The 115,343-nt window shown below is 44.6% G+C and carries 86 protein-coding genes and 1 pseudogene (1 of these 87 running past the window's edge); 66 read left to right on the top strand and 21 right to left on the bottom strand.

What is annotated here, in order from left to right; all coding sequences use genetic code 11:
* The first annotated feature begins 14 nt into the window (after positions 1-14).
* The 8 genes from MHH93_RS03390 (at position 15) to MHH93_RS03355 (ending at position 12,847) form a co-directional block, all read left to right on the top strand.
* On the top strand, positions 15-2,591 hold the full coding sequence (locus MHH93_RS03390) for a DUF5696 domain-containing protein (RefSeq protein WP_500052791.1): 2,577 nt from the start codon (positions 15-17) through the stop codon (positions 2,589-2,591).
* A complete protein-coding gene (locus MHH93_RS03385; protein ID WP_500053315.1) occupies positions 2,588-3,490 on the top strand; it encodes a carbohydrate ABC transporter permease in 903 nt (300 codons plus the stop codon). The genes MHH93_RS03390 and MHH93_RS03385 overlap by 4 nt, the downstream gene beginning before the upstream one ends.
* Before the next feature lie 17 nt (positions 3,491-3,507).
* Entirely contained in the window at positions 3,508-4,455 is a 948-nt protein-coding gene (locus MHH93_RS03380; protein ID WP_278295175.1) for a carbohydrate ABC transporter permease, read from the top strand.
* Positions 4,456-4,730: 275 nt separating this feature from the next.
* Positions 4,731-6,434 (top strand): RICIN domain-containing protein, encoded by a 1,704-nt coding sequence (locus MHH93_RS03375; RefSeq protein ID WP_500052790.1) that lies wholly within the window; start codon positions 4,731-4,733, stop codon positions 6,432-6,434.
* Between the two features lie 296 nt (positions 6,435-6,730).
* Positions 6,731-9,085 (top strand): helix-turn-helix domain-containing protein, encoded by a 2,355-nt coding sequence (locus tag MHH93_RS03370; protein ID WP_500052789.1) that lies wholly within the window; start codon positions 6,731-6,733, stop codon positions 9,083-9,085.
* A 275-nt stretch (positions 9,086-9,360) separates the two neighbouring features.
* On the top strand, positions 9,361-10,215 hold the full coding sequence (locus MHH93_RS03365; protein ID WP_500053314.1) for an ABC transporter permease: 855 nt from the start codon (positions 9,361-9,363) through the stop codon (positions 10,213-10,215).
* 27 nt (positions 10,216-10,242) lie between these two features.
* Positions 10,243-11,172, top strand: coding sequence for a carbohydrate ABC transporter permease (locus MHH93_RS03360; protein ID WP_500052788.1), 930 nt, complete (start codon positions 10,243-10,245; stop codon positions 11,170-11,172).
* A 67-nt stretch (positions 11,173-11,239) separates the two neighbouring features.
* Positions 11,240-12,847 (top strand): ABC transporter substrate-binding protein, encoded by a 1,608-nt coding sequence (locus MHH93_RS03355; protein WP_500053313.1) that lies wholly within the window; start codon positions 11,240-11,242, stop codon positions 12,845-12,847.
* Positions 12,848-13,021: 174 nt separating this feature from the next.
* Here MHH93_RS03355 and MHH93_RS03350 read toward each other — a convergent pair whose 3' ends face one another.
* Entirely contained in the window at positions 13,022-14,164 is a 1,143-nt protein-coding gene (locus tag MHH93_RS03350; protein ID WP_500052787.1) for a family 8 glycosyl hydrolase, read from the bottom strand.
* A 290-nt stretch (positions 14,165-14,454) separates the two neighbouring features.
* Here MHH93_RS03350 and MHH93_RS03345 point away from each other — a divergent pair, with 290 nt between their 5' ends.
* The 13 genes from MHH93_RS03345 (at position 14,455) to MHH93_RS03285 (ending at position 29,063) form a co-directional block, all read left to right on the top strand.
* Positions 14,455-15,738 carry an SGNH/GDSL hydrolase family protein gene (locus MHH93_RS03345; RefSeq protein ID WP_500052786.1) on the top strand — a complete coding sequence of 428 codons (1,284 nt, stop codon included), beginning with the start codon at positions 14,455-14,457 and terminating at the stop codon, positions 15,736-15,738.
* A gap of 41 nt (positions 15,739-15,779) precedes the next feature.
* On the top strand, positions 15,780-16,553 hold the full coding sequence (locus tag MHH93_RS03340; RefSeq protein ID WP_500052785.1) for an alpha/beta hydrolase: 774 nt from the start codon (positions 15,780-15,782) through the stop codon (positions 16,551-16,553).
* A gap of 72 nt (positions 16,554-16,625) precedes the next feature.
* Positions 16,626-17,261, top strand: coding sequence for an endo-1,4-beta-xylanase XynA (gene xynA / locus MHH93_RS03335; protein WP_500052784.1), 636 nt, complete (start codon positions 16,626-16,628; stop codon positions 17,259-17,261).
* A gap of 133 nt (positions 17,262-17,394) precedes the next feature.
* Positions 17,395-18,234, top strand: a complete 840-nt coding sequence (locus MHH93_RS03330; protein ID WP_500052783.1) for a formylglycine-generating enzyme family protein — start codon at positions 17,395-17,397, stop codon at positions 18,232-18,234.
* 347 nt (positions 18,235-18,581) lie between these two features.
* On the top strand, positions 18,582-19,697 hold the full coding sequence (locus MHH93_RS03325; protein WP_500052782.1) for a response regulator transcription factor: 1,116 nt from the start codon (positions 18,582-18,584) through the stop codon (positions 19,695-19,697).
* Positions 19,698-19,701: 4 nt separating this feature from the next.
* Positions 19,702-21,483, top strand: a complete 1,782-nt coding sequence (locus MHH93_RS03320; protein ID WP_500052781.1) for a sensor histidine kinase — start codon at positions 19,702-19,704, stop codon at positions 21,481-21,483.
* Between the two features lie 13 nt (positions 21,484-21,496).
* Positions 21,497-23,038: a response regulator transcription factor gene (locus MHH93_RS03315; protein ID WP_500052780.1), complete on the top strand. Its 1,542-nt coding sequence runs from the start codon at positions 21,497-21,499 to the stop codon at positions 23,036-23,038.
* Positions 23,039-23,176: 138 nt separating this feature from the next.
* Positions 23,177-24,832 (top strand): ABC transporter substrate-binding protein, encoded by a 1,656-nt coding sequence (locus MHH93_RS03310; RefSeq protein WP_500052779.1) that lies wholly within the window; start codon positions 23,177-23,179, stop codon positions 24,830-24,832.
* Between the two features lie 175 nt (positions 24,833-25,007).
* Positions 25,008-25,910: an ABC transporter permease gene (locus MHH93_RS03305; protein ID WP_500053312.1), complete on the top strand. Its 903-nt coding sequence runs from the start codon at positions 25,008-25,010 to the stop codon at positions 25,908-25,910.
* A 12-nt stretch (positions 25,911-25,922) separates the two neighbouring features.
* Positions 25,923-26,825 (top strand): carbohydrate ABC transporter permease, encoded by a 903-nt coding sequence (locus MHH93_RS03300; RefSeq protein WP_278295159.1) that lies wholly within the window; start codon positions 25,923-25,925, stop codon positions 26,823-26,825.
* A gap of 283 nt (positions 26,826-27,108) precedes the next feature.
* Positions 27,109-27,483, top strand: a complete 375-nt coding sequence (locus MHH93_RS03295) for a response regulator transcription factor (protein WP_500052778.1) — start codon at positions 27,109-27,111, stop codon at positions 27,481-27,483.
* A complete protein-coding gene (locus tag MHH93_RS03290) occupies positions 27,473-28,108 on the top strand; it encodes a chemotaxis protein CheC (RefSeq protein WP_500052777.1) in 636 nt (211 codons plus the stop codon). Before MHH93_RS03295 ends, MHH93_RS03290 begins: the two co-directional genes overlap by 11 nt.
* Positions 28,101-29,063, top strand: coding sequence for a diguanylate cyclase domain-containing protein (locus MHH93_RS03285; protein WP_500052776.1), 963 nt, complete (start codon positions 28,101-28,103; stop codon positions 29,061-29,063). Before MHH93_RS03290 ends, MHH93_RS03285 begins: the two co-directional genes overlap by 8 nt.
* Positions 29,064-29,254: 191 nt before the next feature.
* Here the strand turns inward: MHH93_RS03285 and MHH93_RS03280 are convergent, their stop codons facing one another.
* The gene (locus tag MHH93_RS03280; protein ID WP_500052775.1) at positions 29,255-31,783 is read right to left on the bottom strand and encodes a tetratricopeptide repeat protein; all 2,529 of its coding nucleotides are present in this window, start codon (positions 31,781-31,783) and stop codon (positions 29,255-29,257) included.
* A gap of 133 nt (positions 31,784-31,916) precedes the next feature.
* Between MHH93_RS03280 and MHH93_RS03275 the strand changes: the two genes are divergently transcribed.
* The 3 genes from MHH93_RS03275 (at position 31,917) to MHH93_RS03265 (ending at position 33,857) form a co-directional block, all read left to right on the top strand.
* Positions 31,917-32,300 (top strand): tautomerase family protein, encoded by a 384-nt coding sequence (locus tag MHH93_RS03275; RefSeq protein WP_500052774.1) that lies wholly within the window; start codon positions 31,917-31,919, stop codon positions 32,298-32,300.
* Positions 32,301-32,346: 46 nt separating this feature from the next.
* A complete protein-coding gene (locus MHH93_RS03270; protein WP_500052773.1) occupies positions 32,347-32,982 on the top strand; it encodes an FMN-dependent NADH-azoreductase in 636 nt (211 codons plus the stop codon).
* Between the two features lie 239 nt (positions 32,983-33,221).
* Positions 33,222-33,857, top strand: a complete 636-nt coding sequence (locus tag MHH93_RS03265) for a metal-dependent hydrolase (protein ID WP_500052772.1) — start codon at positions 33,222-33,224, stop codon at positions 33,855-33,857.
* 202 nt (positions 33,858-34,059) lie between these two features.
* On the opposite strand, the gene MHH93_RS03260 is transcribed toward MHH93_RS03265, so the two are convergent.
* A complete protein-coding gene (locus tag MHH93_RS03260; protein WP_500052771.1) occupies positions 34,060-34,419 on the bottom strand; it encodes a winged helix-turn-helix transcriptional regulator in 360 nt (119 codons plus the stop codon).
* 291 nt (positions 34,420-34,710) lie between these two features.
* Between MHH93_RS03260 and MHH93_RS03255 the strand changes: the two genes are divergently transcribed.
* The 5 genes from MHH93_RS03255 to MHH93_RS03235 all read left to right on the top strand — a co-directional run bounded on the left by MHH93_RS03255 (position 34,711) and on the right by MHH93_RS03235 (position 41,101).
* Positions 34,711-35,814: a Gfo/Idh/MocA family protein gene (locus tag MHH93_RS03255; protein ID WP_500052770.1), complete on the top strand. Its 1,104-nt coding sequence runs from the start codon at positions 34,711-34,713 to the stop codon at positions 35,812-35,814.
* A gap of 20 nt (positions 35,815-35,834) precedes the next feature.
* Positions 35,835-37,181 carry an NtaA/DmoA family FMN-dependent monooxygenase gene (locus tag MHH93_RS03250; RefSeq protein WP_500052769.1) on the top strand — a complete coding sequence of 449 codons (1,347 nt, stop codon included), beginning with the start codon at positions 35,835-35,837 and terminating at the stop codon, positions 37,179-37,181.
* A 13-nt stretch (positions 37,182-37,194) separates the two neighbouring features.
* Complete coding sequence (nfsA, locus tag MHH93_RS03245; RefSeq protein ID WP_500052768.1) at positions 37,195-37,935, top strand: oxygen-insensitive NADPH nitroreductase; 741 nt, start codon at positions 37,195-37,197, stop codon at positions 37,933-37,935.
* A 138-nt stretch (positions 37,936-38,073) separates the two neighbouring features.
* Positions 38,074-38,502, top strand: coding sequence for a MarR family winged helix-turn-helix transcriptional regulator (locus MHH93_RS03240; RefSeq protein WP_500052767.1), 429 nt, complete (start codon positions 38,074-38,076; stop codon positions 38,500-38,502).
* Positions 38,503-38,788: 286 nt separating this feature from the next.
* Positions 38,789-41,101 (top strand): glycoside hydrolase family 95 protein, encoded by a 2,313-nt coding sequence (locus tag MHH93_RS03235; protein ID WP_500052766.1) that lies wholly within the window; start codon positions 38,789-38,791, stop codon positions 41,099-41,101.
* Positions 41,102-41,234: 133 nt separating this feature from the next.
* Here the strand turns inward: MHH93_RS03235 and MHH93_RS03230 are convergent, their stop codons facing one another.
* Positions 41,235-42,086, bottom strand: coding sequence for a helix-turn-helix transcriptional regulator (locus MHH93_RS03230; protein WP_500052765.1), 852 nt, complete (start codon positions 42,084-42,086; stop codon positions 41,235-41,237).
* Positions 42,087-42,245: 159 nt separating this feature from the next.
* On the opposite strand from MHH93_RS03230, the gene MHH93_RS03225 reads away from it, so the two are divergent.
* From MHH93_RS03225 to MHH93_RS03190, 8 genes are all read left to right on the top strand, one after another.
* On the top strand, positions 42,246-44,228 hold the full coding sequence (locus tag MHH93_RS03225; RefSeq protein ID WP_500052764.1) for a hypothetical protein: 1,983 nt from the start codon (positions 42,246-42,248) through the stop codon (positions 44,226-44,228).
* A 102-nt stretch (positions 44,229-44,330) separates the two neighbouring features.
* Entirely contained in the window at positions 44,331-45,917 is a 1,587-nt protein-coding gene (locus MHH93_RS03220) for a response regulator (RefSeq protein WP_500052763.1), read from the top strand.
* Positions 45,899-47,638, top strand: coding sequence for a sensor histidine kinase (locus MHH93_RS03215; RefSeq protein ID WP_500052762.1), 1,740 nt, complete (start codon positions 45,899-45,901; stop codon positions 47,636-47,638). The genes MHH93_RS03220 and MHH93_RS03215 overlap by 19 nt, the downstream gene beginning before the upstream one ends.
* Before the next feature lie 121 nt (positions 47,639-47,759).
* Positions 47,760-49,421, top strand: coding sequence for an ABC transporter substrate-binding protein (locus tag MHH93_RS03210; RefSeq protein ID WP_500052761.1), 1,662 nt, complete (start codon positions 47,760-47,762; stop codon positions 49,419-49,421).
* A gap of 41 nt (positions 49,422-49,462) precedes the next feature.
* A complete protein-coding gene (locus tag MHH93_RS03205; RefSeq protein ID WP_500052760.1) occupies positions 49,463-51,136 on the top strand; it encodes an ABC transporter substrate-binding protein in 1,674 nt (557 codons plus the stop codon).
* A 55-nt stretch (positions 51,137-51,191) separates the two neighbouring features.
* Positions 51,192-52,133: an ABC transporter permease gene (locus MHH93_RS03200; protein WP_339243073.1), complete on the top strand. Its 942-nt coding sequence runs from the start codon at positions 51,192-51,194 to the stop codon at positions 52,131-52,133.
* A gap of 15 nt (positions 52,134-52,148) precedes the next feature.
* Positions 52,149-53,069: a carbohydrate ABC transporter permease gene (locus MHH93_RS03195; RefSeq protein ID WP_215077816.1), complete on the top strand. Its 921-nt coding sequence runs from the start codon at positions 52,149-52,151 to the stop codon at positions 53,067-53,069.
* 98 nt (positions 53,070-53,167) lie between these two features.
* On the top strand, positions 53,168-55,429 hold the full coding sequence (locus MHH93_RS03190) for a glycoside hydrolase family 3 N-terminal domain-containing protein (protein ID WP_500052759.1): 2,262 nt from the start codon (positions 53,168-53,170) through the stop codon (positions 55,427-55,429).
* A 102-nt stretch (positions 55,430-55,531) separates the two neighbouring features.
* Here the strand turns inward: MHH93_RS03190 and MHH93_RS03185 are convergent, their stop codons facing one another.
* A complete protein-coding gene (locus MHH93_RS03185) occupies positions 55,532-56,176 on the bottom strand; it encodes a TetR/AcrR family transcriptional regulator (protein ID WP_500052758.1) in 645 nt (214 codons plus the stop codon).
* Complete coding sequence (locus MHH93_RS03180; protein ID WP_500052757.1) at positions 56,169-57,371, bottom strand: MFS transporter; 1,203 nt, start codon at positions 57,369-57,371, stop codon at positions 56,169-56,171. The genes MHH93_RS03185 and MHH93_RS03180 overlap by 8 nt, the downstream gene beginning before the upstream one ends.
* A gap of 193 nt (positions 57,372-57,564) precedes the next feature.
* Here MHH93_RS03180 and MHH93_RS03175 point away from each other — a divergent pair, with 193 nt between their 5' ends.
* The 5 genes from MHH93_RS03175 to MHH93_RS03155 all read left to right on the top strand — a co-directional run bounded on the left by MHH93_RS03175 (position 57,565) and on the right by MHH93_RS03155 (position 63,439).
* Complete coding sequence (locus MHH93_RS03175; RefSeq protein ID WP_500052756.1) at positions 57,565-59,568, top strand: glycoside hydrolase family 2 protein; 2,004 nt, start codon at positions 57,565-57,567, stop codon at positions 59,566-59,568.
* Positions 59,565-59,984 (top strand): DUF3237 family protein, encoded by a 420-nt coding sequence (locus tag MHH93_RS03170; RefSeq protein WP_500052755.1) that lies wholly within the window; start codon positions 59,565-59,567, stop codon positions 59,982-59,984. Before MHH93_RS03175 ends, MHH93_RS03170 begins: the two co-directional genes overlap by 4 nt.
* A 227-nt stretch (positions 59,985-60,211) precedes the next feature.
* Positions 60,212-61,792 (top strand): histidine-type phosphatase, encoded by a 1,581-nt coding sequence (locus MHH93_RS03165; protein ID WP_500052754.1) that lies wholly within the window; start codon positions 60,212-60,214, stop codon positions 61,790-61,792.
* Between the two features lie 184 nt (positions 61,793-61,976).
* On the top strand, positions 61,977-62,471 hold the full coding sequence (locus MHH93_RS03160; protein ID WP_500052753.1) for an RNA polymerase sigma factor: 495 nt from the start codon (positions 61,977-61,979) through the stop codon (positions 62,469-62,471).
* Positions 62,468-63,439, top strand: a complete 972-nt coding sequence (locus tag MHH93_RS03155; RefSeq protein ID WP_500052752.1) for a hypothetical protein — start codon at positions 62,468-62,470, stop codon at positions 63,437-63,439. The genes MHH93_RS03160 and MHH93_RS03155 overlap by 4 nt, the downstream gene beginning before the upstream one ends.
* 88 nt (positions 63,440-63,527) lie before the next feature.
* Here the strand turns inward: MHH93_RS03155 and MHH93_RS03150 are convergent, their stop codons facing one another.
* Both MHH93_RS03150 and MHH93_RS03145 read right to left on the bottom strand, forming a co-directional pair.
* Positions 63,528-64,094 carry a GNAT family N-acetyltransferase gene (locus tag MHH93_RS03150; RefSeq protein ID WP_500052751.1) on the bottom strand — a complete coding sequence of 189 codons (567 nt, stop codon included), beginning with the start codon at positions 64,092-64,094 and terminating at the stop codon, positions 63,528-63,530.
* A 30-nt stretch (positions 64,095-64,124) separates the two neighbouring features.
* On the bottom strand, positions 64,125-65,000 hold the full coding sequence (locus tag MHH93_RS03145) for a LysR family transcriptional regulator (RefSeq protein ID WP_500053311.1): 876 nt from the start codon (positions 64,998-65,000) through the stop codon (positions 64,125-64,127).
* A gap of 109 nt (positions 65,001-65,109) precedes the next feature.
* Between MHH93_RS03145 and MHH93_RS03140 the strand changes: the two genes are divergently transcribed.
* The 6 genes from MHH93_RS03140 to MHH93_RS03115 all read left to right on the top strand — a co-directional run bounded on the left by MHH93_RS03140 (position 65,110) and on the right by MHH93_RS03115 (position 73,622).
* Positions 65,110-66,504, top strand: coding sequence for an MFS transporter (locus tag MHH93_RS03140; RefSeq protein ID WP_500052750.1), 1,395 nt, complete (start codon positions 65,110-65,112; stop codon positions 66,502-66,504).
* Positions 66,505-66,903: 399 nt separating this feature from the next.
* Positions 66,904-68,268, top strand: coding sequence for a cytochrome ubiquinol oxidase subunit I (locus MHH93_RS03135; protein ID WP_500052749.1), 1,365 nt, complete (start codon positions 66,904-66,906; stop codon positions 68,266-68,268).
* Positions 68,268-69,281 carry a cytochrome d ubiquinol oxidase subunit II gene (locus MHH93_RS03130; protein ID WP_500052748.1) on the top strand — a complete coding sequence of 338 codons (1,014 nt, stop codon included), beginning with the start codon at positions 68,268-68,270 and terminating at the stop codon, positions 69,279-69,281. The genes MHH93_RS03135 and MHH93_RS03130 overlap by 1 nt, the downstream gene beginning before the upstream one ends.
* A 53-nt stretch (positions 69,282-69,334) precedes the next feature.
* Positions 69,335-71,119 (top strand): thiol reductant ABC exporter subunit CydD, encoded by a 1,785-nt coding sequence (gene cydD, locus MHH93_RS03125; RefSeq protein ID WP_500053310.1) that lies wholly within the window; start codon positions 69,335-69,337, stop codon positions 71,117-71,119.
* Positions 71,116-72,843 (top strand): thiol reductant ABC exporter subunit CydC, encoded by a 1,728-nt coding sequence (cydC, locus tag MHH93_RS03120; protein ID WP_500052747.1) that lies wholly within the window; start codon positions 71,116-71,118, stop codon positions 72,841-72,843. The genes cydD and cydC overlap by 4 nt, the downstream gene beginning before the upstream one ends.
* A gap of 152 nt (positions 72,844-72,995) precedes the next feature.
* Positions 72,996-73,622, top strand: a complete 627-nt coding sequence (locus MHH93_RS03115; protein ID WP_500052746.1) for a hypothetical protein — start codon at positions 72,996-72,998, stop codon at positions 73,620-73,622.
* Positions 73,623-73,974: 352 nt separating this feature from the next.
* Here MHH93_RS03115 and MHH93_RS03110 read toward each other — a convergent pair whose 3' ends face one another.
* Positions 73,975-74,250 carry a hypothetical protein gene (locus tag MHH93_RS03110; RefSeq protein WP_500052745.1) on the bottom strand — a complete coding sequence of 92 codons (276 nt, stop codon included), beginning with the start codon at positions 74,248-74,250 and terminating at the stop codon, positions 73,975-73,977.
* 185 nt (positions 74,251-74,435) lie between these two features.
* Here MHH93_RS03110 and MHH93_RS03105 point away from each other — a divergent pair, with 185 nt between their 5' ends.
* Both MHH93_RS03105 and MHH93_RS03100 read left to right on the top strand, forming a co-directional pair.
* On the top strand, positions 74,436-76,052 hold the full coding sequence (locus MHH93_RS03105) for a helix-turn-helix domain-containing protein (protein WP_500052744.1): 1,617 nt from the start codon (positions 74,436-74,438) through the stop codon (positions 76,050-76,052).
* Positions 76,053-76,080: 28 nt separating this feature from the next.
* Positions 76,081-77,826, top strand: a complete 1,746-nt coding sequence (locus MHH93_RS03100) for a cache domain-containing sensor histidine kinase (protein ID WP_500052743.1) — start codon at positions 76,081-76,083, stop codon at positions 77,824-77,826.
* A 39-nt stretch (positions 77,827-77,865) separates the two neighbouring features.
* On the opposite strand, the gene MHH93_RS03095 is transcribed toward MHH93_RS03100, so the two are convergent.
* The 4 genes from MHH93_RS03095 to MHH93_RS03080 all read right to left on the bottom strand — a co-directional run bounded on the left by MHH93_RS03095 (position 77,866) and on the right by MHH93_RS03080 (position 82,551).
* On the bottom strand, positions 77,866-78,756 hold the full coding sequence (locus tag MHH93_RS03095; RefSeq protein WP_500052742.1) for a carbohydrate ABC transporter permease: 891 nt from the start codon (positions 78,754-78,756) through the stop codon (positions 77,866-77,868).
* 18 nt (positions 78,757-78,774) lie between these two features.
* On the bottom strand, positions 78,775-79,665 hold the full coding sequence (locus MHH93_RS03090; protein ID WP_500052741.1) for an ABC transporter permease: 891 nt from the start codon (positions 79,663-79,665) through the stop codon (positions 78,775-78,777).
* An 88-nt stretch (positions 79,666-79,753) separates the two neighbouring features.
* A complete protein-coding gene (locus MHH93_RS03085; protein WP_500052740.1) occupies positions 79,754-81,355 on the bottom strand; it encodes a type 2 periplasmic-binding domain-containing protein in 1,602 nt (533 codons plus the stop codon).
* Between the two features lie 185 nt (positions 81,356-81,540).
* Positions 81,541-82,551 carry an alpha/beta fold hydrolase gene (locus MHH93_RS03080; RefSeq protein WP_500052739.1) on the bottom strand — a complete coding sequence of 337 codons (1,011 nt, stop codon included), beginning with the start codon at positions 82,549-82,551 and terminating at the stop codon, positions 81,541-81,543.
* A gap of 124 nt (positions 82,552-82,675) precedes the next feature.
* Here MHH93_RS03080 and MHH93_RS03075 point away from each other — a divergent pair, with 124 nt between their 5' ends.
* Together MHH93_RS03075 and MHH93_RS03070 are read left to right on the top strand one after the other, a co-directional pair.
* The gene (locus MHH93_RS03075; protein ID WP_500052738.1) at positions 82,676-83,560 is read left to right on the top strand and encodes a LysR family transcriptional regulator; all 885 of its coding nucleotides are present in this window, start codon (positions 82,676-82,678) and stop codon (positions 83,558-83,560) included.
* A gap of 66 nt (positions 83,561-83,626) precedes the next feature.
* A complete protein-coding gene (locus MHH93_RS03070; RefSeq protein WP_500052737.1) occupies positions 83,627-84,091 on the top strand; it encodes an NUDIX domain-containing protein in 465 nt (154 codons plus the stop codon).
* A 214-nt stretch (positions 84,092-84,305) separates the two neighbouring features.
* On the opposite strand, the gene MHH93_RS03065 is transcribed toward MHH93_RS03070, so the two are convergent.
* Positions 84,306-84,653: a winged helix-turn-helix transcriptional regulator gene (locus MHH93_RS03065; protein ID WP_500052736.1), complete on the bottom strand. Its 348-nt coding sequence runs from the start codon at positions 84,651-84,653 to the stop codon at positions 84,306-84,308.
* 130 nt (positions 84,654-84,783) lie between these two features.
* On the opposite strand from MHH93_RS03065, the pseudogene MHH93_RS03060 reads away from it, so the two are divergent.
* Both MHH93_RS03060 and MHH93_RS03055 read left to right on the top strand, forming a co-directional pair.
* Positions 84,784-85,699 (top strand): annotated as a pseudogene (locus MHH93_RS03060) (DsbA family oxidoreductase).
* Between the two features lie 131 nt (positions 85,700-85,830).
* The gene (locus MHH93_RS03055; protein WP_500052735.1) at positions 85,831-86,403 is read left to right on the top strand and encodes a hypothetical protein; all 573 of its coding nucleotides are present in this window, start codon (positions 85,831-85,833) and stop codon (positions 86,401-86,403) included.
* A gap of 440 nt (positions 86,404-86,843) precedes the next feature.
* Here MHH93_RS03055 and arfA read toward each other — a convergent pair whose 3' ends face one another.
* On the bottom strand, positions 86,844-88,352 hold the full coding sequence (gene arfA / locus MHH93_RS03050; protein WP_500052734.1) for an arabinosylfuranosidase ArfA: 1,509 nt from the start codon (positions 88,350-88,352) through the stop codon (positions 86,844-86,846).
* 209 nt (positions 88,353-88,561) lie between these two features.
* On the opposite strand from arfA, the gene MHH93_RS03045 reads away from it, so the two are divergent.
* From MHH93_RS03045 to MHH93_RS03025, 5 genes are all read left to right on the top strand, one after another.
* Complete coding sequence (locus MHH93_RS03045; protein ID WP_500052733.1) at positions 88,562-89,494, top strand: ArsR/SmtB family transcription factor; 933 nt, start codon at positions 88,562-88,564, stop codon at positions 89,492-89,494.
* Positions 89,495-89,722: 228 nt separating this feature from the next.
* Positions 89,723-90,571, top strand: a complete 849-nt coding sequence (gene licT, locus MHH93_RS03040) for a BglG family transcription antiterminator LicT (RefSeq protein ID WP_500052732.1) — start codon at positions 89,723-89,725, stop codon at positions 90,569-90,571.
* A 153-nt stretch (positions 90,572-90,724) separates the two neighbouring features.
* Positions 90,725-92,662, top strand: a complete 1,938-nt coding sequence (locus MHH93_RS03035; RefSeq protein ID WP_500052731.1) for a beta-glucoside-specific PTS transporter subunit IIABC — start codon at positions 90,725-90,727, stop codon at positions 92,660-92,662.
* Between the two features lie 88 nt (positions 92,663-92,750).
* The gene (locus MHH93_RS03030; RefSeq protein ID WP_500052730.1) at positions 92,751-94,217 is read left to right on the top strand and encodes a glycoside hydrolase family 1 protein; all 1,467 of its coding nucleotides are present in this window, start codon (positions 92,751-92,753) and stop codon (positions 94,215-94,217) included.
* A gap of 173 nt (positions 94,218-94,390) precedes the next feature.
* Positions 94,391-95,518 carry a phosphotransferase enzyme family protein gene (locus MHH93_RS03025; protein ID WP_500052729.1) on the top strand — a complete coding sequence of 376 codons (1,128 nt, stop codon included), beginning with the start codon at positions 94,391-94,393 and terminating at the stop codon, positions 95,516-95,518.
* Between the two features lie 98 nt (positions 95,519-95,616).
* On the opposite strand, the gene MHH93_RS03020 is transcribed toward MHH93_RS03025, so the two are convergent.
* Complete coding sequence (locus MHH93_RS03020) at positions 95,617-96,468, bottom strand: AraC family transcriptional regulator (RefSeq protein ID WP_500052728.1); 852 nt, start codon at positions 96,466-96,468, stop codon at positions 95,617-95,619.
* A 177-nt stretch (positions 96,469-96,645) separates the two neighbouring features.
* Here MHH93_RS03020 and MHH93_RS03015 point away from each other — a divergent pair, with 177 nt between their 5' ends.
* Entirely contained in the window at positions 96,646-98,052 is a 1,407-nt protein-coding gene (locus MHH93_RS03015; RefSeq protein ID WP_500052727.1) for a family 4 glycosyl hydrolase, read from the top strand.
* A 91-nt stretch (positions 98,053-98,143) separates the two neighbouring features.
* Here the strand turns inward: MHH93_RS03015 and MHH93_RS03010 are convergent, their stop codons facing one another.
* Positions 98,144-99,031 (bottom strand): LysR family transcriptional regulator, encoded by an 888-nt coding sequence (locus MHH93_RS03010; RefSeq protein ID WP_500052726.1) that lies wholly within the window; start codon positions 99,029-99,031, stop codon positions 98,144-98,146.
* A 152-nt stretch (positions 99,032-99,183) separates the two neighbouring features.
* Here MHH93_RS03010 and MHH93_RS03005 point away from each other — a divergent pair, with 152 nt between their 5' ends.
* Both MHH93_RS03005 and MHH93_RS03000 read left to right on the top strand, forming a co-directional pair.
* Entirely contained in the window at positions 99,184-99,930 is a 747-nt protein-coding gene (locus tag MHH93_RS03005; RefSeq protein ID WP_500053309.1) for an acetoacetate decarboxylase, read from the top strand.
* 14 nt (positions 99,931-99,944) lie between these two features.
* Entirely contained in the window at positions 99,945-100,979 is a 1,035-nt protein-coding gene (locus MHH93_RS03000) for a ketopantoate reductase family protein (protein ID WP_500052725.1), read from the top strand.
* Between the two features lie 226 nt (positions 100,980-101,205).
* On the opposite strand, the gene MHH93_RS02995 is transcribed toward MHH93_RS03000, so the two are convergent.
* Together MHH93_RS02995 and MHH93_RS02990 are read right to left on the bottom strand one after the other, a co-directional pair.
* Positions 101,206-102,927, bottom strand: a complete 1,722-nt coding sequence (locus MHH93_RS02995) for a helix-turn-helix domain-containing protein (protein WP_500052724.1) — start codon at positions 102,925-102,927, stop codon at positions 101,206-101,208.
* A gap of 167 nt (positions 102,928-103,094) precedes the next feature.
* Entirely contained in the window at positions 103,095-104,048 is a 954-nt protein-coding gene (locus tag MHH93_RS02990; protein ID WP_500052723.1) for an ABC transporter substrate-binding protein, read from the bottom strand.
* Between the two features lie 405 nt (positions 104,049-104,453).
* On the opposite strand from MHH93_RS02990, the gene codB reads away from it, so the two are divergent.
* The gene (gene codB / locus MHH93_RS02985) at positions 104,454-105,731 is read left to right on the top strand and encodes a cytosine permease (RefSeq protein WP_500052722.1); all 1,278 of its coding nucleotides are present in this window, start codon (positions 104,454-104,456) and stop codon (positions 105,729-105,731) included.
* Complete coding sequence (locus MHH93_RS02980; protein ID WP_500052721.1) at positions 105,700-106,968, top strand: cytosine deaminase; 1,269 nt, start codon at positions 105,700-105,702, stop codon at positions 106,966-106,968. The genes codB and MHH93_RS02980 overlap by 32 nt, the downstream gene beginning before the upstream one ends.
* A 197-nt stretch (positions 106,969-107,165) precedes the next feature.
* Here the strand turns inward: MHH93_RS02980 and MHH93_RS02975 are convergent, their stop codons facing one another.
* Positions 107,166-108,260: a GerAB/ArcD/ProY family transporter gene (locus tag MHH93_RS02975; RefSeq protein WP_500052720.1), complete on the bottom strand. Its 1,095-nt coding sequence runs from the start codon at positions 108,258-108,260 to the stop codon at positions 107,166-107,168.
* A gap of 291 nt (positions 108,261-108,551) precedes the next feature.
* Here MHH93_RS02975 and MHH93_RS02970 point away from each other — a divergent pair, with 291 nt between their 5' ends.
* A complete protein-coding gene (locus MHH93_RS02970; protein WP_500052719.1) occupies positions 108,552-112,604 on the top strand; it encodes an S-layer homology domain-containing protein in 4,053 nt (1,350 codons plus the stop codon).
* Between the two features lie 162 nt (positions 112,605-112,766).
* Here MHH93_RS02970 and MHH93_RS02965 read toward each other — a convergent pair whose 3' ends face one another.
* Positions 112,767-113,618, bottom strand: a complete 852-nt coding sequence (locus MHH93_RS02965) for a helix-turn-helix domain-containing protein (protein WP_500052718.1) — start codon at positions 113,616-113,618, stop codon at positions 112,767-112,769.
* A gap of 128 nt (positions 113,619-113,746) precedes the next feature.
* Between MHH93_RS02965 and MHH93_RS02960 the strand changes: the two genes are divergently transcribed.
* Positions 113,747-115,343 carry the 5' portion of a glycoside hydrolase family 127 protein gene (locus MHH93_RS02960; RefSeq protein WP_500052717.1) on the top strand. The gene runs 344 nt beyond the window's last position, so 1,597 of the gene's 1,941 nt are visible here — the first part of the coding sequence; the start codon lies at positions 113,747-113,749; its stop codon lies beyond the right edge, outside the window.

Genomic DNA, 115,343 nt, shown 5'->3' with positions numbered 1-115,343 from the left:
AGGAGGAATCGGTTATGAAATATGCCGTAGCCAAAAAAATAACAGGAATGCTGCTCGCGAGCAGTCTGCTTCTTGGTGGGTGTCAATTCTCGCCGACACCGCTCGCTCACGAGACAGTGACTGCTGCAGATCAGACGGAATTTCCCTCCCTGCCTCCCGGAGAGAAATTGAAATCATCGTTCAGCGATGTCCGCCTTCCGGGTATGGTAGGCATTGCGCAGAACGCTGCGCTGCAGTTGTTCATTGACGAAGAGACAGCCGAGATTGCAGTGATTCACACACAGAGTGGGCAAATCTGGCGCAGTAATCCAGCAGATCGTGAGCAGGATGGGGTTGCAGCCGGGATAAATAAAGACCTTTTGTCATCACAAACGAAGCTCAGCTTCTTCAACAGCCTCGGACAGAGCAGCACCGTGAATTCTTTCACGGATAGTGTTGCACACAAGCAGATAAGCTACGAGGTTTTGCCAGCTGGCGTAAGGGTTCACTACCAGTTTGGAAGCACTGAGCGATCCATTGAAGATTTGCCGATGAAGATCAGCAAGGAGCGATTTGAACAAAAGCTGCTTGCACAGCTAGACAAAGCAGGGCAGCGGGCCTTGAAGGTCGGATATGCGGAAGACAAGGATGAAGGCGCTTACGTCCGAATTGATAAGGCAATGCAAGGATTGCAGCTGTCCCGGGCTTTGAAGGCTTTTGACACAGCCGGTTACACACCGGAGGATCTGGTTCAGGATCATGCCGAATTCGGCATTGAAGAGGAACGAAGTGGACCACGACTGTTTATGCTCACGATGGAATATGAGCTGGATGTAGAGGATCTGCTTGTCCGTGTTCCGTCCTCAGGCATTCATTTTCCGGAGGAATATCCGATCAACAGCATATCTGTACTGGATTACTTCGGGGCCGCGGGTGCAGATGAAGAAGGCTCCATACTGGTGCCGGACGGTTCGGGAGCACTGATCCATTTTAACAATGGCAAGCTACAGTACCCATCCTACCAACAAGACATATACGGACCGGATATGACGATGAAGCTGCGGGAAGCAAGTTCGAATGAAGCAAGAGCCAGATTGCCGGTATTTGGACTGATTCGAAAAGAGGGAGCTTTCTTGGGCATTATTGAAGAAGGGGATGCCGTTGCAGTTGTGAATGCCGATATCAGCGGCAAGCTGAACAGCTACAACAACGTATATCCAAGCTTCTATGTCGTGAACAAGAGCGATGTGACGCTTCAGGCAAGCGATATGGTTCGTACACTTCCCAAGTTCCAGAAGAAACCAACCGTGTCCGACTTTGTCGTTCGATATGCTTTTGTAGGGGAAGATAAGGCCTCTTACTCGGGGCTCGCCTCTCTCTATCGGGATTATCTGTTGCAGAATGGCGGACTTCCCGAGCTGAATGCCAGCAAGGAGCAGACCAACGTTCCCTTTTACCTGCAACTGTTCGGTGGCATGACAACAAGGAAACATATGCTGGGCATACCGTATGATTCGACGGAGGCTTTGACCACGTTTGATGAAGCCAAAAGCATTCTCGCCACCTTGACCGAGAAGAAGGTATCCAATATTCAGGTTCGTTATGCGGGATGGCTTAACGGCGGACTTCATCATCGACTGCCGGATACCATTCAAGTCGACGGCGCCGTAGGCGGGAAAAAGGGATTACGGGAATTCAGCGCATACACACAAGAAGCGGGCATCGGCTTCTATCCCGATATTGCTCTGCTGAATGTGCAATCCAAAAAAGGATTCAAACCGTCCAAAGAAGCTTCACGCACATTAACTCAGGAACCGGCGGTCATGTATCCGATGAATCAGGCCATCCAGCGGCGGGACCGGGATCGTTCACCTTCCTATGTGCTATCGCCCAACTTGCTGGAGGACGTGACGAAAGATATGTTAGATGAGCTTGGTTCCCTGCAAAAGGATGGACTTTCGCTGAGCCTGAATGACTTGGCAGGGCAGTTAAACAGCGATATGAATCCGAAAAAGCTGGTGGACCGAACACAAGCCCTCGACTCCGTAAAGAAGGCACTTGAACAGATCCGGCAGCAGGCTGGATCGCTTGTTGCTGAAGGTGGGAACGCTTATGCTCTGCCGTATGTAACCGGTCTGACAGATGCGCCGATGACCAGCAGCCGTTTCAAGCTGGAGGATGAAGAGATTCCGTTCTATCAGCTCGTTGTACACGGCAGCATCAGCTATACAGGTACTCCATACAATCTCTCCACATATACCAACGCAAGACAATATGTGCTGAAGTTGATTGAATATGGAGCCAGCCCTTACTTTGCATGGTTCAATGCGCCAAACCATGTTGTGAAAGAAACGGATTATGATGATCTCTACGCGGCGAATTATGAACAGTGGATCGATCTGGCTGCCGAGATCTACAACGAGGTGAACCAAGTGAACCTTTCGTTTGGCGGACGTTCCATGATATCACATGAATCCCTGGAGGAGGGCGTCTTCCGGACAACATATGAAGGTGGCGGGTTCGTAATCGTCAATTACAACGACTTCCCTGTGAAAGTTGATAACGATACAGTGGAAGCCCAAAGCTATGTGACTGGTGGTGAGCAGCTCTGAAGACGCTCCTGAAATGGAAATTGGGAAGTCGTACGTATGCTCAGCAGAAAGCCATGTGGGGCGTAATCTACGTGCTTCCCTGGCTGATTGGTTTTATATTGTTTTTCTTCATTCCGCTGTTGGCCTCTCTGCGATACAGCATGAGTACAATTCAAGCCAATGCAGAAGGCATAGCGATTCAGTTCACCGGTGTCGCCAATTACATTCAGGCACTGACCGTTAATACAAGCTTTAACCGTGCGTTAATTGAGGCGATCACAGATGTGCTCATCAACGTACCGCTTATTGTAATATTCAGTCTGTTCCTTGCCGTTGTCCTGAATCAGAAGTTCAGGGGCCGGGCTGTAGCACGGTCGATTTTTTTCCTGCCGGTTATTCTGGCATCGGGAGTAATTATGACGCTGGAAAGCACCAGCCTGATTGAAGCGGTTAATCAGAGCAGCACCGGTGGAAGTTCACTCGGGACGTTTGAACTCGAAAATCTGATGGTTAACGCCGGAGTGAACGATTGGATCGTCACCTATCTGAGTAGCGCCGTAGATCGGATCTATCAGATCGTCAGTCAATCGGGCGTACAGATTTTGATCTTTTTGGCAGGGATCCAGACGATCTCTCCTCAACTGTATGAGGCTTCGAAGATGGAGGGCGCGACGGGGTATGAAGCCTTCTGGAAAATTACATTCCCGATGGTCAGCCCGCTTATTTTTGTCAATGCGATCTATACAATCATTGATTCGTTTGCCAATAACGCCATGACGGAATTGATCCGGGATACGGGCTTCGTCAAGTTTGACTTTGGATTAAGTTCTGCCATGGCATGGGTCTACTTTCTGGCCATTGCCATCATTCTGGTTATCGTATCCATCATCTTCTCGAAGCGAGTCTTCTATCAAGATTAGAAAGGAGGGTGTCCCACGTGACAACATCACGATTATTATCGCTGGAGCATTGGAAAGGCTGGCTGTGGGCCATAATCCGATTCGTGTTGATTACCGGGCTTTCCTTCGTTATCCTGTTTCCTATATTCCAGAAGGTTTCAACATCCGTCAAGGATAAAGGTGATCTGTATTCGGCAGTGGTGGTATGGATTCCACAGAACTTCTCTGTCGACAATTTCAAGCAGGCCATACGCGTAATGGATTACTGGGCGACACTGTTTAACACGTTTGCCCTGTCTGCAACAACAACGCTGCTGACTACAGCATCCTGTGCACTTGCAGGATATGGATTCGCCAGACTGAAATTCAGGGGGAGCAACTGGCTGTTTGCCGGTGTCATTCTAACCATTCTTGTACCGCCGACGACCATTCTTATTCCGGTATACCTGAATCTGAAAAGCTTTGACCTGATGGGGCTTGTAACACTCTTGACCGGCAAGCCTGTTAATCTGCTCAATACGTACTGGCCGTTCATTCTGACGGCGATTACAGCGAATTCGCTCAAGGCTGGCTTGTATATCTTTATTTTCCGGCAATTCTTCAGAGGCATTCCGAAGGAAGTGGAGGAGGCGGCCTATGTGGACGGGGCGGGCATCGGACGAACATTTTCAAGAATCATGCTGCCCAATGCCATTCCGTCCATGGTAACAGTCATGCTGTTTTCCTTTGTATGGCAGTGGAACGATAGCTTCTATACAACAACTTATCTGACTTCGAGTAAAGTCATGTCGACCCAGTTATCGTCCCTTCCGTATAATCTAGCCCAGCAAGTTACGGATGGTGCAGCTTCCCAGGCTGATCCGTTCTATCTGAGCATGATCCAGGATACAGGAATTCTTCTTGCCATTTTGCCTTTGATCGTCATCTATCTGTTTGTGCAACGATATTTCGTAGAGAGTGTGGAACGTACGGGAATCGTCGGCTAGGCTAAGTTCTCCTGTACACTCGAAAGTGATTCAGATTGGAAAGGAAGGAGGAACTTCATGCAACATTTCATCTGTGAAAAGCGGGCATGCAACGATCTCATGAACGTCTGCTCGCAGCAGAAGCACGAGCCTTCCCTGGGAAGCATCCCCTTGCTGGTGTGGAACGGATTGCGGGAGCGAGCGCCGACCTATGCGATATGTGTAAACAGAGATACTTTCTGACGGAGCTTACTCTCAATATGGCAAGGCAATATATTAGAACAGGAGGAATTATAGTGAAGAAGTTCATGACATCTTGTAAACTTGTACTCATTCTGGCTTTATTAATTACTATTGCTCCATGGGGAGGCAGCCGCGCCGAAGCATGGGTGGGTATGCCGATGGGCAAGCTTCACGTAAACGGCAAAAACCTGGTGAACAGCAACAACCAGCCTGTACTTCTGAACGGTTGGCATCAACCCTCAGGTGCCTACTGGACATATCAGGACAGCAACTATTATCTCAACCTGCACGGTAATAACCGTCATGCAGCTACACTGGCTTATCTGAAAGACATTACCGATACATTTGCGGACACCAGCCCCAAATACGGAAGCAATCATGGCTGGAATATGAATCAGGTACGTCTGTTCATCGACCGTCAGGACATGGGAGATGTGGCTGCTGGTACATATAACTTTGCCGGTGTGCAGACCGTTACGCAAAATGTAATTATTCCGTACATTCAATATGCCAAAACAAAAGGTGTCTATGTTGTCCTGGGACTGGACTTCACATTGAAGGATGATCAGGCAACAACACCTGCCAACCTGCAAAAATTCAACGAAATCTGGGGTTATCTCGCTTCACGCCCGGAGATCAAAAGTGCAGACAACGTTCACTTCGAACTGATCAACGAACCGGTGAAATCCTATGCCAATGGACATTGGGGGGGATACAACGGGGAAAATGACTTTGTGGATCACTGGAATGACCTGCGTAATTTCCAAAATTCCATGATTTCAACAATTCGCAGCAAAGGTGCGGACAACGTGATCTGGGCGGCAGGTCTGGGATACAACCAATTTTACAGCTTGACGGCAAGCCATCCATTGACTGATCCGCTCAATAACTATGGATATGCGGTTCACTGGTACCCTGGTTACGGCGCATATGACAACTTCTCTATCCTGCAAGACCAGTGGAATACCAACGTGAAGGCAGCTGCTGACAAATATCCGATTAACATTACCGAGGTAACCTGGTTCAAAAACAAACCTGGTGATTCGGCCTATTGGAACTTGTTTAATGGCAGCAATGAAGGGTTCGGCACCAATACCAAAACGATCTTCAATGCAGCAGGCAATGTCAGCATTGCAGCTCATATGAACGGATTCATTCTAAGTGAAGGACCACGAAGCTCCTTTGCCGACCCTACGGCAGGCCTGAAGTGGGACGGAGATGCATCACGGAGTGCCATGGGACGATTCCTGTTTAACTGGTACCATGAACGTGCTCAGACTTACCCGGGCAGTGGACAAGGTGGACCAACAACGGGTCTGGTATCCGGTGCAACCTATAAAATAGTAGCTCGGCATTCCAACAAGGTTATTGATGTCCCAGGGGGTCTAAACGAAAACAATCTTCAGCTCCAACAGTGGAGCGATCTGGGAGGCAATCCTCAGAAGTGGGTTCTAACCTCGATCGGCAACGGTAACTACACTTTGACAAGTGTGAACTCACCGGACAAAGTCATCGACATTCGTAACGGTACCAACACCAATGGGGAAGTGGTCCAACTCATGAGCAACCTGAACACTACCGCTCAGCATTTCAAAGTGAATGACCTTGGAAACGGATACTGGAGTATCATCAACGTGAACAGCAACAAAGCGATTGAAGTCGCCAATGCTTCCACATCGGATGGTGCCAAGTTGCAGCAGAATACCTACACGGGTGCAACTAACCAACAATGGAAATTTGTTGCCGTAAGCAATTAAAAAGGACAACGTTAAACAAAAAACCTCCCCAAGCCATCCCTTGTCTTGGAGAGGTTTTTTTTGTATTTATTTTGGATGCTTTGGCATGGCGGCCGTGCCAAGGTAAGATACCACTGTAATTGTGCACCAAACAGCAGACAGACAATTATTTTCATACAAGCATTGTACGCTGTAGTACGAAAATGTACCATAAGGAAGAAGTTGTACCTTCACCAGTAAGAAATGCTCGGTGTATCATTGAACAGCTACCGTATCATACAGAAATGAAAGCGCTTGATAAAAAAGGGAGGGTACATATGCAGCTCCTATGGTCCAAATTCTCACCCGTGTTCCGCCGATTCCTCATTTCGTATCTCATCATTCTGATGATTCCTCAAATTGCGGGATATGCCTCTTACCGAGCTTCCATTGAAGCGGCTCGTTCCAGCTCCATTGAGAACAGCTTGAAGTCGCTGAGTCTCGGCAAAGAGATCATTGAACGTAACCTTCTTCAAGTCGAAGCCTTTACCAGACAGCTTGCTGTCAATCCTGATTTGCAAAATTTGATTGCTGGCCCGAAGCCGCAGGATCTCTACAACGTCTACGGTATGAACCGCATGCAACGAAGCCTCTCCATGTACAGCAGTACCAATGATTACTTGTCACATTTCTTCATTCACATTCCAAACTACAATGCCATTATCACACCTAGAACCGTGTATTATCGCCCGGAGCATTATTATGCTGCCAATCAGCTGGAGGGTATGTCGTTTGAACAGTGGCATGACCAAATTCTGAAACAACCGCACTTTAACGAAATCATACCGCTTCGAAACTATAAACGTGAAATACTCGGCACAGTGCTTGCCGACGTTCCCGCCATTACGTTTCTGCAATCTCTGCCTTTGAACAGCTTCAATAAGCCACAAGCGACGATTGGTATCATGATTGATCAGGACCAGATGGCCAGTCTTACACAAAATATTGTGGATCAATATGGTGGCTGGACTCTCGTCACCGATGCGGAAGGACAGATTATTTTCTCCCTTGGCATCGAACAAGCCGAAGCCGAGCGATTGGCACAGAAACGTCGGAGTGAAGGTAACGCTGCAGAAACGGAGCGAAACGGGCAGAACGTACAGCCTGGAAGCGATGGTCGGCTGCTGATATCAATACAGTCCAGTCAAAATGGATGGAATTACATAGCAGGGATCCCGGAAAAGGCACTGATGACAAAAGCGGATCAAATTAAACAGGTCACGCTGGCCTTTACTTTGGCAACCATTGTCTTGGGCTTGCTGTTTGGGCTGGTTTTGGCCTATCGAAATAGTGCACCCGTCTACAAACTGTTGGCCTCTTTTCGGGAACAAATCATCGATTTTCCTGGCAAACGTGGCAATGAATATGATTTTTTGGCAAGCCATATTAACAATCTAATTGCAAATAATGATTCACTTAAAAACACCATGAATGAACAGATTCCGTTATTGAGAGACGGTTTTATCAAACGGTTGTTAACCGGAGAAGTCTATACCTCACTTGAGTTGGAGGTTATCTCATCCCAAGCGCACATTTCTCTAAGTAGCAGTAAGGGCTTGGCAGGCTTAGTGAAGGTAAACGGATATGCCAATCCGGACAGTGAAGAAACCATTCATGAACTGGGCGTTGCAAGGTTGCTCATTAAACAGGTACTTACCGAGTGGAATTCTCAGGTGCTGATCACGGATTGGGGAACGGATCAGATCGCGTTTGCCTGTCCATTGGATGAAAACAACCCACTGAGTGCAGCTGTAAGAAGATGTGAAAAGGAACTAAATAGCCTGATGGAAGTCATCTATCAGGAGTATCGGATATCCACAACATTTGGTACTGGTTCAGCTTATGAGGTCTGGAACGATGCGGGGCGCTCCTTTGACGAAGCCAAACAAGCGCTCGATTATGCCATTCATATGGGAACAGATCATCTGGTGAGATTTGAAGATACGATAAAGGAAAATGAAATGTTCTATTATCCGATTGAGTCTGAACAACGTCTGCTGAACACAATCAAAGTCGGCGATCCTGAAGAGGCAATACGCATTCTGGAGCAATTGTTTCTTCGTAATTTTGAAGAGCGGGAACTCTCCTACGAGATGGCTCAGCAGTTCATCATGGAGCTAAAGGGGACTTTTCTGAAGTTGGACGAACCAAAATTCAAGCTGGATTCCTCCCTGCTGGAGGAATATAAAACTCGGGTGACATCCATTCAGATGACAGAAACGATCGCTTCGCTACGTGAAAAATTCAAACAGTTAACAGAAGACATCTGCGGTGATTTTCAGAGGAGAAGAACAGGAGCGCATGCAGATACGGTAAGTGAAATGATTCGTTTTATCCAGCATAATTATGGGGATGCAAACTTAACGATCTATCGGATTGCCGAGCATATGAGCAAGTCCGAGAAGTTTATATCCCAACTGTTCAAAGAGCATACGGGAGAGAATCTTTCCGATTATGTAGAACGCGTACGTATTGATGCTGCCTCGAACCTGTTGCAGTCCACCGGTCAGACCATTGACGAAATAGCGGAGAGCACCGGGTATAACAGTGCACATTCATTCCGTCGAGCTTTCAAGCGGGTACGAGGCATTTCCCCGAGTGTGTTTCGGAAAATGGACGTCCATAGCGGTTAATGTAAGGTGTTTCTCTTGGTATTTATTCGCTTTTTGTACTTTTTCGGCACAACTGTACCTTTACGCATCCCCAGTCCAATCTTATGATTACTCAAAAAGTAAGCGCTACCAAATTGAACTGAAATACAGCACGATTGGGAGCCAAGAATGGGGGGATGATTCTGAGAACAACAATGACCACTGAATCCAAGTCCGTGGAAAAAACAAGTAAACCATCTGTCTTGAAGCATGCTTTAGCCAGAAGCTGGAGGCGACATTGGCAGCTATACCTGCTGATTTTGCCACCGATTGCTTACTTTATTATTTTCAAGTATGTACCCATGGTGAATGCGGTCCTGGCGTTTAAAGATTACAACGTTATTAAGGGGATCTGGGGGAGTCCATGGGCCGGAACCAAGTATTTCGAATTGCTCTTTAAGAATCCGGCGTTTGTCATGCTGATCAAGAACACGCTCTACATTTCGTTTTACAGCCTGATCGTTGGTTTCCCGATTCCTATATTACTTGCGCTCGCGCTGAATGAAATCAAAAACATACGATTCAAAAAAACAGTACAGATGGTGACGTATGCTCCATATTTCATCTCTACCGTTGTGATGGTCTCCATCATTATGCTCTTTCTGTCTCCTAGACTGGGTATTATCAACACGATTGCAGGCGCCCTTGGTTTCGAATCGGTGAATTTTCTCGGTGAGCCCGGACTATTTCGATCCATCTACGTATTCTCCGATGTGTGGCAGGGAATGGGGTACTCCGCAGTCATCTATCTGGCTGCTCTCGCAGGTGTTGATCCATCCCTGTATGAAGCCGCCAAAGTCGATGGAGCCAATCGAATACAGAAAATCCTCAATGTTGATCTGCCCGGACTGCTTCCGGCAGCTGTCATCATTCTGATTCTGAGTGTAGGGAATATCATGGCTGTCGGGTTCGAGAAAATATATTTGCTGCAAAATCCGCTCAACCTGTCTGCTTCGGAGATCATCTCCACGTATGTCTACAAAATAGGGTTGCTGAATGCCAATTACAGCTTCGCTACTGCTGTTGGCCTGTTCAACTCGGTGATTAACCTGATTCTGCTATTAATCGTGAACGCGGTTGCCAAGCGACTGTCCAATACAAGCTTATGGTAACGGGAGCGAAAGGAGGAGAACTAAATCATGCCAAACACACAGATAAATGCAGGTCGTTCGCGGATCAAGAGCAGTAGTACGATTCGTGAATCCTGGGGAGACCGCGTATTTATAACGGTTGTTTACTTCATGCTGACAGTGGTACTGATTGCCGTGTTGTATCCCTTGATATATATTGTGAGTTCTTCGCTCAGCAGCCCTGCTGCCGTCTCCTCGGGAAAAGTCTGGTTGTGGCCCATTGACCTGACGTTCGACGGTTATAAGTCTGTATTGCGGAATGATCAAGTCCTTACCGGTTATGCCAATTCTCTTTTCTATACAGCCTGCGGCACCTTCATTAGCGTGGCACTGACCATTATGATTGCGTATCCATTATCCAAAAAGACATTTGTCGGCCGCAGCTCGTTAATGATGTTTATTACCTTCACCATGCTGTTCTCGGGTGGCTTAATCCCTACCTATCTGGTGGTCAAAACCATGGGACTGATTGATACCCGCTGGGCGCTGTTAATTCCCAATGCCGTCTGGGTATGGCAAGTTATTATTGCCCGTACCTTTTTTCAGAATTCGATACCGGAAGAGTTGTCCGAAGCAGCAGACATCGATGGTTGCAGTGACATCCGGTTTATCTTCAGTATCATCCTGCCACTCGCCAAACCGATTATTGCCGTGCTGTCGCTGATGTACGCTGTCGGTCAGTGGAATGCATACTTTGACGCCCTCATCTACCTGAAATCACAGTCACTCTATCCGCTGCAGCTGATTTTGCGCAGTATTCTAATCCTGAACAGCAGTACGGGCAACATGGATGCATCGGAAATGATCAAACAGCAGCAAATGGCTGAACTCATGAAATACTCGTTAATCGTCATGGCCAGCTTGCCGGTTCTGATCATCTACCCATTTGTTCAACGGTATTTCGTGCAAGGAATGTTAATTGGCTCAGTCAAAGGATAAGTCATTTCTATTCTATATGAGGGAGAGGATTGTATTGAAAAAAGTGGGATTCATCATTCTTGCCTGTATGCTGTTCACGTCGTTGGCACTGGCTGGATGCTCAAGTTCTGATAAGGGGAACGGGGAAGGCAGCACTCCGTCAGGAAAGACAGCCATTAATGTATTTGCTCACCAGGGTTCAGATACCGACCTGTCCACAAACAAATTTACAAAGAAGATGGAAGAGAAGTTTGATATTCAATTCAACTGGACCACAGTTCCATTCGACGGCGCAGCGGAGAAAAGACAGATTTCACTGGCTTCCGGTGATTATCCGGACCTGTACCTGCTTATCCCTTGGGTAGATCGTTTCTCCCAGACAGACTTATTGAAGTTTGGTCAACAGGGGGTTATTTTACCACTGAATGATCTGATTGAGGAGTATGCCCCTAATATTAAAAAAGTGCTTGAGAGCAACGATTATTATCGGGCCATGAATACCGCCCCGGACGGAAATATCTACGGTCTGACGGGACTGAATGAATGTTTCCACTGTTCATACCCGAACAAGATGTGGGTTAACACCAAATGGTTGGAACAACTCGGTTTGACCGAACCTGCAACGACAGAGGAGTTTAAGGAAATGCTACGGGCTTTTAAAACGAAGGACCCGAATGGAAATGGTAAAGCCGACGAAGTACCACTGAGCGGTTCGACTGAAAATTTCGGCGTACACATTATTCCGTATTTGATGAACGGTTTTATCTATGACGACGATCGGAATTACTTAATTGTCAATCAGGGGAAAGTGGAGACGGTAGTGAATAAACCGGAGTGGAAAGAAGGACTTACTTATATCAAATCGCTTTATGATGAAGGACTGATTGATCCGGGTGCCTTTACTCAAAACGTGGGTGCTTTCAAAAAAATCGGTGATAACGCTGATGCGCAGCTTCTCGGTGCAGGAGCAGCAATGCATCCATCGTTATTTGTAACCACTTCGGAAGGTTCGCCTTACGGGAATGATTACAATCCCATCCCTCCACTGAAGGGACCGAATGCCACTTATGCTACGTATAACTATCCGATTGATCCTGGAGCGTCCTTTGTATTGACGAACAAGGCGAGCGAGGAAACGCAGATTGCAGCTATAAAGTTGCTTGATTATTTCTACACCCAGGAAGGTACTATGGCATCTTATCTGGGAGAAGAGGGCACAAGCTGGCGTAAACCACAGGAAGGCGAAGTGGCGCTCAATGATCAGATAGAGCCGCTCTATAAAGCCATTCCGCTTCCTTCTGGAGAAGAACCTCGTAACGATAGCTGGGCTGCATTGAGTCAGTACAATCATCACCGGGCATATCGGGACGCCGAAGTGCAGGGAACAGATATCTATGCCAATGATGGTTATGAGCGACGGCTCTATGAGGCGACATTGTTAATGGAGGGCAAGGAACCGAATGACGTTTTCCCTCATTGGGCATTGTGGGTTGATCCGTCCCTTGCCGATGAAGCCAGCATGATGCAGACCAATCTCAAAGATTACATCGATCAGAACGCTCTGCAATTTATTACTGGCGCCAAAAGTCTGGATAAGGATTGGGATGAATATTTAAAGGGCCTGGAAGGACTGAACATCAATCGCTATCTGGAGATTATGCAGTCTTCCTACGATACTTCTTCAGTTACCAAATAATTAGATGTTGTTGAATGTATTTGCACATGCAAATGTTCTCGGTTCGCAGTCAGTATATGCGAGCCGGGAACATTTTTTTAATCCAGATGTCCAAAAATCAGCTTCATGCTATGTTTGCACCTGTCCTGTAGACCAATCGTTAGCAGGACAGGTACAATGGCTCGTGGCATCTGCTTAGTACATGCGATATCTTCCACTTAGGGCCAGCATGCTGAAAAAATACAGGCAATTGTCGTAATAACGTCGTTCTCCCTGACGTAGAGGTGTGTTCCAAAACTTGCGAACAAATGAGTCAGCATGTGGACCGTCTGCAGCCAGTGAAGCCATGGCATTGGTGACCAGTAAACCAACAGGATGCAGTGCAGGTTCGTCAAAAGCTTCTCCATCTATGGTATAACGACGATAATCGGAAACTTCGATATCACTGAAGAAGGACTGAATCCGATTGGATTGTTCGATCTGCCATGGATCCTTGCGGAACCATTCCCAGTCCAGCGCTATATTCGCGGCGACACGGTAAGCATCACTGTAAAAATGTCTGAAATCACCATGTGGCTGTATTGGAGTGGGAGAGCCATCATAGTTCGCATATTCAGGTGATAGTCCAGTTACGGGATGACAGGCTGTATGCAGGTAAGCCCGACTAGCGGCCGCCGCTTCTTTCCAAAAAGTCTGATCTTCTTCATCCGCATATTTCGCGAACAGTTCATAAAAGTGAGGAAGATGGTAGGACGGGTCGCTGAACGGTGTTTCTGGAATGAACTTGATCAGTTTTGTATCCGGGTCCCACATGGGGTCACCTACGCCGTCTTCGCCCTGATGTATACATGCACGAAGGATTTTGCGGGCTTGTGTCTTGTAATCATAAGGTCCAGCACCATCGCCCCAGCGGTTGGAGGCAAAAAAAAGCGCCATGGCAAAAAACTCTTCACCATCAGGAGCAGGTCCTTGCGAGAGCCGGGTACCGTCAGGCTTGCAATGCCAAGCGAAGTAATCTTTGTATCGACCCTCGGTATGCTGCATAAACGTGTGAGAGAAATTCCATAGTCGATCAAATTCTTCTTTCTTATCCATCTGAACAGCCATCATCATCCCATAAGACATTCCCTCGGAACGAACATCGAGATTACCGGTGTCCAGCATATATCCCTTGTCCTCACCCATGGGGTAATATATTCGAGTATTTTCTTCGCCATAGAACAGCTCGTTCCATGTTTCTTCCAATCTGGTCGTAATCTCATTCTCATCGTAGCCTAGCTTCAGAAACAGATTCTGATAAGTGCCCGTATCCAACGCGCCTTGACCCGTGATATTCATGCATTTCCTCCTTTATCAATGCGGTTTTTCAAAATTATAACATGGAAATAGTATACAAATTAAAGCGTTTACACGAAAAATTATAGGTGTTCTGATCTGCAAGTGATTGTACTCAAATTAAAATGATATAGTGGTTGAAATCCTATACTTTGTCAGGTTGTTGTAAAATTATGTAAGATATACACTTTGGGAGAAGGATCACATCTTATCCAATCATAGTACAAGCTGTGATCCTTTAAATGCTGTTTGAAGATGACCAGAATCTAGCCGGAAGGATGTGATGGTGATTTATGCTCCAGGATTCAGAAGATGCAGGTGAAAACACCGAATTCACTGCACCGCGCGATCCAGTCGGAGTGACAGCGTCAGCAGTCAAACCCGCAATTGACTTTGGATCACATGGATATCGCGATATGATTGGCCGGTCTCTTCTGAACAAAGGGAACAATGTCAGATTAAAACGAGCCATTGAGAAGGCAAAAAACGGCGAACCTGTTGTTATTGCTTATATTGGAGGCTCCATTACTCAAGGTGCTGGTGCAATACCTATTCATCTCCAAAGTTATGCTTATCGGTCGTATGAGTCATTTAAATTTATGTTTGCGCTTTCAAAAGATAGTCCGATTCAGCTGATTAAAGCAGGTGTGGGAGGTACTCCATCGGAATTGGGGATTGTACGTTATGATCGTGATGTATTAAGGGGAGGTACGGTTAAGCCGGATATCGTCGTAATCGAATTCGCAGTTAATGACGCAGATGATGAAACCCAAGGTAAATGTTACGAGAGTCTGGTGCTCAAAGCACTTGCTGCCGATAACAAGCCAGCAGTCATCTTGTTATTCAGTGTATTTGAAAATGACTGGAATCTACAGGATCGTCTCGCCCCGGTTGGCTGGCATTATGATCTGCCCATGGTAAGTGTGAAAGATGCTGTCGTTGATCAGTTCAACAAGACAAAAAGTGAGGGCAACATTATTTCCAAAGAGCAATTTTTCCATGATATATATCATCCCACTAACACAGGACATCGGATTATGGCCGATAGTTTGGAATATTTGTTCGACGTGACGAATCGTTCTGAGTGGGATGAGAAAGATCATGATATTGAAAAGGCTCCGCTAATTGGAAATGAATTTGTTCATGTGAAGCTGTTGGATCGAAAAAATGGCAATACCATTGCCCGTATCGATGCAGGCTCGTTTTGCAAAACGGATACGGATCTGCAGATGGCTGAGATGGATGCTCATAACTATGGTACACCCCAGTTCCCCAACAACTGGATGCGTACAGGAGAGGGAATTGAGGCTCAAAGCAGCTTTAAAATAAGTTTGCAGTGCAGTCGCCTCATTCTGATCTTCAAGGATTCTGGTAACGACGAATTCGGAACTGCACATATCAAGGTAGATGGGGTATTCGTCCAAAAAGTCGATCCGCGTAAAATCAACTGGACCCATTGCCATGCCACTCTTCTGCTTAACGAGGAACATGTTGGGGAGCACTCCATCGAGATCGAAATGGCGGAAGGTCATGAACATAAATGTTTCACCATTCTGGGGTTTGGCTATGTGGATTAACCGAAAACGGATAGTCATTCATATGTTCGGAGGAAAAGAGAATGAAATTGATCTCATCAGCAGTAATGGGATATGACCAATATCGAGAGAATATACCACGTGGAGTCATGGAGACAATAGAGTATGCTTCCAAGACGGTTGGCAATTCCCGTAAAGCGATGGTGTATACCCCACCAGAATTTTCTTCGACAACGATGTATCCTGTACTTTTTCTATTGCATGGTATTGGTGGAGACGAGTCTGAATGGCATACTCATGGTTCTCCGCAAATTATTCTTGATAATCTGTACAACGATAACTTGCTTGAGCCAATGGTTATTGTTTTCCCTAATGGTCGCGCAATGTTGAATGACAGGGCCGAAGGGGACTTGTTTGAACCTGAGAAAATCAAAGCATTTGAACGATTTGAATCCGATCTGCTTCACGATTTGATCCCTTACATGGAGTCGAACTATCCTGTTCATACAAGCCGGGATAAAAGGGCGATTGCTGGTTTATCCATGGGCGGAGGTCAATCCTTAAATATCGGATTAAGTAATCTGGATCATTTTGCATGGATCGGCGCTTTCTCCGCAGCCCCGAACACCAGAGAGCCGGAGCTACTTGTCACCGATGTTACGAAAGCGCATTCACTGATCTCACTGTTGTGGATTTCTTGCGGTGAGCAGGACAATCTTATTGAGATTAGTCGCGGGGTTCACCGATATTTGGCGCAACAGGGAGTACCTCACATCTGGCATGAAGAAAGTGGGGGACATGATTGGCCCGTGTGGAAGAACGATCTGTATCTGTTCACGCAACGTTTATTCAAGTGAGTTTGCTGACGAACATTCTTATCGGATTGTAGCATCAACCAAATCTATTAAAATATCAGGAGGTATTATTCTATGTTCAAATTCGGTAAAAAATTAATGACTGTTGTCCTTGCAGCTTCCATGAGTTTTGGTGTCTTCGCAGCTACATCCAGCGCTGCAACAGATTATTGGCAGAATTGGACAGATGGTGGAGGAACGGTCAACGCCGTTAACGGATCAGGCGGAAATTACAGCGTGAGTTGGCAAAATACCGGGAACTTTGTTGTCGGGAAAGGGTGGACATATGGCACACCTAATCGGGTAGTCAATTACAATGCTGGTGTGTTCGCTCCTTCAGGTAACGGGTATCTCACCTTCTATGGTTGGACTAGAAACGCTCTGATTGAATATTACGTGGTGGATAGCTGGGGAACGTATCGCCCGACCGGAACGTATAAGGGCTCGATGACTAGTGACGGTGGCACGTATGACATCTATACAACGATGAGATACAATGCACCTTCCATCGATGGTACTCAAACTTTCCCTCAGTATTGGAGTGTTAGACAGTCCAAGAGACCGACAGGTGTCAATTCTACCATTACGTTCAGCAATCATGTGAATGCGTGGGCGAGCAAAGGGATGTACCTTGGAAATAGTTGGTCTTATCAAGTGATGGCAACAGAGGGTTATCAAAGTAGCGGAAACGCAAACGTGACGGTTTGGTAAAAATGATGTAATGCAGTTCAACGTCTGCACCTGCATTTGAATTCAAATTTTCGGCAACGTTGAGGATCGTTATTCACCAGACTAACGGACCTCGACGTTGCCGGATTTAAGCTTAGCAAAGGAGATTAATTGAATGAGGAAGCTGATATGGTTAACTTTAATCGCAATACTTGTTAGTCTAAGTGCTTGTTCAGCGAGTGATTCTGAATTAAACGATGGCTTGATATTTGTCGAAGGGGGAGCCTTCAAGAGCAGTAAGTCGAGTCAGCATGATAAAAGTGAAACGCTGGATTCTTTCTATATCGGCAAATACGAAGTGACTCAAAAAGAATGGATGGAAATTATGGGGGAAAACCCCTCTGGCTTTAAGGGAGATGACCTTCCCGTTGAAATGGTCAGCTGGTATGACGCAGTGGAATACTGTAATCAAAAAAGTATAAAAGAAAACCTGAAACCTTATTACAATATAGACAAGGACAACCAGGACACGAATAATCACAATGAAAACGACAATATAAAATGGAATGTAACCATTAACGAGGATGCCAACGGTTACCGTTTACCCACAGAGGCAGAATGGGAATACGCTGCAAGCGGAGGCCAGAAGAGCTTGAATTACACCTACAGTGGAAGTGATAATCCTGATGAAGTTGCTTGGTACTGGAAAAATGCTGGCGACAACATTCTGACAGGTGACTGGAGCTGGCCCGCTATTGAGAGCAATCGTAATCAAACCCAAAAAGTCGGAACTCAGAAGGCAAATGAGTTAGGTATCTATGATATGTCTGGAAATGTGAGAGAATGGTGCTGGGAGTGGTACAGCGATTCGGAGGGACCCAATCAAACTTGGCGAGTTGTGAAAGGCGGAGGCTGGATGGGCGGTGTCAATAACAACGAAATATCATTCCAAGGCAAATTTGATGCAAATGGTTTTGGTCCCGATCAAGGATTCCGTATCGCACGTGGAGAATGAAAATCCTTTTCCTGACCGTAGATTACTACTGAGCTAAACCTATACTTTGTCGGGTGAAAACCTATAGTTTAACAGGTTGTTGTACCAAAATGTAAGCGTTACACTTGAATTGTTATCTGGCGCTTCGCTACAACCGGAGCGTTCTAATCGTACGGTCTGATGAAACTATTTTCTTTTTAATTGATCAATGATGATGAAACTGGTGGAAAATTTGTTCTCCAAGTTGTGCGAGCAGACAACAATCCTGCTGTTGTTCTGCTGTTTAGCATTTTCGCAACAACTGGAATCTACCCATAGATATAGATAAAATACATGCTGCTGATCACGGACAAAAGAGAGGTGAGCTAATGTACAAGGTCATTGTCGCGGATGATGAACCCTTTATGCTAGAAGGATGGAGAACGATGATTGACTGGCGAGCTTGTGGATATGAACTCTGCGGAACAGCAACGGATGGGGAAGAAGCACTTGCTTTATTCAACGCTGTCAAACCGGATCTTGTCGTCACTGATATTCAAATGCCTGTTATGGATGGTCTCGGTTTGATTCACACGTTGCGAGAAGATCTCGCTTATACCTCTAAAATTGTTATCGTTACAGGATACTCCGATTTTAACTATGCCAAGCAAGCGATACGGTATCAAGTCGATCAGTATGTGCTCAAACCTCTTGTTCCCGAGGAAATTCATCATATCCTTATGGAAATGATTGACCCTCTGGACAAACGCAGAAATGAGCATAAACAGCAGAATGGAATCAAAGTTACAGATGAAGCCCATGAAAATCATCTTGTTGAATACCTAATAAGCGAAGAATATGATTTAGAGCAAATGATGAACATCTCCAAAGAGATCTTGGGCTTGATTGAAGCAGGAAACACGAGTTCCATCGATCATGCTGTGAGTGCATTACTAGAGAAGAGTGAGAAAGCAGAAATTTCGCTCGAATGGATACATCATGTCATCCGTTATATCCATGGGGAGTTGCTACGGAAATATGGTAAAAGAGAGGCGTGCACAGAAATACTATGTGAAAAAGAATGGCACGAGGCTGCGACTTGGTCTTCTGGCACATTGCAAGACCTATGCGTTCGACTGTCCGAGCAACTGTCCCAATCTGAATTGAAGCAGAAGTCGGGGACAGGAGGGCTTGTTGCAGAAGCAGTGAATGAATTGAAGCAACACTACCGAAGTAAAATTAAATTACAGGATGTAGCTAATCGTATTCACGTGAATTCTGCCTACCTGGGTCAACAGTTCAAGCGGGAGATGGGAGTCAGTTTCAGTGACTATGTGCACCAGCTTCGTGTTGAGGAAGCTCGTAAACTCTTGCGACGTACCAATATGAAGATCACTGACATTGCATTCAGGCTAGGATATCATGATGCTGAATATTTCACCCAAAAATTCAGAGCGCACACAGGGGAGCTCCCATCCGTCTATAAAAACAAAAACCAAGGGTGATCATATGCGTCATAAATTCTGGATGTTCCGTAAGGTTAATGATATTCCTCTCCGATCCAAATTTCTGCTTATTTATGTACTTAGTATTCTCCTTCCTGTAATAACGATTAATATCTTCTTCTACCAACGAACCTCTGCGGATATCAAGATTAGAGAACAGGAAAATCTGCGTAAATCCATCGACAGGGCTGCGGGGGAACTGCTGGGAATGATTGATGAGAGCGTTGCTCTGAGCCGAATTATTGCCGCAGACGATTCGCTCTACGAGGCAATGGATCGGACCTATCGTTCCCCCGTCGATTATTACAGCGTGTACCATGCATTTCTGCGAGATAAATTAACGAGGTATATGTCAGCGAATATACTGGAGGTGCGTATCTATACAGATAACGATACCATCCAGACGGGCAGTCATTATATCGTGATGAAAGACAAGAATGTACTTCCTGGATTGAAACAGTTGAAATCCACCAGTGGAGGCATTCTTGTTGTTGATTATATTGAACCCTCCGGATTTAACGCGGGAAGACGGATCAGTGTGATTGGCAAAATGGATACGTATACTTCCTATGCCAATTACAATAAGTATTCCAAGATTGATCTGGAACTTAGCCGGGTGTATAGCATCTTAAATCGGGAATCAGACAGTCTTCAGTTGCGTCTGGTAGACAGCAACAATCGAACTGTCGTTTCAAGTGGAGAATTCAGCGAAACCGACGTATCCAACCCGGATAACGATTCAATAGTCGAGGAAACTGGCAATTCTGCTTATACACTCGAAAAGTCGTTGGGGAATCTAGCCTACCTCAAGGGTTGGAAGTTGATAGGGGTTGCCGATACGCGTCACCTTGACCACCTGCTGCGAGAAGCCTTTAAATCTATTCTGGGGTTACTCGCGATTAGTATCGTGGTCCCCTCTGTGTTGATCTACATTATTTTGCGCTCCTACCACTATCGGATTCGCAAACTATCAAGACATATGGAGAAGGTTCGCAATGAACGATTCGATCTAATTGAAATTCAGGAAGGCCGCGACGAAATTGGCGGGCTTATTCGTACATTTAACATGATGATTGGTAAAATTCATACGCTGATTAATGATGTATATAAACTCGAAATCCGTCAAAAAGATTTGGAGTTGGACCAAGTAAGGACCGAATTGTCGATGCTTCAGAGTCAGATGAATCCCCATTTTTTATTTAACACTTTGAATGCCTTACTGGTCGTTAGTACGAAGAATGGGTATACGGAAGTCGTCGAGATTATTAAAAGTCTGTCCATGTTAATGAGACAATTGCTCAGTCATTCTGACAATCTGATTCCTTTGCAAGAAGAGCTGCAATTTACGAATCTGTATCTCCAGATTGAGAAGTTTCGCTTTGGAGAGCTGTTTGATTACACCTTCGAGGTTGATCCTGATGCTGCTTCGTTGCTCATTCCCCGAATGAGTATTCAACCACTCGTTGAGAATGCATGCAAACACGGCTTACAGGCGCGAAAAAATGGAAGACAGATCAAAGTAACGGCGAGACGAAACGCTTCTGAACTGGTTATCCAGGTGATTGATAATGGAATCGGTATGGATGCAGGTAGACTAACCGAGCTCCTGAGAGATATTCGTTCTGAAAGACCCAGGAACGGCGAGCATGTAGGACTTCGCAATGTTTACCGCAGGTTGGAGCTCTTTTATGAAGGAAATGCGATATTTGATCTAAGCAGTGTACCCGGAAAGGAAACCATTGCAGGATACCGTATACCGATCTCCAGGATGGAACAGAGGAAATAGGAGGTAGACTCTCATGTACAAAGTACTGTTAGTTGATGATGAACCTTATGCGATTGAAGGGTTACAGCTTCTGATCAATTGGGAAAAGCATGGTTTTGAAATCAGGGGTGTGTGCGCCAATGGTGAGGAAGCCATCCGTATGATACAAGAAGATCGACCTGATCTCGTGGTGACAGACATCCGGATGCCTGTCATGAATGGGCTGGAACTTGTAGAAGAAGCGCGTCGATTGGAGCATGAATCTGTCCTGTTCGTTATCACGAGTGGATACAGTGATTTTAATTATGCCAGACAAGCTATTCGATTAGGTGTCTCCAATTATCTAACCAAACCCGTTGACAGTGCAGAAGCAGAGGATATGTTGGTCCGTCTCCGGGTGCAATTGAAGGAGCGTGAAGACTCGGAGCGCAATCGGGAACATGCCAATGAGCAAAGAATCAAAGCATTTTTGTCTGCACTGATTAACGATAAGCAGAATGTATCGAAGCAGGAGATGTCAGAGATCCTTTCTCATTTGAACAAGTCCCATTGGGCATACCTGCGGATAGCTTTTCAGGGAGATATTCAGGAAGCCTGTACAGTAGCGGAGCATATGGCTGACGTAACAACTTGTTGTTACTTGATTGACAGAACAAGAGACTCCTTGGGACTTGTATGGGGAGAGCGAGCGAATGATGGAAGCGGGACATCTGAATCCATTAAGGCTTTTGCCCAGCGTTTGATGAGAAATATGCAATATATCGGCTGTGAAGATATTCATATCGCGGTTGGAATGACGGTCAACCAACTGGAGCATTTATCTGAATCTTTCCGCTCTGCTCAGGAAGTTGGGCGTTATTTGTTTTTTAATCAAGAGCGCCTTTTGATTGCCGAAGAAATTCAGTTGGAGAATTGGAAGTTTGATCCAGAAACACTGTCAGAGGTGGATCATATTAGTGAATTGCTTGAAAACGGTTCTGTAGAAGAACTCTCCATTTCCATTCGCAGTGCCTTTGAACTGTTCATAGAGATGAAGGCTGCGCCAGAGATTGTACATATTTTCTCTACCCACATTATATTCCGTGGACTCTCCCTGTGTAGAGAATTAGGAGGAGAACCCAATGCACTAATGAACGAATTGGCGAGCGGAATACTGGAGAAAGGCCATCGAAATGTAGAAAAGGTAGCTAACAATCTGGAGCATTTCTGTCTGCAATGCAAGTCAGAACTGGCTATTTTCCGGGAAAGGCAGCTTGGAGGCATTCAGGCAATGGTAGCTGAATATGTGCAGATGCATTACAGAGAGACATTTACGATCCAGGAGCTTGCAGAACGATTCTACGTGAACCCAGTCCATTTGGGGCAATCCTTTTTGCGAAAGTACGGCAAGGGTGTGATCGAGGTAGTACATGATCTGCGAATGGAAGAAGCGAAGCGTCTGCTTCAGGAGACGAATCAAACATCAAGTGCGATTGCAGAGCAGGTAGGGTACCGCAGTTACCAGCATTTTCTCAGACACTTCGAAAAACGTACAGCGATGAAACCATTAGAATACAGGCAAAAGTATGCGAATTGATCTCTGAAAATAAGAACTCCTCCTGAATAAGACCTGAAATTACAGGGGGGTGGACCTTAAATATATATATTTTGTAACCGCATACATTTATTCATACTAAAAACAGTAAGACATACCACTTCCAAGGAGGGCAAGTACATGGGGGGACTGAAAAAAAAGAAGCTTTGGGGTTCCGTATCACTCGTTCTGGCTTTGAGTTTGGCACTTGCAGGATGCAGCGGTGACAATGAGAAAGCGACTACAAAGGACGGGAAAGAGGTACTGAACATCACGGCCTTTATCGGAACGCCAAATCAGGCGCCAGCTAAAGACAACCGAATCTACAAGAAAATTCAAGATGAACTTGGCGTCAATCTGGAGATGGAATTTCTGGTGGGTGATCTTCAACAGAAGCTCGGCGTTATGATTGCCGGTGGCGATTTCCCTGACTTGATCACAGCAGATACCAAATTGGTCTCAGCTGGAGCAGTTATTCCGCTCGAAGATCTGATCGAGGAGCATGCACCCAATCTGAAGAAACATTTTGCTAAAGACTGGAATCGGATGAAAGACTCCAGTGACGGGCATATTTACTGGTTGCCTAACTATGGAGTGTACACAGGGGAGTTCATTAGTAACTACTATTCTGGTCCTGCATTCTGGATCCAAAAATCCATCCTGAAGGATGCCGGGTACCCGACTCCTAAAACGTTGGATGATTTCACAAAGTTGGTTCGTGACTATGCAGCCAAGAATCCGACTATTGATGGACAACCGACGATTGGCTTTACTACACTGGCTTCTGACTGGCGGACGTTCCCTTTGCTTAATCCACCAGAACATCTTACGGGTCACCCTAATGATGGGGGCGTAGTCGTGGATGAGAATGGAGTGGCAAGTGTTTTTGCCGACAAGGATATCTCCAAACGGTATTATAAGGAACTAAACAATATGTATAATGAGGGATTGCTTGATAAAGAAGCCTTCGTTCAGAACTATGATCAATATCTGGCCAAAATTTCTTCGGGACGTGTGCTTAGTATGTTCGACCAGCACTGGAATTTCCAGGCCGGGGAAGACCCACTCGTAGCACAGGGCAAGATTGGTCAGACATACGTAGGCTTCCCGCTAGTCTATGATACAAGTATCACAGATCATTATCTGGATCGCCCGGTTATCAACTTGAACAATGGTTTTGGTATCAGTAAAGATGCGGAAGATCCTGTTGCACTTATCAAATTCCTCGATAAGCTCATGAGCGAAGAGTATCAGAAGCTCTTGTCATGGGGAGAAGAGGGTGTAGATTATCAGGTGAATGAAGAGGGAAGATTCTATCGTACGCCAGAGCAACGGAAAGAGCAGGATGATCCGGCATGGAGACTGATTAACAAAGCAGAAGGTTTCTACGCTGCTGCACCGAAGCTCGAAGGAACATTTGAAGATGGCAATGCGATTGGAGCAATCAACCAGCCTGAGGAATTCTATGACAACCTTAAACCGGAAGATAAAGAACTTTTGGATGCTTATGGCTTCAAAACGTGGAGTGACTTCTTCTCCCCTGCACCAGAGAATCCAGTGTACTATCCGGCATGGCAGGTCGATCTGAAAGAAGGCTCTGATGCTGCGGTAGCGAACAAGCAAATGACAGACACTTCATTGAAATTCTTGCCTAAGGCGATCATGTCAAAACCAAATGAGTTCGATAATATTTGGAATGAATATGTAGACGCTTACAAGAAAATCGATGTCAAATCCTATGAAGACCGTATTAATGAACAACTGAAATGGAGAATCGAGAACTGGTCTGTTAAATAAAAAAATGCGGCAATGATTCTCTCGGAAGGTATCAACCAGAGCATTGCTCAGGCGAGTGCCTTCCGGGAAAATCATGCATAAAGTCGCTGCAAGCCAATAGGAGGAGTGAAAGATGGCGAACACGCCTGGAGCCATACCAGAGCAAACTGCCCGTACAGTCGTTACCAAAACACCAATGTTAAAACGGTTGCGCGGACAAAGACAACTGATGTTCATGTCATTGCCCATCGTTGCGTACATTCTCGTATTCTCGTATTACCCCATCTGGGGCTGGGTTATGGCCTTTCAGAATTACAGTCCTGCCAAGAGTTTCTCCCAGCAGGAGTGGGTCGGGCTCAAACACTTCAAGTTTTTACTAACAGACGATGCATTTCTTAACGTTTTACGTAATACCATTGCGATGAGCGTAATCAATATGGTACTCGGATTTGCGACAGCAATTATATTTGCCATTTTACTTAATGAGATTAAGCATAAGTTATATAAACGAACCATTCAAACGATATCGTATTTACCTCACTTTCTCTCATGGATCATTGTAACAGGCATCGTAGCAAGTTCACTATCTGTTGATGGTGGAATTGTCAATGTGGTACTCATGAAGCTGAATATCATTCAAGAACCTATCATGTGGCTTAGCGTTCCGGAATACTTCTGGGGCATTGTAGGTGCATCCCATGTATGGAAAGAAGTAGGCTGGAATGCCATTATTTATTTGGCGGCCATCACGTCGATCGATCCTTCCCTTTATGAAGCGGCAGAGATTGATGGGGCGAATCGATATAAGAAAATGCTGTATGTGACCTTACCCGGAATCAAATCCATTGTTATCATTTTGCTGATCATGAATATGGGCTGGATTTTGGAAGCTGGATTCGAAGTTCAGTATCTGTTAGGTAATGGTGTGGTTGTCGACTGGTCACAGACGATAGATATATTTGTCTTGAAATACGGACTACAGATCGGGAATTACTCTTTGGCTACTGCGGCAGGTATTTTCAAGACAGTAGTTAGTATCACGCTGATCTTTGCAGCGAATTCTATTTCCAAACGGCTCGGGGAAGACCGATTAATATAAGGGGGACTAGAGATGGGAATCAATAAATCTCGGCTTGAACCGATTGTCTTCCATACGTTAAATGGTATACTGATGATCGCAATCGCGATTGTTACCCTGTATCCGTTTGTGAATACACTCGCCGTATCGTTCAATGCCGGTAATGACACCATCCGGGGCGGGATTTATCTGTGGCCTCGGGTATGGACAGATCAAAACTACAGAGCAGTATTTGCAGGAGGGACCATCTTCAGCGCCTTTGGTATATCTGTGGCGAGAACGGTTTTGGGGACAGTCTTAAGTCTATTCTTAACCTCCATGCTGGCTTACACACTAAGCCGAAAAGATTATATATTACGAAAGCCCATTACCATTGTCGTTGTTCTTACGATGTATTTTAGTGCAGGACTTATTCCAACGTACTTCTTAATGAAAGATTTACATTTGTTAAACAACTTCCTGGTGTACATTATTCCTGGGTTGATCAGTGCCTTCAATATGATTGTTATTCGTACCTATATCCAGACACTACCCGAGGGACTGATCGAATCGGCCAAAATTGATGGTGCTGGAGATTTCAGAACGTTCATGTCCATTATTCTACCGCTCTGCCAACCGGTACTGGCTACTGTTGCATTGTTCATTGCAGTCGGCCAATGGAACTCATGGTTTGATACGTTTCTGTATGCATCATCCAAACAAAACCTGAGCACGCTGCAATATGAGTTGATGAAACTATTATCATCTTCCATGAATTCCAACAGCAGTGCAGCCGTGGCCAATGGCGCAGATCTTGGCGCTGCACGTAACATGGTCACTCCTGTATCCATTCGGGCTGCCATTACGATTGTAGCCGCATTGCCCATCTTGGTCGTATATCCATTCTTGCAGAAGTATTTCGTTCATGGCTTGCAGCTTGGAGGGGTAAAAGAGTAAAATTAATGCAGTTCCGGATAACCGATCAAAAACGGTCACTAGGGTGACCGTTTTTTCATGTTTTCAATCGGCGGGTTAGAGTATGTCAATTGCACACAAATCTAATTTATTCAATAATGTTGTTGACAATCAAATTAAAGTTAATATAATTTATATATTTACTCGATTCATCAGTCAGTCTCTTTTCAGGGTGCCACTTCGCGCGAAAGCCCTCTATCAAGAACTGTCCACAGCGCCTGACATCCCGAGCTATTACCATTTTATCAAGGAGACTGAAGAGAAAATGAAAGTATTAATTGTGGAAGACTCCATTTTCGTACAGAAATTGCTTACAAAACTGATTATTGATCATATTCCAGGGTGCGAGATTCAGATTGCTAACAATGGAGAGCAAGGATACAACTTATTCACGGAATTCCAACCTGATCTTATCACTACAGACCTACTGATGCCTGGTTTGAACGGACAAGAAATGCTTCGAATGATTCGGGAAACGGATAGTCATGTCAAAATTATTATCTTATCTGCAGATATTCAGAAGACAACTAGGGATGAAGTTGAATTGCTGGGGATTTCTGGTTTTCTGAATAAACCGTTAACCGCAGAGAAGGCAACTACGATGATTCAACTCATTCAGGCGGCCTATCATGCTGAATGATTTACAGAAGGATCTGCTGACTGAACTTGTGAACGTTTACGTGGGACAAGCGGCGAACATGTTGTCGGAGATTGTAGATAAGCGTATCGTATTAAGTATTCCTGAAGTAGAACTCATCTCCATATCCGATGTAGACCCTGGAGATCGGAGATATAACATTTTCTTTAGTGAAGGTCACCTGTTCAGATCCTCCTTACAGTTTGGATACGAATTTCAGGGGAAAGCATTCTTAATGTTTCCTGTTGAACAGGCTAAAGTATTGGCGAACATCTGTCTCGGAGAACTGGGGGAGAGCGTTATACCGGACGATCCGAACCTGATGGACACGGATTTGGACGTTTTGAAGGAAGTTAGCAATGTCCTGCTTAACGCCATTATTGGAGAATTCGGAAATTTCCTGGAGATCAAACTGGAATACGTTCTGCCTGATATTGAACTGATCTATGTCACCAATTCCGATCAACAAATTTTGCTTCAGAATGAAGTCTATGTACTGGTTTTACATACCTCGTTTTTACTTGCCGATACGGATGTGAAAGGTATCATTGTCATAGCATTAAGTATGAATTCCATATCCAGCTTGCTGGCCAAAATGGATGCTATGTTGGAGGCGGACCATGGATAATCTCATTTCGCAAGCCTTGAACAAAGCCCATATGGGAATCATGATCGTGGACAGGCACTTGGAAGTTGTTGTGTGGAACGGCTGGTTGGAACGCCTTACAGGCAAAAATAAAGAAGAAGTAGTTGGCTTGAATCTGCTTGAAGTATGCCCAAGGTTTAAGTCGAATGTATATTTAAATATTTTGCAAAATGCGCTATATCATGGTCAAAGCAGATTTTGCTCAAGCGCTCTACATAAGGCCTTTATTCTTCCAAAGGAAGGCGAGGATGAACATTTATTAAGACAAAACATGAATGTGGACCCGCTCTATTTGGAAGATCGCAGTTATGCCCTCATTCAAATTAGTGATATGACAAACATGAATACAAGGGTATATAAACTTAAAAACCTGATTAAGGAGCTGGAGACGGAATACACCAAAATCAAAATCTCCGAGAAGATCAGCAAACATTTATCTTTGCATGATCCACTTACAGGTCTGCCTAATCGTCTTGCTTATAATGACCGCCTTGCCTGGGCGATCAGTAATGCTCAAAGAAACCATAGTAAACTTGCCGTCATGTTTGTGGATGCGGATGGGTTTAAACAAGTGAATGACACGTATGGACACCATGTTGGTGATCAAGTGCTGCTGGAAATGGCAAAGCGATTAAGCGAAACGATTCCAAGTACGGACACTGTAGCAAGGCTTGGCGGAGACGAATTCATCATTTTAAGCCACCTGCAAGATGAAGGCGATGCTGAAGTCATTGCCAAAAGATTGGAAGCTGCATTCAGTACCCATTTCAAAATTGCCGGAAATTATATCAATCTTTCGATGAGTATTGGTATCAGCCTGTTTCCCAAGCATGGACAGGAGCCTTCCGAACTTCTCAGACAAGCGGATGGAGCCATGTACAAGATTAAAAAGAATGGCAAGAATGGTTATGGAATCTATGTACCTGAACATGCTTAAGAAATCTAAAAATGTATTTTAATAAAGTTGCTACCGTAGCAACTTTATTTGTCTATACAACTAACATAAGAAAAAATACTTTTTTTCATAAAGAAAGAGCGCCTTGTCCTTTGTATTTTCAAGGACAGGCGCTTTAATTTATTGTGGAATTCAATAAAATTCTGGTAACAAATGTTTCAAGTGAATATTTTCTAAACTTCTAGTGCATACGCAAGAGCTTGAGATCGAGTCATCTCTTTGCCTTTGCTCCACCATCCATGCAATTCCTGCTCTGTGAACACACGCTGTAGATTAAGAAGGGCCTCCGCATGCTCCGTGGGAAAATTAGGTGTGGCCTCCCCGGTATAACTTTGTCTCCCTTTCTCAGCAGCTCCGAGAAGGATTGTAGCTTCGAAAAAGGCATTGTTGGCACATAATGCAATGCCCAATCCTTCTATACCACGAGAAAGAACCCATGAGCCCCTGTAGATCTGGCTTGCGGCGATGCATTTTTTGAAATACTCGATAGAGATATTAAGCTCTCCAAGTTTAAAGGCGGAGTACCCCAGACACTCGTAAGGGCCAGAGACTTCCCATTGGTCTTGAATTGATTCGAAGAGTTGCACACTCTCTTTCAAGAGTAACGATGCTTCGTAATATTGCTTTTGCTCTAAACGGAGCTTGCCGTAGGCGTGTAAGGATGATGCGAGATTCCAAGCATCGTCCGTGGTTCTCGCCATATCAACACTCTGATTTACCAACGTCTCCGCTTCCTCCAGGCGTTTCAGTTTGATGTGGAGAAACGCAAGCAGTCGAAGAGAGGAGGCAAGTAGAGAATTCTCCTGCAGAACGCGAGCAAGTTCTACGCTACGCGCTGCCGCATCCAATGCACCTTCCGTATTACCCTGGATAAATTGAATAACACCTTGTCCGTGCAAGGCTTTGGCAGAATCAGCGTTTGTCCACTCTTCAAGTGCATCACTCTTCAGGAAACGATCAAGCCAAAAAAGGCCTTCCTTCAGTCTACCTTCGTGAAGCCAGAACCAATAGAGATGTGAGACCATATGTAGCCCGAACGGATGGGTCTGGGTATTCTGATATGACCATTGGAGAGCAGAGCGCAGATTGGTATATTCCCGTCTTACTTCTTCAATACAAGCTTCTCGCTTACGAGTTCTGAACTTAGGTTCCTCACGGAGCAAACATTGACTATAATACCGAGCATGTCGCTCCAGGAGCGCTTGACGCTTGCATTCTTCAGATTCTTCACGCAGCTTGCCGTCAGCATATTCTTTGATCGCTTCCAATAAGAAATACCGGACGAAGCCATAGTCTTCAGCAATCTCATTGGAAACGAGTGATTTGTTGACAAGACCGGACAACAGATCGAGCATATCTTCCGGTGAGATTCGATCTTCCCGATCAGGCATCCCGGGCTCACAGACACAGATTTTCTCGGCCGCTTCCAATGTAAATCCTCCTGCAATTACACTAAGTCGTCTCAGCAAAAGTTGTTCTTTGCCTGTAAGCAGATTGTAGCTCCAGTCGATTGTGGATTTCAGCGTCTGCTGCCGCGGTGCAGCCGTCCGTTTGCCAGCAGTTAACAACGTCAACAGATTAGACAGACGTTCCTCGATCTGTTCCAGTGTCAGCATATTCATCCGGGCAACCGCAAGCTCAATAGCTAATGGGATTCCCTCCACCTTTTTGCAAATGGAACAGATAAGTCTTAGATTGGGCAAGGTAGGTTGAAACTGGGGAGCAGCAATACGCGCCCGCTCCAGAAACAGTTGCACCGCTTCAAAATCCAGAATCTCTTGTTCGGAGAGAGCATTTAGCGAATCATCGTCCGAAGGGAAGGATAGCGGAGGAATTCGGTAAACGGACTCTCCCGAAATATTAAGTGGTTCTCGGCTGGTAGCAAGAATGGTTAATCCCGGTGCTCCTGTCAAAAGAGATTCGGCCATTACTGCAACGGAATCAATAATATGTTCGCAGTTATCGAAAATAAATAACATTTTTTGATCAGCTATCGAGTCATGCACGATTTTTAGATCGGTTTGGTTTGCATGGTTATGCAGTCCCAGTGTGGATAAGAGCAACTGTCCCAAGTCATGTGGCTCGTTGATATTACCAAATTCAAACATCCATATCCCGTGCGGAAATACTTTCACAAGTGTTGAAGCCACTTCAACCGCAAGGGACGTTTTGCCGATTCCTCCGGGACCAACGATTGAGACCAGGGAGTAAATGTGCAAGCGTTCTGCCAGATCCGCCCTGGATTGATACCGTCCAACGAAAACTGAAGGGGGCTTCGGTAATCGATATGCTGCTGTGATTGAAGTTGCTTTCTTGGCCCGGGGTAACTCCGTATCCAATCCTTCCAATATCACCAATGTTTCGAACCAGTCAGCATCAAAGTCTGGAAACTCCCGATGAGTCGCTGAACGTGCTTCTGAAAAGCGTTTAACAGCATACCAGAACTCCTCCGCCTCCTGACGAGGGTTGCCTTCCAGAAAAAGTCCTTCTTCCCAAAATACCTGAATTATACGCTTGAGATTCCCTACACCCGGAAGGCGATCACCGTTTTCCCATTGTTGCACCGTCCGCGGGTCAACGCCGACACGTTTAGCCAAATCTACTTGACGCATCCGTTTGGACGGACCCTGTCTCGCCGGTCTGGAGCGAATTTTTTTAACCCATTCATGAGGACAATCTTTCGAAAATTTTCCGTCTTCCATATGTAATCACCTGAATTTCATAGTTTGAGCTACTGTAACACGAACAAACACGAACTCATATACATTCGTGTTCTGGATTCTAGCAGATAAAATAAAGCATATCAACAAGAAACATAACAAGGAGGTAACGGACATGCCATTAACACGCATCGTTACATTGAAAGGTCGCTCAAGCGAAGAGAAAGCCCAAATTGGTGAAGTTGTTTTGCAAACGATCGTGGACAAACTGCACGTACCTGCAAACGATCGTTTTCTGATCATTGAAGAACTGGATCGTGAAAATTTCAGCTTTGATCCGAATTGCCTCGATATCGAAAGAAGTGACGGTTTTCTCATTATTCAAATTACATTGAACGCCGGTCGTTCTGACGAAGTGAAGAAAGAGTTCTATGCGTCACTTGCCGAGCAGCTGAATCAGAAGAGCGGCATCCGCAAAGAGGATGTATTCATTAATCTGATTGAAGTCACCAAAGAAAACTGGTCATACGGCAACGGTCTCGCACCGTTCATCGCTTAAATACAAGACTTACCAAAATTCGTAACATCGAGAGGAAGAATTAATCATGTCGACACTTCTATATATTACAGCTCACCCAGGTAACTCGGAAGCATCTTACAGCCTTTCCGTCGGAGAACATTTTGTACAAGCTTACCAAGAAAGCAACCCGGAAGACAAGGTAGTGCATGTCGATCTGTATCAACGTGACATTCCACAGATTGATGCGGATGTATTTAGCGCTTGGAGTGTCCTGCAAACCGGTGGTTCGTTTGATCAATTGACAGCTGTCCAACAACAAAAGATTACCCAATTGAATGATTTGCTGGAAGAATTCGTAGCAGCAGATAAATATGTGTTCGTCACTCCAATGTGGAACTTCTCATATCCTCCTGTAGTGAAAGCCTACATCGATTCCTTTTGTGTAAGAGCAAAAACATTCAAATACACCGAAAATGGTCCTGTAGGCTTGCTTGAAAACAAAAAAGCATTCCATATCCAGGCTACGGGCGGTGTTTACTCCGAGGGTCCTGTAGCAGATCGTGAGCATGCCAGCCGTCACTTGAAAACCGTTCTGAACTTCGTAGGTATCAATGACTTCAACAACCTGTTCATTGAAGGGATCTCTACAGCTGGAGACCGTGCTCCACAGATCAAAGCGGATGCAATTGAAAAAGCACGGAACGTAGCTCAAAACTTCTAAGAATCGAATTAAATTCATGTAGCGTAAGCTGCACTATATATACCCATCAAATGTTTGCTGGATTAACAGCTTTTGATGGGTATACTTATGACTTTTCATCTGTTGAGCAGCCGTCACCTAGAAGGAGGGACAGAGGGGCTTTCATTTGGACAACTGGCAATATCGTCGCAGTTGTCTGTTACATTACGTTGATCACGAGAAATATGGAAAAATCCAGACATTAAAAGGAGGAAATATGAATGAAGGTATCTTATCATGGACATTCCGTTGTGAAAATAGAGTCACACGGCAAGACCATTCTGATTGATCCGTTTATTACCGGCAACTCAAACACGGACCTGAATGCAGCTACTGTACAAGTGGATGTAATCCTGTTAACCCATGGACATGGGGATCATTTAGGGGACACGGTTGACATTGCAAAGCGCAACGATGCATTGGTGATTGCGTCTCCAGAACTTGCTGACATGTTAAGTTGGGAGGGCGTTCGAACCCATCCGATGAGCATTGGCGGAGCATATACATTTGATTTTGGAAAAGTGAAAATAACTCAAGCTTTTCATAGTTCAAGTTATGTTAATCTGGAGACCCAAACGATTATTTATACCGGAATGCCTACCGGAATTCTGTTCACAGCTGAAGGCAAAACGATATATCATGCAGGGGATACAGGATTATTTTACGATATGAAAGTGATTGGAGAACGTAACGATATTGATCTGGCTTTTCTACCGATTGGAGATAATCATACGATGGGGCCAGAAGACGCTGCACTTGCGTCAGATTGGCTTCAAGCGAAACAAGTTGTGCCGATTCACTTCAATACGTTCCCGTTTATTAAGCAAGATCCACGGACCTTTGTCTCACTCCTCTAGATCGGGGTGGGCAAGGTACTAGAATCGGGCGAAGGAATTGAACTTTAATTCTAAGTTCTTATGTTTTGTAACCCGACGAACATATAATAAAAAGCCGTTTTATAGCGGCTTTTTTGGTTTTTAATTGATTAGTAGAAGTCGGAAAAAGACGATAGTCAGAACCAATAATATTGATGAATACGGTGGATGTTGACGTTGTATTCTAAGCTTGTGTTGTCACACCGTATGCTCTACCGTAGTCCGCCATCTTTTCAAGGATCGGTAGTAACTTTATTCCCTTGTCTGTTAACGAATACTCAACTCGCGGAGGAACTTCCGGATAGACATCACGTTGAATAACGCCATCATTCTCCAACTCTTTAAGCTGCTTCGTGAGAGAGCCTTGAGATAGATCCCCAAGGAATTTTTTGATATCCGTATAACGACGTGTTTCATCTTTTAGGTACCATAAGATAAAATATTTCCAACGTCCAGAAAGAACATTCTGAGTAAACGCTATGGCGTACATGTCACCTTTTCCATTGATAAACTCTTGATCAAATCCATCATTGCATACTCTCATTGCTATCACTCCTAATCCAAAGGTACAAAAAGATGTACTATGTTCACTTAAATTGCCCTCTTTGCAAACGAAACAAATACATCTAAGATGATGTCAACACCACAACAATTTTAGTTTACCGCAAATCTGAAAGAATAATAATGATGTTTCGGCTGTATAGTTAGCAAGCTAAATAAATATATCATAGAAAGGAGTGACTGATAAGGGGATGCAGCAAGTAGAAGGAAATAGGGATGGAGATAAACCGATATTCGACCATAACATAAATTGTAACAAGGGGATGTTTTACCAATGAGTAAAAAAATTCGTACAGGTATTATAGGAGGCTCAATGAATAATGGCTGGGCAAGTGGCACACATATTCCAGCTATTGAGCACCTGGATGAGTATGAGCTTACCGCGGTGGGGACAAGTAATATGGCGAGTGCGAAAAAAAGCGCAGAAGCTTTTCGCGCAGATCACGGCTTTGATAACATCGAGGAATTGGCTCATCATACTGATGTTGATATGGTAGTTATTAGTATTAACGTCAAGGAACATTATAACGCCGTTAAAGCCGTCGTGCCTGCTGGCAAACCAATCTATTGTGAATGGCCCTTGGGTTCTAATACAGAGGAAGCGCTCGAAATGCAGGAATGGGCATCCTCTGCCCAATTACCTAATGCGATTGGACTTCAGGCCAGACAAGCACCAGCTGTTCAATATGTAAAAGAATTATTGACAGAAGGTTATGTGGGTAAAGTGTTATCTGCCAATTTGATGATCTCCATTGATGGCATGGGTGGTGTTGGTGACAAGTCGAGTGCGTACTTGTTCGACCGAAACGTTGGTGGGAATTTGCTGACCATTGTAGGGGGACATAATCTGGACGCCTTCACTTACATGCTTGGGGACTTTACAGAATTGTCTGCCACCACAGCTCAACAGTTTTCAGAAGTTGAATTGGTAGATATTCAGAAAGTCATCAAGAAAACAACGGATGATCAGATCATGATTACAGGAAAATTGACTAATGGGGCAGCAGCCAATGTTCATATTCAAGGGGGAGTCAAACACCAGACAGGACTCATACTTGAAATTTTCGGAGACAATGGCACAATCGTTCTGAGGGCCCCTGCATCCATTCAATTAGGATCACATCAACTACTCGGTGCAGGATCTACGGATAACGAGCTTCGTGAACTAACCATTCCCGATGCCTATTACTCGGGTCCACAATCTTTATATAACGATTCTGGATTTGTGCTGAACATGGCTCAGGCTTATCGTAAGTTCGCCCAAGATATTCAAGAAGACACTACCTTAGCACCTACTTTCGCGGATGCGGTGAAACTTCATCAGTTACTGGATACCGTCGAGAAATCAGCCCAGACCGGTCAACGACAATATCTATAATCTTCAAGGAGAAAAACGTTATGAAAAAAAGAAGTGTAATGCAACTGGCTTTACAGATGGTTTCGGGTTATGGAGCCGAATTTAGCGCATGGAGGATGCCTGGCACGGATCCTGCAGCTTACACCAATATGGATAGTTATGTAGAACGGGCTAAATTAGCTGAACAAGGAAAATTTCAAATGATTTTCATCGCTGACACTCCAGGTTTATCCAATAATTTGGACCTTCAGACGCCTATGTTCCCTATGGACCCCATGTTGGCACTGATGGCAGTAGCAAGAGAGACACAACACATCGGGCTTGTTGCTACCCTCTCTACAACATTTAATTATCCCTACAACATTGCACGTCAGTTTAAAGCTTTGGATGTTATCAGTCATGGACGTGTGGGATGGAATGCGGTTACCACCTCCGACCCCCTAGCGGCGGCTAATTTCGGTGCCCGGGTTGAAAATCGCCAAGAACGCTATGACAAGGCACATGAAAGCATACAAATTGTTCAGGCCTTGTGGGGGAGTTGGGAACAAGACGCTTGGACGTTAGATGTAGAAGGAGGGAAATTTGCGGATATGCATAAAATCCAGCCTATTAACCTTAAAGGTCAATATTATGCATCTCGTGGTCCTTTGCCGATTCCTCCATCCGAACAAGGGCAGCCAGTAATTTTCCAGGCAGGGGGAGGAGGTGAAGGATTAGAATTAGCTGGGAAATATGCATCGGGAGTGTACACCAATCCTTATGATATTACGTCTGCCCGTGAACACAGACAAGCCATAAGGCAAAGTGCTGCCCGTTTTGGTCGAAACCCCGATGATATCAAAATGTTTGCAGGTTTTATGTTTTCTCTGGCTTCAACGGAGGAAGAAGCTTTGGATCGTCGGAAACAGCTTATGAGCTTCAATCCCCAGGAAATCCCCAGCAGGGTAAGTTACCTCGGCTCCATGGTTGGTTTGCCCTTATCGGTAAACTCCGTAGATATAGATCAACCTTTAGCGGCTGACTTGTTGAAAAACGCATATGCCAACCCCATGGACCCACGTTCTCCAAGAGCCTTAAAGTTATTGAAAGAAGGACTCTCTGTAAGGGATGTTCTCGCTCACGGGGTCATCAACTATCATCCGGTCGTTGCAGGCACACCGACACAGGTTGCTGACTTCTTGGAAGAATGGTTTCTGGCTGAAGCCTGTGACGGATTCTCAGTCGTGCCCGATGTATCCTTTGATGGCGTTGCAGATTTTGTGAATCAGGTAGTTCCTATCTTGCAGGAACGCGGTTTATTCCATAAGGAATATGAAGGAAAAACACTACGCGAGAATATGGGCGTTCCTTACGAATACGGATTGCAAGAACATGGAATCAACGAATAAAGGAGAGTTTTTAATGAATAACACACTCGAATTGCTTCATAACCATACATCGTATCGTTCTTACACATCTCAACCCCTAACTGAGGAACAAATAGATGCAATATTTCAGGCAGCGAATCAAACTTCATCGTTCAGTCTTCTTCAGGCGGTATCCATTATTCGCATCACAGATCCAGTTCTTCGAAAAAAAGTCAGACATCTCGGTGTCGATCAACCCTATATTGAAGAATCGGCAGAATTCTGGGTCTTCTGTGCTGATTTCAACCGAAATCATGAGATCGCTCCGGATGTGGATATTGAATATATTGAATTTCTGTTAATTGGTTCATTCGATGCTGGCCTAATGGCACAAAATGCGTTAACCGCGGCTGAATCGCTGGGACTTGGCGGAGTGTTCATCGGTGGGGTCAGAGCTAATATTAGCGAACTTTCTGACGTATTGAATTTACCTAAATATGTTATCCCTCTGGTGGGATTATGTATCGGTAACCCAGCTGGAGATAAGCCGGAACTGAAACCTCGACTCCCTCAATCCATGGTATTGCTTGATAATCAATACCAAGCAATGGATCAAGAGAAATTGGCAATCTATGATGAGACCATGCTAAAGTATTATGAAAATCGTCCGACGAGAGCTCCTTTCACCGTAAAAAAAGTAAAAGGATGGAGTGACCATATCCAGGATCACCTCGAGAGAAGTATTCAACCGCAAATGATGGCCTATTTGAACAAGCAAGGTTTTGCCAAAAAATAAGGACTAAACCTATCTATAGGGTGAAACTTGGATAGGAAAAGGCCCTTAAAGACGACACTAAGGTGAATTGACACCTGTATATCTCCATGATACATTTAGTCTGCTAAATATAATTCGAATGTTAGGGAGGGACCGTTCATGACGACAGATGCAGTAGATTGTGATATTCGACAGTCTTTAGATCGAATTTCCTCCCAAATGCGTCGAAATTATAGTGAATCACTTCGGGAACTTAATCTCTATGTAGGACAAGATAATCTGTTGTATCGGCTGTGGTTGGGTGATGGGGTAACACAGATGCAACTAAGTGAACATATGAAATGCGAACCACCAACGGTTACAAACATGGTCAAATCACTGGAGCAGAACGGATTCATATATCGCAAACGTGATGTACAGGATGCAAGGATCATGCGTATCTTTCTAACCGATAAGGGCAAAGCATTAGAAAAACCGGTTGAGTATAAATGGAGAGAGCAGCAAGAGAAACTACTTCAATCCATTTCTTCGGAAGATCGGCTGATATTGAGGCAACTCATGCAACAAATGGAGCGAAATATCTTATAACTTATGCCAAGCCTCATGTAAACTAAATGGAATGAACGAAACAGAGCCGCTATTATAGCGGCTTTTTTTTATTGCAAATAGCTATGCTTCCTTGCCCAAAACAAGAATCTCTACTGTCAGTTTCGGAATTCACGATTACATCTCTAATGCTGGGATAAGATTGTGATAATTCAAGTTAATTTTGTTCATTTAGATGCTCTTGAGCTTGAGGTACACTGAAAGAACATACTAACGGAACACACTACATACGAAAAATTTAGAATTATAATTCGTTGGAGGTTTTAACGTGAAGACCAAAAATATCTGGTTTAATCAACCTGCTGGAACATGGGAAGAGGCATTGCCTATCGGAAATGGAACTCTTGGAGGCATGATTTTTGGGAGAACACAGATCGAGAGAATTCAGCTTAATGAAGATAGCCTGTGGTATGGTGGTCCGATGCAGCGGAATAATCCTCAAGCACTTGAATCTTTATCTCAGATCAGAAGCCTGATTTTTGACGGTAAGATTAGGGAAGCAGAAGAACTCGCAGCAGATACTCTGGTAGGTGTTCCTGACGGGCAAAGGCATTATGAGCCATTAGGGGACTTCTATATCGCTATGGATCACAGTGAACATGAACCAAATGGATATCAAAGACATCTCGATCTGGAACAAGGCAAGGTAAACGTGAACTATACCGCAGATCAGTCGACTTACACACGTGATTATTTTGCCAGCTACCCGAATCAATTACTCGTTGTTCATCTTAAATCTAGCGTACCTGGAAAGTTATCTTTCTCCACTATTTTTGGCAGGGGAACCGTTCTAGAATCATCATCGTGGTCCGATATTCTCAAGCATCCTGTAGGGTTCCAATCCTATCTGGACCGGATCGAAAAGCGTGGAACAAATGACGTGATCATCCGGGGAAGAAGTGGGGGAGAAGAAGGAATCCGATTTTGTTGCGGTATTCGCCTTATATCCGAAGGAGGGCAGGTTCACTATTCAAGCGGTCAGCTTTCTCTGAAGGATGGTAATTCAGCGACTATTCTAATCTCAGCTTGCACGGATTTTCGAATACCCAAAGAACAACTCGAAGCGGAGTGCCTCCGCAGAATTGATGCTGCTTCCGCAAAACCATATAGCGAACTGCTTGCCGATCATGTCTCGGACTATCAATCCTTATTCGAAAAGATGGATATACATCTCGAAGATGAAAATAAAGATCTTGTTTATTCCGAACTTCCAATCGATCAGCGCCTTGAACGGCTTAGAGCTGGTAAGCATGATCCGGAACTCATGAGTCTATACTTTCAATTCGGTCGTTATCTGCTTATCTCAAGCAGTCGTCCAGGTTCTTTACCTGCAAACCTTCAAGGGATATGGAATAAAGACATGCTTCCAGTATGGGATAGCAAATATACAATTAATATTAATACACAGATGAATTACTGGCCTGCAGAAAGCTGCAATTTGTCTGAATGTCACGTTCCATTGTTTGATTTTATAGATCGACTGCACGTCCGAGGAAAGGAAACCGCCAGAACCATGTATGGATGCAAGGGGTTTGTTGCTCACCACAATTCGGATATTTGGGCAGACGCTGCTCCGCAGGATGTATGCATGACATCGACGTTTTGGACCATGGGAGGAGCATGGCTCTCGTTACATCTGTGGGACCACTACGAATACAATAAAGATGTACATTTTCTCAAGAAAGTGTACTCCACGATGAAAGATGCGGCGGTGTTTATTCTGGATTATCTGATAGAGGATCCTTCCGGCAATTGGGTGATATGTCCTTCGTCCTCACCGGAAAATCGCTATATATTAGATAATGGAGAGTCGGGGGCTTTATGTTTTGGTGCTTCAATGGACAATCAGATTATTAGAGAACTCTTTACGCGTTGCATTGAAAGTACACGGATCTTGCAAGAAGATCAGGAATTCGGAGAACAGCTCCGGAATGCTTTAACCAAAATACCGGAGACCTCCATTGGAAAACATGGCCAAATCCAAGAGTGGAGTAACGATTATGATGAATTGGAACCTGGTCACAGACATATTTCTCATTTATTCGCTTTGCATCCGGGAACGCAAATTACGGTGCAAGCTACGCCTGATCTGGCTAAGGCAGCTCGCGTAACACTCGACAGAAGATTGGAACACGGGGGCGGACATACCGGATGGAGCAGAGCGTGGATTCTCAACATGTGGGCACGATTGGAGGAGTCGGAAATTGCGCACGATAACATCGTGGAACTTCTACGTTCCTCTACGTTACCCAATCTGTTTTGTGACCATCCTCCATTTCAAATTGATGGGAACTTTGGAGGTACTGCAGGTATAGCGGAGATGCTTCTCCAGAGCCATGACGATGTAATTCGATTGTTACCTGCTTTACCTGCGGCATGGCCAAAAGGATATATTCGTGGTATTCGGGCTCGTGGCGGATTTGAATTAGATCTGGAATGGGAAAATGGACGTCTCTTGAATGCGAGAATTCGCTCAATTGAAGAAACAAGAGTAACCGTGTCCTATCTGGACCAAAAGATAGAATTAAACTTTCCTGGCCCCAATGCTATGATTGAATTAAAAGGTAATAAATGGAATTAATGGAGTGATAAATGATAAGTTACCGATTTACATGAGCGAATTCGCCCGACAGAATTGCCGGGCGAATTCGCTCTTTTTCTTTTCATAGTTAAGATATAGGCAAGATTTAGCGTCTATTTGCTCAATGCAATGTTTAAAGATGGCATTCATATTTAACAAACTTGCCAGGTGAAGTACCGACCAGCTTGGTGAAGCTGCGAATAAAATTGGCATAATCTCCAAAACCGGATTGATAACAGGCCTCTGTAATACTTAAACCTTCGATTAAATAAGATTTCGAGAGCTCTATGCGGCGACTTAGAATGTATGCTCGAATCGTGAGTCCGGTATGTTTTTTGAATTGCCGACTAAGATAGCTTTTATTCGTGAACATAGCCTCTGACAATTGGTTGAGGTCCAGTTGCCTCGTCAGATTACATTCTATGTAATCCATCGTGTTTCGAACTAGTTCCGGCATAATATCCGTTGCAATAAAATCCGTATTTTGGAAAGTTAGATTCGTTAGAAGTAGTAACTGAGTAATCAAAATATTCCTCTGAATATCCGCTCCATAGTCACTTGATGAGAGACACTGTTCAAGATCGTTAGCTAATTGCAGCACTCGATGAAGCTCGTATTCTTCAAGATGTACGATATTCCCCTTACCTTTGGGACGGTAGTCGAAACATGCGGATAAGTTGGTTGTTGCCGTAGACAAGCGGTTCAGATATGACTTTTTCAGATTTATGGTAATTCTCTCATATTCATTTTGGTCCAAGGCGAAGGAACGGTGCATCTCCTCCGGGCTAAGAACGAGCAGATCGCCACGCTGCAAATGGTAACAACGGTTCTCAATATAGAAATTTACATTGCCACGAAGAAATAAGTAGAGTTCATATGCATTATGTCGATGATAGAAGGTTCCCATATTATACGTGGTGGTGCGATGAAGATACAACAGCTCATTCTGGATTGGATCAAACAGGTATTCTGAAGTCTCATTCATATCAGATATATGACCTCCTTGTCGTTTCGCGCAATAAATATAGCCGTTTGTGCAATGAAATTGCAGACTTAAACCTATAAAATGTAACCATCCTAGCATGATGGATACATAATTGCAAGCGTTTCCACTCAGATGTGTACAACGCGATTGGAGGAAAAGATGGATCTGACTTTCACGGCACGAAGTAGAGTGCAGGACAACGTACAGTACACGGCATTGAACAAGCATGCTCTCAAAGCTGACGTAAAAGTAATAAACGGAAACGGCAGTGCGGAAGACCCATGGCAAGCCGCCATTCAGATTTATAACGAGGGCCAGAATGCTTGGGCAGGGGTAATTCATGTGGAAATGCCATTGGACAAACAGAATCCGAGGTTTTTTTTGCCTGCATTTATGTATGGCCGCAACCGGGGCGAAGCACCCCAGAATGTCCCAAATGAGTTCCCCAGACTGAGGGAGGGCATTCCTTCTCGCCCATCATCACCCTGGTGGATGGTCCGAAGTGATCGTCTGTCTCATCCGGCTGCACTTGTCTATGATGAAGGTCGGATTGTTGGTCTGAGCGCAAGTCCCTACTGGATTAATACGGGAAGCCAGAAGCAGCAATGGTATCCAGGAATGGAAGGAAGCTTTTTGCAATATGGGGGATTCACATGTTCCATTGAAAAGGGTACGGTCGGATATACGCTGGGATATGAGAATGCACCGTTGTTATTTATCAAATCCAAACTTGTCCATGAGCGAGCTCCCCTTGGCGAAAATTGCTTCGAACTTGCGGCAGGTGAATCAGTTGGGCTAACACTTGAACTATATAACTACGAGTCTGAATCAGAACTGGGCATCAATCCTGCACTGGAAACAATCTATAGGAGGTATCACGAAAAACCAAGAGAAGGAAGTGACATTCGGACAACGGTAATGGATCTGTCCAATGCCATCTATGAATATGCCTGGCTTCCGGAGGATCGTCATTATTCAACATTTGTATATGAAGATGCTGCTGAAAGTGGTGGCTACCGATACAACAAAATTATCTCAATCAGTTGGACTAATGGTATGACGATAGCCACACCCATGCTTATGTCTGCACTGCGCATGAATAATGAGTCCATGCGACAGCAGGCATTATCTTGTATTACAAATATTATTGAGAACGCCATGAATCCCGAATCGGGACTTCCATATGACGCCTATCAGGATGGGATATGGAGTGTTAAAGGCTGGTGGTTCGACGGCATGCGTACCCCGGGCCATTCCTCATACCTTCTAGCTCAGGCGATGTTCTACATTCTGAAAAGCTACTATTATGAGAGGCGCATTCGAAATGTGAGACACGATGATTGGCTTGCTTACGTCAAACAAATACTTGATCGTCTGGAGTGCACGAAGAATACGGATGGAGAATATCCTACTATTTTGTCAGAGCGGACAGGAGCAGGTCTCGAATATGATGCCTTTAGTGGAGTCTGGTGTCTTGCTGCCAAGGCATATCACTGTTGGTTAACCCATGATGTATCTTCTCTGGATGAGCTCAGACGTAGTGAAGCTCACTATTACAACACTTATGTGCAACACATGGAATGTTACGGCGCTCCGCTGGATGCGGACAAAGCTGTTGATTCGGAAGGCATTCTGGCGTACATCAAAGCTGTTCGGTTTCTGCACGCGTTGACCGGTGACGAGCTGTATCTGGATCATATGAGAGATGCGATCAGTTATGAATTCAGCTTCAAATTTTGTTACAACTCACCTATTAAGATTCCACCGCTTAGTACATTAGGCTGGTCCAGTTCCGGGGGAAGTGTTACTTCAATAGCTAATCCGCATATTCACCCCATGTCAAGCAATCTAGTGGATGAGCTGTTGTATTATGTTGGACAACGGGAAGACAATTATGTTCGCCAACGTATGATGGATACCATCGGGTGGGGGTGTCAGACTTATAATCGTTATGATCAAGAATTCGGCTATGGCAAAAAAGGATGGATGTCTGAACGCTTCTGTCATTCGGAAGGACTGGTCACTGAAAAATATGCAGATGGTACACCAGCCAGCACCTGGTTTTGCCTGATGCCATGGGCCAGTGGATCGATCATCGAAGGCCTTGTTGGCGACTATTGGGATTATGCGCGACCTGTATGAATTTATTTTGCAATAACTACAACAGTCACCATATTAGATACCGCCGATAGGGAGACATGCTACCGGCGGTTTATTTTCGTTGGAGGAAAGGGGACACACGGTATGTTAAAAGTATTACTGGTAGATGACGAGATGTATGTACGGAAGGGGCTGTATGAACTCATAAGCTGGATTGAGCTTGATATGGAGATTATCGGAGAGGCAGAGAACGGTGCAGAGGCACTGAATCTGATTGAACGCCTGCAACCAGATGTGATTATAACCGATATCCGTATGCCGATCCTGGACGGACTGGAGCTTATACGGGCTGTAGAGAAAATGCCACATCTGGAACCTGTGTTCATTATCATCAGTGGTTATCATGACTTTAAATATGCACAGCAGGCAATCCGGTATGGTGTTCAAGACTACATTCTGAAGCCTATTGATGATGAAGAACTGACGGCGACGTTGCAGAAGTCGGCTAATCTCATTTGCAATAAACGAAAACATATGCTTTTGGCAGAGGGACAAGCCAATAACATCATGCTGGAGGATATGATCAAAGGCCATGTACAGCAGGAGGATGAACATCGATATGCCGAGATGCTCGGGATCAATCGTAACTCCAATCTGCTCATGACATTGATTGAACTTCAGACCGGATTAGATGAAATTAATATCACCATTGAACAACTACGTGAAGCAATACATTCTCTGGAGAGTAATATATGTAAAATGTTCATCAGTGAGCAACAGCGTGGCATGTTTGCCTTATTACTGTTGTTGCCTAAACATGATCAAGGGAACTCGGCGTTACAGGATAAACTAAATAGTATTCATATAACAATGAGCAAAAGATTTAACGTGGACATCGGCCTTTACGCAGGAACGCTCGTCAAGGAAATTGTGGACATCCCACAGTCTCTTAACGCGGCTGAAGAAGCAGCCAAGCATAAGTATGCAGAAACAGGTGGTGTCGTGTGTTATACGGGGATCAAGGACAAACCGTTGTTTGTTTTCAATGTATACCAGGACGAGGTGGATCAATTAATCTTAAGCCTGGAAGAGGGGAATAGGTCTGCTTACCACAACATTGTAGAAGAGAAATTCAAATTGTTTCATATGAATCGATTTTCTCCTCAGGCTGTCTCAGGTTCTCTATTGCGCTGTATAACGGGTATTCTCGCTGTGGTCCACGAAATGGGTGGTACTGATGAAGGTCTGAAGCAGCTAAAGGAGCTGGCACAACAAAGTCATGAAGGTTGGAATTTACGACTATTGAAGAATGCTTTTCTCACCGCGCTTGAGGAAGCCGAGGATTATGTCTCTCATTTGCGAATGGAGCGATCCAAAGGGGATATCAGCAAGATCAAACGGTATATTGATGCAAATTACACAGAGAACATCAATCTCAAAAGCATTGCTGCGCTCTTCTACATGAATCCCGTTTATCTAGGGCGATTATTCCGCAAAAACTACAATCAATATTTCAATGACTATCTGCTAAACCTGCGGATTCATGAGGCGAAGAAGTTATTGCGGCAGACGGATCTGAGAATGTACGAGATCGCTGCACGCGTGGGATTTCAGAATGCAGATTATTTTGTAACCCAGTTTGAGAAGCTCGTTAAGTTATCGCCTACAGAGTATCGCAATCTTCTTATAGGAAATGAACAGCGAGGTGCACAATGCCAAGATGGAACCTGAATTACATGAAGCTTCGAGATAAACTATTGCTGATGTATGTCCTGTCCGTGTTTATTCCCATCGTTGTTACCAATGTGGTGTTCTACAATGTCACATCTGCCAATATTCGTAGTCAGAAAACTCGTGATGCCGGCATGGCCTTGAACAATCTGAAGAACGACCTGCGGGTAACCATTGATCAGGGTGTCGGTCTCTCTTATTCGTTATATACGGATCCTGTGTTCAATGACACCATCTCGCGTTCGTTTCGAAGTCATTTTGAGTACATTGACGCTTATAATTCGTACCTGAAAGGGCAATTCTCCGGTCAATTGAATCAGGGGATTCGCTGGTATCAAGTGTATACCGATAATTCTACCATTCTATCTTCCGGTTATATTGATCGTTTAACTGACGATGTCCGCAACTCGGACTGGTACGTTCAATTTCAGGCATACTCCGCCCCTTATCCGGCACTGATCTCAACGGATCAGATGTTAAGTCTGATTCAACGGCTCGACAGTTTTGACACTGGGGGGAGAGAACAGTTACTTAAAATTGACCTGAACATGGATGTGATCAAGCAGTATTTTCACAATAGCGGATTTGACGGGAAAGTGTATCTTGTGGATCCGGCTGGACACATCCAATTTTCAAATGATCTTACAGCAGAAGAATCTCAGATAGGGAAACGTTACAATGAGATCCAGTTTCCGAACAAAATGATTCCCTTTGAACTTACGTATACAGGCATTAACTATCTGGAAGGGTGGTCCCTGCATGGCGTCATGGACGAAGAAATTGTGTTGAAGGAGGTGCGGAAATCTCGTTCCTTTGTCGTTTGGCTGGCTTGTATTAATTTTGTCCTGCCTTCCATCATCATCGCGGCCATGTCCAGATCCATCCATGTCAGACTGGTGCGGATTCTGAAACATATGAAAAAAGTAAAAACACAGAACTTCCAGACGATTCCGCCTGAAGATGCAAGAGATGAGATCGGTCAACTCACGATGGAATTTAATCGAATGACCGAGACGATCCATAACTTGATTCATGAGGTATATCTAGCTGACATTCAGAAGAAAGACCTGGAGTTAAAACAGCAGCAAGCTCAGCTTCATGCACTCCATAGTCAGATTAACCCTCATTTTTTGTTTAATACCCTGGAGTCGGTACGCATGAGGAGCCTCATCAAGGGCGAGAAAGAGACCGCCAAAATTGTGCATAACATGGCCAAGATGTTTCGCAAATCGATTAGTTGGAATCAGAACGATGTGACAGTGAAGGAAGAACTCGAACTCATCGAGAGTTTTTTGCAAATCCAGAAATATCGCTTTGGCGACAAACTCCAATACAGCATTGAAGCTGATCCTGCGGTACTGATGTACCGAATCCCCAAGATGGTAATTCTCCCCTTTGTGGAAAATGCAAGTATTCATGGTATTGAATCATCTCCGGGTGTAGGCATCATTCAACTCTTCGTTTCAACAGAAAATAACCAGCTCCTTATCCGACTAACGGATAACGGAATAGGGATGTCACAAGCAAAATTGGAAGAGTTGCTAAGTTACCTGGATCAAAACACCGATATGGGAGAGCATGTTGGCATGAAGAATGCGTATAGTCGCTTAAAACTTTGCTATAAGAATCACTTTACATTCGACATCCAGACATGGGAAGGAGAAGGAACGCATATCCAAATTCAGCTTCCACTTGATATATCAGCCATGCCAGGCGACTAATTGCGAGGGATATACTTTTCAAAGTAGGATGTACACTTTCATGGGTAACTTTGAAAGCGCTATCTTGATATATTGAGAAGACTTAAAGGTACAAACAATATGTTAAGGGGGCATTAGCTGTATGTTCAGAAAAAAAATCATTATAACAGGTTTGGCCATTTTACTGGCTGTAACGCTGGCAGGTTGCAATAAAGCCAGTCCGGAAGCTTCTTATCCTGACAGTAATGACAATACCCCGGTCACCTTCAAATATTTCACATTTGGCGGTGGCAAGAAAGATATTCTGGCAAGCAGCACGACCATTGGCAAGAAGCTACAGGAACAAACAGGCGTTGACTGGAAGATGGAATATCTGGTCGGCGACGGTGCAACCAAGGCAGGTGTAATGATTGCAAGTGGGGATTACCCCGACATCATAGACTCCAGTGGTGAAATGGCCAAGCTGATGGATGCAGGATCTTTTATCCCCCTGGATGAACTGATCGATCAATACGGACCTAACATCAAGAGGGTATACGGGCCTTATATGGACAAATTCAGACAGGAGGATGGAAAGATCTATTTCCTGCCATACACTGCCAACATAGGTTATGTGTCAGAGCCTAACTTCCAGACAGGCTTCTATATTCAGCGGGCAGTGCTCAAAGAGTTTAACTACCCCAAGATCAAAACACTGGACGAATATTTTGAATTGATTGAGCAGTACAAGCAAAAGCATCCGCAGATCGATGGAAAAGAAACCATCGGCTTCGCCACACTTGCGGGTGAGTCTGGTAGCTTCTTCACCCTGCTAAATCCGGCCATGCATCTGGCAGGTTATCCGAACGATGGCAGTGTGATGGTGGATATGCAGAGCCATGAAGCCAAACTGGTAGCCGGATCTGATTATCAGAAACAATGGATTCAGAAGCTGAGCGAGGTTAACGCACAGGGGATGTTTGATCCCGAATCCTTCACAATGAACCAGGATCAGTATCTCGCCAAGTTGACGTCCGGTCGGGTGCTGGGATATTTCAGTTATTCCTGGCAGGTTGGTGACGCAACGAACAACCTCAAGAAGGCTGGTATTGACGATAAACGATACGTATCTCTGCCGATCGTATTTGATGACAGCGTCAAGGACCAGTATGTGGACCCGCCAGGCTTTGTGAACAACTATGGTGTCGGAATTACCGTTAATGCCAAAGATCCCGTGAGAATTATTAAATATTTTGATAATCTGCTCAAGGAAGAAAACCAGATTCTGGTTCAATGGGGTATTGAGGACGAGACGTATAGTGTGAATGATGAGGGTCGCTTTTACTTTGAGAATGATGACCAACGCAAGGCACATGAAGATCCGGAATTAAGTCGTAAGTTCGGCTTTGACTATTTTAATTACAGCTGGCCTCGTTACGGGAATAACTCCGTACTGAAAGATGGCAACGCCTATGGACCAGGTAATCAGCCAGAGGTCGCTACCTTTAGCTACACGGACGGTGACAAGCTGTTGTTAGAGAAGTATGGCGTGGAGACATTCACAGAATTATTCAGCACGCCGGATGAGCGTCCTTGGTCTCCTGCATGGTCCATTGCACTGGAGCAAGGATCTCCTGAGCAGATTTTCATTACCAAGGCAGAAGATCTCCAGAAGAAATATTTACCGAAAATGATTATGGACTCGCCTTCCACGTTCGATAACACATGGAATGAGTATATGAGTCAATTGAATCAACTGGACAAGAAAACATATGAAGCTACGATAACGCAGGCAGTGAGAGATCGTGTAGCTGGCAAATGGTGAGTGCAATCCATAGAGACCACACGGAACGGGGGAATATTCACATGTTAAAAGCGAAATTTAGAACAGCAAGTTTAGCTGTATTACTGACCGTTTTGCTGGCTGGCTGCAGTCAGAACAATTCGTCATCACCTTCAGCCACAGGTGATGATGAGAACAGTCCAGTGACGTTCTCGTATTACATGTTCTCTCCAGGCAAGAAGGATACTCTTGCAAGCGAAACAACAATTGGTAAAGTGTTGCAAGAACAAACAGGTGTGGATTGGAAGTTGGAATATCTGGTAGGTGATAGTGCTACAAAAGCCGGTGTTATGATTGCCAGTGGAGACTATCCAGATGTCATTAGCTCCAGCGGTGAGATGTCCAAGTTACTGGATGCGGGGGCCTATATTCCGCTGGATGATCTGATTGAGGAATACGGCCCTAACATCAAAAGGGTATACGGACCATACTTCGATAAAATGAAAAATGCAGAAGACGGAAAGATCTATGCCCTGCCTTATACGGCTAATCAGGGTGAGTATTCAGGTAGTCCCAATGTTGGTGGGGGAGCCTTTTGGATTCAACGCTCTGTGCTCAAAGAGTTTAACTATCCCAAGATCACTACACTGGATGAATATTTTAATCTGATTCAGGATTACAAGGAAAAACATCCAACGGTTGATGGTGCAGATACAATCGGATTTGTGTCACTCGCGGGTGTGGCCAATAACTTCTTCACCTTGCAGAATCCAGCGATGCATCTTGCCGGTTATCCGAATGATGGCAGTGTCATGGTGGACATGACTACCCATGAAGCGAAAGTCGTCGCCGGAACAGATGCTCAGAAAAAATGGATTCAGAAGTTAAATGAGATCAATGCTCAAGGCATGCTTGACCCGGAATCCTTCACGATGAACAAAGATCAGTACCTGGCCAAGCTGACTTCGGGTCGTGTGCTAGGATACTTCAATTATGGCTGGCAGATTGGTGACGCTTCGAAAAACCTGCTCTCGGCAGGCATTGATGAGAAGCGCTATGCACCACTTCCGATTGTGTTTGATGAAGGAATCAAGGATCAATATGTGGATCCTCCCGGCTTCGTCAACAACTATGCAACAGGTATCTCGGTGAATGCCAAAGACCCTGTTCGTATCATCAAGTACTTTGATAATTTGCTGAAGGAAGAGAATCAGGTTCTGGTGCAATGGGGCATCAAGGACGAGACGTACAGTGTGGATGAAAAGGGCAGATTTTATTATGCAAATGAAGATCAACGCAAGGCTCATGATGATCTGGAGCTCAGCCGTAAATTCGGGTTCACATACTTTGGCACAGACTGGCCGAAATATGGCGGTGAATCTACACTAACCGATGGTAACACTTATAGCCCTGGTAACCAGCCGGAAGTGGCCGCTGCATCTTACACCGAGGGAGATAAGAAATTCCTTGAAGCCTACGGTATCCAAACTTTTAGTGAATTGTTCAACAAACCGGAAGAGCGGCCTTGGTTCCCGGCTTGGTCCATCGCATTGGAGCAAGGATCACATGAACAGATCTTCACGACCAAATCGGATGATTTGCAACGTAAATACTTGCCGGAGATGATCTTGGGAGCGCCATCGAATTTTGATAAGCTGTGGGATGCCTACATGGCTGAATTGAACAAATTGGACAAAGCTGGTTATGAAGCGACGATTACCAAAGTCGTGAAGGATCGTGTCGCAGGAAAATGGTAATAGCCTAGGAAGGAGCAGGTTCACAGTGGAGAAACCAAATGTATCCCTTAACTCGATGCCGCCAGCCTCGAATCCGAAGGGAACCAGAGCACACTCGTTTTTCAAGCGACTTGTGCAGCAACGAACACTTGCCTGGATGTGTATACCTTTTGTCATCTGGGCTTTTATCTTCAAGTACCTGCCGTTATGGGGATGGACCATGGCTTTTCAGAATTTCAAACCGGCGAGGTCCTTCTCGGATCAGCAGTGGGTAGGCTGGCAGCATTTTAGTACGTTATTTGAAGACAATACCTTCTACCGGGTGCTGCGAAATACGCTCGTCATGAGCTCCATTAAACTGGTATTGGGATTTGTGACAGCGATCACATTGGCACTCTTGTTGAATGAACTGAAAAATGTCATATTTAAACGTTTTGTGCAGACCGTCAGTTATCTGCCTCACTTTATCTCGTGGGTTGTTGCCTCCAGCATTGTATTAACCGTCCTATCACCAGACGGAATTATCAATCTGCTGCTGATGAAGCTTCATCTGATTGATAGTCCGGTACTATGGATGGGAAAAGGTGAATACTTCTGGGGTATTCTGGGGGCAACCGAGGTGTGGAAAGATGTCGGCTGGAACACCATTATCTATCTGGCAGCAATTACAGCGATTGATCCTGCACAATATGAGGCTGCCGAGATTGATGGAGCCAGTCGCTTCAAACGGATGTTATATATCACGCTGCCTGGTTTGAAACCGGTTATTGTGATCTTGTTGATCATGAACATGGGAAGTATTCTGGAATCCGGATTCGAGCCGCAATATCTGCTGGGTAACGGGATGAATATGGATTATTCGGAGAATCTGGACATCTTTGTACTGAAATATGGATTAGGGATGGGGAACTTTTCCTTGGGTACAGCCGCCGGCATATTCAAAACTGTGGTCAGTTTTGTCTTCCTTTTCTCTGCGAACTATATAGCGAAAAAAATGGGAGAGAGCAGACTATTCTAAAAGGAGGCCTATGCCATGCGAAAAGGAAACACATCCCGCTTGCGGAATAGCAGCACCGGGGATCGAGCGTTTGACACCATTAACATGATCTTCATGGTATGTCTGATGATTGTGACGATCTATCCCTTTGTTAATATGATTGCCGTATCCTTTAATAATGCGAACGATGCCATTCGAGGCGGAATATACCTATGGCCCCGTGTGTGGACACTGGACAATTACAAATATATTTTTGGCGAATCCGATATCTATCACGCAACGCTGATCTCGGCACTGCGTACGGTCATTGGAACCGTGGTCTCCGTCTTCTGTACAGCCATGCTCGCGTATACAGTTAGTCGTCAGGAATTTGTGCTTCGCAAGTTTGTTACGATGTTTTTTGTGTTCACCATGTACTTCAGCGGGGGCTTGATCCCCGGTTATCTGCTGATTCGAGACCTTGGATTGATCGGTTCATTCTGGGTGTATATCATTCCGGGTGTAATCGGTGTATTCAATATGATCGTCATCCGTTCTTTTATTGAAGGTCTTCCGGAAGGCATTCTGGAGTCAGCCCGTATAGATGGGGCAGGGGAGTTCACGACATTTATCCGCGTTGTCCTGCCACTAACGATTCCCGCTATGGCAACCGTATCACTCTTTGTAGCCGTTGGGCAATGGAATTCCTGGTTCGATGTATTCCTGTACAACTCTTCCAATAAAGAATTAAGTACGTTGCAATATGAATTGATGAAGATCCTGCAAACTTCGACGACCTCAGCGACTTCGTCAGCAAGTGATGCTTATCAGTCTGCCGAGAGCAACGCAACGGCGGTTACGCCAACATCAATTCGAGCGACCATGACCATTATTGCGAGTGTTCCTATTCTGATGGTGTATCCGTTCTTGCAGAAATACTTTGTACAGGGCATGACAATTGGTGGCGTGAAGGGATAGTCATGGGCTGCATATCATTTCATTGAATTATGTAAACGCAACAAACTATACCGTATTAGCGTCTATTCATCCATAGAATAACAACAGGAGTGAAACAAATGCATGTAAAATGGATGACGATGATTGGTGCTGTTCTAGGCTCCATGCTTATAGGGGTGGGGACGGCTGCTGCGGAAGAAACGTTTGTTGATTTAAAGCATTCAAAGTGGGCAGAGGATGGCATCACGTATATGGCGAAACGGGGAACCGTAGCCGGATACGGTAATGGTATTTTCAAGCCTCAGGCACTTGTGACACGGGCACAAGCCGTCACTTTTATGGTGCGGGAGCTTTATCCAGATCAGCTTCAAAAAGCAGTGGAAGGCACAACCTATTCGGATGTCCCAACGACACATCCCTTCCATCGGGAAATTATGATAGCTGCTAAAAATGGACTTGCGAGCGGTTTCCCTGACGGAACCTTCCGACCGGACGCACCGCTTAGCCGCGCAGAGACTGCGGCCTTCCTTACACGTTCATATTCACTTGCGGAAGGTAAGCATTCTGCAAAATGGACCGATACGGACAAGCATTGGGCTGCAGCGCCTATTCTTATCATGAGTTCCAACGACTTGGTCGGTGGTTATTCGGATGCCACTTTCCGTCCAAATCAAGCTGTCACGCGTGCTGAATATGCCGTATTTATGGCGAGAGTGATTCGCTTCGAACGCGAAGCGGCCATTCGGACGCAAGATTGGGATAAGCTGATATCCTATATGACGGTAAGCGAGCAAGTGGGTCAGATGCTTATGCCCGATATCAGGCAATGGAATGGTAAAGCAACGACGACCGTTAATGAGGGATTGAAACGTAGTACCCATGATCAAGACTTGGGTGGACTTATTCTTTTTGACAAAAATATTGTCGACGCGAGGCAACTTACAACGTTCACACATGATATACAAAGAGAAGCAGGTGACATTCCGCTATTTCTCAGCATCGACCAAGAAGGTGGTGTGATTAAGCGAATACCGGGAGGTACGAACTTGCCAGGTCAGATGGCGCTTGGCGCAACTGGGGATGCAACGCTGGCCGAAGCAGCAGGTCAGCTGACAGGGGAAGAGCTGAAAGCACTGGGAATTCAGGTCAATTTTGCGCCAGTGCTGGACATTAACAGCAATCCAGATAACCCCATCATTGGTATGCGTTCGTTTGGCTCGGATGCGGATTTGGTAACGCGGCTTGGTCTGGCAACCATACAGGGCTTGCGTCAATCCGGGGTGATGGCGGCAGTGAAGCATTTTCCGGGACACGGAGATACGCAGGTAGACTCCCATCTGGGTATGCCGGTACAAACTCATAACCGCGAGCGACTTGATGCGGTAGAATTAAAACCGTTTAAGGCTGCGATTGAAAACGGGGTAGAGATGATCATGACCGCACATATTGCTTTTCCTGCCATCGATAACGAACATGTTACTTCGCTCAAAGACGGTGAACGTGTGCCGATTCCTGCCACCTTATCGAAAAAAGTACTGACAGGACTTCTTCGCGGAGAGCTGGGATATGAAGGTCTCATCATTTCTGATGCTTTCACCATGAATGCCATTGCGGAGCATTTTGGGGAAAATCAATCGGTAGAACGTGCCGTTTCCGCAGGTGTTGATATCATCCTTATGCCAAAAGATTCAGCAGCGGCCCATCAAACGCTGGTGAATGCGGTGAACAATGGAACGATCAAGGATGAAACCATACACGCATCTGTGAAACGAATCCTGGAGATGAAAGCGAAATATGGTTTGTTTGAACGCAGCCAGACTCTTGCGCAAAAACTTACTCAGCTTAACGGTATTATTGGATCGAAGGAGCATCGAGCGGTGGAACAGAAAATCGCAGAGCGAGCGGTCACCGTACTCAGTAGCCGCGAAGGTGTGCTTCCGGATCAGATTCAGCAAGGCGATCGGGTTGTTATTGTCGCAGCCGAGCAGGATCAGGCGAAACAGCTTGAAAAACAACTGTTGCAATCCGCAAACAATCTGTCGTTAAAAACTGAAATTTCGATGGTTGGACAAGGCAAAATGAATGAAACGCTCCAGGCAATAGGCAAGGCCGATTACGTTATTCTTGCTTCTTACCAATTCCGCAATGTAGCCAGCCAGTTCGGTTGGAGCGATTATCAAACCTTGATTAATGCAATGAACAAGAGAAATCAGCGTTACACGCTGTTGTCACTTGGTAACCCTTACGAGATGATCTATTTGCAGAACGTGCGCTCAGGGCTTGCTGTGTATGGAAAGCAGGAGTCAAATACGTCTGCCGGGATCAAAGTTTTGCTTGGTCAACTGCAAGCTGAAGGACAGTTGCCCGTACAAACGGATTAAGGCTTCATTAAATGAAGAACAAAAAGACGGATTCCAGCATACGGAATCCGCTTTTTTTGTTTTAAACTAAACGTTGATTTTACCGATCCATCTACCATGCCCTCATTCAGGTAGTTCTTCGCTACAAACAAAATGGAGCAGCATCTTCACAAATTGCTCCGTCATACGCATATCCAATGAATGATCCTGAGCACCACCAATGGTTACCATGCGCTGGAGCATGCCCATCATCGTGGTGAAGATAAACAGAGCCAGGTCCAGCGGAGGAGATTGATTCTTAATACTGCCGTCAACAACGCCTTGGGATAAAGCGCCCATCAGGAAATGCTTTTCTTTCCCGTTCTGGTTGAAGGTATCATACACTTCTCTTAATTCAGGACTAAAATCATACATCTCGTAGTTGATATCAAATAATTGAATAAACCGGATGTAGTCTGGATGATGCTGGGCATAAACAACCCATGCATTCAACATGTCCCTCAGTTGTTCTCGCCCGTTCATGTCCTTCATCGATGCACGGCTAACCTCATCCGTTAGATGTTCAATCAGTTGCATCTGAATGGCCAGAAGAAGCTCATCCATAGACTGAAAATGTTTATAAAAGGTCACTCTGCTAAGTTCAGCTTTCGTACATACATCCTTAATCTTCACTTGGAGCAATCCATATTTCAAAAAAAGCTCCTTACCTGCTGCGATCAAATCATCGCGATGTTTATTTCCCAATTGTTGATGCCAATTTTCATTCACTTATATACCGTTGTCCTTTCTTCGAACGAAATGCGTTCAAGGTAAGTCCGAGAGAAGCGAGCAGCATAATTGCACCAAAAATATACGGGAAGTTTATGTTTTTGTCAAACAATAGTCCTGCAATCAGCGGGCCAATCACCGTTCCGAGACTGGAAAATGTCGTATTCAGACCCGATGCATAACCTTGTCGATCTCCAGCATTTTTGGATATTAACGTGCTGACCGAAGGTCGCAAAAATGAATTAAAGGCAAAGAATAACGTAGAAGCGAATAACAGAAAGACCAGGTTTACTTTAATTAACATTAACAACAAAGCTATGGGTGTGATTATTAAGGAGAGACGGATCAGCTTAATTTCACCAATTCTCTGTACAAACCAATCCAAAAGCCAGATTTGCACAACGATACCGATAATTGCGCCCAAGGTAATAATAATGGAGATCGTAGCAGCGTTGAATCCATATTTTTGTTCTGCAAAAAGTGCGAATACGGTCTCATAACTCATGAGGCCAAAGGTCATAACGAGCAGCACAATCAAGTATTTAAAATAGGGGACTTTAAATGAACTCCAGATTTTCTTACCCAGGTGATCTCCCTTCTGAAGTCGGATGGAGCCAGTTCTTTTTTCCGGGGGAAGTGTCTCAGGCAATAGTAGCGTCATCAATGCCGCAATCAGTCCCAGACCAGCCGCAAAGAAATAGGGCATGCGAATACCCATCTCGGCGATGAGCCCACCAAGACCAGGTCCGAGAACCATTCCCAAATTCATTGCTGCGCCGAAATAGCCCATGCCTTTCGCACGAGTCTCCGGTGTTGTAATATCAGCGACATAAGCAAGGTTCGCAGGAACCATTAAACCGAGGCTGATTCCCCCGATAAATCGTGCAACATAGAGGAACGGCAATGATGTCGATAATGCAAATATGATATCTGAAACAACAGACAGAAACATACCAGCCATGATCAACTTTTTGCGTCCAAAACGATCAGACAATTGTCCTCCCAGAGGTGAAAAGAAGAATTGAGCTGCACCAAAGGCCGCTACCAGAAATCCTGCGACAGTGCCTCCAGCATGGAAAAGCTTCAAATACTCCGGCAATATGGGGATGAGCATGCCTTGCCCCAATAATGCGATAAACAGGTTTAACATCAGAATGAATAGTGGAAAGCGAATTGCTTTTGGTAATGTACTCATGTTCGTTATAAGCTCCTTCATTTACATCGTGTTAACCTTTACAGTATGTAAACTATTTTAAATGGTTCGATGGAGATCTGTAAATCTTTTTTTGTCCCCAGATTGTCCATGACATTCAGCGGATGTTGAATGGCCCTACAGAGAAGACTTCGATATCATATTGAAAAACAGCATGAGAAAGTGAGGAGTCAGAATGAATGCTAGAACAGTAGTTTTATTGGAAGAATCATGGTTGTTTCAGGCAGATACCGAGAATCAGGGCATGGAACTACAATGGTATGAACAAGGTCCGCCCCTGGGCGAGATCATTAATATTCCCCACACCTGGAATACACAAAATGGATTAGAGGAGTTTCGTGGAACAGGGTGGTATAGTCAGGATGTGTACGCTCCTTTGGAATGGAAAGGGAAATTACTGCGTTTACAGTTTGATGCAGTTTATCGAGATGCAGTAGTTTGGGTAAACGGAAAACGTTTAGGAGAACATACTCAATCGGGTTACACTCCATTTATCATAGAGATCTCTGATGCAGTTAACTTTGATACAACCAATCGAATCGTGGTATCCGTGAATAATGAAAATAGTCCAACGGCTCTTCCCTTGGGCAATAGCTTTGATTGGGCAGACGACGGAGGAATCATTCGTGGTGTATCGTTAGTGGTTAGCGGTCGAACCGCAATAGACTATTCCAAACTTCAAGCTGTCCCTTACTTCACGGACGTTACGGATGCAACTCGCGCTCCATACGGCATGTTATCTGGTGAGATTCGTTTGTGGGAGAACGTACAAGAGTCTGAGTGTACATCTGTCCAATTGAAAGTGATGATTGCGTCTGAAGGAGACTTGTTGACTTCGAATGAATGCGAACTGTCCGGCGATAAAAAGGTCCTACGCTTTCGGGACATCAAGGTGGAAGGACTTAAGTTGTGGCATTTTGATCATCCGCATCTATATACCGTAACAATTGCTATATACTCGGATGGGGTCCCTGCAGACGAGGTATCTATAGCAATAGGATTTAGAGAGATTCGCTCAGAAGGAAATACATTGTTGCTTAACCGTGAGCCGGTTCGTCTCATGGGGGTAGAATGGATGCCCGGATCGAACCCTATGAGTGGCATGGCGGAATCGGTAGCGCAGTTGGAAGAGATGCTTCATCATATAAAACACGCGAATTGTGTAATTACCCGTTTTCACTGGCAGCAGGACAGCAAGTTGCTTGAATGGTGTGACCGTAACGGCTTATTGGTGCAAGAAGAGATTCCACATTGGCAGACACCACAAGATCCGGATAATGAGTGGTTGAACATTTCAATGAAGCATGCCCAAGAAATGGTTCATCGTCACTATAATCATCCTTGTATCTATGCATGGGGGATCGGCAACGAGGTGAACGGACAGTCCACTGTTACGGTCAACTATTTTGCGGAGCTCAAAACACTGGTGCAGGAACTCGATGACACGAGATTTATTAACTATGTATCCAATACTGTGCATGAAAATCCCACTCAGGATGCCACAGGTGTAGGCGATATCGTGATGTGGAACGATTATATCGGAACATGGCACGGTGATCTGAACAGGCCGGAAATTATCCGGAATATCACAAGGAGCTTCCCAAATAAACCTCTTGTGGTAGCTGAATATGGACTATGTGAGCCTGCATATGAGGGCGGGGATGAACGTCGTACACAGATCCTGGTGGAAAACACAAGGGAATATCGGAAGCATCCTGCTATTGCTGCGCTCATATACTTCAGCCTAAACGATTATCGAACGCAAATGGGTGAGGAAGGAGAGGGTAGGCTACGTCAAAGGGTACATGGTTCCATGAGTTTAGACGGCACGCCAAAGCCTTCTTACGAAGCTTTACGCCAACTAGCTTCACCAATTAACATCAACGTGGAGTTGAAAAAGGAGGAGTCCCAAGTTGTAGTAGCCGTGAAGAACCGGAATGACATTCCATGTTATCGGATATCCGGTTACACGCTTAAACTGGTTGACCCGCTCGGTGATGTCATGTCTGAACTCATCCCGGATTTATCACCTGGAGAGCAGCACGTGTTTTACTTTACCGACATTCCTGAGAATCGATGGAACGAACTTGTTTTAGAACTCATCAGACCCACCGGATTTTCTGTAAGTAGTGATTTACTGTTAACATACCAGAAGCAGAGTGGAGTTGGAAACGCGTGAAATTAGAGGAATTGTTTACGGTACATGTGAACATTGAAAGATCATTTGATTTACAGAATAACGAAGAGGATTCGGTTGTCATGATTACCTTTACAGGCAGCGTGACCGGAAATTACTTTGAGGGAATTGTGCTGGATGGAGGAGTGGATACACAGATCATCGGGAAGAATGGTGACCCGCATACGCTATCGGCAAGATACATGATTCAAGGCAAAGACTACACAGGACACGCCTGTAAAATTTATATTGAGAACAATGGAAATATCGATAAAACGCTGAAAACTGCTTTATTTCGCACTTCTCCCAAAATGATTACGGATAGCAAGGCATTATCTTTTTTGAATAGTGAAACGTTAGTTGGAGAAGGTCATTCAACGGAGTCAGGCGTAGATATAAAAATATACAGAACGTTATGATAACGAATTTGTTCATATGTATCGGATCAAGACAGCCTGTTATGCAGTTTAAGAGTCGCTAAGGAGCGGCTCTTTTTTTTGTCGTTATAAGATTTTGCGTCAATATTTATATGTATTCCTTTACATTTAATTAACAAAGTATGGATACAGCGCAGACACTTCTCACCTATAGTATGATGAGCGAAAATAAACCAATATCAGGCGGACTAAGGAGAAGACTATTCAATATGATGATCAAAAAAATCGGGATTTCAGTAGTATCGCTCACCCTGCTAACATCTGTAAGTATGTTTGACGTATATGGTGCAGGCTCCAAACGCATGATCGAAGTTTCTGAACAATCGGCCAATGTGGTTGTGAACGGACAAAAGGTGGAGGGTGAATCATTTCTCTATAATGGGGTCACATATGTGCCTGCAAGAGCGATAGGGGAGGCCTTGGGGCAAGAGGTAGACTGGGATAATAACACCCAAACGGTCTTTGTTGGACAAAAAATCAACGATGAGCAGGGGTACCGCGGCACCAAAACGCCATATCCGTTTAAGGAAACAAATTATACAAAAGCACCTGATGGATATGAACCGGTATTTATTAATTACATAGGCAGACATGGTTCCAGACATCTATCCAGTTCCAAGTATGATAAAACACTCTATGAACTGCTCAATATCGCTGAAAAGGATGGGCAGGCTACCAATCTGGGTAAAGAGCTGAAGAAAGAAATTGGCAAACTGATGAAGGTTGAAAAAGATCATTATGGCTTGTTATCCGTTACGGGCGGAGAAGAATTGAAGGGAATAGGAACCAGAGTCGGGCAGAATTTTAAAGGACTATTTACATCAGATAAAAAAGTAATTGCGCAGGCTACCTTCAAAGATCGAACGCCTCAGAGCAGAGATCAGTTTATTGACGGATTAGAGGAAAGCTTGGGAGATAACAAGGTGGACATTCTATCTTCAGCCTTTGAAGAAGGGAACGACCCTTATCTACGGCCTTACGATCTAGCGACAAAGTACAATGAATACGTTGAAGATGGAGACTGGGTTAAGTTATACGAGAATTATGTTACACAGAGCACGGGAACGCGTTATGCAAAAGAAGTGCTTTTGCAATTTTTCACTGAGGACTTTTATCAGAGATTGAATTCGGGAGAGTTCGAGCTGAAGGATGAGAAAGGAAAAGTGAAACTGAGCAACCCAACCGAAGCGGCTTCGAATTTATACGAACTGTACATCATTTCTTCGAATATTAAAGGAGAAGGTGACTTCGAATTCGGGCGGTATTTCACGGCTAATCAGTTGAAATGGTACGAGAGTATTGACAATATCAATGATTTCTATGAAAAAGGTCCATCCTTAACATCCACGGATCTGCCGCAGAATATCATTGCACCCCTGGTCAAAGAATTGATCGTGTCTACCGAACAGTCCATTCAGCAGAAAGACACGGCTGGTATATTTCGTTTTGCTCACGCAGAAACCATTATTCCATTATCTTCATTCCTGGATATCGCCGGAGCTAATGTGAGTATCGACAAACCGCAGGACGTGACCGAAAACTGGAATGGCTCAGTCATCTCACCGATGGGAGCAAACATCCAATGGATTTTGTACTCCAATGGTAAGGATGTCCTCGTGAAAATGCTTAGAAATGAAGAAGAAATCGCGTTCCCGATTGAAACAAAGACCTATCCGTACTATAAATGGGATGATGTGAAGACATATTACCAAAACAAACTACAGAAGGTTGGCGTAGAGCTGGATAGCAGCTTGGAAGATAACATCGAGCTTTTACAGAAAAAATTCTAGTTGGTGAAACGATATGCATTTTATATAAAAATAAAGACGAAGATGAAGAAAGCAACTCCTTTTCATGGGGCTGCTTTTCTTTTTTTCATTTTGAAAGAAATGGACCAGTAAAAAAATCTAAAACAAAATGTGACCAAATGCCGTCCGTAAGAGTGTTAGAGGTATAAAGGAGGGCATAACAACCATGCAGCGATCAGTGCCCCAGCTGGGCGATCATGTGATGAAAGTTTATGAGACATACGCGGATACGCTGTTCCGGATTGCCATGGTGCACCTCGGCAGACGGGAAGACGCGGAGGAAGCCACTCAGGATACCTTCATCAAACTAATAGAAAAAGCCCCTACATTCAACGATGCAGAGCATCAGAAAGCATGGTTGATTCGGGTCATCACCAATCATTGCAAATCCTTATTAGGCAGAGGCTGGCGCAAACGGGAGGTCAAGCTGGAGGGTGTCGATGCCCTTACACCGGACAACCCGGAAGATCACGCGCTGATCGAACTTGTGCTGTCACTGCCCCTCAAGTATAGATCGGTGGTTCATCTGTATTATTACGAAGATTATGCAATTCGAGAAATCAGCGAGATTCTGGAGATCAGCGAGTCAGCGGTGAAGATGAGGTTAAAGCGAGGAAGAGAGCTGTTGAAACTGGAGCTGGAAGGAGAGGAACTGCAATGAACGAAGAACAATTCAAACAAAACTACAAGAAAGCGGTGGATCATATGAAAACAAATGAGCAAATGAAAAAGCGGGTTGAGCAATCCTTAAACACGCAACATCAGGGACCAAAACGTCAACGTAAACCATTATACATCGCAGCAAGTGTTGTTATCGCTGCCAGCATTGGCTTGGCTGCACCGAGTGTGTGGCAACAATTCAATGGACCAGGCGCACCAACTCCTCAGGTGGCAGAGGTGACTCCGGGCGCGTCATTTGTTCCGATCGTGATTCCGAAGATGGAGCTGCCTGATTCACAGGGGAAAGGCGCGATGGCGGATATGATGCAACTGGTTGTATATGAAGGAAACGTATATACACAGTCCCCAACATTGCTTGAAGGCGTAAATGCACTCAACCTGCGGGGCGAAAAGCTTGGTACTACAACTGGTGGCATCAATGAACTGAGCGGCCAGGATAAATATACGGAGCTTGCTTCCAACATTGGCGAAGCAGACATCTATGCGGTCAATGGCTACGACAAGGACTTCCGCATCATGTCTTACACTGAGATCGATGGTCAGGTGTATGCTCAACTATTCGATAAGAATAACGGGATCACCATCACTAGTGGAGCCGATTTGATTGGCAAGCTTCATCTCGAAGGTAACGTTGCCTCGGCACAATGGGAGACGTTTGATAGCTGGAACAATGGAAAGCAGCAGTTTCAGCCGTTAACAACGGATAAAGCCCTGGACAGCTTCATCGCATCGCTAAATGCTGCAAAGCCGATTGCAACGAGTCCGGAGTTGGAAGAGAAACTCTACGGCAAGGAAGATCGCAAGATCATCTATCTCACGCTGGAAGACAAAACGCAAGTCCCACTGGTTCTGTTTGGTGAAGGTCTAGTGCGTTACGGCAATGTTCCTGCATTTCTCGAAGTTGAAAAAGTTACGTTTCAATCCTTCTGGAACAGCTTGGACGAGTAAAGTGAAGGAATCAATACGGATGCATGAAGAAGAGCGAACAGGGCACGCAAGTGCTATGTTCGCTCTTTTGATTATCGGTGGAAGTAGTTTAAGTGAAATTTTTGTAATAAACCAGATGATCGGTCCACTCATCATTTTCGTGTATGAAACCTTTACGCACACATTCAAATTCCATACCAACGCTTTCAGCTAACTTTATAGAAGGGGTGTTATCCACATTAATATGAGCTTCTATGCGGTGGAATTTCAGATGTTCGAATGCAATATAAAGTGCTTCATTCACTGCTTCTTTCCCATAACCTTTTCGCCAATACTGATTATGGATCGTATATCCGAAGCTTCCCCATTGAAAATGATCTCTTGCCAATGTCGCAATATCAATCATACCCAGATGTGTACCATCTTGCTTTCTAAATACTCCAAATACATAAACGGCATCCGTACGCGCTAACTCCTGGTGTCGATCTACCAGATCATGAAACCAATCCGTGGTACATTCACTCATATCCATTTTTCCTTTATCATGGCGGTGTTGGGAGGGCAAGCGGTTTTCAAACTCATTCAACCAATTTTCATAGTCGTCTTTCTGTAATGGTCGGATGATTAGCCGCTCTGTCTCTGAAATATAATCAAATTTTTCTGCTTTTAATATCAAAAGGACATCTCCTTTATATTGAATTTATGCTCATGGCATAGCATTGAAATAGTCCGTAACCACGCTGCGAAACTCTAAAGCGGCTTTGGAAATATACCTGTTTTTATGCGAAAGTAGAGCGATTTTCCGAACGAGTTGATGTTCCTCTACCTGAAGATATTTAATGCGCTCATGCGGGTTTCTGGCCGTACTAGGTATAAAAGCGAGACCAATCTCCGCCTCCACAAGGGCTGTTAATCTTGCAGGCTCATCACCTTCATATACATACTTCGGTAGGAAACCAGCGGATTGACATACGGAATCTACCATATCACGAATCCCATACCCTTGCTTCACCCCAACAAACCACTCGTCCTTAAGTTCGGTTAATTGAATGCTGCTTCGGTCTGCATGTCGATGCCCCATAGGTACAGCGACTACGATCGGATCTTCATATAGTATCTGACATTCGATGTCGTCACCTTGAATCGGAGGGGAGGAGAGACAAAAATCAACCTCGCCCCGATGTAGAAGCTTGGACATGTTTTCTAACGAAACCATTTGCACATGGAACTGAATGTCCGGGCTATTTTTTCGAAATTCCTGTAGTATACCTGGCAAAGTACTTGCCGTAGTCACCGCCAATTGCAGTGTACCCTGATCCGGATTGGAGAAGTCAGCGATTTCCCGCTTTCCTTGTTCCAATTCAAATAGAGCTTTTTCAGTCCTCTGAAGAAATATTCTTCCAAAGTCGTTTAGTCGCAGCTTTCTCCCGATTCGATCAAATAAAGGGACTCCCAGGTCGTCCTCTAATCGTTGTATTGTTTTGCTCAGGGAGGATTGCGTGACATGCAGCTTTCCCGCAGCTTCCGTAACATGTTCGCATCGGGCCACTGTCAGGAAATATTTTAGTTGAAGAAGTTCCATTTGCACCATTCCTTCATTCCTTCTAGTTCATCAAATCATAACATATAATGCGTTGGAATAAATGAATGTTTTCAAGTAAGATGACAGCAGAAGAAGGAGTGATGCACCGATGAAGGTTCGAAATAAAGGATTGATGTTAGCTGTTGGACTTGGAATTATGTTGAATCCGTTGAATTCCTCCATGATTTCGGTGGCAATTACCAGGCTACAACAAGTTTATCAACTTAATTTTACAGCCGTTTCGTGGATTATTTTATCATTTTACATTGCCAGTGCTGTCGCTCAACCCGTCATGGGCAAGTGTAGTGATTTGTTTGGCCGCAGGAAGATCTTCCTCATGGGTCTTGTTGTTGTTTTTGTATCGTCCATGCTAGCTCCGTGGGCTTCGAGCTTTTCGTGGCTTATCGTATTTCGGATTATTCAATCGATTGGCACAAGCATGATGGTGGCCGTTGGAATGGCAATTGTCAGAATTAATGTAACTGAAAAACAAGCCTCCGCCTTGTCCACCTTGGCTATATTCCTTTCTGGAGCGGCTGCAATTGGACCTTTTATTGGTGGAGTATTGATTCATTGGTGGGACTGGCACAGCATATTCTTCGTTAATATTCCGTTTGTCTTGGCAAGCTTTTGGTTCGCCTGGAAGACAATCCCGAAGGACGAGCAATTTTCGTCTATCTCTGGGCACATGTCCATTCGGCAATGGCTTGCGTTAATTGACGCACCAGGTATCCTGATGTTTACGGTAGCTTTGGTGACTCTGCTTATCAGTTTACTTTCAGTAAATTCCACAGGAGATATTTCAACATGGCAACTGCTGATAGGGGGGATCGGGTTAATCGTACTCGTCATGTTCATCCGATATGAATTAAAAGCAGCCACGCCTTTCATCCCTCTGCGAACGTTTGCCTCATATCCCGAGATGACTTGGGTGAATGTGCAATACATGCTGGTGAACATCCTGTTTTACGCACTTTTTTTTGGAGTTCCTACGTATTTGAAGCAGGTACGTCATCTCAACGAAGTTCATGCAGGAATGAGCATGCTAGCTTTGGGGTTATGTTCAGTCATTATTGCTCCGATCGCAGGGCGCTGGATTGACAGATCGGGATCACGGCCAGCTCTGATCGTATCCGCTTCTTTAATGACATTTGGCTCTATATTAATCGTTGTTATGAATGAAACTTCTCCAATCTTCATAATCATTGTTGCCTTAGCTTTATTTGGAATAAGTAATGGCCTAAACGCGGTCGGCATGCAGGCAGCACTGTTCAAAAGCACACCCAAAGAAATGATCGGAGTCGCATCGGGTATTTTTAATACGTCACGCTACCTGGGGACCATTTTATCATCATTATTGATTGGAATTGTTATGGGAGATACCTTTAATGTGACAGGATTTCAGCTGCTTGGAATCATCCTTACGGTATTAGCTGCATCACTGATCATTATGAGCGTACGTCGCGAGGCAGGTGCGGTGAGTCCGGAGCAAGTAAGCAAGTAAAATAGCAAATCTGCCGTGCAATACCACGTTTACACCCAATGAATCAATAGCTCTATTGGGTGTATTTTTTGTTTTTCACCAAGTTGTCAGAAAGAGTTGATCCTTTCTTGAACGTTTAGGGTAGAAGACGTGACTTTGATTGAATTAGGTAAAAATAAAGATATAATAATTTTGATTAATAGGCTTGGTTAGTACCTTAAGTGCATCCATATCAGATTTTAATAGGCATCCAATGCTTCTTATAATCGGGGGCCAACAGGAGTAAACGCATTATAGGTGTGGCAAGATATCGTCATACCTAACTTTGTGAAATTTTTCGCAACTGTGTACTAAGCTTGGCCAAATCTGATATTGAATGTTTCTAAATTGAACAGAGTTTGAAAGGAGGCAACACAAAGAATGGCTATTGATACGGTTTTATGGAGCAGGCTCGTGACGGGTTTGACGCTCGGTTTCCACGTGATTTTTGCAACGCTGGGTGTCGGTGTACCCTTGATGATTGCTATCGCAGAATTCATCGGTATTCGGAAGAAGGATCACCATTACATACTTATGGCGAAGAGGTGGTCCAGAGGGTTCGTCATTTCTGTGGCGGTGGGTGTCGTGACAGGTACCGCGATATCACTGCAGTTGGCCCTGGTATGGCCGAATTTTATGAAACTGGCCGGAAATGTCATTGCACTGCCCCTATTTATGGAAGTATTCGCGTTCTTTTTTGAAGCGATCTTCTTGGGCATCTACTTGTACACGTGGGATCGGTTCAAAAATCCCTATATCCACTGGTTGCTGACTATACCAGTTGTTGCCGGGGCAGGCATGTCTGCTGTTTTTATTACAACAGTGAACGGATTCATGAACCAGCCTGAAGGCTTTGTTATGGAAGCAGGTCAATTCATGGCAGTGAACCCTGTACAAGCAATGCTGAATGCGGCGACGTTCTCCAAGGTATTCCATGTATTAAGCTCGGCCTATCTGACAGGAGCTGCGCTGTTAGCAGGAATTGCAGCCTTTGCGATGCTGAGAAAAGGCGTGTCGGCCTATCACAAGAAAGGCTTAAACCTGATGATGGCCGTTGTACTGGTATTCAGTTTATTAAATTCTTTAGCTGGAGATGTGTCTGCCAAGTTTTTGGCTGAGCATCAACCGGAGAAACTCGCAGCTGCCGAGTGGCATTTCGAGACGGAAAGCGGCGCGGACTTAATTTTATTGGGATGGCTGAATGCAGAACATGAAATTATAGGCGCCCTTCATTTGCCGAAAGTGCTCAGTTTCCTTGCCTTTGGAGACTTTAACGCTGAGGTAACCGGGTTGAATGAATTTCCACCTGATGAGCACCCACCATTACTTGTGCATTACTTGTTTGATCTGATGGCTGGAATCGGATTCGCTCTGCTCGCGATCTCATCTCTATACTTCCTGTTTGTGTTCTGGAAGAAGCGCAATCCATTTAACAAGTGGATGCTACGTATGGTTGCACTCAGTGCACCGCTTGCATTTCTGGCCGTTGAGATGGGTTGGTTCTATGCAGAAGTGGGGAGGCAGCCCTGGATCATCCGAGGTTATATGCGCGTAGAAGAGGCTGCTACTTCTTCACCGAGTGTAAGAATTTTATTTTTCGTCTTCTTGCTTCTGTACATTGTGCTCGGCGTCATCTGTGTCCTCGTGTTGAGACGGTTGTTCAATAACAATCCTGCTGAGCTTGAGATGGAGAAATGGTTGAAGGAGAAGCATGATCAATCAGCCGAGAAAGGGGACAAAAGCTGATGAGTTATGAGTTGATTGGGATATCGGTACTCTGGCTGTTCTTGTATGGCTATCTTATTGTAGCTTCCATCGATTTTGGAGCAGGATTTTTCGCCTTTTATGCACGCCTGACGAAGCAGGATCACCTGATTAATCGTCTGATCTCCCGGTATCTATCACCGGTCTGGGAGATCACCAACGTATTTTTTGTCTTTTTCTATATTGGCATCGTTGGATTCTTTCCGGATACTGCTTACTATTATGGATCCGCGCTGCTTGTTCCGGGAAGTATAGCCGTCATTTTACTGGCTATTCGTGGGTCGTTCTATGCTTTCGAGAATTATGGTTCCAAAAATAACATCGTATATCTGTTTTTATACGGAGCTACAGGGTTGCTTATTCCGGCGTCGTTGTCAGTGGCACTAACATTGTCTGAAGGTGGCTTTATTCTAAAGCAAGGCGAGACGGTTTCCCTTGATTACTGGGCACTATTTACGAATCCATTATCGTGGAGCATCGTTGGACTCGCCATCGTATCCGTATTGTTCATTAGCGGATCATTTCTTACATTTTACGCTTCTCGGGCAGAGGATCATTCGGCATTAAAACTGATGCGTAACTATGCTTTGTTCTGGAGTACACCGACCATCATTCTCGCGCTGACTGCATTTATATATTTGGGTCAACACAATGAGCGTCATTTCCAAAACATGATGGATTTATGGTGGTTGCTGGCGCTTTCCGTTGCATTTTTCATGATTGCCATGTGGCTGTTGTATAACGGACGCCGTTACGGATTAGCTTTTATTTGCATCATGCTGCAATTTTTCACAGCCTTTTTTGCATATGGGATTGGACAATATCCTTATATTCTTGATCCATTCATCACCATTCAGAGCAGCGCTACACCACCAGCGATGGGGTTCGCACTCGTCGTTGTGTTTATCGGTGGTCTGTGCCTGTTAATTCCTTCTCTTATTCTGGTCTTCAAACTGTTCTTGTTTGATGCGGATTATGTCAAAGGGAAAAAATAAAGGAGGAGCGTTCTGTGAAGAGGAAAGCCAAATCGAATCTGATCTCGCAGCAAATGTCTTTACAACTAAAAAACAGACTACTCCTTGCGATCATTTCGCTGGCCCTTGGTGTAGCTATTGTAAGCCAGGCCACATTGGTGGCCGAAGCAGTGCAGCGAATCTTTGTAGAGGGAGCTTCCTTCTCATCAGTGATGCTGTTGCTTGGACTATTGCTAGCTGTTATGGCTGTACGCACACTGTTGACGTATGGTAACGGGAAAGTGGGCTTGCATATGGCAGCCCGTGCCAAGACAAATATGCGAGCTTCTGTGTTGCAGAACCTTACCCGCGCTTCCATGCCTTCAACCCTTCGTGGACAGACGGGGGGAAAGGTCAGTATTGCTCTGGATGCTGTGGATGAAGCCGACAGTTATTTCAGTCAATATATGCCGCGTATGATGGAAGCTGCGATGATCCCGATTCTGATTCTGATTGTTACGTTTACGCAGCATGCTAACACAGGCTACATTATGCTGTTTACAGCACCGTTTATCCCGCTCTTCATGATTTTGGTGGGACTCAAGACAAAGAACAAATCCGAGGAGAAGTACGCGCAGCTGGCAGAGTTTTCTGGTACATTTCTGGATTCGCTTCAAGGGCTGGATACGTTGAAAATATTCGGGCGGGCTAAACGTCAGCAGCAGAGAATTGAACGCAGCAGTCTGGGGTTTCGAGATGCCACCATGGGCATTTTGAAGATTGCCTTTACAAATACGTTTATGCTCGAAGCTATCGTCATGTTAAGCATCGGTATTGTTGCGCTTGAACTGGCTATTCAGTTACTTGTGTTCAAATCGATGAGCTTCCACACGGCCTTTCTTGTGTTGCTGCTCGTCCCTGAGTTTTACAGCCTGTTGAAGAATACGGGAACAGCTTTTCACAGCGGACGAACCAGTATGGGGGCCATTCGTAAGGTGGAACAGATGCTTGAGGAAACCACTATCATGAGCACACCAACGAAGCTTGAAGAAGGGTTCGATCCAAGTGAATTTACCGATGTCGATGTAACAGCACATGCAGAAGAACTTCGTAAAGCTTCTGCTGAGTTGATTCCAATGCCACCAACCATTGAACTGGAGCATGTCCGGTTCCAGTACGCATCGAATTCCTTTGGTCTTCAGACTGGACAGATCTCGATTGGACCGGGAGAACAGATCGCTATTGTAGGCAAAAGCGGCTCAGGTAAAACCACGCTGCTTCATCTCATGGCCGGTTTGCTGAAACCAGATTCGGGAGCGGTTCTGGTTAATGGAAGCGAGCTTTCGCAACATGATGAAACTGCATGGTTCGAGCATGTTAGCTACATTACACAGCATCCCTATATTTTTGCAGGTACCTTTGCCGAAAATATCTCGATTGGCGCAGGTCGAAATGTCTCCAGAGCTGAAATAGAGCAGGCTGCAGAGGAAGCAGGACTTGCTGGTGTTGTCGCTCAATTGGAACAGGGATTGGATACCAATGTTGGTGAGGGTGGTCGGGGGCTATCTGGTGGGGAAAAGCAGCGACTTGCCCTGGCACGTGCTTTTCTGAAGAAACCAGCCGTTATTTTGTTCGACGAACCCACTGTTGGACTTGATCTACACACTGAGCGGGTACTGCAACAATCGATTGCGTCATTAGCCAAAACGGCAACGATGATTACGGTGGCACACCGTTTATATACGATTCAACATGCGGACAACATTTTGTTTATGGACAATGGGGTGTTGGTGGATTCAGGACCTCACCACGAGCTTCTTGTCCGCTTGCCTCAATATGCCGAGATGGTGGATGTTGGGCGAAAAGGAGGGTTAGCATGAATGAGCTGACGATACTGTCAAAAGCGATGATTCAGGAGCGCAAGGATATCTTGCTTTCGATATTAGGCGGATTCATCGCCGGCATAGCAGGGGTGGCTCTCTTTTCCGCGAGCGGGTACATGATTTCGCAAACGGTATTTGCGCCTCCGCTATACACCTTAATTGTGCTTACCTCGATGGTTAAACTGCTCGGCTTTCTTCGAGCGGCGAGTCGTTACGCAGAACGTTTGTATTCCCATAGGGCGACGTTCTCCATGCTAAGCCGTTTGCGAACGTCCTTTTTTGCCAAACTCATTCCGGTAACGCCGGGTATTTTGAACAAAAACCGAAGTGGAGATCTGCTTGCACGGATCGTGGGTGATGTGGAAAGTTTGCAAAATTACTTTTTGCGCGTCGCATATCCTCCGATCATTGTTGTTATGGTGTTTTTGGCTACCATGCTGTTCACTTCGGTCTTTTCAATCTGGATAGCGTGCTTGTTAGTACTCGGCATGCTGATCACGGCTTTTGTTGTACCAGGTATTGTCTTGTTAGGTCAGCGAAAAATACATGGACGTGTCCGCCAGCAACGGGCCTTGCTGTCCACGGAAGTAACCGAAGTGTTGTATGGTTTCCGGGATCTGAAAGTATACGGTCAATTGGAACAACGCGAGCAACAGCTTCAGCAGGCTTCCGCTACATTGGCAACAGAACAGAAACAAGCCGCTTCACACTTGCTGCGAGGGCAATCCATGCACGTTTTTGTGACATATCTCGTAACATGGGGTGTGCTTGCACTGAGCGCTTTCTTAATTATGAACGGAGTGTTCGCCGGTGTATTCCTCGCCATGCTGATCCTGGCTACGCAGACCTTGTTCGAAGAAGCTGCGGCAATGGCAATATTACCCCTATATAAGCAGGATAGCGAACATGCAGCTCAGCGACTGTCGGAAACGGTGCCGACCTCCGATGTGCAACCTGTACAGCCAAGCGGTGAAGTGTCAGACGATCATGCAGTTTCGATCGAGTTATCTCGTGTTAACTTCCAATATGAAGGGGAATGGAGAGCGGCGCTCAGAGAGCTATCCCTGAAACTTGCAGCAGGCTCCAAAACAGCGATTGTTGGACCAAGCGGGTCAGGGAAGTCAACGATTATCGATCTGCTACTCAAGCTGCGTGCACCAACGTCTGGCGATATACGGTTAAACGATGTTCCGGTGCAGGAACTGAATGAAGAGAGCATTTGGCAAAACGCGAATGTCGTGTTGCAGCAAAGTCATTTCTTCCGGGGAACCATCCGGGATAACCTGCTACTGAATGGAGAAGAACATTCGGATGAACAACTGTTGGTTGTGCTGGATAAAGTACAATTGCCGAATAAATTGTTGACCGATATGGTATATGAAAAAGGAGAGAACCTATCGGATGGCGAGAAGCAGCGGTTAGCTCTTGCACGGGCCATGCTGCGCAAAGGACGGTTATGGCTGCTGGATGAACCGACGTCTTCACTGGATTACGTTACAGAGCAACGTGTATTGCAGCATCTTCTGGCCCAGGCCTCCGAAGATACACTTCTGTTGATCTGTCATCGGCTGACGGGATTGGAAGAGATGGATCGCATTGTTGTCATGGACCAAGGTAAGATCGTGGAGTCGGGCTCTTTCTCCGAGCTGATGGAGCAAAAAGGTTATTTTTATGAAATGAAGCAAATTGAACGACAAATGATTGGAGACACCGGGGCATAAAATATAGTCTATTACGTAGAAAATACTGTCGGTTGTCGAACAATTTAATAAATTAACTTTTATAAATACTTATAAACCCCAAAGGATGCGATGCATATGCTCCTTGGGGTTTTATTTGATATAATAGTTCTTTATGTCAATAAAGGAGATGGATGATGGGAAAATATAAGTGGGATATTGTTTTTTATTTGGCCGTATTTTTGTTTGTTGTGTACATGAAGATGAATGAACAATCTCTGTTTTTAATACTTGGGGTCGTTCTCACCGCTACTCTGATTATGTTTACCATTCGTATTTTTTATCCTCTGGGTTGGGAAACACGTATGGACCGCGTCGAGGCTTTTTTACGCAGACAGGAAAATAATCCAAGGCTTTATATCTATTACGTTCTCGCAAACAGACTTGATGATGAGTTGGAACGCACAATAGAGCGCATCAGAAATGAAGACACGAATAAAAGGACACAAGCAGTCTACAATGCAGCTTATGGCATCTATCACAATGACTTGGTAGCTGTTCGTACTGCGGTGCATAATATGCGTAGATCGGATTATCGTACATATTATGAAACGTATTTGCTTATGGAAGAAGGAAGAAGTGATCAGGCGAGGGAACACTTGAAATCCATTAGTAAGCTCTGGATGAGATTCACGCTTCTTGCAGCGATCGAACTAAAATCGGGTCACCGCGAAATTGCGATTCAGCAAGCTCAAGAAGCCATGCGTGCTGTCAGAGGTGTCCATCGTTATATGATATTTAAGGAATCAGAGAGATACTAAATGGTGAACAGAAATCTTTCATGTTATCTATTACAACTGACACGGATAAAAGCTTGTTCCACATAGGAGCAAGCTTTTATCTTTAGTATGTGAAGGACAAGAATAACCTGAAGATGCCCCCATCGAATATCTCATTAATCATAATGTTATAGCGTAGAAACTTAAATGATGTATAATGACTCAGGAACTCTATAATCAAACCAATATACACTGAACAATGAAGGATATGAGGTCGTTATGGGGGTAGCGTCCAGGAAAGAACAATTCACAATCGCACTCAATATGAAAATCAAACAACGATTAAATAATGTGTTCCAATTCACTTGTCTTTACTTACATATTTTAAACACCTTTACATAACAGCAGATGATTCAGATGCCTTATTTTTCTTCGCAAGCGGTTTTTTCTTGAGTGTTCGATCATATAGATACGGCTTACCGTGATATTCCCATGCATGCTTTTGTTTCTGCTTTTTATGTATATCAACCTTAATCTCCAGATTGGCAACGTTGCTCTGGAATTCAGTAGCAATTCGTTTGCACCATTTCAGTCCACTTTCTTCAGATGCACTGAAATGAACACGTAACAGATATCCATTCACCGTTAATTCAAACTTGTATAAATTCATGAGTTGTATCCTTTCCAGATAGAAGTTTTATACTGCATCAAATACGATAATTTGATTATAACAGGAACGTATGTTCTGTTAAAGTGGTATTTATAATTCTCGCAAACAAAAGGTTCGTTAGACTCCTTCGCAAGAGTTCGTTTAATGGTAAAATATTTAAAAATGGTTCATGTTGGGGGATACGCATGTATAAACTGATGATCGTTGATGATGAATTGCTCATGCGGGTTGGAATTCGTTCCATGCTGAATTGGGAAGATTACAATTTCCATGTTGTTGGTGAAGCTGGAAATGGTAAAGAGGCATTGAGCCTTGCACTTGAAGTGATGCCTGATCTGATTATTACAGATATCAAGATGCCGATTATGGATGGACTGCAGCTTATACAAGAGGCCTCTTGTCTACTGAGAACCTGTAAGTATGTCATCCTGAGTAATTTTGACGAATTTCATTATGTGAAAGAGGCACTGAAACTTGGCGCTTCAGATTACTTGATCAAAAGCGAGATCACCGAATCCTCCCTTATTGAGCTCCTGAGCACGGTTGGACAGAAACTGCAAAGCGAACATGTTCATCCAACCAAAACACCCTCTATCGGACAGGATTATTCCAAGAGTCTAAGATATCTAAAGGATAGTTTCTTTCAAGATATTGTAAGCGGATTCATAAATGGAGAGGATATTGTCTCCAAAGCAGAAGAACTGCAGTTTCGTATCCATTCGGACCAACTGGTTGTCATTAAGTTCATCGTGAACTATTACGAGGACGCAAAGAGGAAATATATCGAGAAGGGGGAAAAGCTACTCCGATTTTCAATTCTTAATATTATGGAAGAGATCATTCCCTCGAAGTGGGAGAAAGAGATTTTTGTTGAAAGTTCTTCTGAATATTGGGTGATCGTCAATGTACATCCTGAGAGCCAATCTGTACACACCGATATAAATAAACTCTGTAACAAATTGCTGTCTTCCATCAAGGATTTTATGAATCTGTCGCTCACGGCAGGGGTAAGTACGATGCTTTCCGGCTTCCCTCACATTAAGAAGGCTTGCCAAGAGGCGGAAAGTGCTCTGCAACAAGGATTCTTCACAGGTAGCAACCAGGTATTGTATTACGAGCACATGTTTCAATCTCCAGATCGACAGGAAGTTAAGGAGGCTTTAAGCCCGCAACAAGAACGAGATTTGTTGAAATTGTGGGTAAGCAAAGACAACAAAAAAGCGGAGGAGTTCCTTGAAGGAATCCGAACCAATCTGGAACAGCTGCGAGCGGATGAGAACAGCATTCGCAAGCAATATATCATGGTAATGGAGACCGTTCACTCCCATCTATCCCGAGCTACGGAGAGAGGGACACCTTCTCTAACGGAGAAATCGCCCTATGAAATCGTTCTAAAGGGGGAGTATTGGGAGGATATCCACCGAGATATGCTTGCCCATATTGCGTATTACTTCCAAACCGATTCTCAAAACAAACAGGAAAGCACCTACACCGATCTTGCCACTGAATTGATCGACAAGTATTATGCGGAGGACATTTCCTTGCAAAGTATCGCTAGCCAAATCAGTGTTAATCCGTCGTATTTAAGCCGAGTGTTCAAGCAGGAACGAGGAGAGAACTTTATCACGTACTTGACCCGAGTTCGAATTGAACATGCCAAAGCCTATCTATTGAGCAGAGGAATGAGAGTGTATGAAATAGCGGAAAAGGTGGGCTACCATAATTACACGTACTTCAGTAAGATTTTCAAAAAATCGGTAGGTGTCACTCCTGAGGAATATCGAGAGTTACAGCAGGGATGAATGCAATCGGTGAATAGAGGTGCAGCATATGAAGCATGTTCGGCCCTTTCGAATCAAGTACAAAATTATGGTGATCTGTATGACGGTCATTATCCTTCCGGTATTGGTGATGACGATCAATTCGTATTACTCTTCAGAGCGGTTGTTGGCACAGAACTATACAACGTTGCTAAACGATCTGGCGAAGCAGACGAATATTCGCATTGACGAGTTCCTCAAGGAGATTGAGAAAATTTCATTGCTAGCCAGCAATGGCCTTAGTGACAATCTGTCTGCAACTCATGAAGGGAGTTTTCCGATCCAGGATTTCCTGCGAGAGGGTGATGAACAACATGAGATTGCCGCGTACAATATTCTGATGAATTATATCATGATGAAAGATCGGGTATTCTCCATCTACCTCTACAATATGAACGGAGGACAAGACCTTTTTGTCAGTCCTCATCAACCCATTGATCCCAACTTCAAAGTAACGAACGAATTATGGTTTAAAAAGTTCATGCACGATAATGATCGAACCATTACGCTCACAACACGAATTGACGAGCAATTGGAGAATAAAATACTGGCAGTGTCACACGCTCGCAAAATTCATGATGTAACTAGTGGAGAACTGCTTGGTGTGATCGTTGTCAGCATTGATATCAAATTCATCGAGATTGTCAATCGAAATTTGCAGGAAGGATTACGCTCCAGATTCATGATTGTTGATGAGGACGACAAGATCGTATATAACGTGAACGAAAGATTAATTGGGACATTGTTCAGGGACAATGTTCGTCCACCTGAATCATTAAATGTCGTGGTGACCAGTCCCCTTAGTCAGCAAAAATGGACAACTTACTTATATATGCCTTTGGATGAGTTGACTGCGGATGGCAAAATATTGGGCCGTAATCTGGTGACGCTCGCCATAGTCATTGTTCTTTTTGCTGCCGTCATATCCATTTTTCTATCTCACGTGATCACAACTCCCATTAAAAAACTGCTACGGAATATCGCTCTAGTCGAGAAAGGACAGTTTGAACAAGTCGAACCTATTGGCTCAAGAGACGAGATTGGACATTTATCCATTCGATTTAACAGAATGTCCCACGAGTTGAAGCGGTTGGTCGAACGGATGCAGCAGGAAGAGATCGAAAAAGCCAAGGCGGAGATGCGTGCGCTGCATGACCAGATCAAGCCTCATTTTCTATATAACACACTAGGGTCGGTGAAATGGATCGCCTCGATGCAACAAGCTGACAAAATTGTGGAAATGACCGATGCCCTAATCTCGATGCTCCGCTATGCAACAAAATCCGATGGAACCCTCGTAACGATTCAAGAGGAACTCGATAATATAACGAATTACGTAACGATCCAGAATGTCAGGTACTATGATTGTATTCAGATGAGATATGAGGTAGAGGATAGAGTGTTGCATTATCGGATGCCCAAAATGATCCTGCAGCCTATTGTGGAGAATGCAATTTTTCATGGTCTGGCCGAACTGGAGGAAGACGGAATCATTACCATTCGGATTCAACTGAGGGTGGATGAAGTTGTAATCGAAATCTGTGATAATGGCGTGGGTATGGATCATCATACGATGCAGAACCTAATGGAAGAAAAGTCCGGTGCAGGTACAGGAACTAGTGGGATTGGATTGCATAATGTGCAGCGGCGAATTCATCTTCATTTTGGAAAGCCTTATGGCATACAGGTGGAGAGTATAGTAGGTGAAGGTACCAAGTTCTCCATTCTGCTGCCTGCCATTTCAGAGTATAGGTAGTATAAAAGGGCTTGCAGTAGGAACTGCAAGCCCTTTTGTTTACCCCTTGACACTTCCTAACACCAAACCCTTGGTAAAGTATTTCTGTAGGAACGGATACACGAGTAAAATGGGAATGGCACCCAGGAACATTTGAGCTGCGCGTCCCGTTCTGGCGTTCATCATGGACAATAGCTGCGTATAATCTGATCCTGATTTCAGCATGATTTGCTCAAAACTCTGCAGCAGGGTCTGAAGGTAGCTTTGTAATGGATAATTGGCTGGATTGTTCATATAGATAATGCCATCGAACCACGAATTCCAGTGGGCAACGATACTGAACAAACCAACGGTTGCGAGAGCTGGCTTGAGGAGCGGGAGGAGTATACGAAGCAAAACCTGTAGAGGCCCAGCCCCATCGATAATGGCTGATTCTTCAATCTCCTCGGGCAACCCCCGAATGAAATTCATGAGGATAATCATACTGAATACGGGGAGAGCCCCAGGCAGGATTAGAGACCATATGGAATCGATCAGTCCCATTTTGACGACAACAAGATAGGTTGGAATTAGCCCTCCACTGAATAACATGGTTACGATGAAAAATCCCATATAGATATTACGACCCATCAATTTTTGCTTGGATTTGGAGAGTGGATAGGCTGTCAGTACGATCAGAACCAGATTCAACAAAGTCCCTATAACGGTTCGTTGAATGGCTATCCAGAGAGAGGAGAAAAATGATCCTCCCGTTAATGCAAATTCATATGCCTTTGTTGTAAATTCCACTGGCCAGAACGTAACACTTCCCGCAGATACAGCCGCACTGCTGCTGAATGATACAGCTAACAGGTTAACAAAAGGAAGGATACACAGGAGAGAGATTAGAAGCAATATGGTGTAGTTTATGATAAGAAATACACGCCTGCTCATACTTTTATCATAGATCATAATGTGAGTTCCTCCTTCTTAGAAGATACGATAGCCAGCCACTCTGTAAGCCAGGATGTACGATACAGCAACGAGGACACTGGAAATGATCGATTTGAATAACCCGACAGCGGTACCAATCGAATACTGTGCCTGTTGGATTCCTAAACGGTAGACATAGGTATCAATAATATCACCGGTCTGATAGACGACAGGGGAGTAGAGATTATAGATCTGGTCAAAGCCAGCATTAAGTACGTTACCAAGCGATAATACGGTCATTAAAACAATGGTTGGCATGAGAAGAGGCAACGTAATGTAGATGGTTTGTTTCCACCGTTTCGCTCCGTCGATCACCGCGGCTTCGTAAAGTCCCGGATCAATACTGGTCAGGGCTGCCAAATAAACAACCGTGCCAAACCCGAAGCCTTTCCATATGTCACTCACAATCATCGTCCAAGGAAAAATAGAAGGTGTGCCAAGAAAGGAGATTGGTGCAATCCCAAATACACTTAGAAATGTATTGATAATGCCGTCGGAGCTAAGGATATCCAGCATGATGCCGGCCATAATGACCCAAGAGAGGAAGTTCGGGATGTAGACTAGTGTTTGAAATGTACGTTTGATTCCACTGTGTAGTACCTCGTTGAGCAGTAATGCGAAAATTACGGGCACGATTATACCACCGATAATCTTAAAGACAGACATGTACAATGTATTCCAGATCGTTCTTACAAAGTTCGGCTGATTAAATATGTGGGTAAAGTTATCCCATCCTACCCATGGCGAATTGAATCCGAGGCCCGGATTGTACTTCTGAAACGCAATAATAAGTCCGTAGAATGGGATGTAACTAAAGATGAAGACCAAGACCAGGCTTGGAATCAACATGAGATGGTAAGCACGTTGCTGCTGCCATTTTCTCAGCATTCGTATTCCTCCGTTCGTGGCGCAATATATTTGTAACCGCTACCAAGAAGAGATGAAAACATTCCCATCCCTTCTTGGCAACAGACTTTTATTTTCCGTATGCCTCATTGACGGCCTGGGTTGCGTCATCACCTCCGGCTGCTCGCCAGTTCTGGACAATTACATCGAAATAATCGATACTTTCGCTACCCATAATGATCTTAGTGAAGCCCTCCGTCAGGATATCATCCAAGGTTGTTCCATAGCTTGACAGGATCTCTGGTGTAACTCCCCATAAGGCTGTCTTTGTATAGTTTTCGCTGTCGAGTACTTTTTTGGCAAGTCCATACGCATTTTTGGGAGCACCTTGTTGCAAATAATCACCGACTGCTCCTGGGGTGGCGTTCTCCATGAATTCAACACTGTTATTATATTTTTGCAACATACCCGAAGTCGTAAGTCCACTGGTATCCTTGGATTCAAGGGCAGCCGACACCGCCTCAAATTGCTCATAATCCGAATTCGGATTCAGTACACGGAATGCACCGACAACATGGGCAATATCGTTATCCAGCAAAGCAGATAGCGTTTCTGTAGATTCCTTGCCATTGCCTTCATCCACGATATAAGCATAGTCGTTCAAAATCTGGATCACTTTCTCGGGGTTCTTGAATCCCTTCTTCATGACAATATAATTGTTGTTGGCGAAAAAGATGGATTGTTTGGCTTCCTTCCCATCGACGGTAGGAATGATATAAGGATAGAAGATAGCGTCTTTACCCAAGTTGGATACCGTATCGACACCTGGATTATAACCCCACCATTGGTAATAAGGCTGCATTCCCACTTTGCCGGCGACAATGTCCGCGTTCATCGCGTTGAAGTCTTTGATTGCAAATTCCGGATCAATAATGCCTCGCTTGTACCATTCTGACCACTCAGCCAACGCATCCTTCATCTCAGGCTGCACGGAGCCGTACACGAGTTTTCCAGTGCTATCCTCCATCCACATATCCGGATGCGCATTCCATGCAATGGCGAGCAGGTTGAGGTAATCTAACGATTGGTCTACCGCTATACCATAACCGCCGTGTTTTTCCATGAATTTTAATGCGATATTTTTGATGTCTTCCACAGATTTCGGATCTTGGACTCCCAATTCTTCTTTCCAGTCGTTCCGGATCCAGATGAAGTCTGGTTGTTCAATTAATCCCCAATGCATCTGCGGTATGCCGTACAGCTTGCCATCCTTTTTTCCGGACTCGTAACTGTCTGCATCCGCTTCCATATAACCTTTGAGTCGATCTGAAGCGTGTTGGTCAAAGACTTCGGAGAGGTCCATGACCATATCTGCTTCGACCAACTGTCTCAATTGCGATGGGTTAACCCTGAAGACGTCAGGCAGATCGTTCGATGCGATAGCCAAATTCAATTTGGTTTCATACTCATCGCTGACCCAGTCTGTTTTCACATCGATATTAAACTTCTCTTTGTAGCGCTTAATCCACACATTGTTGGTGATGTCGTCACCCTTAGGATATTTTGCAGACGTGTATTCAGATGTTACGGTGTGAATGGTTGTCGTTCCAGCCTCGTTGGAATCCGGATCGGTCGTTGAACCTTTCTCTGCACCGTTTCCATTGCTACAGGCTGCGAGTATTAAGGTTGACATGCACAGAGACAAGACTAAAGCTTTCGTTTTCTTGTTCATTTCTTTTCCCCCTTATCAGTGAGAATCAATAACGCTTTCTTGAAAATATTCTAAACGAGAAAGGGGGAATGTGATATAAAGGTTATTGACGAGAACCCGCATGTTTTTTTACTTTCGAGTCGTAGCGAAGAAAAAATCAATAAGCTGTGTGCACTTTTTTTACTTTATGCTCCTTCTTTTTTTACTCATGTCTCCAAAAAGTGCTTTAGATGACGATCGATAACGATTGAATCCGCTTCGTTAGCTCCAATTCCAAAGCAGTGTCCCCACTTGGACTCTATAGGTTGAAGTACAGCGTTTGGCATATGCTGAGCATCATACGCGCTGTCTTCAGGCGTAAAGAACAAGTCACTTGATCCTGGCATAACGAGTGCAGGAGAGGTGATCTTGCTTAACGCCTGTTCGAAGTTGCCATCATCTATGGGATTATCGCTAATGTCTCCATAGATTCCTGTACGCAGCATGGTAATCAAGTCGTTAGCATCGAAGGGAAGAAATACTTGATCCCAGTAATCCTCTACATAAGATTTCAAGGAGTCGTAACCCTCAGATTGGTATAATTGCTCCAAATAATACGCCTGCGAAAATCCCCATGGAGCATAGGCTCTTCCCATTGCTGCGAGACCGACAACCGGAGGGCTCTCATATCTACCATTTTTATAATTCGAATCTGCCTGTAAGGCCGCGATCATTGCTTCGAATACCAACTGTGTATGGGGTCTGCTCTTTGCCGTTCCGCCAAAGGGGGCAATACGTTCGACCATCTCCGGATAACTGGTTCCCCATTGATATACCTGCATGGCTCCCAGAGACCAGCCCACAACGAGTTTGATTTTGGAGATACCGAATTTCTCAGTAATAAGTTGATGTTGGGCACGCACATTGTCATACATGGAGATAAGAGGGAAGTTCTCCTTATCATAGGGGGCAGGGGTATTGCTCGGAGACGACGATAGTCCATTACCCAACATATTGGGCACAACGATAAAATATCGACTGGGGTCCAGTGCCTTGTTCGTGCCAATTAACCATTCATTATCTGTGTGAATTCCAGCAAACCATGTTGGGACAACAATAACATTGTCTTTTGCCGCATTTAGGTTTCCATAAGTCTTGTATGCCATAAAAGCTTGAGGGAGATGTTGCCCCGATTGAAGTAATGTATTTCCAAGGTTATATGTTTCATAATCGTTCATGGATGGATTCTCCTTAAAATATAGTCATAACTTGATTTCACTTTACATTACGTCTATCATCAATTCAACGAAACGTTATTAAACATATCGTTCATTTATTTTGAACAGAGGAGGTGCCTGATTCATGGAAATACGTCAGTTAAAAACCTTTTGGACACTTGCGTCGACCTGCAGCTTTCATCAAACTGCTGAATTATTGAATTATGTACCGTCTACCATTACGATGCAGATCAAATCGCTGGAAGAAGAGCTCGGGGTGAAATTGCTGGATCGATTAGGCAAAAAGGTTGTGTTAACCGACGCTGGGCAACAATTTTTGCCGTACGCCACTAAAATCTTAAATGATGTAGAGGAAGCGAAGTGCATATCAAGTCAACATGGGGAATTGGCGGGAACGGTTGTCATCGGAGCAGACGAGGTACTCTGTGCTTATCTTCTTCCATCCTTGTTCAAACGTTTCCGAGTGGAGTACCCTGGTGTGCGGTTATTGTTCCGCCCGTTGTCTGGTCAAGAGCTTAAATCGAGTCTGAGAGAAGGGCATGCAGATGTCGTGTTTGTATTGGATGAACCTGTGGGTTCCAAAGATCTCCATTCCGAGTTTTTAAAGGGTGAGCCCTTTCGAATGGTGGTTTCTCCCGATCATATGTTAGCATCGCGTTCCACGTTGGTCATTAATGACTTTCACAGACAGCATTTTTTACTGACCGAGAAGAACTGTTCGTATCGCACTTGTTTTGATCAATCATTACTGAAAAAGGGTGCGGATGCTCTGACAGAGCTGGAGTTTCATAGTGTAGAAGCCATTAAACAATGTGTTGTGGCTGGTCTGGGGATCGCTTTATTACCTGAGATGGCATTGAAGAAAGAGTTGAGCGAAGGGGAAGTGGTTGCTCTTCCGTGGGATTTATCAGATGTATCCTTTTCTGCGCAAATGCTCTGGCATCGGGAAAAATGGATCTCTCCGTCCATGGCTGCTTTCATGGAGGTCGCCAAGAGTGAATTGATTTGATTGTTCAGAATTTGTTTAGATGTATGTGTTAATATATTCTTCACAGACATATATGGGGGATTAACAATGGAAAGAAAGATACGAAATTCTGCAAAAGCATTGATCATTAAAGACGGAAGAATGTTGGCGATTAGGCAGGAAGATCATGGCGATGTCATCTATACCTTGCCTGGTGGAAGCCAGAATGCAGGTGAAACACTAACTGAGGCTGTGAAGAGAGAAGTCGCAGCAGAAGTCGGAATAGATGTAGAGCCTTTATCATTAGAATTCGTCATTGAGGGTGTCTATGGTGCAACTCTTCATCGTGTAGATTTTGTTTTCTTATCCGAATACATAGGTTTAATGGACAATGACAGGGCTATTCTGCCAACTGACGAAAATCAAATAGAGTATGAATGGCTTGAAATTAAAAATTTGATCCAATTACCTTTATTGCCCTCTAAATTACGGAAGCAGATCGTTAGATTGGTTGAGGGAAAACCAACGGTTATGTATTTAGGGAACGAGGAAGATGAGGAATTGAATGGTTAGAATTGTCTAACACATCGAAGCCGAGAATGAATATGAAGTGATTCATAAACGAGCGGCAGTCTTGTATTCATACAAGGAAAGGCTATTTCTAAGGACATGAGGGTCCACTGAAATAGCCTTTTAGCCGTTGAACAAAGTGTACTGATTGATTCAAATATGACCATCTAGACTAAGGAGCTACATAAGGCTAGGCCAGCCAAGACGAGATGAGGTGTTATATATCTTGTTCCTTCACACCTGCTGTCATATGTTTCTGACCCCACATGACCATAGAATCAATTAAGGGAACCAATTCCTTGCCTGATTCTGTGAGCGAATACTCCACTCTCGGTGGCACCTCGTTATATTGCTCCCGATGCACGATGCCGGAATGAATCAAATCCTTCAAACAGTTCGTTAGCATCGTGCCGGTGATGCCGGGCAGTCTTCTTTTTAATTCATTGTAACGTATACAGTCATTTTCACTAAGGATTGCCAGGATCGGAAGATTCCACTTGCCTCCAATGACCTGAAATGCATAGGTCGCTGGACATAACTGATCGAAATTAAACTCGTATTTCACTTGATACCCTCCAATAGTATACTTTTTGATACTAAGTCAGAAAAAGAATCGTACTTGTTTAGAAGATTGTAGACATTATAATCAAACTAACACAAGGAAATCAATTCATAAAGTTAAAGGCGGGATACATGTGAGTAACGAATCTATGATGTGTGATTTGGAAACAGGCATATGTGGTGTGAGCGAAGAAGAGGCTATGCAAGAGATCAATCTGAATCATGTTGGGAAAAAGATAACTCTTTATTACGCAACAGATCCGATCTGCTCTCACTGTTGGGCGCTTGAGCCTGTGCTTCATCGGTTTGTTGAGGAATACGGTCATTATTTTACGATGCAAATCAAAATGGGTGGGCTACTGGCTAACTGGAACGGTTTCACGGATGGCGCTAACGGGATTCAGAAGCCTTCGGACGTTGCAGAGCATTGGAAGGAAGTGGGGGAGCATTCACGCATGCCCATCGACGGTTCCTTATGGCATGATAATCCAATACTTTCTTCCTATCCGCCATCTCGCGTATTTAAAATCATTCAGAGTACACACCCTGGTAAAGAGCATGAGTTTTTAAGACGTGCGCGTGAAGCCGTGTTTGCATTTAATCGAAATATTGGAGAAGATGATGTGCTGACGGATATCGTCAATCAACTGGGCTTGAATGGAGAAGAAGTGGTTGAGGCGGCTGCACTGCAATCGGCACAAGAGTCATTAGAGGAAGACTTCGAGCGTGTCGCCAGTTTGGGGAGTTAGAGGTTTCCCATCCATTATTATTGTGAATGAAGAGAACCAAGGTATGAAAATTGTTGGTGCACGTTCTCTTGAAACATATGTGCAAGCACTTCAGCAGGTGCTGGGAGTTGATCTGCAACCAAAACAGATTACCTCGTTGGAGCAGAAAATCAATGAGGGACACCTTCTTTTTTCTAAAGAAATAGAAGTCATGTACAATATTGAAAAAGCTGATGTTGCATCCTATGTGAAATCTGAATTGGCAGAAAACACATATCGTGTGGGACATGTTTTGAATGAGATGTATATTGAGCATGTCTGAGAAAAAAACAAGAAATCTGTAATTGCACGGCGGAATCTGCCTGCTTCGGCACACGGATGTGTTATTCGCACAGGCAAGTCGTCCACCCATTGCGTAGACTGAAGTAGATCAAGTTAAGTGAGGTGAATTCCATGGCGAAGACCAATGAAATACACGTCAAGGCAAATCGGCTTAAGGATCGTCCAGTCTGCGTGACTCTTCATAATGGCGAAACGTATGTTGGCTACATCTCTGATGTCAATCACGCAGGAGTAGTGATTACCGGGGGCGGAAAGCTTACTCAGGCCGCAATTACGGCATCCTCATCTGAAGGCAGTACTCGTAAAACCAAACCTAAAGCAGCGGCTACGAAAAAAACAGCATCTTCTCGTAACCATAAACGGGTGAACAGCACACGTAAGTCGCAAGTACGGTCCCGGTCGATGTCTCGCTCAACGTCTAGGCAAGCCCAGGTATCATCTTTCATGCCTATGTTAGGTTCATTGTTAGGTGGATTTGGCGGTGCAGGCTCGATTGGAGGTATGTTAGGCGGGGGTATGCGGTTGTTTGGCATGATCCAACGGTTTACACCTGTGGTCAAAATGGGGTATGGCATGATTAAGCAGATTCAGCCATTTATGGGGGCAGTTCAAGGGCTGATGACTCCAGCAAGCCAAGCAGCTCAGGCTGAAACTGAAGGTGAAGAGGAAGTACAACAAGGATAATACTTGAAATAAGAATCGTGAAATAGAACACAACCTTCGTTGCATTTGGGAAGGAAGGATTGCTAGTATGTTGGGTGATCTGATCTGATCTGTTTCTGATCTGTTCTTATCTTCTCAGCTAGATGCTTAACCGCAAGCTGCTCTCCGTATGCCAAACGGAGGGTGGCTTATTTGCTTATGCTGTATATGAGGTTTGAATCAGGTCGATTTCGCATGCTTGCTCAGTGCTAACGAACGTGACAAACCCTATTCGCTGCAAAATGTAAGATATAGTGTGAAAAAGGGGCTGATTCTGCAGCATAACTTCTCCTGTGTTCGTTAGAATTAAAATTCGGCCGACTACCCAGATGCAGCAAAAAGCCCCGCGCGCTGGAAGCTGCACGCGGGACGATAAACAATGCTGATGTTGCAGAGTAGGAGAAAATTCTATTACGTTCTGATTAAGCCTGTTTTGTTTTCAGGCGAATCACGTTCCATGACGCTTTGTTCAGCACAGCTTGAACTTTACCTTGATCCACGGTTGTATGTCCACCATTGTGTGGAAGGACGTTGCGTGGGTTTTCCTTGGTATTGGTTGCTTTTAAGTCGTTGTTCTCCAATACGATATGCTCCACAAATGTGGTTTCTCCGAAGGAACGCAGATCCACATTCAGTTCCAATTGCTCATCCAGATGTCTGTTCACCGCAAAGATCGTGATCGTGCCGTTCTCTTCATCATGCACACTGATCGCTTCGAGATAAGGCACATCTGTAAAGTCTTTGGAATCGTATTTAGGTGAAGTTGTGATGGAACGCAGAACCGTTCCGCGACCAAAGTTGGATGCGTGCATAAACGGGAAGTATGTCGTCTGGAACCAGATTGCTCCGTTATTTTCCGTCATGATTGGTGCAATGGTGTTAATCAACTGAGCAAGGCAAGCCATTTTTACACGGTCGGCGTGCTTGAGAATGGTAATCAGGTAACAACCCACGGCTAGTGCATCTTCATGCGTGTATACATCTTCAAATTCAGGAGGGGCAATCTGCCAACGTTCTTCCATACGGCTTGTGCCAATGGATTTCCACACATTCCATTCATCCAGCGACAACATCAATTTCTTTTTGCTGCGTTTCTTGGCTTGTACAAAATCACAGATCGAAGCCACACTATCAATAAACTGATCCAGATCCAGCGATGTAGCCAGGAAGTCATACGTATTGTCTTTGTTGTTATTGTAATACTGATGCAGGGACAAGTAGTCCACATTTTCATAGGTAAGATCAAGCACGGTTGCTTCCCAATCTGCAAATGTCTTCATGTCACGGCTCGAGCTGCCACATGCGACGAGTTCAATCTCTGGATCAACCCATTTCATCGCTTTGGCTGTTTCGTTGGCAATACGACCGTATTCATATGCAGTCATCGCACCGATCTGCCAAGGACCGTCCATTTCGTTACCGAGGCACCATGTTTTGAATTTATGTGGATCTTTATATCCGTGAGAGATACGCAGATCACTCCAGTATGTGCCGGATGGGTGGTTGCAGTATTCAATCAGGTTTCTGGCCGCATCAATGCCGCGAGTACCCAGATTTACAGCCATCATCACTTCGGTTCCAACCAGTTTGGCCCAATCTGCAAATTCATTCGTACCTACCGCATTCGTTTCAATCGTCCACCATGCCAGTTCAAGTCTGCGTTTACGCTCCGCTACCGGACCAACGCCGTCCTCCCAATTGTAACCGGATACGAAATTGCCACCCGGGTAACGAACGATGGGTACGTTCAGCGCTTTGATCGCTTCAATCGCGTCCTGACGGAAACCTTGAGCATCCGCAGTAGGATGGCCTGGATCATAAATACCTCCATATACAGCCCGTCCCAAATGTTCTACAAATGAACCGTATACACGAGGGTCTACTTCAGCAATCTGTAAATCTTTATCAATAAGCATCTTGGATGTAAGCATGGGAAAACCTCCATAGAATTAATTTTAGCTGTGTAAGAAACTTTATTTGACGATGAGTTCGCATAAAAGCAAAATCAACTCATTGATTTGTTATCTAATGTGTATCATAATGCTATTATATTGAGCAAGTTCATTTTACAGGGTTCGCTAAAAAACGAATCCTAAACCACTAATATAATGAATTTTATAGAGATAAGGGAGTGAAGTTCATGATGCTTGGCACGGATGCCTCATCCTTGATTATATATGAAGCGCTGGCCAGCGAGGCCCGCTTAAATATCGTTCGTTTATTATTGCAAAACAGGGAAATGCATATCAATGCCCTTGCCAAAGAGCTGTATCTGAGCAAAGCCATCGTCAGTACACATGTGAGCAAATTGCAGAAAGCGGGCATCGTTGGCAGCCGCATGAAGCGTGAGAACGGTGGAACATATAAATACTGCTATATTCTGCAAGAATTCATGACAATCAATCTCTCTCCTGAACCAGTCGATGCTCCGTACCATGAAGTCTCTATTCCGGTGGGGCATTATACGGATTATGAAGCTTGGCCGACCTGTGGCATTGCCACTACAACGCAAATGATTGGACAATATGATACACCAGCCTGCTTCATGGACCCGGATCGGGTCAACGCAGGCATTCTTTGGTTCGCACAAGGCTTTCTGGAATATAAGATCCCGAATTATCTGAATACAGAACAGCATCTCCAGGAAATTGAAATTTCACTCGAACTCAGTTCGGAAGCACCCCGAGTCAATGAAAATTGGCCTTCCGACATTCGCTTTTCCCTTAATGGCGAACACCTTGGAACATGGACAAGTCCAGGGGACTTTGGCGATCGGAAAGGCAAACATACACCGCCATGGTGGAAATTGGACGTTAATCAATATGGTGTATTGAAGGTGCTACGCATTAACGGAGAAGGCACGTTTATGGATGGTCAGCGCATCTCGGATGTGCGTATCCATGATCTGAAACTGGATTCTTCCACGTACTGGACATTTGGATTAAGACCGGAAGAAGGGGTACCCGGTCGGGGCGGACTAACGCTGTTCGGAAAAGGGTTCGGTAACTACGATCAGGACATTTTGATTCGGTACTATTACGAGGCAGGGGAATATACAACTTCTGATGTATAAAATGCCGACTTTTATATCATTTTAATAAGACAATAATGACCTAGACGAAGTGTAAGAGAAATCCTTTGTATTGGAATTGATAACGATTACATCGGTGGTGTAAGATACAGCTAAATAAGGAGTGTCACTGATTCGATCAGGCACCACCACAGTCTGGATTTCACAAGTTTGTTTGACTTGTGTCCGGGACCATGGTGGTGCTTTTTGCATATTGGGGGTGAGAACATCATGAGGTTCAAAAAAACGTTAAACAACAACATCGCCCTGGCAGAGGATGCCGAAGGCTGCGAAGTCATTGTGATCGGAACTGGAGTTGGGTTCAAAAAAGTGAAAGGACAATGGATTGAACGGGAGCAGATTCAAAAAACATTTCGAATCGGCTCAGATGACAAATACCAGCGATTGGAGCAATTTTTTAATGATATCCCGCTGCAAGTCATTAACGTCACCGATCAAATCATTGAGCATGGCCGGAACCAAATCGGTAAAAAGTTGAATGATTCCATTCTGCTCACCCTGGCTGATCACATTCACTTTGCGCTGGATCGCTTCAAGAGTGGTGTGGACGTGCAGAATCCGCTTCACTGGGATATCCGTCATCTGTATCCTGTGGAATACCGTATCGGAGCCTATGCCGTCGAGCTAATTAACGATGCTTTTGAGGTAAGTTTGCCGTCAACAGAGGCAAGCTCCATCGCTCTTCATTTTGTGAATTCGCAGTTTGATTCCGGCAGTATGAATCAAACGATCAAGATAACCCAGATGATTAATGACATATTAGATATCATGACGGATCATTTTGGAATGACACTGGATCAGGAAACCACTGATTTTTCCCGATTCGTTACCCATCTCAGATATTTCATCGTTCGACAATTGAACAGGGAAGTGCTCTCCTTCAAAGATCAGCAGTTTCTGTATGATGTATTGTCGGAGCGATATCCGTCCAGCTTCCAGTGCGCACTTAAGATAAAGGAAGAGATGGAGCAGCAGCGCGGATTCGCAATTACTCCCGATGAGATGGTATACCTGATGATTCACATCGAGAGAGTGACATCCCGTTCCGACACGGGTTGATCTCAATACAACCAGCTTGGAGCTATACCACATGATTATGAATATGGAGTGTTACTGATTCGATCAGGCACCACCAAATGTTTCCGACTCCGCTATCTAAGGCGGGCCGGGTTGGCATTTGGTTTTTTTTCGCCCAAAAAAGGAGGAAGCAGCATGAATCATCGGGAGTTGTCGAAAGAAATTATTCACTTAACAGGAGGGCAAGGGAACATAACGCAAGCCTGGCATTGCATCACACGGCTGCGATTCAATGTTCGTGATGAAGACAAGGTTCAGCTTGAGCAGATCAGAGCATTGGACGGTGTGCTCGGAGCCCAATTTCAGAGTGACCAGTTTCAAGTCGTCATCGGAAATAAGGTCGCGGCCGTGTATGAAGAGATTGAGGTTCAACTGAAACCGGATGGCAAGCCGCAACCCGAAGCAGGTGCTCCCCGTTCCAAAGGCATTAATGCTGTATTGGATACCATCTCGGGTATCTTCACTCCCATCCTTCCTGCCATCATAGGTACAGGTATGCTGAAGGGTATTCTGGCTTTGCTGGTTACACTCGGAGCAATCCAGGAGACAAGTGGAGAGTATCAGATTCTGTCGTCTGTAGGGAATGCAGCCTTTTACTTTTTACCTTTTCTCCTTGCTGTCTCGTCTGCTCGAAAGTTCAAAGTCAATGAATATATTGCCTTGACCCTCGCGGGTACGTTATTGTATCCAACCATCCTGAATGCATATTTGGCAAATCAGCTGGAGCCGATACGTTTTCTATCACTACCCGTGTCCATTGTGAATTATACCCAGTCTGTCATTCCAATCATTCTGGGTGTGTGGCTTCTGAGTTATGTTCATCGCTGGGTGGATCGATTCATTCCTGGTCCGGTCAAGGTGATCTTCACCTCGATGATTGTATTAGTCATCACGGTTCCCATTCTGCTCATTGCCATTGGGCCACTCGGGAACTACATCGGTATCTATCTGGAAATGGGTACGTCCTGGCTATTTGCTCATTCAGGTCCGTTAACAGGAATTGTTCTTGGTGGATTAATGCCATTAATCGTCATGACAGGCATGCACTATGCGTTTTTCCCGGGTACGTTGCAGAACTTGAGCAAACTTGGATATGACGTGCTTTTGTTGCCGATCAACCTTGTGACCAATATGAGTCAGGCGGGTGCCGTGGCGGCCGTGTTTCTCAAAACAAAAGACAAGTCCATGAAGTCCATAGCCTTATCCAGCGGCATCTCTGCCTTGCTCGGCATCACCGAGCCAGCATTGTACGGGGTAACACTGAAGTTGAAAAAACCATTTTATGCTTCACTGATCGGCGGGGCCGCTGGTGGCGGGTTTATTACTGCAGTTGGTCTGAAGTGCTTCGGCTTTGCCGTGCCGGGACTGCTGGCCCTTCCGTTATACATTGGCCCAGGCGGAGGCATGTCTAACTTCTGGTATGCTCTGATCGGCATCGGCATCAGCTTTACCGTTTCATTCATACTGACTTTACTGCTCAAATGGGATGAGCCGAACACACATAGTAATGTGGTATCCGGTTCATCTCAGCATCTATCCCAGCCGAATCAAGCCACAAACACTGTTGTGACTGATGAAGAGGCAAGAGCTGTAACCGTACATTCAATTGAGGAAAAGAAAGGCGAAGTATTCAGCCCGCTCACTGGTGAAGTCGTGCCGCTTGCATCTCTACCGGACAAAACCTTCGCTGAGGAGATGACCGGAAAAGGTATTGCCATTCTTCCGCAAGAAGGACGCGTAACAGCTCCATTTGACGGGATCGTCACCATGGTTGCCAAAAGCAAACATGCGGTCATGTTAACGTCGACGAGCGGGATTGAAATTCTTATTCACGTTGGATTGAACAGTGTATCGCTCAAAGGGAAATTTTTTGACGTGAAGGTTACTGCCGGACAAGAAGTGAAGAAGGGTGATCTGCTGTTGGCGTTCGACATGGATGGCATCCGGGATGCTGGGGTTAATCCGGTCACACCGGTGATCGTAACCAATACACCAGATTACCTTGACGTGGTGCCGGTTCAGGTGAAGGGGGTGATTCCGATGAATGAATTGCTTCTCCTCACTGTTCGCTAACAGCTGTATGAAGGCGTACTTTTTTTAAAAAGGACTTACGAGCAATATAAAACAACTTTGTATTCACCCAAAAAAGGAGAGAAACCACATGACAAAAACAATTAAACACTCATTCCCTAAAGGATTCTTATGGGGAGGAGCTACCGCGGCCAATCAGCTCGAAGGGGCATATGACGCAGATGGCAAAGGACTTTCTACTTCAGATATGGCGCCTTATATCCCTCATGAAGAGCGTAGCGGGAAAGATTTCACTTTCGACGTGGATTCCGTTCAGCTGGAAGAATATCTGAGCGGTAACTCAGGCGTCTACTTTCCGAAACGGAATGGTGTTGATTTCTATCATCGCTACCAAGAAGACATTGCATTGTTTGCAGAAATGGGTTTCAAAGTGTTTCGTCTGTCGATCGCGTGGACACGCATCTTCCCGACAGGAGAAGAAGCTGTTCCCAATGAAGCTGGGCTTGCCTTCTATGATAACGTGCTCGACGAACTCCTGAAATACGGCATTGAGCCGCTCGTAACGATCTCGCACTACGAAATGCCTGTAGAATTAACTCGTAAATACAACGGCTGGGAAAGCCGAGAAATGATCGACCTGTATCTGAAGTTTGCCAACACGTTGTTTGACCGTTACAAAAACAAAGTGAAATACTGGATCACCTTTAACGAGATGAATATGATGCTGACAAGCCTGTACACTGGCGGCGGCATTCTGGAAGATAAAATTAAAGGTTCACAGGAACAGGTGGCATATCAGGCGACTCACCATCAATTTGTCGCAAGCGCACTGGCTGTCAAGAGCGGTAAAGAGAAAATGCCGAATGCTCAAATCGGCTGTATGATCTGCCGCCTGGAAACGTATGCTGCCTCCAGCAAACCGGAAGACGTTCTGCAAACACTGAAGGAAGATCAGATGAACTTGTTCTATCCGGAAGTACAGGTGCGGGGAGAATACCCGTCTTACATGCAACGTTACTTTGAAGAACAGGGTATCGAACTGGTCAAAGGATCCGAGGATGATGCGATTATCCGAGATAATACAGTGGACTTTATCGCATTCAGCTACTACATGACGTATATTGGAAAATATGATCCAAATGACAACAGCAACTCCGGCATGCTGGTCAGCCAGATTAAAAATCCGCATCTCAAAGCTACCGAGTGGGGATGGCCTATCGACCCAATCGGTCTGCGTATTGCGCTGAACCGGTTGTATGACCGATACCAGATGCCACTCTTCATCGTGGAGAACGGACTGGGTGCACAGGATACACTGGAAGAGGACGGAAGCGTACATGACACTTACCGGATTGATTACCTGCGCAGTCACATCGAGCAGATGAAAGAAGCCGTAGCTGATGGCGTGGAATTGATGGGTTTCACCAGTTGGGGTCCTATTGATATCATTAGCTGTTCAACTTCAGAGATGGGCAAACGCTACGGATTTATTTACGTCGATCAGGACAACGCAGGACATGTTACATTGGAAAGAACTCGCAAGGATTCGTTCTACTGGTACAAACAAGTTATTGAAACGAACGGAGAAACCCTGTAATTATTAAAAGTTCTTATACGCCGCCCGTATGGGCGGTTCTTTATTTTACACTAGTAAAATCAGGGATAATTATGTAAACTTGTGATATTCAAACAAGAGGAGTGAATTCAATGTCTAACAAGGTGATTGTGCTTTAGGTTCACAGAAGGATATTTGCGTTACAGGGATTCCTTTTGTGGACATTGCAGTGCGGGAAACCGCTCAAACAATGTTTACTGGAGGAGATTATTATTAATTTTAACGAAGCTGTTAACATCAGCAATACGCATGTATTGGCAATGGTATCCGAGCTGTTTCATCTGGAGGGATACAACATTCAGCTTGTTCCGCCTCATGAGGGCGGGCGGAATGTCGTTTACACTTGTGAGCAAGAGGGATGTGAATCGCTAATTCTCCGAGTCTCTTTTATGCCTGACAGAGAGCGGGAAGATTACATTGCCGAACTGGAGTATGTACGATATTTATTCGAGCATGGTGCAAGTGTCTCGAATGTAGTCAGCTCGAAAAAGGGTCATCTGTTCGAAGAGATCACTTATGATGAGCATACGTTCTTTATTTGTATGTTTGTGAAGGCCAAGGGAAAGTTGCTGGTAGAAAACCATTATCAATATCGAGAAGGGATTCCGATTACCGAATACTATTATAATAGCGGTAAAGTTCTGGGCAAAATGCATCAGCTATCCAAAAGTTATGCTCCCGTTCATCGCAGGCATCATTTTTTGGACAAATATAACATGGAGTATATCGAGAGGTTGGTCCCTGAATCATTCTCTTTGCTCAGAAGCAAAATGGCGGAACTTCTCCAAGCAGTAAAAGAATTGGAGTCGAGCCAGGAGACATTGGGCATGATCCATTTTGATTATAATGACGGGAATTATTCGATCGATTTTGATACGGGGCAAATCACGGTATATGATTTCGACAATTCCTGTTATGGCTGGTACATGTTTGACCTCGCAAGTTTGTGGATCAACGGAGTCGGCTGGGTTCAATTTGAACCTGAAGCGGACACACGTAAACAATTCATGGATGAGTATTTCCAAACCGTGCTCGCCGGATACACTTCAGAAACCCAGGTTTCTGATACCATGCTGGATAAGCTGCCTTTATTTATTCAAGTCAGCCTTCTGGAGAATATTGTGGATCATTTTGAGGTGGCGCAGCGCGAAGGGGAGGAGCCGGAAGAGGATGACGAGGCTCTGTTATATCTGATTAAATGTTTGGAAGAAGATATATCTTACAAAGGGTTCTTTCATGAGATATATTCAACTGAGGCTCCCTTTGAATATGAGGAGCGCTGAAGGGACATACATTTAAACGAATACTGAATAACCAATGATTTACCAAATGTGGAGGCAGCCGGTATAGACCGGTTGCCTCTTTTGTTTGTCTACGGTTACTATTCGAATTTGGAAGGAGGCACATTGTAGAATTTTTTGAACGCTTTGGAGAACGTAAAAGGATCGGGATAACCCAGAAATCCGGCAATTTGCTGAATCGTATATTTTTTCTCATACAGATAGTCTCTGCCCCGGTTCATTTTGATTTGATTGATGTACTGCCCTGGAGTGATACCCAGAATTTTCTTGAACAAAGAAATAAAATATTTCTCAGAGACGCCGGCAATAGCCGCAAGCTCGTTAACTCGGATGGCACGATGCAGATTCGCATCAACGTAGGGGAATACGCTCTGTAGAACCTCCAGACTTCCTTCGATTTTCTTCGGTTTGTGGTCTTTCAGAAACTCACCGTGATACAGACCTTGCCCGTGTAATTCCAAAATTTTGGCGATGACAAGAAGCAGAGAGGCTTTTAGGTAAAGTGGACTTCCGGAAGTGCTGCTACTCTGCTTGAACCTTCGATAGGATGAGGTGAACAGCGTTGATTCCTCCCTGATCAAGTTGCTAGGTACGATGCCCGGGAGTTGAAACTCGCCAAGAATACGTTTTTGCTCAGCGATGCTGAAATCAAAGTGCATGTATACGAATCGGCACAGCTCTCCGGTCGTGGAAGCCGTGTAGGGCATATCCGGATAAAAAAATACTACATCACCCGGGTTCGCCATATGCTCGATTCCATCGATGATAATCTTGACGGAGCCTGCTGTAATGAACCAGAGATCATAATCGGAATGAGACTTGTGCTCTGTCCAATTAGTGTCGTGTGTTTGTTCCAAATAAGAACTCATGCGAAGTGTGATGTACTCCGACAGTTCGTCAATTATACTCATATTTACAGTCCCTGCATGCATCTAATTCAACCGTATCCTCTCTACTTTATGACATCCTACAATATTTCACTATCATATCAAAGGATTTGTCTCTTGTTAACTATCGTACGATATGACATGTATTGAAAACTATCACACATTCCGATTCCAGTCCACTCGCCTATAATGAACTTATATCGTTACGAGGAGGGGTTATAGATGAAGGTTACAAGCACACAGCATCCAAAAGTAGTCGTTATTGGGGCAGGCAGCCTGTTTTTCGGTCGTCAGTCCATCTGGCAGATGGTTCACTCCCCCTATTTGAATCAGGGAACGCTGGCTTTGGTGGATACGGACGAGGTACGGCTCTCGAAAATGGTAACACTGGCGGAGAGGGTCGCTCGGGAGAACAACGTATCCTTAAAGATTGAGGGCTCGGTGGACCGAAGACAAGTGCTTCCAGGAGCCGACTTCGTTGTACTCAGCTTTGCGGAGCAATCGGTGAAATATCGGGGCATTGACTGCCAGGTTTCTCTTAAGTATGGGATTCGCATGTGTTCCGGCGATACGATTGGCCCAGGCGGGATCTTTCGTGCGATGCGAGAACTGCCGGTTATTATGGAATGCGCCAATGACATTGAAGAGTTGTGTCCGGATGCTTGGGTGATCAATTATATTAACCCGTCTACCGTGCATGGTATCGCATTACATCGTTATGCACCGAAGCTTAAATCGTTTGCACTGTGCGATAGTCATCATATGCCCCATAAAAAAGCCTATTACGCCGTACGAGCCGGGATCATTGGAGACAATAGCCAGTTTACGGAAGAGATCAATCAGAAATTCGATTTCCGCATCGCTGGTGTCAATCATTTCACTTGGCTGCTCAAAGCCGAGTATGAAGGAAAAAATGTAATGCCCACAATCGCAGAGGCCATGCGTAAGCTGGCAGGTGACGAGAACAACGGCGGTGATCGGGGTGCCAAAGCTCTTTTTAATGATGCGATCACCTACGAACTGTATGATATTTTCGGAATCATTCCCACCTGTACGGCGCATACGAAGGAATACGTTCGGTATTGGCAAGGACTTGGCAAAACTGCGGACACCATCCCCCCATTATCGATCTGGGAAACAGAGGACAGGTATGAGCGTCACGACGAAATGTGGCGTCAGGTGGATGACTTTCTTGCCGGTAATATCCCGATTGCTGACTACATGAACACGTTCGGACCAGATCATGCGACTGATATCATCGAGAATATGGTGGGGAACTTGGGCAAAAAGTTCTTTATCAATACACTCAATCAAGGCGCGGTAACCAACATGAATGAGGATTCGTTCCTGGAACTACTGTGCGATGTAGATATGGACGGGGTGAAACCACTCCATGTAGGTGAGATGCCGCGTGGGATACGAGGGATGCAAGAACTTGTACTGGATACGCATGAGCTTACAGTGGAAGCTGTACTCGAACAGAGCTATGAGAAACTGAGAAGGGCGATGCTCACCGACCCGCTCGTGAATTCCATTAGTGATGCAGACAAGATCATTCATGAATTGTTGGAAATGGAGCGTAACATGATTCCGGATGTTTGGTACAAGGATAGACTGCAATACAGCTAAGAGTAGATAGTAAACAAAGACCATGTCTCCTACAACAGGAGTAACGTGGTCTTTGTTTTTATCATTATCATTTTTTATTTGATAAGATATTCTATTCCACTTTGAACAAGCCAGCATAGTCTTTATAGTACGAAGTAATAAAATCACGAAATTCTCCAACAGAAGCAGATAACCATTTTTGTTTGACCCAGGAGAGGCTGATTGGATATATCGCTGAATCGTCAGCAATTTTTACATAACTTAACCCGAGTGCTCTACATACGGAGATAGGAAGTAACGCAACACCCTGATTAAGCCTGATAATTTCGAGCAGGGTATGAGAATCGACTTCAAATGCAAGATTGGGAAGGAAGCCTGCTTTTTCACAGAGCATGGTGGTAAATCGGCTGTACTCCTTATTATCCGCAAGGGAAATAAAGGGTTCACTAGCAACAACACGTAATGAAATGCTTGTTTCTCCGCCGTATGCATGATTTCTGGGCACAACCAAGACAATATCCTCCTCGACCAGGACGACACTTTCTATCTCTTCATCCAGAATCGGATGCCCCGTAATGCCCAGATGTATGTCGCCTTTTTTCAATCCTGTAATAATTTCACTGCGGGTTCCGATGCTTTGATGAAGCTTGGTTACGGGAGAACCGTTGACGTAATCACTAATGAGGCCAGTGAGGAATCGTGTATTCGTAATCGAGATCCTGATCGTATTCGATATTTGCTGTTCCTCCGCTTTAATCTCCATCTCTGCATTTTCAATTTCGATAAAAATACGGTTTACATGTTTCAACAGAATCTCACCTGAGGCATTCAATTGAATGTTACGTCCTCTTCTATGAAATAAGGGGGTACCCAGTTCATCCTCAAGTCTTTTGATCGTCAAGCTTAGGGAAGGTTGAGCAATATTCAATTGTGCAGCTGCCTTGGAGATATGTTCGGTGTAAGCAACGGTCTGAAAATATTTGAGCTGAAGCAATTCCATTCACGCGCACTCCTTATTTATTCTGATAAATATATATAGTACTTATTATGTATTATATTAAATTTAAATATTGATGTAGAATTTTTTTATGAGATACAGTTCAAATTTGAAATAACAAAATTCAACTAAAATTTATGAGGTAGGTGTCTTTGATGAAAATCGATGTGAATAACATAGCTAAAAATCTGAATACACCCCTAACGGCTCCGGCATACCCGATGCCACCGTACAAATTCGTGAATCGTGAGTACTTGAATATTATTTACCGAACCGATGAAAAAGCTTTACGGGCAGCCGTACCAGAACCTCTCGAAATTACTGAACCACTGGTTAAATTCGAAGTGATGTGGATGCCAGATGTTTCTGGACTGGGTGCTTATACAGAAGCTGGACAAGTTATTCCTGTGCAATTCAATGGGGAGGAAGGCGATTATGTGCATTCGATGTACGTAGACAATTTCCCCGCGATTGCAAGTGGCCGAGAGCTCACCGCCTATCCGAAAAAGCTTGGTGCACCGAAGTTGTATACCGATTCAGATACACTTGTCGGCACACTTGATTATGGAACGCTGCGTGTAGCCACGGCAACGATGGGTTATAAACATGTGGAGATGGATAAGGAGCTCGCCAAACGCGAAATATGCCGACCTAATTTTATGATTAAGATAGCTACCGACTATACCAGGAATTTAAGAATATGTGATCTGATCCGTACTCAGATTACGGATATCGAAGTGAAGGAAGCGTGGACAGGACCTGCGCGGCTTCAACTGTTCGAACATGCATTGGCACCTCTGGCAGATCTGCCTGTGTTGGAAGTTGTGTCCGCTTCTCATATCCTTACCAACTTAACCTTGAACGCTGCACAACCTGTATACAACTACCTGGAAGAGAAATAAGGAGGAACAATAAAATGAGAATTGCAATTGTAGGAGCAGGATCTTTGGGAACCATCGTAGGTGCATACCTTGCGGATGGTGGACTGGACGTTGAGTTAATTGATGCATATCAGGAACATGTAAATGCTTTAAATCAGACGGGCGCTAAAGTAACGGGTACCACAGAGTTTCACGCAAAAGTAAAAGCCATTACCCCTGAACAGAAATCAGGACAATATGACCTCGTTTTACTTTTAACCAAACAATTGTATAACGATTCCATCCTTCAGGAACTACTTCCATTCTTGAATGAAGACAGTATGGTGTGTTCGTTGCAGAACGGGATCCCGGAAGAAAAAGTCGCTTCTATTGTTGGTGAAAAACGCGTCATCGCAGGCTCCGTTGAGTTTGGCGCTACGTTCATTGAACCAGGTGTATCTAGTCTCACAACGGAGTATACGCAATTTAAGCAGTATGCTTTTCAAATTGGTGAATTGAATGGTGACATCACTGAACGAATTCAACAGGTGAAATCGGTGTTGGACCTTGTGGGCGGAACACATATTTCCGATAATCTGGTTGGAACCAAATGGTCCAAATTGCTGATCAACAATGCATTCAGTGGATTATCCGCTGCCTTGAATGGGGAATACGGGGACATTATTGATCATGAAGCCGGCATTGTGAGTGCAGCTCATATTGCGGACGAGACGATTAAAGTTGCTCGCGCCAATGGGGTCACATTGGTTAAAATGAATGGATTCGACATCGCTTCACTCGAACTGAACAGCGAAGCCGATATCCCTGAACGGGTGAAAACATTACGTTACGTGATGGAGCCCTCCAGATTGCTTAAAGCAAGCATGCTTCAAGATCTGGAGAAGAACCGCAAAACGGAAATTGATTATATTAACGGAGTAGTTTCAAGCAGGGCAGAAGGTACCGGAATTGCGACACCTTATAATGATTTAGTTGTAAAACTGGTTAAATCTGCTGAAGAAACACAAACCGTTCCTGATTTTGATACGAATATAAAAGCTTTTGAAGAACTATTAAGTACACATAAATAAATTCATATATTTACACTCTAAATTGACAGGATCGATGGAATAACATCGCTGCAATTCGTTAGATCTCGGAACTAGGCCTAGGGAAGCAAATAGCTTGTGTCAGGTTCATTAGAACAAAATCACATTAAGTAGGGATGTCCTCCGTCATATTTATGACTTATGGGACATCCCTGTTAGTTGTATTAATAATCTAAGTCGGACTTACAGGACGGGATACACGGGTTCTTCACGGTTTATTTTTCTCAATTGCTGATATAAGGGCTAGTCTATCTTTAGCAAAAATAGAGGGGAGAATTGTCAATAGTCGCTCGCGGGTAAGGGGATCATCGTAGTTCCAGCCAGCTTCTACGATATGTATTTTACCTGGTGTCAACATTCCAACCAAACTTTGTAGCGGAGAAGGGGTGTTTACATTCATCTCCTCTTCGGGAACCATCACGAAGTTTCGGTCTCCAGCGTATTGAGTGATTCTATTGTGACCGATTTGTATCCACGCTCTGCCATCAACGATCAGTTGATTTACGGATTCGGTGGGCCGAAACCCAAGTGATTCATACACGGTAGCGCCAAATCCCGTCTGTCCCATCACATATATGTTCTTGCCCAGCACCAGATAGACCGTTGCTCGTTCTCCTGCAATATAATCATCTGTCAATTGTCGCCGGATCCTCCTGACGTTCCCCTCATAGCGATCGATCCACTGTTCAGCCGTTCTGCTTCGACCGAAAAGATCCGCAATATAACGAAGACGCTCAAAAGTGCTGGTTGATTCGCGATAGACGATGGTAGGGGCAATGGCGTCCAGTCGAGGTAACTGCTTCTCATTATAGTTGCCTAGCAGTATAAGATCAGGCTTCAGTAAGGAGACTTGTTCTGGTGCGCCTTGTAGTCCAATGTCCGGGATCTGATGCAGTTTTTTTCGATATATGACTTGTGATTTCATTGTAGTTATACCCGCACCGACGGGGCGGATACCTATAGCAAGCAACTCACCAAGGGTATTGGTACCTGTGGCCACGATACGCATAGCTGCATCAGGGAGGGAAATCTGCCTGCCGAGGGAATCGGTGATCGTTCTTTGCCGGGTACGTCTTTGTATATTGGCGTATTCCCGTGGAGGGTGTCCTGTGAGCTGATGAAAGCGTCGACTGAAATAATACTCATCCTTAAAACCGACTTGTCGGGATATTTCACGCAAGGTCTCGCTTGAACTCGATAATAGCTTTTTAGCATGCTTGACTCTAAGCTCTGCCAAGTAATCCGTTGGCTTCTTGCCAGTCATCCCCTTAAACGATTTGCTATATTGCCATCGAACCATCCCGGCCATATCGGCCAAAAACTCTACGGTCAGATCTTCGTTGTAGTGCTGTTCCATATAACGAAGTGTGTGCTGTACCGCTTGATCATTTTGCACTGGTGGATCAATGCTTTCTAGCTGAGCCATCAGGCAAAGTATCAGTTGCAGCCGGGCATGAGTAACGGCTAACTTTGAATGAGGCGCAGGTGTATGTTTCTCGTGTGACCGATTTCGTTTGTTTGATTGCACAGACGACGGAGAAAACCAACTTTCGCCTGACAACGCAAGTTTTATAGTTGAAAGAGACAGCCTATAAGGTAAGCCCAGTATAAGTGGAGGGCAGGATGGGAGCAGATTCGACTTATCCACTTGAAAGGCGAGAAAAGTAAACCGGGCTACATCCGCTTTCTCTTTTGCCGTATGAAGAATGTAGGATTGCTGAGTAGGGAGCAGAATACAACTGCCTTGGCTCAGATCTTGGGAAATGTTGTTCGTTAACAGCCGAATTCCATGATTCAGAGCAATAAGCAGTGTATATTCATTGGTATCCTTACTTTTGGTTGATGAATTATGATGAGTGATTTCCTGCAGTGATGTAAGCTGAAACAGTTCATGCTGCTGCAGTTGGATGTATAGGGAAGCCATTTGCATTCGGGAGCACTCCGATCTAGTGATAATAATTCTCAATTACTAGTTTACCACACTTTACACGTTAGAGAATGTTTCGTTGCAGACCTTATTACTAGCAGCTCCGTTTCCATAATCGAACAACCTCCATCCCAAAGGGGGTGGAGGTTGTTCGACGTATTCAAGCGTTATTATTGATTCATCCATTTCGGTAACTCATCAAGCAATTGCTCCAGTGCCAGGAGGCTGTCCGTATTCCATTCGGCAGATGCCGTATAGACGTGTCCTTGCTGAACGGCAGGTAACGTTTTCCATAAAGTACTTTGTAACAAGCGATTCGATTCAGTACGGCTTTCATCGTTATCCAACGTAAGGACAAAGAGATGATCTCCTGCATAGTCGGGCAGAAGTTCTTCTGAAAGTTCAACGAATGTTAGGTTCTTGTCGATAATGTTATGATAAATAGTTGGCGGAATGGCAAATCCGTGTTCTTGATACAACACTACACCCAGGGAACGGTTCCCCATCACGTAGAGCTGTTTACCCAACTGCAAGAAGATAGTCGCTGTTTCGCCCTCTGCCACGTTCAGCTTGTCCCACATCGCTTCTGCTTTTGTGTCAAATTGGCTGATCCATTGCTCTGCTTCATTCTGTTTACCAAAAATGTTACCAAGCTTGCGGACGCGTTCTGTAAATGGTAACGCCGAGTTGAAAGGAATGGTAGGCGCAATCTTCGAAAAAGCGGTATTCCGGTCAGCATCCTGGTTATAACCATTCAAAATCAAGTCAGGCTGCAAAGCCGTTATGGCCTCCAAATCACCAGGATTCCCGACATCCTCAATACCTTCTAATCGGTCTACAATATAGCTTTCGGAAGCATGAATCAGATTGGCTCCAACGACAGGGATATCCATTGCCAGAAGATCTGCAAGTGTTGAACCAAGATAGACAACTCGTTGTGGTCGGGTTGGTATTTCAATCACTTCGTCTGTTTGGGTTGTATAGCTTTTTGTGTTTTGCTCGTTGGTCTTCACAGGCTCTTGTGAAGAGGTACTTTCCGAACGGCTGCACGCTGCAAGTACCGATAGAAGAAGGAAGCACGCTCCCCATATGAATAGGTGTTTCTTAATTGTACTGTTCATCATTTGATTCCCCCTGAGTTCTCTTTTTCTCATTGATAACCATTATCAATTACATTGTCATTATAGGTGCGATTTCCGTGGGTTACAATGAAAAAAACGCAGTGAATTTCTTTGTATAAATGTCAATATTCGCACATGGATAATAATGACATTGACAACCGCAGGTTTTTCCAAAATAATAGTATGTAATTGAATACTGGTACCTTTAATTCAGTCCAGAGAGGCTGGCAAGGGCAGCGGATTTCATAATCACGCGAGAATCAGGGCATATCCCGTCATAGGATGCTCTGTGTCTTCGCGCGGGTTATGATGCAAAAAGAGGCTACTTGTCAGTGTATAACTTGACGAGTAGCCTCTTTTTTCTGCTTTTTTTTGGTATCAGATACACTTTACGTTGGGGGTATTCTGATGAGCAAACAAGATCAAGAGTTTTCATGGCAAGCGGTGCCGAAAGGACAAAGAAACAACTTTTGGAAGACGTTATCCGTCATGCTCGGTTTTACATTTTTCTCAGCAAGCATGCTGGCAGGAGGAACGTTGGGCATCAGCTTGACGTTCATGGAGTTCATTGGTATCGTGCTTGCGGGCAATCTGGTGCTCGGTATCTATACAGGGGCACTGGCACATATCGCTGCCAAAACGGGCTTGTCCACACATTTGCTTGCCAAATATGCATTCGGTGCAAAGGGATCGTATCTACCTTCGTTCCTCCTAGGATTCACACAGGTTGGATGGTTCGGAGTCGGCGTAGCCATGTTCGCGATTCCGGTCGCCAAAGCCATGGATTGGAACGTGTATCTGTTGATCATCATATTTGGACTTGCCATGACGGCATCAGCCATCTTTGGTATGAAATCACTCGTCATTCTCGGGTATATCGCAGTTCCTGCGATTGCCATTCTCGGTGGCTACTCCATGTACGAAGGTGCAGGATCGCTGGGCGGTCTGCAAGGGTTGCTTGAATATACGCCGACACAGTCACTTACTGCGGCGGCCGCATTGACAATCTGTATCGGATCATTCATCAGTGGCGGAACACTGACACCCGATTTTGCCCGGTTCTCCCGGACATCCAAACAGGCAGTTACCGCAACCGTTATTGCATTCTTCCTTGGTAACTCACTCATGTTTTTATTCGGTGCAGTTGGCGCAATGGCCTATAATCTGGCTGATATCTCGGAGGTCATGTTCCTGCAAGGATTAATCATCCCGGCAATTATCGTTCTGGGTCTGAATATCTGGACGACCAACGATAATGCACTATACGCTTCAGGTCTTGGTTTTGCCAACATCACCAAAGTTTCAAAGAAATTCTTCGTTGTTGTTAACGGCATCGTCGGTACTGTATTCGCTATGTGGATGTACAACAACTTCGTCAGTTTCCTGAACGTACTGGGTGCGGCGGTACCATCCATCGGAGCTATTATTATCGCAGATTACTTCATTGTGAAACGTAGAAACTATAAGCCATTTGCCGATATGACATTTAAAAATGTAAACTGGGTAGCGATGGGCGCTTGGGCCATAGGCGTTGCATTCGCTCAACTGGCTCCTGGCGTAACACCATTGAACGCACTGCTTGGTACAGCAGTGGCCTACATCGTCTTGATGCTAATTGTTCCTGCCAAAGAATCTAAAGAAATGGGGAAAATAAATGATTATACAGAACGCAAAATTGCGGGGTAAAGAAGGACTATGGAATATCGTAGTGAAAGACGGGAAATTCGAACGAATCACACAATCGCTTGAAGCGACTGAAAATGAGGAAGTTCTGGATGTCAACGGATCGCTTGTGCTGCCACCGTTTATTGAACCACATATTCATCTCGATACAACGCTGACAGCTGGTGAGCCGGAATGGAATCTAAGCGGAACGCTGTTCGAAGGCATTCAACGCTGGTCAGAGCGCAAGGTATCCCTGACGCTTGAGGATGTGAAAACTCGCTCCAAAACAGCTCTGAAGTGGCAATTGGCACAGGGCATCCAACATGTACGGACTCATGTGGACGTTACCGATCCAAGCTTGATCGCCGTTAAAGCGATGCTTGAAGTCAAAGAAGAAATGGCTCCATATCTGGACATTCAGCTTGTTGCTTTCCCACAGGAAGGCATTCACTCTTATCCAAACGGTGCAGAATTGCTGGAAGAGTCACTGAAAATGGGCGTAGATGTGGTCGGTGGCATCCCACACTTCGAATTCACGCGGGAATATGGCGTTGATTCCATGAAAGTTGCGTTTGATCTAGCTGAGAAATACGATCGTCTGATCGATATCCATTGTGATGAAATTGATGACGAACAATCCCGTTTTGTAGAAGTTGTTGCCAAGGAAGCCTATGAACGTGGACTGGGTTCACGCACAACGGCAAGCCACACAACAGCGATGGGCTCTTATAATGACGCTTATACGTATAAGTTGTTCCGTCTCCTGAAGATGGCTGATTTGAACTTTGTCTCGAATCCGCTGGTCAATATTCACTTGCAGGGACGTTTTGATACGTATCCGAAGAGAAGAGGACTGACTCGGGTCAAAGAGTTGCAGGAAGCAGGTCTGAATGTATGCTTCGGTCATGATGACATCTTCGATCCGTGGTATCCACTTGGTACAGGAAATATGCTGCAAGTACTGCATATGGGGATTCATGCTTCGCAGTTGCTTGGTTATGATCAGATCGTAAATTCGATTGACCTCATTACCAAAAACAGCGCTAGAACGTTGCACATCGAGGATGTATACGGTATTGAAGAAGGCAAACCTGCTAACTTCATCGTACTTGAAGCAGAGAACGAGTATGAGGCTGTTCGCAAACAAGCCGGTGTACTTTATTCCTTCAGAGGCGGGCGTAAAATTGCGGAATCCAAGCCGCGGGACATATCCATCATTTTGGAGGGCGGATCAGAGAAGGTTACTTTCAATAAATAATAGATATCAGTCTGTTGCTAACTGCATGTTAATGTCGAAAAGTATATATCCATTAAAAGTCGCTATTTTAGCGGCTTTTTTGCTTTTTAAAGCTGATAATGCAATGCATTATTCTACTGAATTCATAAGAACAACAAGTTGCTTCCGAGCAACAAAATCCAACATTCAACCATCTATTTAAGGGCTCCACTAGTAGCTTACTTCCCGCCTTTTTTACGAATAAAACTAAGAATCAGCAGCAGCAGTGGTAACAAGCCAAATAAAAAAATGGACATATTGCCGAGAAAATCACCCAAAGCTAACGTTTGCTCCAGGTTTTTAGGCAAGTAAGCGATCAAATATAGTACCGGTAACATTGCAAATTGTATTCCAGTAATTTTTTTGAGACGAAACAAATCTCGAATACCAATGGATGCAAAATAGTGCTTAAAAGCATAGGTTGCAAAAATTTGCATGAGCCAAAATACGATGAAAAGCGATTCATAGCGCTCAAATAAAAATCCCTCAATCTCAAAACTTCGAACCATATCAAACGTTGGCCACATTCGCGTCTCAACACCCGGTAAAGATAAATTTCCCACAACTGTGACAATCGTGACCATGTATATAATCGTGCAAATAAGTATGCTGATAATAGCAGTCTTATTACTGGCCTTCACGTCTTTCATATAAGCTGTGACGATGAGCAAAACTTCATATCCGGAGTAGGAGAGACATGATGGCTTGAGTCCCCTCAATACAGGCATAAACCCCTCACCCAGAATGGGTCTGAGATTAGTGATATCAAACATTTTAGTACTCAAAAGGAAAACCAGCGCGAGCAACACCAGCGTAACGGGCAGAACGATTGAAAAGACACGGATGATGACCTTAAGACCACCTGTTAGCATGTAAATACCAATCCACAAACTGACCATAATGGTAACCCAGCTAGGGGTACGCTCAAGGATGTACATACTTGTAATTTCAGCCATGACTCTGACTTCGAATGAGCATAGAACAACAAAATATACGATAATTAAAAGTCCAATTAGATAAGAAATCCATTTACCCGTGATTTCAGGAATAAATTCGAACACTGTTTTACCTGGAAATCTACGACATAAAGTGACAAGAAGCAGGCTGACTATGGTTACGATCAAACCAGCCAGGATGACGGAGATCCATACATCAGGTGTTTCAACCGCCTTGCTAATCGTACGAGGAAGCGTTAGTATTCCTGCACCAAGAATGGAGTTAATAACCACAATAATAACTTCAGAGGTACTGATTGTTGATGCGGATTTCGTCACAGGCTTCACTCCAAGCTGGAGAATTTTTTTGTAGTGTTACCCAAGGAAGTTATTTTATGTAATCATTTATTTCGATGAGTTAAGTTTATTACTCTTGAAATACATATTCTAATCCTGAACGAATGAACTGATTATGTTTCTCCTCTTGTAACAGCTCTTATATTCAATTTAACAGATGTAATTTTTTACATAAGTTTTACATACAGGAAATGGACCCTTGATCTCCTCTTGTTATGCTGGTTCTGTTTGAAATTACATAGCCAATCTATTAAATAGACAAGGGAGAGAATTATGATCAGTTACTTCAACAAAAAGATGTTACCTATCCTGTTATCGCTTTCTTTAATGTTCGGATGGTTCGCGGGTATTGGGGGAGTAAATTCAGCTCAAGCCGCATCGTTATCTGAGCCAGATATTCTGTTAGAACGCAACGCCAACTGGAAATACTTCGATCAGGGACAGAATCTGGAAACGCAATGGCGTACTTCATACGATGATTCGACATGGGAGCTAGGACCCGCACCGTTTGGTTACAAGGACAATGGTAACGGTATAAGCACTTCCTATTTCGGGTCTCTCAAAACGGAAGTTAGTTATGGTGATGACAAAAAGCTAAAATACCGCACGACCTATTTAAGAACGAACCTGACCGTTAATAAAAATGAAATTGATGGTTATGGACAAATTCTCGGCACATTCGGAATTGATGACGGGGCGGTTATCTATGTAAACGGTGTTGAAATACGTCGCTTTGGTATGCCTGAAGGCGAGATTCAGTATTTAACCAAAGCAACATCAAGTCAGGACTTGCCTGTAATGTATGAGGATATAGATCTGACTGAGCCGATGAAAGCTTACCTGCACGATGGCGACAACGAAATTGCGGTCGAAGTTCATCAACAAAGCGACAGCAGCTCAGATTTGTATTTTGACATGGAGCTTAAAGCATTGGCGGAAGCGCCATCACTGGATATCAGTAAAGTAACAGTTACCTTCTATGGTGATGCAACAACGAGTAAAGGCTTCACTTGGTATACACCTCTTGCATCCACACAAAGCACTGTCCAAGTGGTACCAAACCAAGGATTGGCTGCTGACTTCAGTCAGGCGCAAAGCTTCAACGGACGCTCATCCGTGGCTTCCAATTCTCCGGGAGAGATGGTGCATAAGGCCGAAGCAACAGAACTGACACCCGATACCTCCTATTATTTTCGTGTTGGCGATCAAGATCTGGGCATATGGAGTGAGGTTGGCACATTCAAAACAGCTCCCACTAACGGAGCCTTTAGGTTTATTGACCTGACGGATACCCAAGCGAAGGAAGAGGATGAGGCTATTCTATCTGGCTCTACGCTCTCCAAAGCGTTGATCCAAGTTCCAGATGCTGCATTTGTTGTTCATAATGGTGATGTTGTAGAAAATGGAACGTCAGAGCAGGAATGGAACTGGTTGCTTGGTCACTCCCAATCCAGTCTGATGAACACAACCATTGCTCCATCCGCGGGCAATCATGAGAACAAGAATTATGCGTTCTACGAGCACTTTAACCTGAAGCAGCCAGACAATGCTGCAACAGTAACAGGTGCATATTATTCTTATGACTACAGCAAAGCTCATTTTATCGTATTGAACTCCAACGAAAATTCCTCGGAGTACGCCAACTTCTCCAACGAGCAAGTGGCTTGGATGAAGCAGGATGTTGAAGAGGCTAAAGCTGCCGGAGCTGAGTGGATCATCGTCAACATCCATAAAGGACCGTATACAACATCCAACCATGCCACAGATAGCGACATTATCGGCGTAAACGGTGTACGAAATAAAATTGCTCCGTTGATGAATGAACTGGGTATCGATTTGGTTCTTCAAGGACATGACCATATCTATGCACGAACAAAACCCATTAAGAGCGATGGCACGGCTGAAGACGTATCCAAAATTACGGAGACGCTGAACGAACAGCGTATCGAATACGCAGTGCAGCCAGATGGAACGATCTATATGATTCCATCTACCGCAGGAGCAAAAGTATATTTTAAGAACCAAAAGCCAGAATTAGGCGAAGCGTATTTCAGCTTGTTCGAACGTGCTGAAGAGAACCATGCAAGGCAGTATGGTGATACTACGAGTGCAGCCAGAGGACAGGTTCAGAATTTTGTGTCATTCACAATCGATGGCAGCAAGCTTACTGCTGTAACATATGAGATTGACCAACATACCAATAACGGTGAGCCATTCATTGTAGATCAATTCGGAATTCTCAAAGAAACAGATACAGTTCCCGTTCCGGAACAGATCAAAAAGATAACGGTAACGTTCCATGGAGATCCGACTAAGAGCAAAGGGTTTACATGGTATACATCGGATAAACTAGTGCAAAGCGACCTTCAAGTTGTAGAGAAAATATCAGCAACACCAGATTTCAATCAAGCCAAACTGTTTCAAGGACGTTCTGTACAGCCTACCAATGCTCCAACCGAGCGGATGCACAAAGCAGAAGCGACAGATCTGCAAGCAAACACCACCTATTACTTCCGTGTAGGCGATGCTACCAAGCAAGTATGGAGTGCAACAGGTACGTTCCGTACAGCACCGACAAAAGGCAAATTCACTTTCATTGATCTGGCGGATACCCAAGCCAAAGAAGAAGATGAGGCTATTCTGTCCTCCGAAACGTTGGCCAAAGCACTAACTACTGTACCGGATGCACAGTTCGTTGTGCATAACGGTGATATTGTTGATAAAGGTGTCAAAGAAGAACAGTGGAACTGGCTGCTCGGACACTCTCAGGAAAGCCTGTTGAATACAACCATTGTCCCATCCTCAGGGAATCATGAGGACGAAAACTATGCATTCATCGATCATTTTAATGTACAGCCTCCAGCGAATTCTGCAACAGAAACAGGAGCTTATTATTCGTACGACTATAGCAATGCGCATTTTGTTGTATTGAATTCCAATGAGGATTCAACGGAGTATGACAACTTTTCTTTAGAGCAAGTCAAGTGGCTCAAGGAAGATGTTCAAGCTGCCAAGAAAAAGGGAGCAGAATGGGTCATCGTCAATATTCACAAAGGCCCATACACAACATCGAACCATGCAACAGACTCTGACATTATGGGAGTGAATGGAGTGCGCTCCAAGATTGCTCCGATCATGGCGGAACTTGACATTGATTTTGTTCTTCAAGGGCATGACCATATCTATGCACGCACAAAACCAATTGATCAGAAGGGGAATGCACGTCAACCAGAAATAATCACGGAAATGCAAAATGGACAGAAGATGGAGTACTCTGTGAATCCTGATGGTACAATCTATCTGATTCCGGCAACAGCAGGTCCAAAAGTTTATTACAAAAATCAAAGCACAAGTCTGGGAGAGGCCTACTACAGTCTTTTTGAGCGCGCGGAAGAAAATCATGCGGCTCAATATGGATCGGACCCAAGTGACAACCGTCGTCCAAAACGTAGTCAAGTCCAGAACTTTGTGGGTATTACGATAGATGGTAGCAAACTGACGGCGATAACGTATGAAATTGATCAGAATGTGAATGGGGCGAGTCCATTCATCATCGATCAGTTTGGTATTGTGAAGAAATCAGAGACTACGAATCCAGATCTTGGTACATCCAATCCGGGAACATCGAATCCGGGCTCTGGTAACGGGTCCAGCAGTGGGAATAGCTCCTCAGGAAACGGTGGAAATACAACAACCGATAACCGTCCAGACAACGGTACTGGTGATGGAAGTAATTCCGGGAATGAGACGGATACAGGATCAAACAACAATGGTAATAGTGAAAATACACCTCCAATGAAAGATACGGCTGGGCACTGGGCCAAGTCTGCCATTGATCGGGCGCTTGCAGCTGGATTCGTGAATGGATACCGCGACGATACATTCCGTCCGAATCAGAAGGTTACACGTGCTGAATTCATCACGATGCTGGGTCGTGCATTGAATCTGAATAACATAAGCGACAATGTTCAGTATACGGATGAAAACAAGATTCCCTCTTGGTCTAAGCCTTACATTACAGCAGCTGCATCTCTGGGCATCGTCAACGGTTACGCAAATGGTTCTTTCGGGCCAGCAAAAACGCTAAGCCGATCAGAGATGGTCACTATGATTGTGCGTGCAGGCGGAATTCCTGCGGTTCCTAATGCGAAACTAAACTTCAAAGATGCCAAGGATGTTCCAGCATGGGCAGTTTCGTATGTAGCTTCTGCTGTAGAAGCTGGACTGGTAGGCGGGGTGGGCGGCAATCGTTTTGCACCGACGCAGACAGCTACTCGGGCGGAGGCACTCACACTTATAATCGGACTTCTGGATATAAAAGAATAACGTAATCAGTCATAAAAAAGAAACCAATGTGAGAATTCTTTTCTCTCATCTGGTTTCTTTTTTATGACTACACTCTTCGTCGATGAAGATCAATTAGGCAGACGAAGAGAGTAGTCGAAGGGTTGTGGATTGGGAAAAAGATATCTCCATGAACAGCTAGTGCTAGTTAAGGTATTTCTTGCGAAACTGGAGGGGAGATATGCCAACATTTCGCTTGAAGCAGGTAGAAAAGTAAGGAGAATATTGAAAGCCTATCTCAGTCGCAATACGATCTATCGACCATTCCGTCGACATCAGAAGCTGTTTTGCCCGCTCAATGCGGAATTGATGTAAATATTGAACAGGTGTCACACCGTATTTCATTTTCATACAGCGAACAATGTAGCTAGGGTGGAAGTGTAATGCCGACGAGAGTTTTTCATTGGTGATCTCTTCCTGGTAGTGTTGCTGTATGAAAACAGCTACTTTCTCGGCAAGTCGTGAAGCAGGCGTTTTGGCCATATCAGAGATGCCATTTTCGAGTACAGCCAGTAAGCTGAAGAGCAGTTGCTGCTTCTCCCAAAAGGACTCCCCTACCGGCAGTTCCAAAAGCTGTTGCATCATATCAAATACGAGCTGGGGGTTTAGCAATGTGGTTTTCTTAGGTATTCGTATTGACTTTGGTTTATCGAATGGCGATAACAGAATGGCTGCTTCGGATTCTTCTATTAAGGGACCTTGATGCCAGTCCACATGCTCAAAATGAACCCAGTAAAACGTTGCTTCCTGTTCGCAGGGCCTGAACGAGTAATGCTCACCTTCCGGCAGTAATACTAGTGCATCACCTGTAGCAAGTGTCCATTCCGTCCCGTTCTCACCGATATGTAGTTCTCCATCTACCACGAGCAGCATATCAAACAGGCCGAAATTTCTTCGATTAGGATGACGGTCACCTACACGGAACGTTGAACGACCAGATTCCCAATAATAGGGAAGAGGTGGGGTTTGTAACGCAACAATGAATTCTTTGTCCAATGAATTATCCTCATTTTTAGTGTCATTTTGTATAGAAATAAGCTTATTCCATTACTATTCTCACGTCTGATAAAAGCATATACTCGACTTTATAGAGAGTCAAATCTTATAAATTCGAGGTGTGTATAATGGGACAAAGCCAAATCGAAATTCAAGACCAATTTTGGAATACATATTCTGATCTTGTAAGAGAAACAGTCATTCCCTATCAATGGGAAGCTCTGAACGACAGGGTGGAAGATGCTGAACCCAGTCATGCCATTCGAAATTTTCGTATAGCTGCTGGTTTGGAGCAAGGAGAGTTTGGCGGATGGGTATTCCAGGATAGTGATCTCTACAAGTGGTTGGAGGCCGTTGCTTATTCGCTCCGTCATCATCCCGATCCGAGGTTGGAGCAGATCGCCGATGATTCGATTGAATTGATCGCTCAAGCTCAACATGACAATGGTTATCTGAATACCTATTTCACAATTCAGGAACCTGGGAAACAATGGACCAACCTTTACGAAGCGCATGAGCTATATTGTGCAGGTCATCTAATTGAAGCCGCAGTTGCGTATTACCAGGCGACAGGCAAGCGTAAATTACTGGACATCTCTTGCCGATTCGCTGATCTGATTGATCGTATGTTCGGACCCAAGCCCGGACAGATAAGAGCTTACTGCGGGCATCAGGAAATTGAGTTAGCATTGGTCAAACTGCATACCATTACAGGTGAAGAGCGTTATCTGAATCTTAGTCGGTTCTTCATAGATGAACGTGGCAAACAGCCGAATTATTTTATCGAGGAGTGGGAACGTGGTAACCGGACAAACATCTGGTCCCATGGAACGCCTAATCTGGAAACGTATCAATCTCATCTTCCTGTTCGTGAGCAAAAAGTAGCGGTTGGACACTCTGTTCGGGCAGTTTACATGTACACAGCGATGGCTGATCTTGCGAGACTAACAGGTGACGACGGGCTGAGGGAGGCCTGTAAACGACTCTGGTCGAATACAACAGGCAAACAAATGTACATTACCGGCGGCATTGGTTCGACACATCTCGGGGAAGCTTTTACGTTTGACTACGATCTTCCGAATGATTCCGTATACGCAGAGACCTGCGCTTCCATTGGCTTGATTTTCTGGGCGCGCCGCATGCTTCAATTGGAAGCGAAGAGTGAATATGCGGATGTTATGGAGCGAGCGCTGTACAACAATGTTCTCGGTAGCATGTCTAAGGATGGGAAACATTTCTTCTATGTCAATCCACTGGAGGTATGGCCAGAAGCAAGTCGGAAAAATCCGGAGAAACATCACGTCAAACCCGTCCGACAAAAATGGTTCGGTTGCTCCTGTTGTCCTCCCAATGTTGCAAGGTTAATAAGTTCGTTAGATGATTATATATACGATTTATCAGAAGATGAGAGAACGATCTATACTCATTTGTATATCGGAAGCAAAGCTTCCTTCCAACTTGCCGACACCACAATAACATTACATCAACACTCTGAGCTGCCTTGGAACGGTCATGTTGAATTCTCGGTTCAGCTTCCTCAGAAAGGCGAACCTGTCGAGTTTGAACTTGCGCTACGTATACCGAATTGGTTCCAGGACGGACAGCCAATGTTGAAAATAAATGGTGAATGGAAAGACTTTCATGTTGAGAATGGGTACGCAAAAATAAAGCGCGGCTGGTCCGATGGAGATACAGTAGAGTGGCTGCTTTCGGTTGAGCCAAAGT

Source organism: Priestia sp. FSL H7-0729, from assembly GCF_038005685.1.
Classification (GTDB): Bacteria; Bacillota; Bacilli; order Paenibacillales; family Paenibacillaceae; genus Paenibacillus.
The sequence above is the reverse complement of the archived record's forward strand: the minus strand, read 5'-3'. Positions and strand labels throughout refer to the sequence as shown.

Excerpts from the sequence above, each read along its gene's own strand:
- MHH93_RS03390 (WP_500052791.1), top strand. The coding sequence starts at position 15 with ATGAAATATGCCGTAGCCAAAAAAATAACAGGAATGCTGCTCGCGAGC.
- MHH93_RS03370 (WP_500052789.1), top strand. The coding sequence starts at position 6,731 with ATGCAGCTCCTATGGTCCAAATTCTCACCCGTGTTCCGCCGATTCCTC.
- MHH93_RS03360 (WP_500052788.1), top strand. The coding sequence starts at position 10,243 with ATGCCAAACACACAGATAAATGCAGGTCGTTCGCGGATCAAGAGCAGT.
- MHH93_RS03355 (WP_500053313.1), top strand. The coding sequence starts at position 11,240 with ATGCTGTTCACGTCGTTGGCACTGGCTGGATGCTCAAGTTCTGATAAG.
- MHH93_RS03350 (WP_500052787.1), bottom strand. The coding sequence starts at position 14,164 with ATGAATATCACGGGTCAAGGCGCGTTGGATACGGGCACTTATCAGAAT.
- MHH93_RS03345 (WP_500052786.1), top strand. The coding sequence starts at position 14,455 with ATGCTCCAGGATTCAGAAGATGCAGGTGAAAACACCGAATTCACTGCA.
- MHH93_RS03340 (WP_500052785.1), top strand. The coding sequence starts at position 15,780 with ATGAAATTGATCTCATCAGCAGTAATGGGATATGACCAATATCGAGAG.
- xynA (WP_500052784.1), top strand. The coding sequence starts at position 16,626 with ATGTTCAAATTCGGTAAAAAATTAATGACTGTTGTCCTTGCAGCTTCC.
- MHH93_RS03330 (WP_500052783.1), top strand. The coding sequence starts at position 17,395 with ATGAGGAAGCTGATATGGTTAACTTTAATCGCAATACTTGTTAGTCTA.
- MHH93_RS03325 (WP_500052782.1), top strand. The coding sequence starts at position 18,582 with ATGTACAAGGTCATTGTCGCGGATGATGAACCCTTTATGCTAGAAGGA.
- MHH93_RS03320 (WP_500052781.1), top strand. The coding sequence starts at position 19,702 with ATGCGTCATAAATTCTGGATGTTCCGTAAGGTTAATGATATTCCTCTC.
- MHH93_RS03315 (WP_500052780.1), top strand. The coding sequence starts at position 21,497 with ATGTACAAAGTACTGTTAGTTGATGATGAACCTTATGCGATTGAAGGG.
- MHH93_RS03310 (WP_500052779.1), top strand. The coding sequence starts at position 23,177 with ATGGGGGGACTGAAAAAAAAGAAGCTTTGGGGTTCCGTATCACTCGTT.
- MHH93_RS03305 (WP_500053312.1), top strand. The coding sequence starts at position 25,008 with ATGTTAAAACGGTTGCGCGGACAAAGACAACTGATGTTCATGTCATTG.
- MHH93_RS03300 (WP_278295159.1), top strand. The coding sequence starts at position 25,923 with ATGGGAATCAATAAATCTCGGCTTGAACCGATTGTCTTCCATACGTTA.
- MHH93_RS03295 (WP_500052778.1), top strand. The coding sequence starts at position 27,109 with ATGAAAGTATTAATTGTGGAAGACTCCATTTTCGTACAGAAATTGCTT.
- MHH93_RS03290 (WP_500052777.1), top strand. The coding sequence starts at position 27,473 with ATGCTGAATGATTTACAGAAGGATCTGCTGACTGAACTTGTGAACGTT.
- MHH93_RS03285 (WP_500052776.1), top strand. The coding sequence starts at position 28,101 with ATGGATAATCTCATTTCGCAAGCCTTGAACAAAGCCCATATGGGAATC.
- MHH93_RS03280 (WP_500052775.1), bottom strand. The coding sequence starts at position 31,783 with ATGGAAGACGGAAAATTTTCGAAAGATTGTCCTCATGAATGGGTTAAA.
- MHH93_RS03275 (WP_500052774.1), top strand. The coding sequence starts at position 31,917 with ATGCCATTAACACGCATCGTTACATTGAAAGGTCGCTCAAGCGAAGAG.
- MHH93_RS03270 (WP_500052773.1), top strand. The coding sequence starts at position 32,347 with ATGTCGACACTTCTATATATTACAGCTCACCCAGGTAACTCGGAAGCA.
- MHH93_RS03265 (WP_500052772.1), top strand. The coding sequence starts at position 33,222 with ATGAAGGTATCTTATCATGGACATTCCGTTGTGAAAATAGAGTCACAC.
- MHH93_RS03260 (WP_500052771.1), bottom strand. The coding sequence starts at position 34,419 with ATGAGAGTATGCAATGATGGATTTGATCAAGAGTTTATCAATGGAAAA.
- MHH93_RS03255 (WP_500052770.1), top strand. The coding sequence starts at position 34,711 with ATGAGTAAAAAAATTCGTACAGGTATTATAGGAGGCTCAATGAATAAT.
- MHH93_RS03250 (WP_500052769.1), top strand. The coding sequence starts at position 35,835 with ATGAAAAAAAGAAGTGTAATGCAACTGGCTTTACAGATGGTTTCGGGT.
- nfsA (WP_500052768.1), top strand. The coding sequence starts at position 37,195 with ATGAATAACACACTCGAATTGCTTCATAACCATACATCGTATCGTTCT.
- MHH93_RS03240 (WP_500052767.1), top strand. The coding sequence starts at position 38,074 with ATGACGACAGATGCAGTAGATTGTGATATTCGACAGTCTTTAGATCGA.
- MHH93_RS03230 (WP_500052765.1), bottom strand. The coding sequence starts at position 42,086 with ATGAATGAGACTTCAGAATACCTGTTTGATCCAATCCAGAATGAGCTG.
- MHH93_RS03225 (WP_500052764.1), top strand. The coding sequence starts at position 42,246 with ATGGATCTGACTTTCACGGCACGAAGTAGAGTGCAGGACAACGTACAG.
- MHH93_RS03220 (WP_500052763.1), top strand. The coding sequence starts at position 44,331 with ATGTTAAAAGTATTACTGGTAGATGACGAGATGTATGTACGGAAGGGG.
- MHH93_RS03215 (WP_500052762.1), top strand. The coding sequence starts at position 45,899 with ATGCCAAGATGGAACCTGAATTACATGAAGCTTCGAGATAAACTATTG.
- MHH93_RS03210 (WP_500052761.1), top strand. The coding sequence starts at position 47,760 with ATGTTCAGAAAAAAAATCATTATAACAGGTTTGGCCATTTTACTGGCT.
- MHH93_RS03205 (WP_500052760.1), top strand. The coding sequence starts at position 49,463 with ATGTTAAAAGCGAAATTTAGAACAGCAAGTTTAGCTGTATTACTGACC.
- MHH93_RS03200 (WP_339243073.1), top strand. The coding sequence starts at position 51,192 with ATGCCGCCAGCCTCGAATCCGAAGGGAACCAGAGCACACTCGTTTTTC.
- MHH93_RS03195 (WP_215077816.1), top strand. The coding sequence starts at position 52,149 with ATGCGAAAAGGAAACACATCCCGCTTGCGGAATAGCAGCACCGGGGAT.
- MHH93_RS03190 (WP_500052759.1), top strand. The coding sequence starts at position 53,168 with ATGCATGTAAAATGGATGACGATGATTGGTGCTGTTCTAGGCTCCATG.
- MHH93_RS03180 (WP_500052757.1), bottom strand. The coding sequence starts at position 57,371 with ATGAGTACATTACCAAAAGCAATTCGCTTTCCACTATTCATTCTGATG.
- MHH93_RS03175 (WP_500052756.1), top strand. The coding sequence starts at position 57,565 with ATGAATGCTAGAACAGTAGTTTTATTGGAAGAATCATGGTTGTTTCAG.
- MHH93_RS03165 (WP_500052754.1), top strand. The coding sequence starts at position 60,212 with ATGATGATCAAAAAAATCGGGATTTCAGTAGTATCGCTCACCCTGCTA.
- MHH93_RS03160 (WP_500052753.1), top strand. The coding sequence starts at position 61,977 with ATGCAGCGATCAGTGCCCCAGCTGGGCGATCATGTGATGAAAGTTTAT.
- MHH93_RS03155 (WP_500052752.1), top strand. The coding sequence starts at position 62,468 with ATGAACGAAGAACAATTCAAACAAAACTACAAGAAAGCGGTGGATCAT.
- MHH93_RS03145 (WP_500053311.1), bottom strand. The coding sequence starts at position 65,000 with ATGGAACTTCTTCAACTAAAATATTTCCTGACAGTGGCCCGATGCGAA.
- MHH93_RS03140 (WP_500052750.1), top strand. The coding sequence starts at position 65,110 with ATGAAGGTTCGAAATAAAGGATTGATGTTAGCTGTTGGACTTGGAATT.
- MHH93_RS03135 (WP_500052749.1), top strand. The coding sequence starts at position 66,904 with ATGGCTATTGATACGGTTTTATGGAGCAGGCTCGTGACGGGTTTGACG.
- MHH93_RS03130 (WP_500052748.1), top strand. The coding sequence starts at position 68,268 with ATGAGTTATGAGTTGATTGGGATATCGGTACTCTGGCTGTTCTTGTAT.
- cydD (WP_500053310.1), top strand. The coding sequence starts at position 69,335 with ATGTCTTTACAACTAAAAAACAGACTACTCCTTGCGATCATTTCGCTG.
- cydC (WP_500052747.1), top strand. The coding sequence starts at position 71,116 with ATGAATGAGCTGACGATACTGTCAAAAGCGATGATTCAGGAGCGCAAG.
- MHH93_RS03115 (WP_500052746.1), top strand. The coding sequence starts at position 72,996 with ATGATGGGAAAATATAAGTGGGATATTGTTTTTTATTTGGCCGTATTT.
- MHH93_RS03110 (WP_500052745.1), bottom strand. The coding sequence starts at position 74,250 with ATGAATTTATACAAGTTTGAATTAACGGTGAATGGATATCTGTTACGT.
- MHH93_RS03105 (WP_500052744.1), top strand. The coding sequence starts at position 74,436 with ATGTATAAACTGATGATCGTTGATGATGAATTGCTCATGCGGGTTGGA.
- MHH93_RS03100 (WP_500052743.1), top strand. The coding sequence starts at position 76,081 with ATGAAGCATGTTCGGCCCTTTCGAATCAAGTACAAAATTATGGTGATC.
- MHH93_RS03095 (WP_500052742.1), bottom strand. The coding sequence starts at position 78,756 with ATGATCTATGATAAAAGTATGAGCAGGCGTGTATTTCTTATCATAAAC.
- MHH93_RS03090 (WP_500052741.1), bottom strand. The coding sequence starts at position 79,665 with ATGCTGAGAAAATGGCAGCAGCAACGTGCTTACCATCTCATGTTGATT.
- MHH93_RS03085 (WP_500052740.1), bottom strand. The coding sequence starts at position 81,355 with ATGAACAAGAAAACGAAAGCTTTAGTCTTGTCTCTGTGCATGTCAACC.
- MHH93_RS03080 (WP_500052739.1), bottom strand. The coding sequence starts at position 82,551 with ATGAACGATTATGAAACATATAACCTTGGAAATACATTACTTCAATCG.
- MHH93_RS03075 (WP_500052738.1), top strand. The coding sequence starts at position 82,676 with ATGGAAATACGTCAGTTAAAAACCTTTTGGACACTTGCGTCGACCTGC.
- MHH93_RS03070 (WP_500052737.1), top strand. The coding sequence starts at position 83,627 with ATGGAAAGAAAGATACGAAATTCTGCAAAAGCATTGATCATTAAAGAC.
- MHH93_RS03055 (WP_500052735.1), top strand. The coding sequence starts at position 85,831 with ATGGCGAAGACCAATGAAATACACGTCAAGGCAAATCGGCTTAAGGAT.
- arfA (WP_500052734.1), bottom strand. The coding sequence starts at position 88,352 with ATGCTTACATCCAAGATGCTTATTGATAAAGATTTACAGATTGCTGAA.
- MHH93_RS03045 (WP_500052733.1), top strand. The coding sequence starts at position 88,562 with ATGATGCTTGGCACGGATGCCTCATCCTTGATTATATATGAAGCGCTG.
- licT (WP_500052732.1), top strand. The coding sequence starts at position 89,723 with ATGAGGTTCAAAAAAACGTTAAACAACAACATCGCCCTGGCAGAGGAT.
- MHH93_RS03035 (WP_500052731.1), top strand. The coding sequence starts at position 90,725 with ATGAATCATCGGGAGTTGTCGAAAGAAATTATTCACTTAACAGGAGGG.
- MHH93_RS03030 (WP_500052730.1), top strand. The coding sequence starts at position 92,751 with ATGACAAAAACAATTAAACACTCATTCCCTAAAGGATTCTTATGGGGA.
- MHH93_RS03020 (WP_500052728.1), bottom strand. The coding sequence starts at position 96,468 with ATGCATGCAGGGACTGTAAATATGAGTATAATTGACGAACTGTCGGAG.
- MHH93_RS03015 (WP_500052727.1), top strand. The coding sequence starts at position 96,646 with ATGAAGGTTACAAGCACACAGCATCCAAAAGTAGTCGTTATTGGGGCA.
- MHH93_RS03010 (WP_500052726.1), bottom strand. The coding sequence starts at position 99,031 with ATGGAATTGCTTCAGCTCAAATATTTTCAGACCGTTGCTTACACCGAA.
- MHH93_RS03005 (WP_500053309.1), top strand. The coding sequence starts at position 99,184 with ATGAAAATCGATGTGAATAACATAGCTAAAAATCTGAATACACCCCTA.
- MHH93_RS03000 (WP_500052725.1), top strand. The coding sequence starts at position 99,945 with ATGAGAATTGCAATTGTAGGAGCAGGATCTTTGGGAACCATCGTAGGT.
- MHH93_RS02995 (WP_500052724.1), bottom strand. The coding sequence starts at position 102,927 with ATGCAAATGGCTTCCCTATACATCCAACTGCAGCAGCATGAACTGTTT.
- MHH93_RS02990 (WP_500052723.1), bottom strand. The coding sequence starts at position 104,048 with ATGATGAACAGTACAATTAAGAAACACCTATTCATATGGGGAGCGTGC.
- codB (WP_500052722.1), top strand. The coding sequence starts at position 104,454 with ATGAGCAAACAAGATCAAGAGTTTTCATGGCAAGCGGTGCCGAAAGGA.
- MHH93_RS02980 (WP_500052721.1), top strand. The coding sequence starts at position 105,700 with ATGATTATACAGAACGCAAAATTGCGGGGTAAAGAAGGACTATGGAAT.
- MHH93_RS02970 (WP_500052719.1), top strand. The coding sequence starts at position 108,552 with ATGATCAGTTACTTCAACAAAAAGATGTTACCTATCCTGTTATCGCTT.